Consider the following 115,343-nt stretch of genomic DNA (forward strand, 5'->3'; position numbering starts at 1 on the left):
ACGAGGTCGGCGGCTGCAAGCCCCTCTTGCGAAATCAAGACTCGCGGCCCCAGGCTAAACATGTTGGCCATGCGATCCGGTTCCGTGCGCACGAGCCCGGTGATCCGAAACGCGGCCTTGCCGATCTTGATCCTATCCCCAATCCTCAGGCCAAGACGAATCAGCAGGGCCTCCTGCACCACGGCCCCCAAGCACGGGTTCCAGCAGTCTGAAACGGTGGGGTGGAGGAGGTCCTGGAGCGGGAGCCCCGGTTCGATGCGTAGGGCACCATACAGGGGATAGCGCAATTCGATGGCTTTCAGCTCGACCAACTGCGTCGCCTCCGTGGGCCCCGTGCCCTCCATCCGCGCTGCCATCGCCACCACTTCACTCACTCGTGTCGCCACCACGCCCCTGGCGGCCAGTTCCTCCAGCACCTCCATTCCCTTCGGGCCGATCGGCCTCGTGAGACGGACTTCCAAGTCCCCGCCCAGCAATCCGCGCGATTCCTTGAGAACGGCCTGCTCGACATTCACCGAAAACAGCGACACCCCCACTACCGCACCGACGCCCAGGGCTATGCAGGCCAGAAAATAGAGGAAGTGCCGCCAGGATGAGCGGAGCTCACGCCAAGCCATGCTGACCCAGAAGGGCATCATGACCCGAATTCGGACTCCCTGTGAGGGTGGGCGGTCAGTTGGTCGGACTCGATCCGGCCGTCTCGAAGCGTAATGACCCGTTCCATGGATGCCGCGACATCGTGGTCATGGGTGACCAGCACCAAGGTGGTCCCTGCGTCACGATGGAGTGCCATAATCAGATCCAGCACCTGTCGTCCGGTGGCGGAATCCAGATTTCCCGTCGGTTCATCGGCCAAGAGAATCGGCGGGCGACAGGCGAACGCCCGGGCCACCGCCACACGCTGCTGCTCCCCCCCCGAAAGCTGGACGGGGTAATGCGACAGACGATGGCCTAGCCCGACGGCTTGCAACAACTCTCCGGCCCGTTGGTGCGCATGGGGCTGCCCTGCCAATTCAAGCGGCACAGCCACGTTTTCCAGCGCCGTCAAGGTCGGGATGAGATGAAACGACTGAAAGATGTACCCCACATTGGCCAAGCGCAGCCGCGCCGTCGCCTGCTCGCCGAGGGCGGTGACCTCGATACCATTCAGCCAAATACTGCCCGAGGACGGTCGATCCAGCCCTGCGATGAGCCCCAAGAGGGTTGATTTTCCGCTACCCGACGGCCCGATGATGGCCACCGTTTGTTTGGCCGGAATGGCCAAAGAAATATCATCCAAAATCCTGACGATGTGGCCGCCGGCGCTAAGTTGCATGGTGAGATGTTGAATGGTGATCATGACGATGCGGATGGGATCGAGCCCCTTCGATCGATGTTTCGTATTATACTGTACGCACGATGACTTCGTCGGTGGTTCTGCGGCTGCTCAAGCAATGGGGACTCGGCATGGTTGGGGCGATGGCCCTGATCGGAACGGCTGCGTGCGATCAAGGCGCGCCGCCGGCACCGGTACACTCATCTTCAGAGCCGGTTCCGTCCGCCCACCCCGCCTCTGCAGATCCACGCCCGCGCATCGTCGCGTTCGGCGACAGCCTGACGGCCGGGCTGGGAGTCCCTCCGGAACAGACCTACCCCTCACAGCTGCAAAGGGAGCTGGATTCGAGAGGGTACGGCTATGAGGTACTGAACGCCGGGGTCAGCGGCGAGACTTCCGCGGGAGGCCTGCGCCGAGTCGGATGGGTCCTCGCAGGTAAACCGGCGTTGGTCATCCTGGAGCTAGGCGGGAATGATGGGCTCCGTGGCTTGAGCCTCCGGGAAACGCGCACACACTTGAATGAGATCATTCGCAAATTCAAGGACGCGAAGGTCCCGGTGCTGCTGGCCGGCATGAAACTCCCCCCCAATTACGGCGAGGACTATACATCGCACTTCGAACGGATGTACCAAGAACTGGCCTTAGCCCATGGCATTCCGTTCATTCCGTTTTTTCTTGAGGGTGTGGGGGGGGTGAAAGATCTCAATCAGGCCGATGGCATTCACCCCACGGGGAAGGGCTACCGCATCATCGCCGGCAATGTGCTCAAGAGCCTGCTCCCCATCCTTGAGATCTTGCAGGGAGAGTCACTGGGGCACAATAAGAAGGCGTGAGACACCACTCCCACTCACAGGTGAGCCGTGACCCCTCACGCCAGAAATCCTTGATGGAGTACCGTGATCAGCTCTTTTTGAAGAAGGTGTCGTAGACACCGAACGCCAGGATCAGAGCGATCAAGACGTAATAGAGAGCCGTGATGCCGCTGTAGTCGGGCGGTCCTTCGCCGACGTTGGCAAATGCGGTGGCTGCGTGAAAGGCGCCAAGCCCACCCAGAACCCCTGCCATCGACTTCTTCATGATTTCCCCCCTTGTAGTCAAGGAATCGCAAAAGAGGCCGTATTGTACTGAAGGACCGGCGGAAGGCGCAAGGGGGTTTCTGCATCCGGAGAGGATGAATCGGCTCAGGCCTTGCCGAGGGACTTGAGCAGAGCGGCGACATCGCGGCAGGTGTCGGCGACGCCCTCCAATCGTCGGCTCTTTTGCGCCAAGATCCCCGCGATTTCCTTGACTTCCCCGTCGAATGCCTCGATCCGCTTTGAAAGCTCATCCGACTTACCGACCGCCGCACGATACAACCCCACCTCACGCTGCAGGTCACGAGAGATCATCTGTAACGATTTTGCTTCTTGCACCGAAGCCTCAAGGTCCTGCGTCAGACGACCGACCAATGTCTCGCGATTGCGAAGCTCTGCGTCCAGTCCCACGCGAGCCCCCTCGCTCTGCTTTCGTCGCTCGTCCAAATCCCGAATCGCCTGGATCCAAGCAGACACCGCACCCGACTCCATAGCCGGCTGAGTGGGCAACGGACGCCCATGCTCCAAAGCCTCCACCGCTCGCTGCATCCAGTCCGTAAACTGAGTGACTTCGCTCAACTTCACATCCACTACCGGATGACCGGCTGCCGCAGGCTCCGGGTCGGACCGAGGCGGTACAGGCCGACCCTTTGGCGCATTTTGGGCCTTGAACCAGCGTTGATATTCCAACAACGCCGCCACGCCATGCCGACAAATCGGTTGTTCCGACAGGGTGCAGGAACACTTGGCTTCCAGATGGCCCTGGTGCAACCGGATGGTTTGCTCATAGAGGCCGGAGTTTCCCATCACCGCCGAGGTCAATTCCGTGTCGGAGGCATCGACCATCTGTACGCGCCGTTCAGCGTGATACTGCTTTCCGCGTTGAAAAGCCGTGGGTTCGACTACCGAGTTGATCATGGATGGTTCCAGCAAACTGAGACGATCGGCCGAGCAGGCGATTCTTCCCTTCATCGTGCCACCTATAGAAAAAATAGGATTCGAAGACCCGATCAACATCGGCGGGACATCCGCCACCATTTCGAACTCTCACTCGTTCATCGGCATCGTCGAGGAGGTCCTTGAGCGCCCTGGGCGGTCAGCCAGACATAATCGGCAATGCCCTCCTCCATCATCTGCGACAACTCCGCCACCCGTTCAGGTTCATAGGTGGCCAGATACACCGTCACCTGCTTGTAGCCCTCACCACGGCGTCGTAGCACACGATTGGGTACCGGAAGCCCATACTGCACGTGTCCCCCTCCCGTGTAACTGACGACCGGCCCCTCCCCCCCGGGGCCGTCCTGACTGATACGGAGAAGCGCCGCCGCAACCGTTTTTGCCATTCCCTCATCCCTCACCATGGAGGCCTCGTACATGGTTTGATAGTCCTCGGGAGCGCCGCCGCCATGGCAGGCCTGAATTTGGGAAAGAACTCTAGCTCGATAATTGGGGTCATCGAGAATCGCCTCTCCCTCCATCCCCCACTGACGCCATTCCGCCCCTTGCTTGGCCTGGGGCAACCCCTGTTTCACCACCTGCCGAATCAAGGCTTTGGGGGGATTCATGGCGGCAACGGAAAGTCGGTGCTCCCGTGCAAACTGCACCAACAGTTCATAGTCCTCAAACGCCCCACCCCAATTTTGTTTCCAGAAGACGCGCTCAAGGAACTCTGACCGGGAACTGCAGGGCTTGGCGAGATACTCTTCCAAGGCCGGCTGCCCATCCCAGGCAAACATCTCCATAGCCAAGATCGGTCGCCGCCCCTGGTCTACCAGCGATCGCAGCACCATTAATGCGGCCGCGACATGGAACTGGTTGTGATGTTCCTCCCCCAGATAAATCACGTCGTAGGTGCTGAGCCGACCCAACCAATTCTTCAATGAAACCGGCTGTCCCGTCCTCGCATCGAGTACCTGTCCTATCGTCCACCCGACCGACACCTTATCAGGCAGAGCGGCCGTCCGGTCCGTGGCCTGACACCCTGATATCACGAGACACAACCAGATCAGGCCGACATAGCTTCGAGCCATGCAACTGCTCCCGTTAAAATGACCCCATCAACCGAGCATTTATGCTTCGATTCCTAACACAGGGATCCTGTGGTCGCAAGGCGGACCTCATTGACTCCACGCCCCGCCGCCCGGTACTCTCCTTCGCATTTCAATCCCTTCACGCCCCTCTCGTATACCGGTACTCGTGAACATCAACGACCCCATACAGCTGGACGCCGAACGACTCGCGGCCTTCCGAAAAGAGGTCACATCCCACCGGGCCGTCGACAGCCATGCCTGGGAAGCCTCCAGTCGTTTGGTCAAACCTGAAGAGTGGCCAAAGACACGAGAGAGCCTTTGTGAAGCCATCGAGCGTTCCACCCTCTCCCCAGACTTCAAACACCATCTCCTTGCGGCCCTGCCGGAGCCCGACTTCACGAGCCATCGGTCCGGGCAAGCGGAGACACTCAAGGAATTGACCGGACTCCCTCGGACCAAGGGCCTTCGCGCCCTGTGCCTTTTCTTTGGGCTCCGATCGCAGCAGCCTCTGAAATGGCCGGTTCCGTTGGTCACGGCAGCTGCAGTCGAAACATTCTTACGAACACAATCCAATCCCTACGACATTTTGACAGAGCAGGTTCCGGCCTCAGTCTTGGATCTGGGAGCAGGAGATCTCTCCTTCGCCGAGGAGCTGGCCACACTGTACGGTCCGCAACTTTCCACAGCGGGTCGACCGCTGATCCTGCATTGCGTCGACCGACTGGACCCCGCCTCGCAACTCGGCGGCCCGCTGCACGCTCCCCCCCTTCGGCTCAGCCGCCTCCGCAGCGCGCCGCACCTCCAATTTCGTTTTTACGGAAACCAGGACATGTGCGCCCTATCAGCGTTGGAGGAAGATGGACGCCTCGCGCAACGCTACCTCATCGTATCTTGTTGGGCGCCCGCGACGCCGACCTTCGCCTACGAACCCACGCGCCTGGCTCCCGCCGTGATCGCAGAAGAATTGCGGCGCACCAAGGGCGAGGCCCGCCTGGTGCGGCATGGGAAGGAGTCGGCGCTTGAGGTATTACACGCCGGCCGCAATCTTCTGTTTCCTCCGTGGAAGTTCGACATCCGTGGACCGTTGGTACTCCTCCAGATCATGGCCATGCACGGAGCCCTCTGCGTTCTGGGGTCGGTCGACTCGCAAGTCTTCTGGGAACTCCTCGCTCAGCTGATCGACGACCCTCGTGTGAGGCCCGCCGATGTAGTCTTCTCGGATCACAATCTTCCCAAGATCTTCGGAGACACCTATACACGACTGTCGACGCTTCCTCTCGGCGCCTCCTGCGACCTCTCGGAAATCACCCCCCTGCGTCCGGTGATTCCCTCCGTGCTCCCGACAGCGACCGGCTCCGCACGACCGTATCGATTCCGACAGGTGTCGATCCGCCGAGGTGCGCTCTGGAGCGGAATGCCTGCGAGCAGCACGGCCCGACAATTTCAATCCATGACGGAGGAAACGCCGCCCTGGTTCCTCACGCTTGTCCCGGAAACCCTCGCTGCAGGAATTTGAGCCCGAGTCATTACAGGGATCCCGCCCGAACTGCCCGATAAATTGACGGTCTTCGGACCCTTTGTTAGACTTCCGACAGACACACCCACGGTTCGATGCCGATCCGCGCTGCAGTCACCGAACGTGAATTCGACACAATCGATCAAAGCCCTACAGGACAATGTTGCACGAGTCATCAAGGGCAAGGCCCAGGTGATCGAACGGGCGGTCGTGTGCCTGTTGGCGCGCGGCCATCTCTTGATCGAAGACGTCCCCGGAGTGGGGAAAACGACCCTCGCCCATAGCCTTGCCCGTTCGCTCGACTGTTCCTTCAAACGCATTCAATTCACCAGCGACTTACTGCCCTCCGATATCGTCGGCATTTCGGTCTTCAACCGTCAGAAGCAGGCCTTCGAATTCATCCCCGGCCCGCTGTTTGCCAACATCGTCCTGGCCGATGAGATCAATCGCACGACACCCAAGACGCAGAGCAGTCTCCTGGAGGCCATGAGCGAGGCCCAGATCTCGGTGGACAACCAAACCTATCCGCTTCGGCAACCGTTCATGGTCATCGCGACGCAGAACCCCGCCGAGTATCACGGGACCTATCCGCTCCCCGAATCCCAACTCGATCGATTCCTCATGCGTCTTCGCATCGGCTATCCCACCCCCGACGAGGAAAAGAAGGTCTTGGATCGTCCGCAAGCCTTGCATCCCGCCGATGAAATCGAGCCCGTCCTCACAGCCCAACACATCCTGGATCTACAAGCCCAAACCGAGAAGGTTGCGATGGAAGAAAGCTTGATGGACTACTTGCTCGCCATCGTCCTGGCCACTCGTCAACACAACCTGTTGTCACTCGGGGTCAGCACGAGAGGTACGCTCGCCTTGTCCAAAGCCGCGAAGGCCCTTGCCCTCGTTCGTGACCGGACCTATTGCCTTCCCGAGGACATTAAGGAATTGGCTCCGGCGGTCCTGGCTCATCGTGTCATGCCGAACCGATCCCCTGGCATGCGCACGACCGGCTTCGAGCATACGGAGCGGATCATCCAAGACATTCTCGATAGCGTTCCTGTCCCCCTATAGAGACCTGACCACGGCTACGTCGCGCCACCCTGAATTCGTCGCGCGCTCCTCTCACCTGTCATGTTGCACCGGAACCCTACATCCACTCACCGACGTGTTCGATTGACCACTGAGGGCGCCAGATTCCTGCTCTTTACGCTGGCAGTCGGCACCGCGGCAGTGAATACAGGCAATAACCTCTTCTATCTCCTCCTAGCCATGATGCTCAGCCTGATCGTCGTATCCGGCCTCATCTCCGAATTGTGTGTGCGACGATTGGCGTTCAAGCGGCAGGCCCCGGAGTATTTCTTTGCCAACGAGCCAGGCACTGTGACACTACGCGTCACGAACCACAAAATGCGCATCCCAAGCTTCTCCTTGCACCTCCTGGAGGCCAGCGATCGCGAGCCGTACGATCATCGCCTGCGGATCCCCACCCTTGCCCCTCAGGCATCCGTCTCCATTTCATATCCGTGGCGCATCGGTCGGCGCGGCCAGTATCACCTCCGGGGGATTCAAGTCAGCACCTCCTTCCCTTTCAACCTGTTTGTGAAGCAGGCCTGGTACCCTTGCGACACCTCCATCCTGGTATGCCCACAACCCCTTCCTCTGCCTCCGATGCGTCTGGGCGCCTTGAGCAACTTGGGACACCACCATGTCGCGGCGCGGCGCGGGCAAGGCACGTCGCTCTATAACCTGCGGGAATTCCGCCCTGGTGACGATGCGCGCGCGATTCACTGGATGACCACAGCCAAAACATCGAAGCTGATGCTCAGAGAAACCGAATCGGAAGATCACCGTCAGGTCATTGTGGCCGTTTCGACCGTTGCGCCCGATGATGCCGACCCGGCGTTCGAACGCGCCCTGTCCATCGCCGCCTCACTCGTCTCCTTATTCCTCAGGGAGGGATACGAGGTCCACCTGCTGTTGGGTAACCAGCCGATTCATACCGCCGCAGGTCCTGACCAAAGTCTGTCTCTGTTCCATGCCTTGGCCCTCTGCGAACGGCAACGCCCAGCCATGTGCGAGGTGATCTATCAGGCCATGGCCCACGCACTGGCCGCTTCAATGGAGGGAGTGACGATTGGGCTGACACCGTGGACGGATCCCGATGGGGCAGCAACACCCTTTTACAATCTCGATCACATGATTTCTCCGGAGAGCGACGAGGATCTGTTCAATGGCGCTGGATCAGGCATTCCGGCTTAGCTCAATCCTGCTGGCCGCCACCAGCTGTACGAACCTGGCCTTGGCGATTACCCTCCCGCCATGGCTGCTGGTCCTCGCCGGTCTGGCCTTTGCCGGCGCGCTCCTCCGACTTCATCCGAGAACCCATTCCGCCCGGCTATTATCTGCCTTGCGGTTTTCCGCACTCACGTGGAACTTCTTCCTGTTGTCGGCCTTTGCCGGATTCTGGATAGACCTGCTCCTCATTTCACGGGACGTGTTGGCCGCCGGCATCCATTTCCTCCTGTTGCTGCTCGTGAACAAATTGTCCAATCTCGACCATCGGCGGGACTTTCTTCATCTCTATGCCATCAGTCTCATCGCCCTCCTGGCATCGGCGGCCCTCACGACACAGATCTGGCATGCTCCGCTCTTTCTGGCCTATCTGATGGCCGGAGTCTGGTCACTTTTGCTCTACCACCTGACGAAGGAACAGGAGGAGTGGACCGGTAACCCACCTGGGCACACTGACTCCGCACACTTACCGCCTCCTCCGACTTCCTGCTCACGCCGATTCTTTTGGACAGCGAACGCGGTTGCCGGCCTAACGCTTCTTCTCACCCTATTATTTTTCTTTTCGATTCCCCGGCTCGGAGTCGGCCTGTTTCAGAACGACCACGAGGCGAGCCTGCGCACGACGGGTTTCTCCGATCAGGTCGATCTTGGCGTCATCGGTCCCGTCAAGCTGGATTCCAGTATCGTGATGCGAGTGGAATTACCGGACCGGACCGGCGAGGACGTGGTGCAGGCGCCGCTGTACCTCCGTGGAGTGGCTTACGATCAGTACAACGGCAAATCGTGGAGCAACACCCTCCCTCACCTCCGTCCGCTCACCGAAATCCCGCAAGGCGTATTCAGCGTTCGCTTACCCGGCACCAAGCTGCCCGCGCCGACGGGCCGCTTGAGACAAGACATCCTGCTCGAACCGCTTGACACCGCAGTCCTCTTCGGCGCTCCGTTCATAGTATCGGTCAAGGGGAACTTTCTCTCGGTGCAAGCGGATCTCATGGGATCCGTACAACTGCCGTTCCCCACGCACAGCCGCCTCCACTATACGGTCTATTCGGCGCCCACCACCCTAATGGCGGCGGAGCAATCCCCCTCCGCCTTCGTGTACCCCGAATTCGTGCTGCGACATTATCTCCAGCTCCCGTCCATCAGTCCCAGCATTCACGAACTGGCCCGACGCATTACGCAGTCGTCCCCAAACATCGCGCAATCCATTCAGCGCATCCGAACACATCTCACGACCGGCTATCGCTACAGTCTGAACGTTCCCTCTCTACAATCCGACCATCCGCTCGAGGATTTTCTGTTCGCACGCAAAACGGGCTACTGCGAGCACTATGCAACCGCGATGGTCATTATGTTGCGCTCGGCAGGAATTCCTGCGAGGCTGGTGACCGGTTTTTTGGCCACAGAATGGAATGCCTTCGGCAGCTACTACACCGTTCGTCAGCGCGATGCGCACGCGTGGGTGGAGGTGTACTTCCCCCGTTCAGGCTGGATCACGATGGACCCCACGCCACCTGCTCCCGTACCGGACGAACGAGCCTGGTGGGAAACCGCAGGCAGTGTGGTGGATTCAGCTCGGTTGAAGTGGGACCGCCTATTTGTCCATTACAGCGCCTACGATCAGCGCGCGGTGATCCAAGGCATTCGGGACGGTGGGGAGGCCATGCGGACCCGACTGTCGACGTCCGTCGCCGGCCTGCTGTCGACAGGGGTCACCGCGTTCACCGAATCACTCAAGGCGTTCGCCCGCGACCGCGTGGCGGAAACGGTCGTCGCGCTTCTCATCGTCCTCGTGGGCTTGACCTTCACATTGAAGTGGTGGATCAACCGAATGCCCGGAACGATCGGGAAACAAGATCCGCACTCCAGCCATCAACGCCAGGCCATCATCCTCTATACGAACATGGTCGATTGTTGTGCCCACCACGGCATCATGAGACAGGCCAGTACCACCCCCGGAGAGTTCCTTCGTCAAATTCAAGCGCAATGGGCCGAAGCCTGGCCTTCCGCTGATGCCCTCACGCAGATCTACACACGCGCCAGGTTTGGCCGTGCCCCCTTGACTCAAGACGACCTCTCAACCGCCCGCCGCTTGTTGCATACTCTACAAGCACAGCGGCACCCAGCCGCCCATGCAGCCTCAGACAGCCACCGTCGCTAACCGGCGCGCCCCTTCGTTGCCGAGAGAACAATCACGGAGGATCGGAGAAGCCTTGTGCCCGCAGGATCATCAGCCTCAATTCATCGACACCATCGTACGTCAAACGACGGATCGCGCCACCCGCCGTTGCTCAGGTGCCCAGGCGAGGCTCTTCACGGCAAGCACCGGACATGGCGAGCGACGCAACACCGCTTCCGCGACACTGCCCCTCATGACATGCGAGATTCCACGCCGCCCGTGCGTCCCCATAATAATGAGGTCGCTTCCCAACGTGCGGGCATACTCCAGGATAGAATCGGACGGGATGCCACCGCGAATCGCAGTTCGAACAGAGACACCGGTCGACCGGATTGCGTCTACATATGGCATAAATTGCAGGTCGATGCGCCCGTCGAGTCGTCCCCGTGCTTCCGGTCGCACCGTTCCATCGTCTTCAAAGATCTGAGGCTCCAAGATATGCAACAGGGTCAAGGATGCGCCGAGGTCCATGGCCAGTTGGATTGCGCACTCAAGCGCATCTATTGAGCAATCCGAAAAATCGATCGGAACGACGATCTGCCGGAATGTAGTCGGAGCATCCGTCTGGCGCGCCTCGAGCGCGTTCGGAGCCCTGATCGCCAGCACGGGACAGGGAGCCATGGTGATGACCCCTTCCGCGGTGCTTCCCAACAGAATGTGGTCAAGCCCAGTCCTTCCATGAGTACCCATCACGATTACATCCGCGCAATTTTTCTCAGCGGCCTCACAAATCTGTATGCTCGGAATGCCGACTCGCTGATGAGCAGTCACGGAAACCGTCGGCGACGTGAGGCGTCGAACGGCCTCGGCCAAATGTTCGTCCGTTTCCTCATGAGCCTCAACCGCGACATAGACCCCTGGATAAAGTTCCAGGACATGAACGACATCGATTGTAGCTCCATAGACCTTGCTGAGGAAGGTCAGCGGCTTTTCTGCATGATGGGCGCAGGGCGAAAAGTCGGTAGCAAACAAGATCCGTGAGATCCACGCACCGCCTGGTCCGCCTAGGAACTTGCTCCCTTGGCCTTGGCTCATGTCGGCCTCATTCGCATTCCTGCGGCAACTAGGGATGGCTCCCTGCATGTCCCGGCTCGTTCCATGGAACATGAGACCCGCCGAGAATGCAAATACCGATCCGATGGATCGTCCCCAGAACGAAGGTCGGATGACCGCACAATTCCACATTGCGAAGCGCAGTCTCACTCGCCTCCGACCGCACGCTGAGCGATCCGCATGGTTTTGAACGGATCGCGGCGTGCGTAATTGCTCGCAGAGGCTGCGTGGAAGCGGACCGATCGTCGTCACTCTGTCCGATACCGACACAGCCCTACTGATCGCATTGGTCCAGCTCGCTTCGCGATAAGCCGGGTCCCCCCCTACGGTCTGACGAACACGCGGCCCCCGGGAACTCGGCGGCGCCTGTCGAAGCGACAAGTCCGTGCGAGAACGCACATCCTCGCTCTCTCGTGGGAGTTAGGACATTATGAGTAGCAACGTACCGCGAGGTCGATCTAGAGGTCGACCTTCTAGACAGAACAGATCGTCTATCTCTCCCAAACCTCCAACTTGCATTTCCCCCGTCTCTCAGGTCTAAAGCCAGCTCCAAACTTGACACTGGGGCAAATCCTGGCTTTGAGAACCAAGCTGTGTCCGTCCAGCCCTCAACAAGCAGCACCTTCGCCAATCTACCAATCTGGTCGGCAACATTGGGCTTGGCAGTCTACGGATCGAGCCAAAGAGATTCTCAGGCAGGTCCAGGGATACTTCCTCTCACGGGAAATTCTCTTCACTTTCAGACCGCTACACCACAAGCGAGTTGCCTCGCACCGCTTCGAGTTTCAAGGGAGCGTCTCGCAATACTGCTCCAACTGAAGTGAAAAGACCAGAAACTCGTCTCCGCCCTGGCGACGGTACTCTTCTTTCGACACACCTTCGCGGCGCTCTCTTCTGAATTGTTCACAAGCGCGCCGCTCTGCCCGTTTAATTGACGGCTGCAGCTGAGCCTGCGCTTCAAGAGAACGGGCGGCCATACTTTCCTGCATTCGCTTCAAGGCGCGAAAGTGGTCGTACAGTTTTAGTTCATCCACTTCGACACGTGTCGATTCGCCCTCAGTCGAGTGAGCCACAGCCGGTAACATCAAGAGTATGCATAATCCCAGGATCATCATGACGAGCCCTTGTTAGATGAGTCGTATCCCCCGCTGAGCCGGAATCGTCTCGATCAAGGTGAAATTCGTTCGAACAGAGGCAATAGCCTCCCCACGTTGTTCAATCGCGCTTTCAGCAATCGGCCCCAGCCAGTTATCAGCTCGTTCCAGGTAAGACACTCGATAGGGATCAATGCCCATGATACGACAACACGTTGCATCGACTGCAGCAGGATTTCGTCCCATCACGAGAACGGCAGCCTTCTTTGGATCCCCTGTGATGGGCCCATCCCCTTCCATTCCCACGATGCCATCGACAATGGCAAACTGCGGCTTCAACGTCGCATTGATATCCAAAATCGAGTTCTCTATCCCGGCATGATGCAACACATTCTTGGGCCACCCGTAGTAGATGCCAGGCATCACACCAAAGAGATTCTTCATCGCTAGCGTAGCACCAGCCCAATGGTGTGTTTTCATCTTGGCGACGGAGACAATCCAATCCACTTCTTGGAAAAGAGATGGAAAGGTCAACGCCCGCAGTGAAGATTGGCGACCGGCATTCGGCAACTCATAGCCCGTGATGTAATTCAAGTCGTGAAACGCAATACGATCTTCCGTGAGCACATCTGCCAATCCGGACTCTTCATAGACCGCCAACGTGTCGCGTCGATGGCCAGGGCCTTCGGCCACCATTACCGTGGTCGCGCCCAGCCGCAGAAAAGCCTCGATAGCTCCACGCAACACCAGAGGATGCGTATTGATGTGGGGAGCTGTTGAGGCGGTTTCGACAAGGTTTGGCTTCAGGAGAATGCGCTTCCCTCTCAACTCATCCGCAGTAACACCCAACTCTCGAATACCTCTCGTAATGACCTCGGCGATATCCAGCTGGTAATGCGCGGCTCTGGCCACAAACACGTGCGCTCGTTGCGGCAAGCGGAAATATCGTCTGGGGACGATGAGCGAACCAGCTCCCAACACCAGGCCAACTCCAGCCGCCATGAGGATATCACGACGTGTGAGCCCCCACTCTGATCTCGCTTTTGCATCTTTCGACACGAAATCCCTCAGTGTGTCTAGACCGGCGGTATAGAATCCGAATATGCCAACAGGGGGTGACGTACCGTTGACTCTCCGGCTAAGGCGCCCAAGAAAAGAAGGCACAACGCCGACGTTTCGTATTCCCCATAGCGTGGCTGCCTCGCCAGGCAGAGATCAACCAGAGCGATGCCGTTCGACGGGTACTGCGCCCAAGCTGCAAGGCCGAGCAAGGCCCATCCCAGTGATATGGGTGTGCGCAATCGAGCCACTTCGCCCTGAAGATACTCGAGGCTCCGTGACACAACCGCCTGCTCCACTTGGCCCGCCAAGCTGGCCAAAGCAGATCCTGTACCCTCTGCATTCGGATGGAGTTCCTTGCCAAATATGAGCGTATTCCCCGAGTTCCATCCCCCATGAGGCAACTGACGGTCAATCAGCATTCGAACAGCCTCCTTTGCGCGCTCGTGCTGGGCATAGCCTGTCGCCCGCAGTGCCATCACGCCCATCGCAGTAGGCTCAACCCATGAATGTGTCTCCTCGATCCATGGCCATCCCTTCAGGGACGTATCATGCGCCCACGGGGCATCAGGCTTCGGAGAGAAGTGGTTACCAGTGGTGCCCAAGAGGAATTGGACGGCGCGACCTTGAGCGATTTCACTTGATGGAGAATTCTGCCAGGCAAGAATAGCAAGGGGGGTTGGCCAGTATGAGGCCGGATGCCGCCGACTCACCCAGACACGTCCGTCGGCGCCCTGCTCCAGTTTCAGACGCGCACGACCATGCTCGAGTGATTCATGGGGCTCCCCGGAGGCAGCCAGGGACAATATCGCCAGCGCCGTGGCGTCAACTCGAAACACTCCGTTGGGCCGATCCGCCAGTCCGCCATCCAACAGAGTCCGTTTTGAAAGAACCTCTCGAAGTAGGCGCTTCACCGCAACCCCCAACCACAGCACTTGCTGGGCTAATGCCCAGCAAGTGCGGGGAACAAGACCCTGACCATTCTGATGACGGCAGGACCAATGGTCACCACAAACATGCTCGGGAAGATGAAGAAAATCAGAGGCAACAAAAGCTTCACGGGCAATTTAGCCGCTAATTCCTCCGCCTTGAGCCTGCGCGTCGCCCTCATGGAGTCCGCGTGAACCCGAAGCGCTTGGCCGATGCTTGTCCCGAAGCGGTCTGTCTGCACAAGGAGCGCTACAAGATTTTTTACTTCTTCAAGATCGGTACGGTAAGCAAGATTTCTGAGTGCCTCCTGTCGTTGCACACCAGTCCTCAACTCCAAGGCCAGCACATTCAGCTCCTCGCCCAAGACCGGATGCGTTTGCTTGACGTCTTCTCCGACGCGGGCAATCGCTTGATCCAACCCCAATCCCGCCTCCACGCATACCACCATCAAGTCTAACGCGTCAGGAATCGCCCGTAGCAATGCGTCCTGCCGATGAGCAATGGCCTGGGAGAGCCATATCGATGGAGCATAATAGGCACAGGTTGCAGCAAGCAGATAGAAAATAATCAAGTTAGTGGCCGTCGGGAATCCAAGCGCCTTGGCAGGAATCATCGCAACCATCGCCACCGCGAGCACAGCTAACAGCAACTTCGTACCCATGTAGAAGACCGGCGCTTTCGCTCCCCGATACCCGGCGGTTATCACACGACGCCTCATAGCCCGCATGTCATCCACGCTGGACGGCTGATTAAACTTCGCGAACCATTCCAGCAACGCACGCACATGAGCGTGAACCTGCTCGGCAAATCCACCCGACACCCCACCGTCTGCCTCAACCGTCGTGTGCCCTTCCACTCGACGCCGCCAGGTCTGCAGCATCTCACGCGAATTGAGATACAGAAATAACGCCGCACCAGCCAACAGAATCACCAGGAAGGTAGACAATGCCGCGAATACAGGCAATTCCATGGGTTGCTCCTCAGACCTTGATCACCACCATCCGTTTCATCACAACCGCCCCTAGTACCATCATGATGCTGCCGGCCGTCGTAAGGGTTTGCCCCATAGGGTCTGAGAACAAGAGCCCCACATAGTCTGGGTTCAGTTTGTACAACAACAGACCGATCACAATCGGAAGCCCCAGAAGAATCATGGCAGAGAACCGCCCCTCAGCAGACAACGCTCGAACCTTTAGTTGAAGTTCAAACCGTTTCCGTATCAACCCGGCCAGAGAGTCGATAATTTCAGCCAAGTTGCCACCGGTTTCCCGCTGCACCATAACCGAAGTGACAAAAAACCGCACATCGACGCTGTCAATCCGCTCGGTCATATTGGAAAGGGCTTGCGGAAGTGCCACCCCCATCGACACTTCACTGAACACATGCCGAAACTCTCGGCCAATAGGATCGGCCGCTTCATCCCCGACGATTTTCAATCCCACAGAAAACGCATGCCCTGCTCGTAAGGCACGTGAAACCAATTCGAGCGCCTCCGGAAGCTGACGCTCGATCTCTGCCATCCTACGATTCTTCAACCAATAGAGATATGCCGCAGGACTCGAACCCAGTATGACCGCGCATAAAACAGCCGCCATGTTTGTCTGGTTTGTGATCAGCGCCAGCAACATCCCTCCAATGGCAAGAAGAGGAGAAGCCAGCACAAAGACTCCCAGCGGAAGTCGACAGTCCGCCCGCCGATGAAGCACCCGCAACGGCTGCAACTGCTTGGCTTTCAGAAGCAAGTCGTTCAACCATGGAATATTGCTAAGAGACTCTTTTCGAACGATTTCGAATTGTTTCATTTCAACCGGCGCTGTCCAGGCTTGAAGCCGTTCGACTGCGCGATCACTGCCGCGAGGCATGAGGATCCGGTATGCCGAGTTACAGGCGAACATCAACAGCAGAATCGTCCCCAAAATTCCGAGGGCAATGAGTGCGTTCAGCATTCGTACACCTTTGATGGGTCAAAGAGGTCAGGCGACAACGCCACACCTTTGGCGGCTAACCGCTCGGCAAACTTGGGGCGCACACCAGTCGCCTTGAATCGACCTTTTACTTTGTGATTCCCATCCACACCAGTCTGCTGAAAGACAAAGATCTCCTGAAGGGTAATCAGGTCGCCCTCCATACCCACAACTTCCTGCAAACTGATCAATTTTCTCGTGCCGTCGGACAACCGAGCGATTTGGATGATGACATCCAGCGCGGATGAGACGTAATGCCGCATCGCCTTCGTTCCGAGGTTGAGCCCGGCCATGGACACGAGAGTCTCGATCCTCGTTAACGCGTCGCGGGCCGAATTCGCATGCACCGTCGTGAGGGATCCATCGTGCCCGGTGTTCATCGCTTGAAGCATGTCCAAGCTCTCCGCACCACGCACCTCACCCAAGATAATACGATCGGGACGCATTCGGAGGGCATTCTTGACGAGCTCACGCTGCGCAATTTCCCCTTTGCCCTCAATATTGGCCGGACGTGTTTCTAAGCGCACCACATGATCCTGGCGCAATTGCAACTCGGCGGCATCTTCGATCGTGACGATCCGCTCGTCATTAGGGATGAAGCCAGACAACACATTCAGTAAGGTTGTCTTCCCAGACCCCGTTCCACCCGATATCAGAATATTCAATCTGGCCTGCACAATGGCCTTCATGAGTTCTCCGATCTCCGGCGTCAGCGATCGCTTTTCAACCAGGTGATACAGCTGGAGCGGATCTTTGCTGAACTTTCTAATCGAAAGAGAGGGCCCGTCGATGGCCAGGGGTGGGATGATTGCATTGACGCGTGACCCATCAGCGAGTCTGGCATCTACCATCGGTACCGACTCGTCGATGCGACGTCCGACGCGCGAGACAATTTTCTCGATGATCTTTTTAAGATGCGCATCATCTTTAAACTGGATCGGCGTCAACTCCAATCGACCGAGTCGTTCGACGAACACCTGTTTGTGTCCATTGACCAGAATATCGTTGACGGTATGATCCGCCAACAACGGTTCCAGGGGCCCCAGCCCGAGCACCTCGTGAAGGATATCCTGCGTGACCTGGGCCCGCTCCCGCTGATTGAGAGGCACCGACTCTTGCTGCAAAAGCTGCTCGATGAGCTTGGTCAGCTGCTCCACGACGGCCGCGTGCGACATCGCGCTGATAGCGTTCAAATCCAACATCTCAATGACGCGCTGATGAAGACGATCCTTCAACTCATGATGTTGAAACCCGGCTTCCGCACTGTTCATGGATTTCATCGTCAACATAATGTATGGCGCCTTCCTTCGAATTCGTTGAGAGCACTATTCTGCCTGCTATCAGACAGCGGATGGTTTGCGCCCAGGTTCCAAGCCCAAGGTCGAGAAACAACGGCCTAAGAATGAGGGCTTCTTCTCTGCCCCATTTCGAGGATCAGGCCGTCCGGCGTGCGAGGTGTCACCGATGAGAGACTCACTCCCTCGCAAATACCACTGACCTATGGACGACCGCGATGCCATAATGCTCAGAGGCTTGCCATGGTTGATTGCTTCGCTGGCTGTCCCATAATCATTCGGGATCAATCCAGCTATTGACATCCCCAAAAGGTCTTCGGTCTCACCCAAGAACTCCTTCTGGTCACTGACATAACGATTAACTACCACCCCCATCTTTCCCGGTGGGTAGCTCGCTGTGCGCAACACTTCTAGCAGCCGCTTGGTTCGGCGAATGGCGGGCAATGACAGTGTGGTCACGACGATGATCTGATCCGAACAATCCAATGCCTCCTTGACCGCCGGATCTAGCACATGTCCGCAATCGACGAGCACATGTCGATGCATGGCACGCAAGATACCGATCACCCGCATCGTGCTGCCAGGCATATGCAGCATTTCCTCAAAGCCTTCATAGCCCGAGGGGAGTAGCTGGAGACCGGACCCATGCGAGACCAACGTACTCTTGACGATTGTCTCATCCAACCTGGAAATATCTTTTGAGAGATGTTTCAGCCCTTGCGTCGTGCGCAAATCCAAAAACATACCGAGATCTCCCCCGAGCAGATCGAGATCCATCAACGCGACAGGCTCCTGTTGGTTCATCTGCTGCACCGACATTGCCAGGTTTGTGGCCACAGTGCTCGTACCTACGCCCCCTCTCGCACCGATCACCGCGACCACCCTTCCGGACTGCCGATGCACATCGGACACTCGACAGGCGAAGCGCTCCTCAAAGCGTGTCAGTGCCGATTCAACCTCTTGGCGAGTCAAAGGCTGTGGCAAGAATTCCTTCACCCCAACCCGGAAGGCCTCCAAAAGAACTTGTGGATCGGTCCGCGAGGCCGTTAGAAACACTTCAAGATTCGGCGATACGTTCAACAATTCACGAATATGGGCGAATGTCTGTTGCGGGCGGAGTTCGTCCAATTCAAGCAGCAGCATGTCGGCAGCACCTGTGCACTGCCCCTTCGACACCAGGTAGTCGCGACGACGCGAGACAATCTCTTCAAACGTTTGCCGCGACGCGGCAGTTCGACAGTCGATCGACACTGCAATCAGTCGAGCCATACGAGATCTGCTCCTCTTTGAATACGCAACCTATTCAACCAGACCAGGTAACGTGGTGAAGACCCCGAACGACGGACCTCCCCCCACTCCCCCCCCCTGGAAGAGGGGACACGAGACATTCCCAGTAATCAGATGATTCGGCGGCCCCTGCACATTCGTGATGCGAATATTGGCATACCCGACGATCGGAATCGCGCCGCTCGGGCTACAGTCACCCCCTTGATACACCGGCACCAAGGCGTCCCAATAACCTGTTCCGGCACTCCGAAGAATGAATAGGTTAGTGAGTGCATTCCACGTTGGGTTACTCAATGTTCCGTTCGTAAATTCTATGTGTGTCACGCCTGCCGTCGTGGGCGGCACCTGGTAACTTCCATCGATCATGCCATTGATGATAGTTCTCATCGCCATGTCATTGGAGGGAGTTTGCAGAAATGTCGTAAACCCGGCGCACGACTGTGGTGTGCCATTGCTGGGATACAATTGAATACTGTCCCCACAACCGAACTGGCTGAAGAACAACTCGGAAATAGCCACCGGCAGATCCAACGCACCCAACGGGGTGGAGCCGATGGCCGCTAACTCTGCCGTTGCGGCTGCACTCACATTCACACTCGACATACCGACGACGTTGGCCAGGAACGTGCTGATCGGACCATTCGCGCTGCCGTCTCGGTGCGTGACGACTCTGACAGATCGAGGTTGGTTGGCCGTCGGCGTAAAAGTCCGCGTCGCGGAATTCCATAGCCCGATCTGCACGTCGGCCGCGTTCACAGATACACTGACCGCCGCCGCCTGATTCAACGCACTCGTCGCCTGAGCCGCAGCCACAATGGCAGCCTGATCTCCTCCCGTCAGCGTATAGTTCGCCATTTGATCGGGCGTCATTCCTTCATAGGCGATGCCCAACGCCCTGGCACCAGCCAATGCAGCAGCGTCTGCGGCATTTTGAAGCTCGTTTCGGGCCACGAGTGCATGACCAATATCGATAGCGGCAGCTCCCATCGCCAGCAACACTGTGAGCGTAACCGCTACCATGACTGCCGCCGCTCCACGCGAATTCTTGAGCGGCGCCATGATCTGGTTTGCGTACAGGCTGAGCATGGAGACATTCCTTTGTTGATGCAGTGTCTTATTCATGACGCATGGTCGTTGCCATCGTGATCGGCAAGGGGCTTGGCAAACCCAATAGGGTGGGGATATAGGGGATCAACCAGGAATAGTTATAGGTTGCCGTGACCGTCAACGTCGCAGGGTTCGCGCCACCGGCCCCTGACACAGTAATGGTGACATCTGCCACGTTAATCCCTGTCCCGGCCAGGTAATTTGTCGTGATCGTCGTGATATCGCCTGATGTCGGCTTGGGAGAAACCTGCACGATCCCCGCGCGTGCCCCCTCCCGGCTAGCGTTGGTCACGACCTCACGTCCATACATGATCATGCCGAATTCGATAATGCTGAAGAGGATTGTCAGGAGCACTGGCAGTAGGAGGGCAAATTCCGCTGCCACTACGCCACGCTCATCCAGCTTTTGCATGAAATCCATCCTCATCGTGGGCTACTTGGTTTGCACCCCGCTTGCCACGGCCGACCGAGTGAACTCCGCATCCGGCTTCTCAAAATTCTTCCGATACGCTTCCATCGCCGTGGCGCTCACCTTTCCATCCTGGCCCTCGACCGGATCGAGTTGCTCGCCGGCAGCGGGGTTCAAAACTTGCTGCGCTCGCATGTTTTGATAGGCCACACCCCAATTCGGACTGATCGTCGTGGGAGCGCAAGCTCCGACCGATACACCAACCACCATCCCCACCACCGTTCTGGTCATCATGTTCATTGAGATCTCCTTCCTCCAATCCATGTCATGCACGACTGAATTATGGGACGATGTGTCCGAATTGTCCCTCCATGGCAGCCGCCCGTCCCACGCGGTTAGAAAGCATTTCAGCGGCCGGCGATCGCTGCCCAGCCTTGCCACCAAATCCGCCCTTTTCAGAAAACCCCAACAGGTAGAACTCAAAGTCGTTTGGCTCCACATAGTAATCGGTCGGCAGCGTCTGTGCCGTCAGATCCAATGGTTTCACGAGGTGCGGGGTTACAATGATCACGAGTTCTGTTTCATTTTTCTGAAACGAACTGCTGCGGAACAATGCACCCAGAATAGGAATTTCACCCAGGAAGGGAACCTTCTTCACCGACTCACGAACATTGTCTCGCATCAGCCCACCGATGGCGAAACTTTGTCCGTCCGCCAGTTCAATGGTGGTTGCGGCCCGTCTCGTCGTAATAGCCGGCACAAGAAATCCTTGCAGGCGTAACGCATTCTGGAAGTCCAGCTCCGAAACCTCTGGCGCCACATTCAAACTGATATGCTTGCTATTCATGATGTTGGGGGTAAACACCAAGCCCACCCCGAATTTCTTGAATTGAACCGTCACCAATCCAAAGGCCTGAGGAACAGGAATGGGAAACTCGCCGCCGGCTAGAAAAGCCGCCTCCTGCCCATTCAAGGCGACGAGAGTGGGCTTCGCCAATACCTTGATGAGGTTTTCTTCCTTGAGTGCATCAACCAGCCCAGTCCATGAAATGCTGCCCGTATCGAACCCAAATACTCCTTGGATCGCCGAGGTCACCGCAGTGGTGACGGTAGCCGCGCCACCTCCTACGCCGGGATTTGTGAAGTTTGTCAGAGTCGTTAATCCGCCAAGGACCGAGACGCCGAACTCGTTCGGACCGATAGCACTGAAATTGACTCCCAGCCGCTTGATCAACTCTCGATTCATTTCAGCCACACGGACTTCAAGCATGACCTGTTGCACGCCACCGACCTGCAATGCATTTACGACCTTTTTAGGGGCATACGCTTCCGCGATACTCATGGCCCTACCCAGGTTATTGGCATTCGAGGCCGTGCCGGAGAGGGTAATGTGATCGTGGCTAGAGGTGACCAGAATGCCCTTTTCTTCCGGCAACGCTTGGTGAAGGTTTTCCTTCAAGCGGGTCAAATCTGGACCAATGACCACGTCATAGACACCCATCATCTTGTCGTTCTCGTTCCAAAGCGTCAGGTTTGTCACCCCTGTTGCCTTGCCCGTCACATAGATCTGAGTCGGAGACAATACCACGGTGTCCGCTACCTCCGGGTTCGCCAGGGAGGCCCGCTTGATTGCCGTAGGCAAGTCCAGTACCTTGGACTTGCCTAACGTCAACTCCAATTTATGAATCTCGCGCTGGTCCATCGAACCGCCCACTGGAGTGGCCACCACAGGTTCCTCAGCATATGTTGTCGGCGCCCCACACATCCCCAACAGCAATCCCACAGCTATGACCGTGCCACGTTGTATCATTGAGATGGTCCTCCAGAATCGTTTCCACACTCAGTGCTCACTGCATTGATCACCTTCAGAACTTAACCGCATTCACGGCCGTCCCTTTAATCACTTCCACGGTAACCGTCTGCACGTCCGGTGCAGGGTTGCCGATGGGCTCTGGATATACCTTCAGAAAGTTGAGGACACGCTTTGGAGCGTACGCTTCGGCCACAGCCAATACTTGACTAAGTCGTGCTTCACTCGATACCGTGCCGGAAATCGCGACGTGGTCATGTGTTCCCTTCAGTCGAAGGTTAGTCTCATCAGGCAACAGCTCTCCGAGCTGTTGCGTCAATCGGGCCAGATCGATTCCGACGTCCAAGTCGAACACCGCGAGCACCTGGTCGTCCTTGCCCCACAACGTCAGATTGGTAGTGCCATACCCTTTACCAGTGACATAGATCTGCTTCGGACTAAGGACGATGGCATCGGCAATTTGAGGATCGGCCAAGGAAGCGCGCTTGATCGCCACAGGCATATCCACCACCGTCGATTTCCCAACAACCAGCGCCACTTGCTGTGTATCCGGAACCTTCGCCGATTGATATATGCCTTCTGTCGCTGCTATGGCCACCTCCCCTGCCACCACAAGCCCGCCGATGACCAGCATCCTTACGAACCGAATGGCACCCGCATTATGCGAATTCGTCATCTTCATCACCGTGCCTCCATAAATCCTAAAACTTGAGTTCCTTTCGGACATCTCCCTTAATGACTTCTATTCGAATACTCCCATCGTCTTCGACTTTCGGTTTGGCGGACTGTTTCGGACGGAAGGAACTTAAGAGGGTCCCGACATTGGCGCCCTTCGTCAGTACATGCTCTTTGTTAAGCGGATTCCTCAGAGCCAGCCGTAGCCGTCCCTGGGTCGAAGCAAGCGCCAACTTTTCAGCTTCTTCCACATCAACTTCGACCGTAATGACCTGCACCTGCTTGGGCTCTTCGTCCTTGCCCTTTCGCTCCATCTGCGTTCCCGCGGCCAGCACCTTCACATTCTCCAAAATCATCTTTGAAATTGAATTCGCCTGCTTCCCACCGGGCGGCTCAATGGTCACCATGACATCGACATGATCACCCGGCTTGATGAACCCGGCCACCCCGATAACATCATCAACCTTCACCGACATCGCCCGCTTGTGAGGATCAGTGACTGCCGCCACCCCTCCGCTCGTTGTGCCAATCGGCGCGAGTTTTGACTCCAGAACCAACTCGTTTCGTTTAAGGTCCACCAAAAGGACGCGATCCCTAATGACCTCTGCACTCGTAAAGTGTCCTTCCGGTACCGCGCCCGGTACAAATTCCATCAACTGCGTCATTTCTGGCGTCAGCTTGGTGCCCCACGACAAATCTGCATTGGCGACCAGCACGTGAACATTTGTGGTTATCGGAAGAGGCGCGGCCATTAAGCGGTTTTTTTCGTTCTGCAACCAGGTAAACACCAAGCCGCTGGTGATTAATCCAAGCACCATCGCCATACCAAAAAATACCAAGGGCCGATACCGCTTCATCGTGCTCTCTCCTCTTCAAGCCGTAACATCTACGCCCATTCTTGCCTGGACACCCACACGCAACCCTGCATGCTTGAGTCTAGCCAAATTCTCGGATAGGCCTACCCACCAAAAGGGCGAAACCCTAGGTGAAAAAGTAGGGTGCCGCCAGCAATCGCCAGCCCATACCGCAGGCGGAAGGGAAGCATGAGATCCAATGTCCACGCCTTGCCTCCGACCGAGACGGCTCCCTGCATGGCAGAAACAAGTTTTCGGCTCGCACCGACAACTCCCCACTGGTAGTACATGGCTCCCAAGGCATAAACGCCGCCAACCATTAGGGCCAGGACTCCGGAAACGACAGCACCGTACGGGCCGATAAAGGCGCCGACGGCAGCCATCAGCTTCACATCACCCGCCCCGATGCTTCCGGATACATACAAGACCATGAAGAGAGCCCAACCTGCCCCAAGTCCTGTCAGGCTGAACATTAGCCCTTGTCCCCCACTAAACCAGGTATGCACGATCAGCGCGAATACCATCGCGGGGAAAGTCAAGGAATTCGGGATCCGAGAAGAGCGCAGGTCGGTCCACATGGCCGTGACCAGGACTCCTGTAAGTGCTGCGGCTACGATTTCCGCCATCATAGGATTCGCCCTTCCTGTACCATCTGATTCATTAAGGAGAAGGGTGCCTTGGCCCGACATTCACCCCAAATCCTGTGCATCGCCCTTCAGCATCGGCCTCACATTGGTGTCCTTTTCCGAGATGGAGCACCAACACGGTTGGCCCGGCCATCGCCGGGCCAACCCTAGACTCTCCCAATTAGCTAATAGCAGCAGTCGCGTTGTTCAGTGCGGTAATAATGGCGCCGCCAAGACCCGTCACCGCCGCGGCCATCAATACCGTAATCAATCCAACTAAGAGCGCATATTCCGCAGCCGACGCACCCTCTTCTTCCATCACAAACCGACGAATCGCATTCATCATGGCTGTTTTTCCTTTCCTACGTGTTCCATGAATAGAAATGGTTCTATGGTCTTCTGTTCGTTCTGCGGCTCCGACTCTTCCGGCACGACCCATCGAACCAATCGGGAATTCCTCACCTCCTTCACCCGGGTGGTCGCCGCCAAATCTCGTCACCGCATGGACACAGGACATTGCAATCAATCCGCCAACCACACAGTCGCTCACAACTGCTTGTGATTCCGAACCATTCGTGGGCAATGCCTCTCAGTCTGCGGCATACAGGCCTCAGGCAACTGGTCGCATTCCTCCCTTCCCCTGCGGCTCACTGACCGCATGTCAGGGTGTAACGGCCACACTGCCCATCTTCCGGAAGCAGAAATACTGATTTGTTTGACCATCCCGCACGCTTCACGTAATGCTGATCTAGTCTTGTTTCGTACATAGCCCGGCAGAAAGGGATCCGCATGTTTACTTCAAAGCTAGGCAAGCTTCTGATCATTGTTGGGTTACTCGCACAAGCTTGTGTTGTGACGAGCTGCGCGGGCACAAAGGAACCACCAACTGGGCTCATTGACATGACGGAGTATCGGAAGGTGGTCGACCAGCAGAAGAGCGAACAGGCTATGACGGCAGGGCAAGACTCATCAGGCCAAGAAATGACACCTGAAGAACACGAGCACGCAGGTGACATGGATATGCAACACCGCAATTATCCTCTGGCCGGCCTTCACTACGACAAGGCACTACGGGGAGACCCGACACGAAACGGCGTACGCCTTAAACTTGGACACCTTTATTTGCAGCAAGGCATGTTTGAAGCCGCGCTGGCACAGTTCCAGAATTTACGGGCTCAAGATCCCAATTCGGCCGTAGCTCATCGAGGTATTGGATATGCCTTCCTCATGCAACACAAATGGCGGGATGCCGAGGAAGCCCTCACCAAGGCCATTATCCTGGCCCCCTCCGACTGGCTCTCACAGAACCTACTCGGTCTTACGTATGACCAAGAGCAACGGTACAGCGAAGCCATTACCGCCTATAAAGCCGCATTGGCTTTAAACCCACGCGAACCAGGAGTGCTCAACAACCTCGGACTCGCCTATGCCTTGAATGGCGATCATGATGCCGCGATCCATGCCTACGAGCAGGCAGTGGCAACCGGCGCTGCATCGCCCAAACTGCACAATAATCTGGGCATTGCCTATGCCCATCGCGGGCGGTACGCCGAAGCGCTGAGCGCTTTCAAAAAGGCAACCGATGAGCCTCACGCCTATAACAATCTCGGAGTTGTGCTCTTAAACATGGGGAACACAAGGCAAGCGGAATCCTGCTTCCAAAAGGCGATCGAACTGAACCCTCAGTTCTACGAAAAGGCCAGCGAAAACCTGCGCCGAGCACGGCAAATGCTCACGAATGCGGGCGAACAGCCGTCTGCGCCCAATATCCTAGCCCCCACATCATGCCCATAAACATCAGTGCGTAGACGACTGACCTTGGAGCAACCGCCGGAGAAGAGATAGACACGCCTTGTTCAATCCATAGACAGTAACGGTCGAAGGGCTGGTCATAGACGTCAGCCATCCCCATTCCACCAAACCATCCAGTGTGCTCTGAACCTGTCTTGTACTGACCTCTACCCCTTCAGGTTGGAGCCACCATTTCTCTACCCCCACGACTGTATCCTTCGCATCCGGATGAGAGCAGAGGTATCCCAGGATAAGCCACGCCACAACATTGTTCTGCTCAGGTTGACCCAACATGTTCACCCCTGACGTGTATAGGAGCAATATGAGTACCTGATACGTCTTCACCTTAAGTACACGCCGGTACGCCGATCTCAGTATCGGCGGACGCGAAGCGCGGCACTTCCCCCTCAGGGGGACCAACCCTACGCGGCAGAAAACTCGCGCCGATCCAACCCATGCTTATGCAAGAGACGCTGAAAGGCTCGACGCTCTTTCTTGGCAACTCGAGCAGCCTGTGAAACGTTCCCATGATGTACCGACAGCAGCTCACACAGATACGTCCGCTCGAATTCTTCGATCACTTTCATTTTCATCTTCTGAAAGCCGGACTCCTCAAAAACCTTTTCTCGTGCTAACAAGATCATGGTCGGCCCCGCAGCCTCAGGTTGTCCGCCATCGGGCAAATCAAAGTCATGGGCCTGAAGTACATCCCCCGCGGCTATAACTACGGCACGTTGAACTACACCTTCCAACTCCCTCACATTTCCCGGCCAAGAGTATCCAAGCAGTGTTGCTTTGGCTGAAGCTCCCAATTCGAGATGTCCCCTACCGAATTCTTTCGCGTGAATCCTTAAAAAATGCGTTGCCAGTAGGAGAATGTCCTCTTTCCGGTCGCGCAAAGAAGGCACTTGTACTGCGAGCACATTCAGTCGGTGGAATAAGTCTTCTCTAAAGTGACGCTGTTCAACCAAGTGACGTAAATTCGTATTGCTGGCCGCTACGATTTTCACGTCCACCCGCTGAGTCCTGGTCGAGCCCACTGGCCGAAATTCTTGATCTTGCAACACCCTCAGAAGCTTGCTCTGGACCGTCAGGTTGAGAGAGTTGATTTCATCGAGAAACAACGTCCCGCCGTTGGCCGCTTGGAATAATCCGGCCTTCTCACTCGATGCACCGGTGAAGGCACCTTTGCTATGACCGAACAGCTCGCTTTCGATCAGATGATCCGGAAGAGCGGCACAATTGACGGGAACGAACGGATTCCCTCGTCGTTCACTCGTATAGTGGATGGCTCGTGCAAAGAGTTCTTTCCCTGTTCCCGTCTCTCCCGTTATCAACACTGTTGATTTGGCTACGCTCAGCATCGGGATCATGCCAGTTGCTTGCAGAAAACACTTGCTTGTTCCGATTAATGTTTTTTCCCAGCTGTGCATACCATGTCCTCCCGAGGTTTCTACAACATCTCCGAGGTCGTGACGACTGTCCGGGCTGGTATAGGGCTCCTGCTCCACCTTCACAAGGCCAGTGCACGGCAGGATAGGGTGCTGCCTCCACAATAGCTATCCGTCACTCGTAGGGATCTGGTCCGTCTGTTCGGGGGGATTGCAGCAATGCGCCTGACGACAGGACAATCCCTCACTTCGAACACACTCGCGCGGGGCTGGTCTGAGAGACTAGACGCCAGAAGGAGTCCTAATGAGAGGGTATGAACGCACTACGATAGTTCTCTCTAGGTCGATGCTATGGCGAACGCTTGCCGTGGTAGGGCTCGCCACAACATGCTTCATTCTGATGCTCCCTGTAGCCATATCACCAGCGAGAGTGAGTGACGTGTCTGACTCGCCTATAGTCGCGACAGTTGGAAATCACTCGATTACACTGGTCGAAGCTGAACGGCAAGTGGCACTCGCACTTTACCAGCTTGATCAGCAACGCACACAACTCCTCCTGTTTGCGGTGCAACAACTCATTGATTCAGAACTGTTGCAGGTTGAAGCAGCGCGGACGGGAAAATCCATAGAACAACTGTTAGGTATTCCACGTAGCTCCATCGATGCGGGTCATTTCTCTCCTGCACCCACTCAAGCCCACGCATTCGACAATGCAAACGCGCTATCACAGCGACGGCAAGCCTTGCTGGCATCACTACGACGACAAACTTCGGTCCACCTGAGCCTTCCACGAATCACCGAGCCGGTGTTAGCTGTCTCTACCGATGATGATCCCTCGGTGGGCCCGGCGAGCGCACCGGTGACAATTGTTGAGTTTTCTGACTTTCAATGTCCGTTCTGCAAACAAAGTGCACAGGTAGTGAAGCAACTCCTCCGCACGTATGGACAAAGAGTCCGGTTCGTGTATCGAGATTACCCGGCACCAAATCATAGGCATGCGAAGCATGCTGCCGAGGCAGCTCAATGCGCAGCTGCCCAGGGAAAGTTCTGGGCCTACCATGACCTCCTCTTTGAATACCAAAAACCTGGCGCAGGATGGGACTTCTACGGGCTCGCTCAGGAGGCTTCGCTCGATGTAGATGTCTTTTCTCGTTGCCTAGACACCCATCAATACGCATCTGAAGTGGAGAGTGACTTTCGAGACGCTCTGAATCTGGGCGTCATGAACACGCCCACATTCTTTGTCAACGGGCGTCCTCTTATCGGAGCACGATCATTTAACGAATTCCAGACGCTGATCGACCAAGCTCTTGCGGAACCTCACTGACATCTCCCCGAAAACAACGGACAACGAGAGTAGAATGCCGGCTGGAGCGGGCCTCGCCAAAAGAAGTGAATCGATGAAGCGGTCAAAATTCACCGAAGAGCAGATTGTCTATCCCCTTTGCCAGGCCGAATCCGGCCCCCGTCATCAACCTCTGTCGGCAGCTCGAAAAGGAGAACCGTTAGCCGAAACGGCTCGTGGCAGACCTCTTGACTGACAACCACCTGTTGCGGGAGTAGTCCGAAAAAGGTGCCTCCCTTAGGCCATGCCTGTTGTGATTCGCCCACTGGGCCGTCGTTCCTCAAATGCCACGCCGCTGCAAGGCCTATTGCCGCATCAGCCGCTCGATTCGATGGAGGCCGCAGGATTCACCCTCGGCCAGCAGGTCGTGCCACACATCTCGCGCCGTAGGTCCGGTCACTCTGCAGGAAACTCGTCCGGATCTTGGCGCCCAACACCTCGTCTTGAGACGCACGCTGGCTGCGTGGCCGCGTCAGCCACGCATAGAACCCACCCCGCGAGAAACCGAGCGCCTCGGATTACCACGCCGTCGGCCAGTTCCCTCGGTGCTTCACGATGAAACCGCACGTCACAGCGACGCCTTCGCGAAGTAGGCCGCGGTGGGCTCAACTGATGACGACAACACCCTGTGGCCTACGATGGATGCAAAGGGAGATTTGTATGGGGCATATGGGGCGTCCGGGGTTATCTGCGGCTCAGAAAGCGGAGCTATGGCAACGATGGAAACAGGGGCAACCGTTGAGCAACATCGGCCGTGCGCTCGGCAAGCACGCGGGATCAATTCATGGCGTGGTGTATCGACTGGAGGATTCGCACCGGCTGCCCGCCGACAATCACGCTGATCACTGACGCTGGCGGAGCGAGAAGAGATTTCTCGGGGCATGGCGAAGCAACTCTTCATTCGTCAGATCGCCGCCCCGCTCGGTCGTGCGCCGTCGGCGGTCATTCGGGAAATCACCTGCCAGGGTGGGCGCTGCGCGTATCGCGCCGCCGCAGCCGACGCGCGGGCCTGGGAGCGTGCGCGGCGTCCCGAACCCTGTCGGCTCGCGACAGTCTCCCGCACTCCAACGACTCGTCGCCAGTAAACTGCGTGCGATTGGTCGCCTGAACAAATTGCAGGGTGGCTCAAACGGGAATTTCCCGATCAGGACACGATGCGTGGTGTCTCACGAACCGACCTAGCGCAGCCTGTTCATTCAGGCCCGCGACGTGCTCAAGAAAGAATTGCTGAGACAGCTCCGATCTCGGCGGCGCATGCGGCGGGCACTCCACGCGAGCACGGAAGGCCAGCCACAGGGGCAGATTATCGACGGGATCTCGATCCGAGATCGTCCTGCGGGCATCGACGACCGGACGATCTCCGGTCATTGGGGATTTGCTGGCTGGCTCACAGAATTCACACATCGCCACGTTGGTAGAGCAGCAGTCGCGCTTCACCATGCTGGTCAAGGTACCGGAGAAAGAAACGACGAGTGTGGTGGCGGCGCTGAGCCGGCACGTAGGCACCCGGCCTGCAGCCTTGCGTCGATCCTTGACCTGGGATCGCGGCATGGAATTGGCGCGGCATAAACAATTCATTCTCGCGACCAAAGTACAGGTCTATTTCTGTGACCTCTAATGTCCCTGGCAGCGTGGCACAAACGAAAATACGAACCGCTTGCTGCATCAGTACTTCTCGAAAGGCACGGACCCGTCGCAGCACTCCCAGGCAGACTTGAACAGAATCGCGTTATGATTGAATCAACGCCGCGGAAGACGTTGGAGTTTCAGACGCCAGCAGCTATACTCGCAGCAAGTGTTGCGCTCACTGGTTGAACCCACCGCGGCTTTTTTTAGAATGTCCCGCTCGGCCTTGAGCTTGGTCCCCTCGGGTCAGAGGCGTTTGATCCCCACTTGATCCGGTTTTCATCTGTCCCTGACCGGGAAAGGCCTGCTGCGAATCGGCAGCATGCTCCTGGACCCATCGGCGTAACATGGTGCCTGCACACCCAAATCCCGCGCGGCTTGTGCCGCCGTCACGCCTCGTTCTCGAACCAGTTTCACCGCCTCCAGCTTAAACTCTCGCGCGAACTTGCGTCGCTCCATGGCGCACCTTCGATTTCATTGATACACCTAAGGAACGTCTGATTAATTCGCGTTTCCACGAAGCAATCTGTTTCTCGGTGGATCAAGACGGGCCATCAGCTGGGAACCCGCTGGTCCGAGAGCGCCTTTCTCGGATTCCTCCGCCGTCAGGCGGCCCGCGCCCCGTTCGCACCCCCGTCCGCTAGGCTGCCGCCAGCAAGTGCCGGCGTGCTACATACAGATTCGCCAAGCCGCAACTGATAGACAACCAGTGCGCATTCTTCGCGAGCCCCCGGTACCGCACTTTGGCCCACCCGAAGATCCGCTTGATCACCAAGAACACATGCTCGACTTTGGCACGAACCTTCGACTTCGTCCGATTGCGGGCCCGCTCCGTCTCGCTCAAGGGCCGATGGCGATGGGCTTTCGTCTGGACGAAGCTCTTGGCATGGGGAGCATGGTGCTGAATCATGTCGCGTTGCCCGCTATAGGCGGCATCGCCCCATACTCGTGTCTCCTGTCCATGCAGCAACTCCGGCAACACCTGGCTGTCATGGACATTCGCCGCCGTGGCCGCCACTGAGTGAACCAGCTTCGTCCGGCTGTCCACTCCAATATGCGCCTTCATGCCGAAATACCACTGGTTCCCCTTCTTGGTCTGATGCATCTCCGGATCTCGCTCTTTCTGGCGATTCTTCGTCGAACTGGGCGCATTGATGATCGTGGCATCCACGATCGTGCCCCGGCTGACCTTCAGCCCGTGGGCAGCCAGATACGCGCCGATCCGCGCAAAGAGCTGTGCGCCCAAGTGGTGGGCTTCCAGCAGATGCCGAAACTTACAGATGGTGGTTTCATCCGGTACGGGCTCGCGGCCCAGATCAATCCCCACGAACTGCCGCATGGCGTGTGAGTCGTACAGCGCTTCCTCCACCGCCGGGTCCGACAGGTTAAACCACTGTTGCAGACAATGGAGGCGCAACATGCGTTCGACACCCACGGGCGGACGCCCTGGGCCCTCGGCCTTGGGGTAGACCGGCTCGATCGCCGCTACCAATTCCGCCCATGGAACAACCTGGTTCATCTCGTTGAGAAACTGCTCCCGGCGGGTGGGCTTGCGATACTGTTCAAACGAGACTTCGGCAAACGTCTGTTGCTGCATGGGGCACGCCTCCAGTTCAGTGCTGCGCTACCCTTAGCACATCATGCAAAGAGAATAAATCAGACCTTCCCTAACGCAGTGCCTTTGAAACCGGCAGCAGGCCACTGGATTCGTTGTTCATTGTATTCGCGCCGCCACACTTCAATCACGAGCTGGGCTTCCTGCAGAATCACAGTAACCAATGTTCGTCGAGACATTCATCACGAAACTTGCCGTTGAAGCTCTCGATAAAGGCGTTCGGCACCGGCTTCCCAGGCTGAATGAACTGCAGATGTACACCGTGCTGCGCCCCCCCCTGTAGGGCCCCCATGAACGAGCAGTGCGGCCAAGCCGCGTTCCGTTGTCTCATCCAGTACAATGCTCCTTTACATAATCTCTATGTACCCTCCACAGTCGTTGGCTTAGACACCATGCTCCCATTGGAACAAATGGAGCAATACTTCTTTGGATCATTCTTATCCTCAGAGTTGTAGAGCGCATCAAGCGTTCGCACCACTGCGAGCGACGAAATTATGTGCAACTCGAAGCCGCATTGGCCCAGATAATATGCCAGGGGGCGATGATAGTTACCCGCGGCTTCAAACCTAATGAGGACCGGCGTCTCCAACGCGTATAGCCGGTCTCGGGAAGTCTCATGATCCGGCTGGCAGTTCATGATCCGCCATCGCTGCCGGCGTCCGGTCGGTGGCTCCGACAACACTCCGTGAACTAATTTCGCCCGCATCAAGCGCCATTAAGCTACAATTCTGCGTGGTTGCGGAACTCGCGATCATAGGATGCCCTCACTCCTAGAGTGAGTTCTACCGTTGCGGGGGGCTCACAACATGACTACACCTAGATTTCCTTTTGTTCTCTCCACCACCGCCACATCACATAGACCGGCGGAAGGACAAACAGCGTAAGCAACATGGCGGAAAAGACTCCACCGACTTGAGGCGCTGCAATGCGTTTCATGACATCGGCGCCGGTTCCAGTCGCCCACATCACCGGGATCAACCCAATCACATCCACCAGGCCAATCATCATCATGGGTCGAATCCGCTCCACCGCGCCGAATTGAACCGTTTCGATCACATCCTGGAGGGACGTCAGGCCACCGGCCGCTTTGCGTCGCGCGCAGGCCTCATCCAGATAGGCCAACATGACGGCGCTGGTCTCTGCCGCCGTGCCCACAACGGTGATGAGTCCCACCCATACCGCAATGCTCATGTTGTAGCCGAGGATCGACAGATACCAGACCGCGCCCACGAGGGAGAGGGGGACCCCCACCATGACCATGCAGGTTTGTGCGACCGACCGGAAGGCGAAATAGAAGGTGACGAAAATGAAGATGAGCGTCAGCGGGACGACTAGCGTCAGCCGTTCTTTCACCCGTTCCATGAATTCGTATTGGCCGGACCACACAATCGTATAACCAGCCGGCAACACCACCTTTTCGGCCACAACCCTTTTGAGATCTTCCACATAGCCGCCGACATCCCGCCCCGCCATGTCGAGAAAGACATACCCCGCAAGCAAGCCATTTTCGTCCCGAATCATAGGGGGACCATGGACAAATCGAAGCGTCGCAAGCTGTGCGAGCGGCACTTGCGCACCGGTCGGCGTATCAACGAACACGCGCTTCAGCTTTTCAGGATCATCCCGCAACTCACGGAGATAGCGGATGCTGATCGGATAGCGTTCCCGGCCTTCTATGGTTGTGGCAATATTTTCACCTCCGATGGCGATCTCGATGATTTTTCCAACATCCATCAGTCTGAGCCCGTAGCGCGCGACCTGCTCACGGTTGATATTGAAATCGAGAAAGTAGCCACCGGACACACGCTCCGCATACACACTCCTGGTCCCAGGGACATCCTTGAGAACCATCTCCAGATGCTCGCCGATCTGTTCGACCTGCTTCAGATCGGGGCCAAAGACCTTGATCCCCACCGGCGTCCGAATCCCAGTCGTCAGCATATCGATCCGCGCCTTAATCGGCATCGTCCACGCGTTCGTCACACCAGGAATCTGAAGCGCGCGGTCCATCTCATCCACGAGTCCCTCATAGCTCAACCCTGGTCGCCACTGATCCTTCGATTTGAGCGCAACCACCACTTCCATCATGCTGAAGGGTGCGGAGTCGGTGGAGGTTTCAGCGCGTCCAGCCTTACCAAAGACCTGCTCCACCTCTGGAAAGGATCGCAACTTTTGATCCATGATCTGAAGCAGACGGCTGGCCTCCGTCACCGACAAGCCCGGCAACGTCGTCGGCATATAGAGAATGGTCCCTTCATATAAGGGAGGCATAAACTCGGAACCCATCTGCTGGTAGATCGGCACGGTGCTGGCCATCAACATGATGGCACCCATCACAACCGCTTTCCGATAATGCAGGGCCATGCGCAATAGAGGCGCATAGAAGCGTTGGAGTGAGCGGGTGACAGGATGCTTCAGTTCCGGAAAGATCTTGCCTCGAATGAAGGTTGGTAAACAGGCCGGGACCAACGTGATGGCCAGCACGGCACACATCACAATAGCCAGGTTGTTGGTCCAAGCCAGCGGCTTGAACATGCGACCTTCTTGCGCTTCGAGCGCAAAGACCGGGATGAAGGAAATCGCAATGACGAGCACAGAGGCAAAAATGGGCGGCCCGACTTCTTTGGCGGAATCGATTAGGATTTGGAGCCTGTCGCCGATCTTCCCATCCCGTTCCCATTCCTCAAGGCGCTTGTGAGCGTTGTCCACCATCACGATCGCGGCATCGACCATATCGCCGATCGCCACAATGATGCCGCCCAAGGACATGATGTTCATGCCGATGTTCATCAGGTAGATGGGAATGAACGAGATCAGGATGGCGAGCGGAAGCGTCAGGATCGGGACAATCGCCGAACGGACATGGAGTAAGAACGCCAGGATCAGCACGCCGGTAACGATGAGCTCTTCCGCCAAACTCTCGCTCGCGGTAGCGATCGACTCCCGAATGAGATCGCTCCGGTCGTAGGTGCTGATCACTTTCACGCCTTGTGGCAAGGAGGGTTCTAGCTCTTTGAGCTTAGCCTTGACTCGTTCAATCACGGCCAACGCATTCTCGCCGAACCGCATGACGACGATGCCGCCCGCGACCTCGCCTTGACCGTTGAGCTCTGCCAGTCCTCGCCGCATGTCGGGCCCGAGCCGGACCGTCGCAACGTCGCGCAAGAGGATTGGTGTGCCATTTTCGTTGACTGCCACGGCGATCTTCTCAATGTCCTCGACGTTCTTGATATAGCCGCGTCCACGAACCACATATTCGATTCCGGAAAATTCGACGACACGGCCACCCACGTCGTTATTGCTTTGGCGAATCGTTTCCACAATGGCAGGAAGCGACAGTCGATAGGCCGAGACCTTGGTGGGATCCAGATTGACCTGGTACTGCCGGACAAACCCGCCAATACTGGCCACCTCGGCCACCCCTTCCACAGCTCGGAGCCAGTACTGCAAATACCAATCCTGGAAACTGCGGAGAGCAGCGAGATCATGCTGGCCGGACTCATCGACCAGCGCGTACTGAAAGATCCAGCCGACCCCCGTGGCGTCGGGCCCCAACTGGGGCATCACGCCTTCCGGCATGCGTCCGGACAGTTGATTCAATCGCTCCAAGATACGGGAGCGCGCCCAATAAGTGTCGGTCCCGTCTTTGAACAGGATATAGACATAGGAGTAGCCGAAATCCGAGAACCCACGGACGACGGTGACGTTGGGTGCGGACAAGAGTGCCGTGACGATCGGATAGGTGATTTGATCCTCGACCAGATCAGGGGACCGTCCCGGCCATGTGGTGTATACAATCACCTGTGTGTCGGAAATATCAGGTAGGGCATCGATGGGTGTCTGCCGCATCGCCCAGAGGCCGACCGCCGAGCACGACACGACCAGTAAAAACACAATGAAGCGGTTTCTCGCACTAAATGCGATGACCTGTTCAACCATTGGATGCTCAATCCTTCATTTTCATACCCGGCATGCCACCCATGCCTTCGACCACTGACTTAAGCCGGCTTTCGCTGTCGATCAGGAAGTTGGCCGAGGTGACGATGTGCTCCCCCTCTTTGAGCCCATCCAACACCTCAGACCAGTCCCCAGTCTTCACGCCGGTCTTGATGAGGCGCGGTTCAAGCCGGCCTTCACCGAGATGGAGAAACACGATCTGCTTCTCTCCTGATTCGATGATGGCTGCTTGTGGAATCGCGAGACGCATGCCTAGTTCCACCCCAAGCTCCACGTTCGCATACATGTCCGGCTTGAGCTTTTCCTCACGGTTGTCGAGCTCAAAGCGAACTTTGGCCGTGCGAGTTTTAGGATCAAGTGTGGGATAGATGAATGAGACCTGTCCGCTCAGGACGGTCCCTGGATCGTAGGAGAGCGTCACGGCGGCCTGTTGCCCGACCTTCACGAAGGACAGCTCGTACTCGTAGATGTCTGCCAGGATCCATAGGTGCGAGAGATCCGCAATGGTATAGAGTTCTTCGCCTGGATCCACATGGGCACCGGCCAACGCGTCTTTTCTGATGACCGTCCCGGTGATGGGAGAATGGATCGGGAGCGCTTTCATGACTGTGCCGGTACGTTCAAGCTCTCGAAGGTGGTCCTCCGTGATATCCCACAATTGGAATCGTCGCTTGGTGGCCTCAAGCAAATCCCGAGACCCGCGCGCAACTTCGGGAAACTCGCTGCCCCCTAATTGTTTCTGCCCTTGCAACGCGAGGAGGTATTCTTCTTGACTCGCGACCAAGTCGGGGCTGTAGATCGTAAACAGCTGTTGCCCTCGCTTCACATGATCGCCGAGCGCGCTCACAAAGAGGTCTTCGATCCAGCCGTGAAACTTGATCGTGACTGTCGCCAGCTTCCGTTCGTCGACTGCGACCCGCCCGACGGTTCGAATCAGTTTCTCCAGCGGCCGTCGGGTCACTGGTTGGTACTTCACGCCGATCATCTGTAGACGCTCAACCGGGACCGTGACGATGCCCGGCACCTCAGAGGTGAGCACCGCAGGTTCAGGTCTGGAATTCGGCTCTGGCTCCTCAGTCGTTGGCCTGGACTGGGATACCATCCCCGGCATATCCGTCATTGCGTCGTGTTTCGAATCCACGGGTGGGAACAATGCCGGACGCCACCACAGCGATGCGAGTCCCGCCATCACGAGGGCGAGCAGCACACCTGATCCAATAAGGCTGCGGCGAGTCATGATCCCGGCTTCCGCTTCAATAGCCCACCACTCAACGGTCCGCCGGTCACGGCTTCAAGTCGTGCGAGCGCTTTCTCATGGTTCACCATTTCACCATGCAGTTCGAGTTGGCTGTCCTGTAGGGTCAACAGACTATTGAGCAGCGTCAAAAAATCCACCTTTCCCACCCCATAGCCGGCTTGGGCAGCCTGAAGCGCCAAGGTCGCTTGCGGAATAATCGCGTCGCGCAAAATAGTGATCAGGCGCTCAGCCCGCTGCGCTTGCACAAACCCATCCTTGACCTGAAACAACAGGTCTTGACGGGTCGCCGCGAACTCCTCACGCGCGCCTTCGAGCCCGGCCATCGCCTCACGCACCCCTTGTTTCTGCTTGGTCTCATAGAATAGCGGGATCTTGATCCCTACCATGACCTGATACCCGTTCTCGTTGATCCGGTCGTTCCGAAGCCCCAAGGCCGTGATATCGAAATCCGGGTAATACTGCCGCTTGGCGAGCGAGACTGATCGCTCGGAGCGATCGATGCCCTTGGCCGTCGCGAGGAGCGCGGGCGAGAAGGCGGCGGCGCGCTCACTGAGTTCCTGCAAGGGAATGGTCAGAATCGTGGTGTGGATTTCGTCTGGTGTTCCCAGGGGGCCAGCGGGCGGACGATTGACAAGACGGTTAATCGCGGCGTGGAGGCTTTCTTTTTGTTGATCTAACACTGCCAGCCGATCCAAGACTCGTGAAATCTCGAGTTGGGCTCTGAAGACATCCTGCTGGGCGGCTTGTCCTACGCTGTACCGCGCTTTGGCGGTTTTCTCGAACTGCAGCAGCAGCGCTTTGTTTCGTTCGACAATCTCGATGCTTTTATGCACGAAATGCAGGTTGAAGTACCCCTCCTTCAAGGTTGCAATGAGTCTCAGCCGAGTGGCATTGAATTCCTGTTCGACCCGTTCAGCCTCCCGTTGAGCAACCTCACCTTTAAGACTCAGCTTACCGGGGAAGGGAATCTCCTGCCCGAATCCATACATGGCGCCTTGGAGCGGATCGGTCATCGGCATGCGTTGATACCCGAACTGGAGTCTCGGGTCGGGAAGCGTCTGGACTTGCGGCACCACAGCCTTGGCTGCTTCCCAACGTTGACGGGCTGCTTTGATTTCTGGATTGACGCCTTCGAGTTCTTCAATGAGGCTCGCAAGGTTGATGCGACGCTCAGCCTCTGAGCTTTGGACAGTGCTGTTGTGCGCAACGCTTTCAAGGTCTTCCCCACGAACAGACCAGGGTGAGAGCATTACGATGAAAAAGAGCACAAGCGGAACAGACGAGACTGAATTTCTGGCAATTGATGGTGTCACGGCAACACCTCCACAGCACGTGAAAGATTAGAGAGAGAATCGCCCGCTCAGCCGAGCGGCGACCGGAAGCACTGGAGGTGTAGAATCAGATTCGGAGGACCGGGGAAGACTCTATGGAGAGAGGCACAATGGAGCAGACATTGCTCCAAGAGAACCGCGGTGGGGTGGAGAACACCGGGAGTACGTTATCAGGACTAGACGAGATCGCGGCATGAGCAACATCCATGACGATAGTGCTTTGCCTCAGCTGGCGTTCGGGAGACGAGGTGAGTGATGCCGGACACATGACTGTCCCATCCATGGAGCAAGCCATGTGCTCTTCTACCATTGTTATGGCTTCTTCTGCCCTCGACAGATCCGGCAAGGTACACATCGATCCAATCACCTGGCAGAAGGTGAAGAGGAGCAGCAGCGCAACATATTTCGTATCCACTCGTCGGATCATGCGAGCGACGAATCTCCTGAGGATCTGCTCAAATGCGAGCATAGTTTCCAACAATCACAACAGGTCGTCAAGTCTGCCCAACTTCGTGTAAAGAAAAAGCATGGGTAGTGCCAAAAAAACTCCTATCGACACATCGTCTTACCTACAAATTGTTTCAGTAAGTTATGCGGCTATCCCCGCAGAGTTCAGTGCCTCCCTCATGCTCCCGTTGAGGCATTTCGGGGCAGCACAACATTTACTGTCTGCAGCTAATCGCGCCACACCTCTGCCGCTTCTCACTAAGGAATTAGGATACCTACTCCTAATTCCTCATCACCAAGGGGGTGGAACGATACCCGTCTTCCCCTGAACTGAACCCCGCTGGTTGAGACCTGCCCGCACACGCCTCTGAATGTCTGGATGAACTCATTCCCTCACCAGCCGGAGGGACGCGCAGCTGCAGTCATATAGAGGATGGTCCCACGCCCTGCGCATATGAAGGAGCCTGCTCCCCATGACAGCTCCCTAGTCACTTCCCCCAATCCGATCAGTCGATCTGCACTCTCCGCAGCCGCAGGCTGTTCATGACGACGCTGACGGAGCTGAACGCCATGGCCGCGCTCGCCAGCACAGGACTCAACATCAGACCGATGAACGGATACAACGCACCGGCCGCGACAGGAATGCCGACCACGTTATAAATAAACGCCCAGAACAGATTCTGCTTCATCACCAGCATCGTCTTCCTGGCGAGTCTGATCGCCGTGGCGACGCCCCGCAGGTCGCCTCGCATCAGCGTGACATCACTCGCCTCGATGGCGATGTCCGTCCCGGTCCCGATGGCCATTCCCACGTCGGCCTGTGCCAGAGCCGGCGCGTCGTTGATACCGTCTCCGATCATCGCAACGACCTGACCCGCCTCGCGCAGACGCCGGACCTCCGCCACCTTGCCCTCCGGCAACACTCCGGCCACGACTCGATCCACGCCGACTTCCTTAGCCACCGCCTGCGCGGTGCGCTCGTGATCGCCGCTCAGCATGACAACCGTCAACCCCATTTGTTTGAGCTGTCGGATGGCTTCGCGTGATGTCTCCTTCACTGGATCAGCCACCGCGATGAGCCCAGCCGGCTGGCCGTTGATGGCCACATACACCGGCGTCTTCCCTACTCTGGCCCACTGCTCCGTCTGCACGAGGAATACCTCCGACGGCACCGCATACTCCGCCATCAGGCCTTCATTCCCGACAAGGATCGCCGTGCCCTCCACCACACCCGCAGCCCCTCGCCCCGCAAAGGACTGGAAGGATTCAACCTCCGCCAACGGAAGCATCTGCTCTCCGGCCGCACGCACAATCGCCTCCGCCACCGGATGTTCCGACGAGGCCTCCAGCGAGGCCACGAGGCGGAGGAATTCACGATCGGACCACTTGCTGCCGCTTGCCCTGATGACATCGGTGACGGCCGGTTTGCCCTCCGTGATGGTGCCGGTCTTGTCGAGCACGACCGTGGTAATTCCACCGGCCCGCTGCAGCGCTTCTCCACCTTTGATCAGAATGCCCTGTTCCGCCCCCCTCCCGGTCGCCACCATCATCGCCGTCGGGACCGCAAGTCCCATCGCGCAAGGGCAGGCAATGATCAGCACTGCGATGGCTGCAGCAAAGGCTTGCACCGCAAACGCCTGATCCACCGCGACATACCAGACCACGAACGTCGTGACCGCCAGTGACATCACGATCGGCACAAAGACGGCACTGACTTGGTCGGCCAGTTTTTGAATCGGAGCCCGTGCCCCCTGTGCGTCCTGCATCAGCTTGACGATATGGGCCAGCACACTGTCCGCACCCACCGTGGTCGCCTGATAGCGGAACGCGCCGGACTTGTTGATCGTGCCGCCGATGACCCGATCTCCCGCCTGCTTCGCGACCGGCATCGCTTCGCCGGTCAACATGGATTCATCGACGCTGCTTGTGCCGGACAACACATCGCCATCCACTGCGATGCGCTCGCCTGGTCGCACCACGACGACGTCTCCGCTCTTCACTGCTTCGACTGGCAGATCGATCTCGACTGCCTCCCGCACCACGCGGGCCGTCTTGGGTTGCAGCGCCATCAAACGTCGCAGCGCAACCGAGGTCTGCCGCTTGGCACGGGCCTCCAGCGTATGACCCGTCAGGATCAAGGCAATGATCATCACCACAGCCTCGTAATAGACATCCGGCCGGACTCCGTGGTTCAGGAAGAAGTCCGGAACGACGGTGGCCAGAGCCGAATAGAAAAAAGCGGCGCCGGTTCCCACCGCAATCAGGGTATTCATGTCGGCTGCGCGGTGCCGGAGCGCGGACCAGGCTCGCACATAAAAATGCCGCCCGGTCGACCCCATCACTACCATCGTCAGTGCCATCAGAACGTAGGACCAAACGGCTGGAGGCGCGAACGATAATGAGGATGCCGCCTGCATCATCAAAGTCATGAAGAACCCCGTAGCATGGCTATCCGCCTCACTCGCCACCATCAGCGGCATGGATAGCGCCATCGCCAACAGGCCGGCGGCCCCGCTCCACAGGGCCTGACGCCGCACCGCAAGGTATTCCTCTTCCTGTGCCCGATCCTGTGCTGCCTGTTCATCGAACGAGGTTTGGCTCTGGGTCGCAGGCTTCGCCTCATACCCCGTCCGGTTGATCGCCTCGACCAGCGATGCCTCCGAGGTGACGGCGGAGTCATAGGTGATGACGGCCTGCTTCAACATGAGATGGACGGACGCATCGACGACCCCGGGTTCCGCTTGCACCACCCGCTGGACGCGACTCTGGCAAGCGGCGCAGGTCATGCCCTGAACTGGAATCGTCACCTTCCGGAGCTGCGGAGGCTCGGGCGCCTCCGCACCCACAGATAGCTCCCCCTTCCCTTCCAACAATACAACCTTCTTCATGTCGCCCTCCCGGCCGGCTGGGCCTCATATCCCACGTCGTTTACCGCCCGGGCGATGTCCGCCGGCGTGATCTCTTCCTGGTCGTAAACAACAACGGCTTCGCCGACCTTGACAGTCTTGACCTGCACGCCATCAAGTTGGGTCAACACCTTCGTGACCTGCCCGACACAGTGCCCGCAGCTCATTCCGTCAATTTTCAGGATCAAATCTTTCATGGTGCGCCTCCTGGGTTGAGTGAACGGTTCGATGAACCCCATGTCCAATCAAGCCGCTCCGTCACCTCTAAGGACGGAGATGGAGGCAACGCATTACAGTGAGAAATTTATGAGGCAGGAATAAAAGGTTCAGCCAATTCGCAGGAGCAACGGTAGGCCCAAACAAGAGTACGACGATGGCTTCGTCTAAATTGTTCTGGGAGCAGGCCATCTACGCTCTCCGCCGAGGGGAAGCAGGCAATTCCTTGATGATATCTCGCGCCAATTAGGCGTCGGCGAGGCCATCTTCTCTAGTGACAAGAAGTACGCGCATCTCGCCGCGAAAGGATTCGACCGACTTCGTTCCCCACCCAGGGCTCGCGTGCAAATTACCCCCCTCGAACTCGGAAGGTAAAGATTGCTTCCCGCGTCGTAGCGCCTCATGCGCTCTCTTATTCGTGCTTGTAGCACATCCTGCCACTTTGAAACCGAAACCCATTCGAAGAGAAGATGACACCACCCCCGATAAAAGTTGAGTTACTACCGTATGAACCTACTTGGGCCGCATTGGCCGAGGAAGAAGTAAAGGCGACCAAGGCTGCCCTCGACTCAATGCTGTTAGTGGTTCATCACATTAGCTCGACAGCAATTCCTGGCATAACCACTGACCCGCATGCGTTGCCCCACAGCGCGAAGGAACTCAACTCAGAGGAGGTTCCCGGTAGAGCCCACCCACCACATTCGCGCATCACAAGACGACCGGGAAGCGGCTGGACTGGAGGTTTCGCTCACGGATTTCGACGAGGACACTCGGCGCCTTGGCCTCTACGTCAAGAGGTCGGACTGTTCTTCGCCCCGGCCGACGATGCATTGCGGTTCACTTCATGACTCGGGCGCTTCACGGCTGAGGAACAATGCTACGAGAGCCGCTTCCTCTATATAAGCGGAGCGGGCCAACGTGGTGAATCAGTAATGCGGCAATGGAAGGAACCTGCTTGACAGCAGAACGGCTTGGCAGCATCTCCCTCGCTGGCTCTCATTCGAGAGCTATTGAGTTCGAGAAAGAGAATGGCAACGACAAATCTGATGCGCTTGTTGCCGTCGATAAAGGGGTGGTTCCAAAGAATCAAGAAAAGCACTTCCATGGGCAGCACGTAAGAGAGATCGTCTGTCGCTCTCCGCGGCGATCAGACTCGACGGAATAGCGGGCATGACAGGAGAATGGCTTTGCGGAGAGGGGGGCATGACTAGGCAGAGTCAGCCCGGGAGGCGTTCCTCAGACGGTTGAGGCAAGGAATCGTAATGAACCGGTTGGATTGCAGGATGAGCCGCCGTTTCTGCAGATCTGCCAGTACACGGCTTACCGTTTCCCTCCTGAGTCCGGCCATGTCAGCGATGATTGTGGGGGAAAGCTTCACCGGTAACCTCACCTCCTCTTCATCCAACAATGTCAGTTGTCGCACTAGGTCAAGGAGGAGGTGGATGACCCGACTGGACGCATCCTGCACCGCCCGAAGTCCAACCCTCTCTTGGAGAGTGCCGACCTGGGAACCAATTTGCCGAAACAAGGCGGTCAGGGATCGAGGGTTCGACTGGACCTGAGCGAGTAAGTCCTCCGGTCTAACAAAGACAACGGTTGTTTCCATGAGGGCCCGCCCTGAGCTTGAATAGCTACCCTCCCCCTGCAACCAATCAGCCAACCCAAGGAAATCCCCAACCCCGCAGCATTGGAGTGCCACCTCGTCTCCGACCTCAGTAAGTCGCGATACCATGGTTAAACCGCGGCACACTATGGGTAAGGAGGCGCGTGGCTCGCCATGCAACATGACATAATGCCCGGCCCGATACGATTTAATCTCAACGCGTAGCGAGGTGGCAGCGAGAGGCGGCAACACACACTGCTGCTGCTTCGAGCACCCTGAACACAGTTCCTCAAATCGTGGAGCCGCGAGATGATGTCGGCGCCGCGACCGTGGAGGGTTGACGTTGTTTTTCATGAACAATAGTACTCGGCCGGTTGCGACTCACAATTCAGATCTTAGCGATTGCGATGGAACCGTAGGCGCATTAAGATCGACACCTTCGACCTCCTCGACCGCAGACGGGAACTGCAGTAGCCCAACCAAAAACCACCTCTATCCCGTTGTGCGGAGGCCAGTTGCCAAATCGGAGGCCCCCCCCAATTCAAATCGCTCGTTTCACGAAATGGGTGTCTTTTGTCGCTCATTGTCCTACAGAGTGGACAGCCGCTGTGCTTCTCTTGTGGTCATCGGTCCATGCCAGGCTGGACATCCTTTACTCGGATCATGCCCCTAATGTTTTTCTATCATACCAACTGGTCTTGAAGAAAAAGCGTGATGCAGATCACAAACAAAAATTTCTCCGTCGAATACGATGCTGCGCTTGCATTTGCGGGGTTTCCACGAGGGATAGACCCGTGGCTCGACCTTTCCACCTTCCATTCATCGTGAACTTGCTTATCGGCAAGTTGACCAGCCGTCTCACGCTACAACTTGAATTCTGGGTGCTGGTAACCGCCTTCCCGTCATTGCTCCTGGGGGGATGGTTATTCACAAGTGTGTATCGAGAACTCGTCGTGACCCGACAGCTCAGCGCCGAGACGGTGGCCCGGCAGACATTGGATGCTGCCGAGCGTCTCGTCTTCGAACGTCACGGAGATACACAAGTCTTTTCCGGCCTTCCCGTGGTCCGAGGTCTCGACCGGATCCAACTCGCCGACGTTGCGGACTACCTCGTCACCACCTACGCACCATACTATCGGCTGGCGCTTGTCCTTGATCGGGAAGGTCAGGTCTTGGCTGTCAATCGGGTGGATGCGGCCGGGGGCCCCATCCCGACGGCACAACTGCTTGGGCGATCGGTCGCGGGGGAGCCCTGGTTCAAGCGAGCTCTGAGCACGACTGAATCGGTAGTGATTGAAGATTTTCACCCTGACTCGATGAGTGAGGCGATCTATCAGGACTCTCGCCCGGTCATGAGCTTCTCTGCGCCGATCAGAAACCACGCAGGTCTTGTGATAGGGGTCTGGTCCACGCGACTGTCCCTCGACTCTCTTGAGGAGATGCTGGCAAAGGTCGCCAGCATCTCCTCGCCGGCATCCCTTTACGCGCTGAGATTGCTGACACCTCACCAAGACTGGCCTCTCATTCAGGTGGGACCCTGGCCGCGGCCTGAGGATCCACGTCGGAGCAGCTTGCACCAGGGGGCGATATTTCCCTTGCTCGCTGTTGCCGATTCCACCGGATTTTCGCGTTGGCCGGGGCTGCATTGGCGACTTGAAGTCTATGAACCACCGGACGCCCTGGGCTGGCCAAAAATCCTCACCTGGCTTTCAGTCTGGCTCGGAGTGATGGTGCTTGGGGGAATGATCGGTTTGGGATGGATCGTCCACCACCGGCTGATAAGGCCTATTCTAACCCTGACGGAGTTGGCTAGGGACCGGGCTCGCCTGGCCAGGACGGTCCCGATTGAGCGCATGGTTGTGTCGACTCCGTTGGCCACGTCCAAAGCGGCGTTCAGCCTTCGCACACGTCCCGATGAACTGGGAACACTGATGCGCACGCTCGGGGCGATGGCGCAGGAGGGCGAGGAGCAAGTGGCCCGGCTTACTTCGCTGAATGCGATTGCGCAGAGCTTTCAGCGCGAGATGGTCTCGCTGCCAGCGCTACTCGCACGAACCGTCAATACAGCTCGCGATCTCACTGGCGCCCGTTATGCGGCCTTGGGCGTATTCGATGAAACCGGAGAACGCCTCACCCAGTTCATCACGGCCGGAATGGACGAGGCCACCCGAACGACGATTGGAACGCTTCCAATCGGCCGGGGCCTCCTCGGACATCTCGCGAAGGAAGATGGGATTCTTCGTCTGAGCGACCTCACCCAGCATCCGACATTCAGTGGGTTTCCTCCCCACCATCCGCCGATGTCATCGTTCATGGGCGTGCCGATCCAGGCACATGGCAAACTCTACGGTCGACTCTATCTGACGAACAAAGAAGGACCGGCGCAGGTGGCTACTGACTTTACCGAAATAGACGAACAGGTCATCGTTGCACTGGCATACCAAGCCGGGACCGCGATCGAGAATGCCAGTCTATTCCATCAAACCAAGACAGCCGAAACGCGGTATCGTGCCATCCTGGATTCCGTCGAGGAGGGGATCTACGGCATTGCCCTCTCAGGACACTGCCTGTTTATCAACAGAGCTGGGGCTGTACGACTGGGCTATGGGCCGGATGACTTGGTGGGCCGGTCGTTGCATTCGCTCATTCATCATACACAGGCTGATGGCCTGCCCTGCCATGAAAGTGCGTGCCCTCTTCATGCCGTGCTCCGCACGGCAACGCCCGCCCGGTTAGAAAACGAGGTTCTCTGGTGCCGGAACAGGACCTCCCTTCCGGCCATTTGTGTCTCCACGCCGCTATATGATGCGACAAGAACGGTCATCGGAGCCGTTGTCAGTTTCACGGATGTGACGGAACGCCGACACCTGGAGGAACAACTCCGACAAACACAGAAAATGGAAGCGATCGGGAAACTTGCCGGAGGGATTGCCCACGATTTTAACAATCTCCTTACCGCCATTTTGGGATACAGCAACCTCCTGTTGGAGAGAGTCGCTCCAGCCCAACAGTCAGAGGTGATCGAGATCAAAAAGGCGGGCGAGCGGGCGGCCTCGTTGACCCAGCAACTCCTCGCCTTCAGCCGCAAACAAGTGCTCGCGCCCTGCGTACTTGACCTAAATACAGTGGTGACGGGGATGGAGCGCCTGTTGCGCCGCCTCATTGGAGAACACATTGACCTGCTCACGATCTCCGCTGTCTCGCTGGGGCGGGTCAAGGTGGATCAGGGCCAAATCGAACAGGTGATCCTGAATCTGGCGTTGAACGCACGGGATGCTATGCCTCACGGTGGACGGCTCACCATTGAGACAGCCAATATCGAACTGGATGAACAGAATTGCCGGACACATCTGGACGTCAACCCCGGGAGGTTTGTCATGCTGGCTGTCGGCGATAACGGCCACGGCATGGACGCAGGAACGCTCTCGCGGTGTCTGGAGCCGTTTTTTACCACTAAACCGCTAGGCACGGGCACGGGATTGGGCCTTTCGACCGTATACGGTATCACCAAGCAAAGCGGTGGCGCCATCGAGATATGCAGCGAACCAGGTTGCGGTACGACGGTGAAAGTCTACCTGCCATCAATCGAGGAGGATCTGCCTCCCCTCGCGCAGGCCGCCAGAAATACCCTGCCCCGGCGCTGCACGGAGACGATTTTGTTGGTGGAAGACGATGAGACCGTGCGGTTCTTCGCGCAGACGGTCCTTACTCGAGCGGGGTATGCCGTCCTGGAGGCCTCAAGTGGAGAGATGGCGATAGGCATGAATACCCGACATGAAGGGACGATCCATCTCTTGTTGACCGATGTCATGATCCCCGGCATGAATGGCCACGTATTAGCGAGGCGTCTGATGTCAGAACGACCGGGTCTGAAGGTGTTGTACCTGTCGGGGTACGCTGAAGATGCCGTTGTGCACCACGGAGTTTTGGACTCTCGCACGCCATTTCTCCACAAACCCTTTACCGCTGACCGTTTGGCTGAGAAAGTCGGTGAGGTGCTGGATGCGTAACTAGGTCGTCTAGCGATTGGGGCGACTCAGTCGTCCACGAAAATGCAAGACAGGATCGCGCCACGATGCCGCAAGAAAGGAATTGACCCATGTCAGATCCCTCACGAGTGATGCCGGACGATTCAGGCGAGGGTCTGCGTATTTTGATCGCAGATGACGACGTAACCTTTCGCGAAACCGCAGCGGTTTTCCTCCGTCGCGCCGGATATCTGTGCACATGGGCCGGTGATGCGGAGGAAGCCGCAACGGCCTTAGCGGCCTACCCCTATGAGTTGCTCATCACGGATATCAATATGCCGGGCAATGAGAATTTGGAGTTATTGCATCGGCTCCACCGAGGGCAGACCACCGTGCCCGTGATCCTTGTCACGGGATATCCTACGGTCCCCACTGCCGTGGAGGCTCTGCGCCTGTCGGTGGTCGACTATTTTATTAAGCCACTCGACTTTCCTAGCGTACTTTTGAGGATCAGGCACGCCATCGAAAAAGGGCGCCTTTTGCGCTGTCTGCAGCAGTCTCGCCGGGAGGCGAGTGCCTGGATTGGCACCATGGAGCGTGTTGAACAGGGGCTTCTCGCCTCTGGACCAATCGGTTCCGCGGAGCAGCAGGCATGGTCAATCGATCGGTGCCTAGGCCAGATGGCGACACAGCTGCTTCAGCTGATGATGAGTTTCAAGGCTGCCGCGAATCTTGCGAACAAGCGTCAAGCTGGGCAGGCCATCGATCTGTGCGCGGCACTGCAGTGCCCACGCCTGACACAGTACGAAGAGGCCGTGAAGGCCACGGTCGACGTGCTGGAACGCACCAAATACGCCTTTAAGTCGAAGGACCTCGGCCTGGTCAGAAAACAATTGGAAACTCTGCTGAGTGCCAATCGTAGCGGCCCCTCAAGTTCCTCGTAATATCGTCCGAAAAAGATCCTGACAAAAGAGCCGAACGTGATACGGCAGGTCGGCTCGCCTTAGCGGACACGGTTCAGCCTTGTAAGTTGAAGGCGCAATCGGAAACTCCCCCCTTCTCGCGGGAGCAACCGGTCGCGCCTTTTGTATTTTTTGCGATGACGGCCCTGCTCGCTCCTCAACGGGGGCGGTGGAGCTTCCGGCGTACTGACGTCCATCATTTTATGTCTCAACCGTTTCAGCATCAACAGTACCGTCGGCTGTCGTTCTTAATCCTGGGGATGGTTGCCGTTGCGTTGGCGGTCGGGCTGGTGCTCTTTCAGCATCTCAAGCAGCAGTTGATCACCGACTCTGGGAAGCGGCTGGCCCTGGCAGCCATCGACCTTGCAGAGAGGCTCGATCGGGTTCTCTTTGAGCGATATGCCGATATTCGGCTCATGGCTGATGCGGCGGTGTTCCAGGGAGATAACAGGGCCGCCATGGACAGTTATCTGCGTAAGATCCAGCAAGCGTATGCCATTTATGAGTGGATCGGGGTGACCGATGCAACAGGCCGGATCATCGCGAGCACGGAGGCAGCCAGCCTAGGCAAGAATCTCGACGCTGAGCCTTGGGGCCCCGCGACTCAGATTGAGCGGGGCATCATTCTGGGAGATGTGCAGCGTTCGTCCGAGACGGGGAACAGGCTGGTCATCGGGTTCACTGCTCCGATCATAGAGGCTGATGGAAAATTCCGGGGGACCATCACGACCCGCGTGGCCCTCCAAGCATTAGAAGACATCATGGCGCCAACCTTGGTGGCGCTGCAGTTGCAGCAAGGTACATCGGCCAGGATCGAATACCAGCTTGTGAGTCGCGAAGGTGACCTCATCGCCGATTCGCTCCTACGGGAGGAACAGCAGGCCAACCTGATTGCCGCCGGGGTCCTGTCCGCGCAGCTTGCCGGAACGAGGCCGTCCGGCTATGTCGAGGAGGAACACCGGCGCCGTCACGTACCGGTGGTCACGGGCTTTGCCCGTACGAGAGGCCATGAAGACTTTCCTGGTTTCCAATGGAGCCTCTTTGTCCGGATGGACCGTGACGATATCCTGGCCTCTCTGTCGGCGGTCGTGCGGCCCCTTGGTTTCGCCGGAGCGGGCCTTCTCATTCCATCACTGGGAGTGCTCTTCTGGACGATTGGACGGATACGGATGGAGGGGGTCCGGGCACAAGGGGAGTATGCGCGAGCGACGACAGCTGAGGCGAACCTGCAGGAACGGACCCATGCGTTCGAATCCTTGCTGGAGACCGCGCGGCAGCTTTCGGCAGAACACAACCCAAGCCGCATTCTTCAACAGGTGTGCGATACCGCACGTCGCTTGACTGGCGCCTCCTATGCTGCCATCGCGGTGTTTGATGAACGGGGGCAGGGGCTTTCCCGCTTCATCACCGCTGGAATGAGTCGGTCCGAATGTGACGCCATCGGCGTCCAGCCGACGGGACGTGGCCTCCTCGGGCATCTGGATGGAAAAACGGCTGCCTTTCGACTCAGTGACCTGACCCAACATCCCGCCTTCACTGGGTTCCCAGCGCATCATCCGCGCATGCGCTCCTTGCTTGGTATCGCGATCCGTGTGGGTGATGAGGTCTTTGGACGCCTCTATGTGACTGATAAAACCGCTCCACCATGCTCCACATTACCTGGGAAAGGGAGGGAGGCAGCTGTGGAGTTTACCGAACTGGATGAGGCGATAGTCACCGCCCTGGCAGCTCATGCCGCTGTTGCCGTTGAACAGACCAGACTCCTGGAGCAGGGGCAAGAAAGTACTCGCCTCAAATCCGAATTTCTCGCAACCATGAGCCATGAGATCCGTACCCCGATGAACGGGGTGATCGGAATGACGGATCTGCTCATGGAGACTCAGTTAACAGATGAGCAGCGCGAATATGCGGACACGATCCGCAAATCAGGGGAGCACCTGTTAGCAATCGTCAATGATATTCTCGATTTTTCAAAAATTGAAGCTGGGAAGCTTATCCTGGAACGTGTGGACTTTAGCCTTCGCAGTCTAGTCCAGGACGTGATGGCCGTATTCAGCAGCCACGCGAGCGGCAAGGGGCTGGCGCTCAGGTCCGCGATCCACCCCGACGTTCCAGATTCGTTGCAGGGCGATCCCGTCCGTTTGCGACAGATTCTCGCCAACTTGGTCAGCAACGCCATCAAGTTCACCGAACAGGGCGAAATCGTGATAGCCGTAGAAATGACTGATCGGGCGAGCGGCGAGAGCGGTCCGCTTGAATCACCCTGCGAGAGTGGAGATGAAGACAACTCTGCCCGGAAGTCGACACCCATCGGATCCCCCGAGGAAGTCGTCTTGCGGTTGTCCGTACGGGATACAGGGATCGGTCTCGAGCCGGAGACCTGCGCCCGCCTATTTCAGCCCTTCGTCCAAGCGGATGGTTCTACTACGAGAAAATATGGGGGGACGGGACTGGGGCTCGCGATCTGCAGACAACTGGTTCAACTGATGGCAGGGCACATCGGCGTTCAGAGTCGTCCTGGGCAAGGTAGCACATTTTGGTTTATCGTACGGCTTGCCAGGAGGCCCTCAGAGACCCTGCCACGAGCCACTCGCGAGGCACCACTCCACGGTGCCCCTGTCCAAGTCGTCGCCCCCGACACCATCACTCGAAATAGCCCTGAGCGTCACCTGTGCGACGAGGAAATGGTCGCGCCTGGCACCGAGACCGTTCCCCAAGCTCTTGACCTCCTGCGTGGCGCGGCTCGACTGGGTAAGCCGTTCAGGCTGGCCCTCCTCGGTATGCAGATGGTGGCCATGAGCGGCATGGAACTAGCCCCTCTCATTCGGGCGGACGCAGCCCTGCGCTGCACCCGACTCATCTTGCTGATGCCGACGGGGCAGCACGGTGAGGCCAAGCCTGTGGTTGGAAAAGATTTGGCGGCCACCCTTCCCCAACCTGTGCACCCACCTGATTCATATGACTGTCTGTTGTTGGTGATGGGCCATGAAGTGTCCGCGGTTCCTGAAACAGGAACCACGAAGGGTGATACCCAAATGGAGGCATGTGCGACCAATGAGAAACAGTGCGTCGCGAACAGCGTGACGCCCGTACCAAATGTCAGTCGCCATGTCCTAGGCGGACAAACGGTACCCTCTCGTCCCCGTGTGCTCGTCGCCGCCGACGACTTGCTCACCCAGACCGCTACAGTCCACATGCTGAGAAAACTTGGGTGCGAGGCCGATGGGACCGTCAGCGGCAACGAAGTCATGCTGACGCCCACACGAACGGCTTACGACCTCATATTCGTAGATAGCCGTCTGCTGGAATCTGGCGGATGTGACCCCACGTACATACTCGGTCAAGGTCAGCAGGCAGAGTATCCCACAGAAGGGAACATGGTGAATCCTGACGGGCGGCCGAAGCACCCCGCATCAGCGCAACATTCGGAGGGCCGCGTGCCCATTGTCGCTCTTGTGCCCAGTACGATGAACAAAATGCACGGCCACGGGGTCACCTGTGGCGTGGATGATTCCATTAGCAAACCTGTTCGTACCGAGGCCTTGTCCGAGGTTCTGGATCGATGGATTCCAGATCGGCACCGTGCGGCGCCTCCTCCTGTGCTTTCCACTACAGATCCGCAATGGGATCGGCGGGAGTTGAAGGACAATTGGGAACGCCTCCAGTTTTGATCCGGTCCTTCAATACATGCGAGGCCGACTCACGACATATGAGACGAATACCGGAATATGGTTACCTTGGATCTCGCGCAGGCACTGCCTGCAAGGCCCGTCTGCGGACGAGATACCGTTGGTCATGTTGTCGTGATCGCATCCTTCACGGGCGCGACCCAGAGACGCGATCATGCGACAGCGCCGCGCTCGTGCGTGACTACTGTGGCACTGTGTTGCGGAGCTCGGCTAGGGCGGTTCGCCAGCAGGCCTTAACATGGGAGTGGTGTAAGTGGGTGGGAATACAATCGTCATGCGGTGGCGGCAATGGGTTACTGCAGTGGCCTGTGAATGGGGTTATGCAAGGATGAGATGTTGTGGTGGATGGGCGAATGTTGGCCGACTGCTACAAGCGAAGGAGGCTGCCGCTCGTCATTCTGTCGATAGGGAGACGATTGATGTGTCGTCGGTACGCATGGCTCGTAAGGCGGAAGAAGAGCTCACCGCCGCGCTCGCAGGACTTCGTGCGATCAACGAGGAACTCGCGACCTTGGCAAGCGTGCATCGATTCCTCGCCATCACAGCAGCCACAGGTGCGAAAGAAGTGGGTGCATCGGCGCATCCCTTTATCGGTGTGGCACAACGGGCACGGATCTTAGCTGCACGGATTGATCGTGCCAGGGAAGGCATCACGGTAGTTCTTCCTCCAGGCCACGGATTCCAGGCAGGATTGCCGGCCCCTTTGGCGGCTGCAAAGAATAAATACCCTCGGCAAGATCGATAAGCATGATTCGCGTAGACGATAGATTTGACGAAGGTGCGGCGCTATGACCGACGTGTGGATGACTGCGAGTCTGGCGCTGTTGGCAGGCGCATGTATCGGCGGGGCAGTGTGGTGCATCATGGTGCGACGGATGGAGGACTTGCGCGCGCGTTTGGAGGCTCAGACCCTCCGCATGCAGGCCCACACAAAAGGGTGGGAACAATTCACAGATAAGGCCGTGCCGCTCTTTCCGGTTTTGACACGGCAACTTGAATCCGTTATTGCGGACACCGAATGCGCTGCGATGAATCTTGGTGAACGGTTTCGGATGATCGCCCCAAAAGCCACCGCTTTGACCAGCGTGTCCACTCGGCGCGGTTCTAGCCATCCCAACGGATGCGGGCCGTCTGTGCAAACGATACTCGACGGGATGGATGGCATGCTGACTCGAATCGTACAGGACTTCAGGACCTTAGCCGACATGTCTCCCCGAGCAGTTGCAGCGATCAGCGATGTGGAACGTTCAACCAGATCCGTGACCGCCATGTTGAGCGACATCGAAGGCATGGCTGACCAATCGGCGCTACTAGCGGTCAATGCCTCCATCGAGGCGGCACATGCCGGCGAGCATGGTCGTGGATTTGCCATTGTGGCGGATGAAGTGGGGAAACTGGCCAAGCGGTCGGCAGAGGTGTCGATGTCCATCAGGAAACTGGTGACGGCAATCCAGATGGGCATGCAGCATGCTCACATGGCCATCGGTGAAATTGCGACTTTCTCCGCTTCGCATGCCACTACCACACATGCCATCCAGACCGAAGTCCACGACTTAGCGGCGACCTTATGTCGATCCAATGCTGACTTGGACCGAGATGTCCAATCAGCCATGTCACTGGTCAAGGGGCTCATGGCTGACATTTCTCAAATTGTGGTGTCACTTCAATTTCAAGACATCGCACGCCAAAAACTGGAACATGTCATCGATCCCTTGGTGCGCTTGGAACGCGCATTGTTGTTGGCAAGAGCCGATGCGACATGTAGTGGCAGCGACGTGTGTGAGGCGCTACCAAGCCTGTCGGAACTGCAAGCGACCTACACGATGGCCAGCGAACGAATGGTCACTACCGCGATGGAAAAAGGGGGAGGTCCTCAGGTCTTCACTACCTCCGCGTCGCAGGCGGAGTCGGATGACACGGTGACACTGTTTTGATCAAGTTGGATGGACCTGAATCTGTTTCAGGGAGTACGCCGATTGCCCCCCCCTGCCGCTGTCCCTTGTTGCCGGGATGTACCGGATGGTGTCCGTCAATGAAGGCGAGTATTGGGTGGTGAGTGATTGCGTGAAGTAAGGGACCTTGCCTCCGGGCCAACGGACTGTTTTCCATGCAAGTTCCCTTTACGATCGACCATGTAAGGTGGAGGAGAGTCAACCCTCCGCTGTCCCCTGTCGGCGGAGAGTATTCAGCTACGCTCCATGACTCTGCAGTGGCCTGAACAGAATGGCAAGGTGGAACGTAGTCATTGCAGGTGAAGAAGAATTGCGGAATCGCTCGACTGGTCGACGGCTTCATGTCAGTAGCTTCGACTCTGTGCGTCTCGGAGTATGACTCTAAATCACAACTACTTCACCCTGGCTCTGCAGGGTGTGGGTAACTAACGGTGTCTTTTATCGCCGAACCTGTCATCACTATCTAAGCCGAGCAAGTACCAGGGGGGCCGCTAGCCATGATCTCTCAGAATTACAAGAACTACGAGTAGCCAATTCAAGGGAAGACTCCCACGGGAAACCTTATCAGCACTGCCAGGTCTGTCCCGAACGGAACGCGCTGTCATTCTTTCTCGTTATCATGCCCCCCACGCTTCAGCATACTCGCCTTGTTGTGTGTCGCCTGCATCCTCCTCTTAGCTGGGTATCTGGCAGGTGTATCGTACCCCGACCTCATGCCGCGAACCTTCTCCCTGCAAACAACTCCCCTCGACCCTTCACACCAACAGCCTGGTGTTACCATCAACCTCCCAGCGGTCGTTGCACCGGTGGATGACGGCCAACGGTACTATTATGTACAAGTGAATCTTGCTGTGGAGCTCGATCGTTCAGGAACCGCCGGCTTGATCCAGGCCCGCCACGAGGTGATCGACCGGAAGATTATGGAGGTGCTCCATACCTATTCCGTCAAGGAACTCCGTTCGGCCGGACTGCGGTCGACCTTGCGCACTGACATTCGACGCGTTATTAACCAATTGCTTCCGCAAGGTCATATTCGTAACGTCTACATCACGAATTGGTTGATGACACCGGTTGGACCCTAAGCCACTTTCCCAGGAGGATCTGTAAGGGCTTGTTAAGCACTCGCTCGGAGAGCATGCGAAGATCTGGCTTCTTTAGTCCGGCCGCAGCAAAGATGTCCACGATTTCGTTGGGCACTACCGCCGTTAAGCCGACTAGGCAATGGTATGTTCGAGTTCCGCATTGGTGGTGCGTTTTCTCGGCGTGTTCTTCGCCAGCATCGAACCCGCGGCCTGGAAGCATTCGACATCATCCGAATTCGGAAGGTCCCTCCTGCTGCACAGATAACGCACCGGCGTGCCAACGATCCGTCAGGGCATTGGGCAGACGTGCCGTACTGTCTTGCCGTCCCCTTGTGCAACAGGCAAGATTAAAAGTTGCTCCTGCGACTTGCCAGTCATTCAGACCAACCAGTCAACCTCGTGAAAACGGCCTCCACAAATGTCATACTTCTTCAGCAGCACCACGACTGCCTCGGCCTGGGTCAATTGCCGCCTGCCCCCCTCTCCCGCTGCTTTCAGTATAGATTGCGAGGGTCTGCTTGAGTTCGTCATCGAGTGCCTCCCCGTAAGCTGAGACACTCACTAATGAGAACTTTCTGGCAGTGACGTTGGCCCCGTTTCGAGACAACATTTAACCAGAGCAGACGACGTCTTCGACGATCGGTTGCCCCTGACGTTGTGCGACGAACTCGTTCGGGGTCAGGTGCCCAAGCGAGCTGTGAGGCCGGCGCTGATTGTAGTCCACGCGCCACGCTTCGATGATGGCTTGCGCTTCGACGAGCGAGGCAAACTGGTGCATGTTCAAACATTCGTCCCGCAGGCGCCCGTTAAACGATTCGATGAAGGCATGTTCCATCGGTTTTCCTGGTCGAATGAAGTCGAGTTGGACGCCCCGCCGATAGGCCCAATCCTCGAGCACTCGGGATTGGAATTCGGTGCCACGATCCACCGTGATCGAGCGGGGCACCGCTGGTGTGTCCAGCACACGATCGAGCACCTGACCAACCGTCTCTCCCGTCATCCGAAACCCTGCCTCTAGTAGGCGACTGTGCCGATTCATCCACGACCGTCAAGATTCGAAACGGTCGCCCGTCTGTCAGATCGTGAATACGCAGCGCAGCGCCGACTGATCCCTTGCGCGGCTGTGTCGATACCAGGAGGCTCGCCCAAACTGCCCCAACCGACAGGCCCGCGCACAACTCACCGAGAACGTATCTTGAAACCTGTGGGCCAATTCTCGGCGGCGAGCGAGCCTCAGACTTTTTTTCGGAGGGCCTCCGAGAGCATGTGCTTGTCGAGGGAGCGATCGGCCACCAGCCGTTTGAGCCGGGCGCTCTCCTCTTCCATTTGACTTGCCGTCGCTTTCGGGAGAGACGTCAAATCGGTGTTGACCACCTGTCGATTTCTGACCGCCGCTGTCCTCAGCGTGGCAGAAGACGAACTCGTCAACCTCAAATTCATGATTGGTCCTACGGTCTAGAGCTGGACTGCGGAAAAGTATCATCCGCAGCATCAATCCAATTGCGACTAATTAAAAAAGAAGAGCGCAGAAGTGGTGCCGTTAGGCGGGAAGACTGTCTATAACACTGTCTATAAACGAAGAAGAGAGGATCTGATGAAACGTAAGTGGAGGAAAAATTGGAGCGGGAAACGGGATTTGAACCCGCGACCCTCGCCTTGGCAAGGCTTCTCTAGCTGTTAGGACAGAAAGAGACGGAGTGTGCCGGAGTATTGCAAAGGGCGTGCATCACAAGCGTTTCGGCACTTTTTGGTGTGATGTAATGGTATTAAAGCAATTTGGTAATCGTGACTAAAACCGTGGCAGAACCGTGACCGCAACCGGGACCAATTCAGGACATTTTAGCTGTTATGAGAAGCGGTGAACGCACTCTGATAGGGCATCTCATGTACCCCTTAGTCTACGCCTACGGCTACCCTATGGAGAACGCCCCAATATGTGCTATTTCTGCCAACAGTGGCAGACTGTCAAAAGAAGGAGTCTCTAGAATGTCCGTGCCTAGTAAAATTCGGGGCGCTGTCTGTGGGAAATGTGGGTCAGAGGACGATGCGATTCAGCCCCTCTTCGACTTGGACATGGCATCCTCTCTCATACCGATGCGCTACGGCTCGCTCAAGACCTATCTATCTAAGCACAAGGAACAATATCCTCCACGCTACATGTTGACTTACGGGCATAGACGGATACGCATGTTGACCGCTACTGAGGTGAAAGCAATACGGACATCCGTGCTTCGAGGGCCGGGGCGATTTTTATGACGACCAATCGCTGGAACACCAGCAGGGGGAGTAGCTTGTCATCCTAAGTGTCTGGTCTCTCCTCCGGATTATCACATTCAAACTTACTTTTAAGAAACCGTAACACCTCTAACTGGACTTTTCGCGGAGCTCTTCTAATCTTTTCCAGAAGATTTAGAACGAGTTCATCGGGTGGCTTCTCTAAATTAGACCGCCCCTCATTGCATGTGGAACATAACACCCGAAGATTTTCGTCCTGGTCAGTACCGCCTTCTTTCTTGGGGATTATGTGATCTATTTGTAGCCTGACTCTACGGCTTGACCCATAGGGGTCTACCTCGCCGCCACCAGCACCACAGACTTGGCATGTATAGCCGTTCCGTGACAGGATCCTTGCTCGTTTTTTTTGATCAATTCCCGTGGCGATAACAGGCATAGGGTGAGGATCTTCTAAGAGATATTGGCCGGGCTTTAAATAGTCCCGGTCTCTATGGGTCAATATCTTATAACCTTCTTTTCCTCGTAGCTCTCTTATACGACGCTGATATGTGAGAATCATCGCGACATCTCTTAACTCTGCGGTGTCTATTATTCTTCCTTGATTCGCAAGGAAATATTCCCGTAGCCGTTTAAGGCCTGCTTCTTTATTTTTCTTCGATTCGGTCACTTCTTCTGAAGGCTCCTCCTTAATGCCTCCGCTACTGCCCTAGCAAGCATGGGAGGAACGGCATTTCCGATTTGGCGGGCCACCTCTATCTTTGAGCCTAAAAAGATGAAACTATCGGGGAAGGTTTGGAGTCGAGCTGCCTCTCGATGAGTGATTGGCCGGTGCGCCTCAGGGTGTAAATATCGGCCCTTTTCTGGTTTAAAAAATTCCGTCCTTATAGTTAACGCTGTTTTGTCCCACTCCAGTCTCCCAAACACATCGGTACTTCCCGTCCGCTTTCTTATCCAGCAGTTAGGGGCAAGGTCTGGGCGCTTCCTTACCAAGTCAAAACGATTACCTCCTGGAGGAACACACTTATATCGTAGGACGGATTTCTGTGTCGGATTACGCCCTATATGCCAATTTTGACCTGTTGGTTGTAGAGGAAGATCGCCGATAGCGTCTCTCACCGTTACCTTCTTGCCGGACGGTTGCGGAAGCTCAGGTTCGTGAAAGCCTCGCCGAATTCCAATAACAAAGGCACGCCGTCTAGCCTGCGGAACGTAAAAATCCGCGGCATTAAGGACTCCTTCGGTAACAATAAATCCTAGCTTCTCAAAAGCTCGTTTGATTTTTGGATATTGAACTGAGCGCAGTATTTCCGGAACATTCTCCATAACAAACGCGATTGGTTTCACTTCACGGGTTATTCTTAAATAGTGCCGCCACAATTCATTCATTTGCGCGTGGGCCTCGCGAGGTGACATTAGCCCAAGGGGTGAGAAACCCTGGCAGGGAGGACCACCAATAACTATGTCTGCGTTTACGGGAACATTGTTCAGTTTCTCAATTGGGCCTTGGTATACATCATGTCCAAAATTGAGATTGTAAGTCGCAGCGGCAGCGGCTTCTAACTCAACTCCGTAGACGGAGCGGAACCCTGCCTGCCGAAAACCCTCAGCCAGGCCACCAGCCCCTGAAAACAAATCAATAAAGGTATATTCCTTCAATGCCGTCCCGCCGCATTACCGCTATAACGATTGCAAATCGACTGCATTGGACAAACGCCGCACTTTGGTTCCCTTATTGTGCAAACTGTTCTACCAAGATCGAGGAGCGCCCAATTAAACTCTTTTGGCTTTCGTTTCGATACGAGTCGATCAACTGCGATCCACATTTCTTTATCTGTGTGTGGGCGCGATTTCTTACTTTTTATACCGAAAGCTCTAGATAAAACACGGCCTATATTTGGGTCGAACAACCCATATGACTTGTTAAATGCAAACACCAGGATGGCCCGTGCGGTGTAAGGCCCTATTCCAGGCAACTCGAGTAACTTCTTCTCGTCGCAAGGGACTAACCGATCATGGTCTTCGACAAGAGCTTTCAAGGCCTGCCTTAGCTGTTTGTATCTACCAGCTCGACCGAGTGGAGCCAAAATTTCTTGCAGATCTATGTCATTAGCGGAGAAGGCCCGTTCCAACGTTGGAAACCGCTCGAGAAAAGCTAAATAAACAGGGACAGTCTGTGCGGCCCCAGTTCTCTGGAGCATGAATTCAGCCAAGAGCACCTTGTAAGGATCGGACGAAGTCCTCCAAGGATAGCTTTGCCGATTTTTGCGATACCAGCGAAGGAGCGTCGTTGAAATTGCGATCTTATTTCTTCCTATCTACCTAACAATATAGCTCGAACAGGTAGGCACTATGGTTCGCCTGTGATATGGCTGGCTTTATTGGGCCTGCCAAGGAAAGGGAGTAATATCAGGATAGTCTTCGACATAGGTCTTCAATTCATCTTTATCGAGACCATACCACTCATCATAGGGATATCGCCGGTAGAACTCACTCAATCGTTCGCGAAAATGCTCGTCTGCAATGCTATTCAGTCGGCCTTTTCTTAGGGAGAGGAGCGAGTTCAGATCGGCTCTGGGAACTCTTAGTGTTATCATAAAATCCACGCCCATCTTTTCGGCAAATCCTACCTTTACGTCGGGCGGGAGATAAAACCACTTTAGATTTATTCGAGCATGTTGGGTGATTATGTTTTTCCAGCTCTTAGCTGTTTTCGTCTCTTTGGCTTTTCCTTCCACCTGCCGAAACTCACGTATTTCGCACAGAGTTACATCTCTTCCATTTGTCACATCGCAATCTTGACTAGCGACAATAGCTGCCACCGGGCGGACGCCAACCAAGGCCGTAACAGGTTCCCCGGACTTTGAGATATCGGACCACGACATTTCTACAGGCTCATCTTCTTTAACGACTAAAACCCGGGACAAGGACAAATCAATACGCGGAAGCCCGATGAAAATATCACCTTGCCGGATGGGATCCGATAGGGTTGGATACTCATAAATCATCCGTGTGCCCAATCGATCCCGCGACGTCCATCTGCTTCCGCCATTTTTCGTCGCTCTTCCTCGGCCTCAAAAAGGATGTTAAGTGCAATTCGCCGAGCTTCAGACAGCGTTATGGACCTATATCGCTGTCTGAAACTAAAGTGTGCCGCTGAGGTTCGATAACGCATATCAGAAGAGGTAAAGCCAACCCCAGTCGTGCTGGTACTGACCATGAGAGCCATTGCTACTGCGACGCCGAATGCATCGCGCACTATTTCGAAACCGGCTTTCGGCCGATAAAAGTCCGCTGGCGCCGGTTCAAAACTTTCAACCGCTATATGTGCTGTGGAAGTGTTATTCACCGGAAAACTGCCTATGAAGATCACCTTCTATCAACGTGAAAAACCATTTGTCTGCAAGATCGTGCGCTGCATCAAGCCAACCCATAAAGTCTTCGGAAAGCTTGGGTACATCATTGCCATTGGAGATAACGATTGTCTCCCAGATTAATGACGGGCGCCCATTCCTTTCGCCGGTTCCGAACCTTAGCTTTATTCTTCCTTTGGGTCGTTCCACGCCATATGAAACTTGCCATTTGAATGAAGCAGGCTTGTCCTGTACTCGGGCTTCCTTGAATAAGGCGCTAGGTAACTCTAGCCTCGTCTTCATCTTCTCTTTCATGAAATGGAAAATATTCTCCTTCGGATGGTTAAACTCAACTGCGTCTATGTACCAGAGCGCCAGTGATTTCGGCTTCAGCGAGGTAGGGGATGGGTATGACTCGACGAAATTTGCTATGGCCTTTTCACATCGCGACCGAAACTCCGGCCAGTGATACTTCTCGGTTTCATTCACGCTCAGCAGACCAGGCCCCAACTGTACGAGTGGCCATTCTCCAGCCTCGGTGCGAAAACGATGCTGAGGCAAATTCTTCACCATCTCGTCCGGAATCGTAGAAGAAGGGAGAGGTTCGTGCACTGTGTAATCCTTCATAACACGCTCAAAAAACCTGCCCAGCAATATTCTATAGTTTGGATCCACAGGCGATGACTTATTTTCCTCTGCTGCCTCCCACTTAAACTCTAATATTGCCTCTACAAGCGGTTTGTTTTTTAGACTTTGGGGCTGCATTGCTTCTCCTAGATAATGCAGTTTCGCAGTTTAACCAGCTCGCTAATCAAAAGCCAGTAGCCACCAGCAGCCGAAAGGTGCAATGCAAGAACCATTGTCAATAAAACAACGCCATCGAAACGATATGCAGGCTTCGTACCATCTCCGTAGCAGAGTCAGCCGAGCCCCTTCAGTCTGGCCATAATTGGACCGTGTTTGACCATCTTTCTCGCTTGCAATAGCCTGTCACCACCCTATTACCTTCGCTGATTCTGAAAAAGGCGAAAAATCTACCGGTCATTCTAAAATAGCCATTTCTGGAAAATTCTTCGTGTGCGTATCTAAATGCCAAGCGGGAGGGGCTTTTTCCTCTGCCGGGGGGGCCTTCGAGTGGCAATACGACACGACGCTTGCGTCGTGCCTTAATTAACATGAAAAAAATGCCTGGCCCCCGGCTGAGCAATAGCCCAACCGGGAGGGGTTTCAGTAAGCCAGGGGATGATACGCTTTGCGCCCTTTCACAAAGCGTCCATGGCGCTGTTCATTCCGCGCACCATGAAGCCGACAGACTCCCACGGGGCTAGTAACCACTAGCACCTAAACAACAACCCTCACATCTACCTGGACCATAACCAGCACCACCCAGGCATCCAGGAAGCCTCAGTGTAGAAGTAGCGTTTAGAGATCGGCTTGTCATTTTCCACCTGCTTGGACAGCGGCCAACTCGTCAACGACACTGTACTGTTGTTCCTTGGTTCGGAGAGTCTGGCGGGCGGTTTTAGTTACAATCCGTACCCTGCCTCTAAAAACTTTGTTCCTGAATATCCTTGTGCTCATGCGATCACCCCTGGTTGGCCGTTTCCCAGCCGCCAGTACCCACGCAAGCCAAAACTTATGCGAAGGTGACCACTTGCCTTTGAGGGGCACTGTGCAGGTCATAAAGAGCTGGGTTCCCATCCAGTCTCCAGGCGTTATGATCTTAAACCACAGAAACGACCTCTCTCCGCCTCCAAACATATGCTTCTTGTCACCTTTCAAGAAAACAAGGTCATAATCTCCCTCTGGGACACGGGCAGGGATATCGGAGTTTAGGGGAAACTCGATATCTCCATCTGCATTATTAACGGGCATGGCGTTCCTCATTTATTACCGCTGGCCGAAAGCCTCGCTCAATAATTCGTCTCACGGCTGACTCCGGAATGCGAACAGCCCGCAGGGATGGCCGCACCGTTTCCACGCGCCGATTTAGGATCATGCGCCGAATGGTGGCAGGCTTGAGGCCAAGCCGGGCCGCTGCTTCGCCTACTGTTAATAGTCTTTCGTCTAGTACCATGGCTCTCCTTCGCTCCGGGTGATTGACAATCGTCTCTCTGTTGCTTCATCATATATCTGTGACTTTACTTCTTCAAGTATCGCAACCGGTTGTTGCGTGAAATCTTGAATCGAGACCAGGTAATGCAACCAAACCCCGACGAACCAATGCCGTGCGACGAAGAGCGCTCGCTCGCCAGGGTAGGCTTGTATCGGCACACCAGAACAGGGGGCCAACAAATAGACTATGCGGCTCTCCTAGGATGGTTTGTGAAGTTCTCAAGTACTGATCTCGCCGCAATTACCCCCGCTGAGCTGTTACTTTTTCGTGAAGAATTCAGCGCTCTTCAGAGGAAGGCGCTCAAAGACATCATGGGAACATATGTCGTTGAAATTGAGGAATCCGAAGCCAAGAGCTTTCATGCTGCTAAGAAATCCATCGCTCGCTACCTAGGTGAATTAACGCAGACAGGAATAGTTACCTTAGGCCCTTTCCATTTGACTGTTGGAATCCAGCTACCGAGATTCTTCAAGGATCCTGACCCGAACCCACCGTTCGCTATCGCGACGGGGGAACATGTGGGACCAGGCAACGGCCAGGGAGTGATTTACCTCTTTGCCAAAGCAGTGCGATGCGCAGGAGATCGTTTGAGATGTTGCGAACGCTGTTCCGCTCTCTTCGTGCAGGCGAGACGAAAGCAGCGTTATTGCTCTCGCGACTGCCAACAGGTCGCATCCATGCGCAACCTACGAGCGCGTCCGAAAACTAAACCTCACAAACCGCGATCAAGGAGGGCTAACGATGGCTCGAAAAAACGGGCAGGATAGAGGCATCACCCAACGCAAGGGGCGGGAAGGCTGGTGGGTACGGCTATATATTGAAGGACGGGAACGCTGGTTCCGTTGTGATACCAAAACCCAGGCGAGAGCCCTTTACGGGAGATTGAAAGCTGAGCAACGAGAGGGAAAGTATTTCGAAAAGGCCAAGGCCGTTCCATTTCGAGAAATCGCTGAGGAGTATCTACAAATCACTGATTCGCGCCGTCGCAGAAAAGGTGATGACAGGGCGCGTATGAATCGCTGGCTTGTGGCGTTTGGTGAGCAGGACGCGGCCACAATCACTGCTCGCCAAATTGAGAAACTTTTAGCGGATCTTCAAACCGAGGGAAAGGAACCTGCGACCCTCATTCGACACCTTACCGTTCTCAAAGCTGCTTTCAATCGCGCCAAGCGGCTGGGCCTCTTGCGAGAAAATCCTGCTGCTTTCGTGAAAACGGCCAAACCTAATAATGTTCTCGTTCGGTATCTCACGCCCGCTCAGGAATCGGCATTGCTCGAACGGTTGCCCGCCCAATACCGTCCCATCGTCATTACCGCGATGCATACCGGCTTAAGGCAAGGTGAATTGCTTAGGTTGTCATGGGCTGACGTGGATTGGAATATAGGGGTGGTCACGATCCATGAAACCAAGGCCGGGGAACGGCGACGTGTGCCTATGAACTCGACAGTTGTGGGACTTCTGACTGATCTGAGGCGAGAATCAACCAGTTCACAGCTTGACCCAATCTTTCCCCATGACGGACGTTATCTCCGTCGTGCCTTTGTTAAGGCCGTAAAGAGCTCTGGACTGACTCCATTTCGCTTTCATGACCTCAGGCATACCTTTGCCTCACGCCTAGCTATGCAAGGCGTGAATGACCGAACGCTCATGGCTCTGGGTGGGTGGAAGTCCCCGGCGATGCTGACTCGTTACGCGCACCTTTCCCCCGCCCACCTGTGGCAGGCAGTCGAAGGCCTTACGAAAGTTGGAACCGTGACCAAAACCGTGACCAAAGGAGAATTGGTGGAAAAGGGTATGTATAAGTAGTTGAAGTTTTGGAGCGGGAAACGGGATTTGAACCCGCGACCCTCGCCTTGGCAAGGCGATGCTCTACCACTGAGCTATTCCCGCTTGCTCCGAAAATGAAGAAGCGGGATTGTACCGAGCAGGGCATGGACTGTCAAGCGGCTCGGAGCTGAGTAGGACGTCCACTGCATCGAGGCCATGCGACAGATACAGAACCGCTCATCGTACCGCGTAGGCCAAACAGCGCTCCCGCTGCGCCGTTTTGAGAAGCAACAGACTCAGCCTTTCGACTCAGGCCATCCTGCGACTTCTGTCCACTTGACGGGCTATAGGGGCTTGAGTAGAGTGAATTCCCATGTCGGCTTCACTTCCATCATCCCGTAGCGAGGTAGCCCCAGCGTGACCTCTCGCCCGCAGCAGTCCATCCCGTTTGCGGCACAGGCAATCCCCTTCGACGAGTATCTGGCGACAGGCAAGATCCCAGACGGCCTCATCACCAGCGAGTATGTCGGCGAACAGTTTGTGGAACGACTGGTTCACTACGTCCTCAGTGTTCCCGCCGGCAGCTATACCATGGCGCAACTCAGCCGCCTCCTTGAACAGTTGGACCCGCGCACCCAAGTATTTTTCTTCAAGCGTCTGAAGGAAAACAGCCCCGACAGCCTCAAGGATTTCGCCCCACTCTATTATGGTTTCATGAACGAATTTCATTCCCTCCTGTTTACGTAGATCGCCGTTCGACAAAAAAATACCTTGTCGCACCTTCAATCTAGGGTATAATCGCGAGAACTTATTTCACGGACCGAAGGAGATTTATGAATCCCACGTTACAACGCGCCGTCACAAGTTTTTATAACCTGGTGTACGAGGCCCAGACCTTCGCAACCACCATGGCCCGAATCGATACCGCTGAACAGGAACACTACGCCGGCCGAATCGAGGGCCTGAATTGGGTGCTGGATCGCTGCCAAGAGCTCGAAGACATGGATGCGAACATTACGCCCACCACGTTGCAGCGCGTGCTGACGGAAGTGAAATCGGACTTGGACCATGAGCTCTCCGTGCAACGTCGTGAAAAGGGGCGCCGCGCGGACGGACGCGAGGAAGCGCTGACGTTCGTGGCAGATTACCTGTCGAGCTTGATCACGGCTACCGAGATCGAATCCGCCAAGACCTCCGTTTGACCGCCTATCGATCGTTCTTAGGCTTTTCCTCCGTCATGGCCTCCTCCGAGGGCGACTATGGCCCGTGAATGGATCGTCTTCGCCATCTGCCTCGGGCTAGGAGGCCACATTGCCCTTGCGGTTGTGCTGCATGCCCCGGACCTCTGGCCTTGGAGCAAGGCCTGGCTGTACGGACTTCTCTCCGGCTTGGCCCTTTATGTTGTAGTCCAACTCCTGCGCTCGGTTTGGTGGCTACGTCGAGGCAAGAACAGCGACGATCCCTGACCACATTGCACAGGACGGTCCTCGATCGGTAGAATACGCACCATGCAACGTCCCCCGCATAGCCCCGTCCCCCCTGGATGGCCGCCCCGCGCTGGCCGCCCGCGCCCTCACGGCTCGCCTCCGCCGGAAAGGCAAGGGGATCAGTATGAATCCTTCAATGCTTCGCTGCTCTATTGCAACCAATGCCGCCAGGCAACACCGACTCGTCAACGATTGCTCCTCGTCCTCCCGAGCGGGAATCTTTACGAGTACCTCTGTGCCCGATGCGGAACCGCCACCGGCTCCAAGACCGAACGACCCCCCGCAGAGGGCGGACTCGTTATTCCCTGACAACGTGGTGGCGGGTGACCGGTTACGGCAGGATCGCGGGAAGACGGCAGAACGTCTAAGCGACTTGGTCGAGGGGGATTCCCTCATCAATTAACATGACGGGGATGTCTTCGCGGATCGGGTACAAGATCTTATTGTCAGACCGTACAAGGCCGCCGTCGAGTTTCTCCGTAACCGGTTTCTGCACCTTATTCTTCAGGGCCCCACGCGCGATAGCGGCATTTAATTTTTCCACCAGCCGATCATCGGCGAGCGTGACGGCTTGCTTGGTTTCCGGACAACACAGAATGGCGAGGAGTTCCTTGTCGATACTCACGTCGTTCCCACCTCATTGATGATCCCCGCGCACATGCGTACCACAACTGACGCACGGGTTGTTGACGGAAAGATAGTCCAACTGATCGGAGAGATCAAGCAGATACCACATCTCCCGGTTTCTCTGGTATCGTAGCTCTTCGTATTGAACCTCCGACGACCGATCGAGGAGACTTCCATGGCACTCTCCCACCGGCTTGGGCGCATCTTTCTCACGGGCCTTCTCGTGCTCCTCCCGGCTTGGACGACATTTCTAATCCTCGTCACCATGTTCGATGCACTGGACTCATTTCTACTGACCCTCGTCGGGGGCGGGATGGAACCCTACGCTCCGGGCCTGGGACTCCTCATCCTGATCGCCATGGTGCTGATAGCCGGGGCGGTTGCCACCCACGTGTTGGGGCAACAGCTGGTCCAGTGGACGGAACGGACCCTTGAACGCATCCCCTTGATCAGGAGCATCTATCTGACCTTGAAGAGCATGACGGACCTGTTGAACTATCGCGCACGCTTCGGACGCAGCACGGTCGTGGCCTTTCCTTTCCCGCGTGATGGCCTCTGGGCATTGGGATTCGTGATGGGGTCTCCGCCGCCGGCCTTGCAAGTCGCCCCCATGGCTGAACTGGTCATGGTGTTTGTTCCGACCGCCATCCATCCGTTTACCGGGTATCTGGCGATGATTCCGAAAACACAGCTGCAACCGCTCAATCTCCTCCCGGAGGAAGCCTTGAAATTAGAGTTCTCCGCGGGACTCTATCGCCCCCTACCAGGCTGGCTCACCACACCTACCAGGGAACCCACATGAGCCCGGCAGATCGGTTCCATGTCCGTCCCGCAACGGTCCAGGACCTTGAGGTTTTGACGGACTTCAGCGCCGCCATGGCGCTAGAAACCGAACAACGCACCTTAGATCGCGCACGACTCCGCCTGGGCACCCAGGCGGTGTTCGACCAACCGGCGCGCGGACAGTATTACGTCGCCGACTTGCGCCATGGACCTCAGGACGATACAGTGACGATAGGCCAGTTGCTCATCACATACGAGTGGAGCGATTGGCGCAACGCGCAGTTCTGGTGGATTCAAAGCGTGTACGTCCACCCAGCCTGGCGCAACCAGGGGGTGTATCGGCAGATGCATACCACCGTGCTGGCCCTCGCCCATTCGCATCCGGACGTGTGCGGCGTCCGTCTCTACGTAGAGCGCCGCAACAGCATCGCCAAGCAGGTCTATACCAGAGTCGGTCTTTCCACATCGTGTTACGATATCTATGAGGTTGATTTCGTCCTCCCGTCCCATTCTCTTGATTGAGAGCCTAGCCAATGGCGCCGTTCGACGTCGATGAACCAAGGAGCCTTGCCCATGAAATATGCCACAGTACTCCTCGCTCTGTTGATACTCACGTTGAATGCCTGCGCATTCAGTCGCGGCACACTCGGCGATGAGTTGAAGACCGAGACGATCAACTCCATCAAGAAGGGCGTGACGACCCGGGCCGAGGTCCTGGCAAAATTGGGGGCCCCGGACCGCATCGTGCAGCTGAACGGACGTGATCTCTTTCAGTACTATCGCTATGACGCGAAAGTCGGCAGTTTACTGTTGATCATCTTGAATTTCTCGCGCGTCACCATCAAGAGCGATGACCTCTTCGTCCTCGTCGACCGAGATGGCGTGGTCGAGGAGGTGATCGCCTCGAAACGAACTGAAGGCCTTGAGTTCCGATTCTGGCCGTTCGGGGATTAAGACCATGCCGATCCGAGGATGGCGAGGAGCCCTCTTGTGGTCGCTCGTGGGCACCATGGTGCTGACGGGTTGCAATGTCGCTAGCCTAACCATCAATACGCCCCTGACGGTGGACCATGTGGCCTTTATTACGGAAGGCCGCACGACGCTGACCGACGTCGTCGAACGATTAGGGGCGCCGGACAGCATGGCCGATTCGGAGACCGGAACCATCGTCACCTACCGGTTTCTCAACGCCAAATACTCGCGAGTCAACTTTGGCTGGTTGCTGAAACCCTTCTCCCCCGTCGATCCCGACCTGGTTTTCTCGCGTTCAGGTCTCGGAACAGATGCCTATGAGCTGATCTGCAACGAGAACTGGGTCGTCATTCACCAGGCCTTCGTCCGTCAGCCGCCTGCGCAACGGCTCTTCACCCCCTACCCTTTCTGACCTGCGCGCAACGCGAGACGACAACTGAATTGCCGCCCGCAGACCATCCCGATATAATGCGCGCCATGGGTGCAGCCTCTTCCGACCACCATTCCGTCGTTACCTCCTCTTCCTACATTCCAGCTGATCACGACATCGAATTTCTGCAACGTGACGAGTTGCGCGCCGTACGACTCGGCTTGGAGCTGCTCAAGCCGGAGTTGATCCAAACCGAGCAGGGCATCCGCTCCACGATCGTCGTCTTTGGGAGTGCGCGACTCCAGGAGCCTGCTCACGCGCGCCGAGCGCTGGAAGCCGCGCAGGCCGAGCTCCAAGAAACCCCGGACGATGTCCAGCGCCAACGCCAAGTCGCGGTCGCGGAACGTCGCGTCGCCTTGTCGCCATTTTACGACATCGCCCGGGAGTTCGGACGGCTCGTGTCAGCCACCTGCCAGATCGACGGGCAATGCGATTATGTCGTCGTCACCGGGGGAGGACCAGGCATCATGGAGGCGGCCAACCGTGGAGCCGCCGACGCCTGCGCAAAGTCCATGGGGTTAAACATCACGCTCCCCCATGAACAACGACCGAATGCCTACATCACTCCGGAACTCTGTTTTCAGTTCCGGTATTTTGCCCTGCGCAAGATGCATTTTCTCCTGCGCGCCCGCGCGCTGGTCGTCTTTCCCGGAGGCTTCGGCACCCTCGACGAACTCTTCGAAACCCTCACCCTGCTTCAAACGGGCAAGGTGCGCAACGTCACCATCGTTCTCATCGGCCGGGCCTTCTGGGAACGCCTGATCAACTGGTCCTTGCTGGTAGAAGAGGGCCTGATCGGTGCGGATGACCTCGGCCTCTTTCATTTTGCGGAAACGGCACAACAGGCTTGGGACCTCATCAGCCGCCACCATGGCGGGCCGGGAGGCCGATGAACCTATCCTTTCACGGCGCCGTCCGGTCCGTCACCGGCAGTCGTCATCTGCTGGAAATGCCCGGTCATCGTGTCTTGCTGGACTGCGGCCTCTTCCAAGGCCATCGACAGGAGGCGGATCGACAAAACCGATTTCTCGGCTTCGATCCCCGCTCGATCAACGCCGTGCTGCTGTCCCATGCCCACATCGACCATTCAGGCGCCCTCCCCGTGCTCGCCAAACACCAATTCCGCGGCCATGTGCATGTGACCCGGGCAACGGCTGACTTGGCCGCGGTGATGCTGGAAGATTCCGCGCGACTCCAAGAGAACGATTGCGCCTATCTCAACAAGAAGGAGAAGCGACGCGGGGCCGGCTGTCTCGAGCCCTTTTACGATTCACGCGATGCGCGTGCCATCGTCCGCCGGTTCGTCGGCGCCCGCTATGATGACACCATCAAGGTCGCGCCACGCGTGACCGCATCGTTTCACGACGCCGGACACATCTTGGGCTCGGCCGCCATTCGCGTGAAGTACTCCGCGCGCGGCAATACCACCACCGTGCTGTTTTCCGGCGATCTCGGTCGAGCCCGGATGCCCATTCTGCGCGACCCGGCCCCACCGCCGAGCTGCGATGTCCTCATCCTCGAGTCGACCTACGGAGACCGCCTGCATGAGGCAGCCGGAGAAGCCTTGACCAAACGGGCACAAGAACTGGTCACTCACGCCAAAGTTCACAACGGCAAGATCATCGTGCCGGCCTTCGCGCTCGGGCGCACGCAAGATCTGATCATGCGGATCAAACGGCTGGTCGCGGAAGGACGCATCGACCCGCTGCCGATCTTTATCGACTCGCCGCTCGCCTCGAAGGTGACGGAAGTGTTCCGCAAGCACCCGGAATGTTACGACGAAGAAACCTATCGCACCTTTACCTCGGAAGGAGACCCCTTTGCGGCCCGGTATATCCGATATGTGTCTTCCGTGGAGGAGAGCAAACGCTTGAACAGCCTGAAGGGGCCCTGTGTCATCATCGCCTCGTCAGGTATGTGCGAAGGCGGCCGCGTGGTGCACCATTTGAAGCATGCGATCCAAGATGAGGCCAATGTCATCGCCATTGTCGGATTCCAAGCCGAGCATACGCTCGGTCGCCGGCTAGTCGAAGGCTGGGACGTCGTGCCGATTTACGGCATCCCGACTCCGCGCCGCGCGCAGGTCGTGGTCTTCAACGGGCTTTCGGCCCATGCGGATCGGAACGACCTGCTGGCCTACGTACGGGCCATCTCGCCGGCTCCGCAGCAGGTCTTCGTGGTCCACGGAGAGGAAAAGCAAGCCCTCTCCCTGGGCGCAGCCATTCAAGCCGAACACCCGACCATGTCGGTGGTGGTGCCGACGAAAGGGACGACGTACGACATCTGAAACCGAAGGTGCCTCTGATGAATCGCCCTCGAACTACGACACGGCTCTTCGCGTCCTGCTTGATGACCGTCCTCCTGTCGTCGGCTCCCTCATGGGGGTTCGAGCCCGGTCGCACTCAAGACATCGAACACACCCGCATGCGGGCGCGGGACCTCGGCCTGTTCCTCGGTTTCCTGCAGACGGGCCCGCTCAATGCCATCACCGATGTGCCCGGCGTGAAGGTCGGACAGGTGACCCTCTCACGAGGCGACGGGCCGCTGCAGCCTGGACAGGGTCCGGTACGAACGGGGGTGACCGTCATCATCCCCCGCGACGACGTATGGCATCAAAAAGTCCCGGCCGGAACCTTCGTCCTGAACGGCACCGGCGAAATGACCGGCCTGGCGTGGCTAGCGGAATCCGGCTTTCTCGAATACCCCGTTGCGCTGACCAATACCCTCAATGTGCCGCGTGTCGCCAACGGGGTGATCAGCTGGATGCTTCGCCGTTACCCCGGCATCGGTATCACCGATGATACCCTCACCCCGGTGGTGGCGGAATGTGACGATGGCCGACTGAACGACATCCAGGGCCGTCATGTGACCGAAGAGGACGTGATGCAGGCCTTGGATCAGGCCTCGTCGGGGCCGGTGGCGGAAGGCAGCGTGGGCGCCGGAACTGGGATGATGTCGTACGGGTTCAAGGGCGGGATCGGTACCGCATCCCGACGCCTGTCCGACGCCGACGGCGGATTTACGGTCGGCGTCCTCGTCAATGCGAACCATGGCCGACGGCCGGAGTTGATGATGGCAGGCGTGCCGGTCGGCCGTCTGTATGATCCAGCGCAGGCGCAGTCCGGGCAGGTGCCGACGAAGAACCCAAGCGCGCCGCGAGCGGAACGCGAGGGCCATCCCGGCAACGCCGAAGGCTCCATCATCATCGTCGTGGCCACGGATGCGCCGCTGGACAGTCGACAGCTCACTCGCTTGGCCAAACGCGCAGCCCTCGGGTTGGCCAGGACCGGCTCGACCGCAAGACACGGAAGCGGCGACTTCATGCTGGCCTTTTCGACCGGCAACGTGATTCCTCATTATCCGACAGTTCCCATCTTCTCGATGGCCCATTTGGCCGATACACACCTAAACCCCTTGCTCACCGCCACGGTGGAGGCTACTGAAGAAGCTGTGCTCAATGCCCTCACTGCCGCAACGACGGTCGTCGGCCGAGACGGGTTTCGTGCCGAGGCTATCTCTCTGTCTCGCCTGCGCGGGCTGCTGTCGACGAACCCGACTCTGCGACCGTGACGCCGTCCAGCAACCGGCCCGGGCCTGTCGGCACCTTGCTTTTGCAGGTCGCCGCGGCTATTCTCCTGAGGTCTTGGCACAGAGGAGGGCTATGGCTGATTATCACATCGGAGGCAGTCTAGCGCTCCTCACGGCACTCGATAAGACCAACAAGTTTGCGGATTTTTTGAAGACGCGCATGACCGGGGCGCTCGAAACGCAGGATCCGACCGAACTCCATTATTTGCTCGCGCAACTCGACGACTATCACTCATACATATGGCGCTATTACAAGAAACTGGCGTCGGATCGTCCGCAGCGATGACGCCGGACCTCCGACCGAGGGCAGCCCCCCTCACCGCACCACGCTTTATGACGTTCGGCTCGTGATTAGCACACCTCCATCGACATTGCGGTTCGCCGCAGCCCTGACGCGCCGGCAGGACGCCCAGGCGGCAGCCGATGAGTTAATCCATCAGATCCGCGAGCAGTTAGGGGCCGCGCCTGTCGACGTCGCCTGCCTGTTCGTCTCGGCCCATCATACCCCCCACGCGGAGTTTCTCTCGCAAGCGGTTCGCCGAGCCTTGGATCCGATGGCCTACGTGGGCTGTACGGGCGAAGGTATCATCGCGACCGGGTGCGAGATCGAGACAGGACCGGCCGCCACCCTGTGGGCCGCTCATCTGCCCGGCGCAACCGTATCTCCGTTGCGGTTATCCTTTTCGAATGTCCACGACCAGTTCTCGCTACAGGAGTGGCCGGACCTGGAGGTGACCGGGAGCGCAAGACCCGTCCTCCTCCTGTTTGCCGACCCCTTCTCCACCCCCATGCAAGATGTCTTGAGCCTCATCGAAGAACGATATCCGTACGCCATGGCCCTAGGAGGGTTGGCGGGAGGAGGACAGGACGTCGGAGAAAACCGTCTCTTTCTGGATGACGCGGTACATGCCGATGGGCTGGTCGGCCTGGCCCTGACTGGTCACCTCACCGTCCACAGCGTCATCTCTCAAGGCTGCCGACCGATCGGCGAACGCTTTATCGTGACCAAGTCGGAACATAACGTCATTTACGAACTCGGCAGTCGCTCGGCCCTGGACTGTCTCCAAACAGTGTTTGCCGAGCTGAATTCCACGGAACAGGCCTTGGCGCAGCGGGCGCTCCACATCGGCATCGCGATGGACGAGCAGCGAGCCCGGTTCACACGCGGGGATTTTCTCATCCGCAACCTGGTCGGAGCCGACCAGCAGACCGGAGCCATCGTCATCGGCGACGTCGTCCAGGAGGGGCAAACGATTCAATTTCAGGTTCGTGACGCGGAGTCGGCCGACGAAGACCTGCGAGCCTTGCTTGCCTCACAAGTCAGCGCGGAGGCGAGGAAACCGCTCGGAGCCCTCCTCTTCAGCTGTTGCGGGCGCGGGAAGGGTCTGTTCGGGACTCCCCATCACGATGCGTCCGTGCTGCAGGAGCAGCTGGGAACCATCCCTGTCGCCGGGTTTTTTGCCCAAGGCGAGGTGGGACCCGTCGGTCCGAGGAACTTCCTCCACGGCTATACAGCGAGCATTGCGATCTTTCTCGAACCGGATCGATAAGGTTAGGAGTTGCTCATGAACATTCATACCTGGATTACAGCCGGTTGTATGGCTCTGATCCTTTTGGCCAGCATAGGGAGACCGACCATGGCGCAGCAAAACAGCACACCCCCTCCCCAAGAAGTGACCACCGAATCAGGCTTGAAATATGTCGATCTCGTAGTCGGAACAGGCCGTGAAGCGACAACGGGCAACCTGGCGACCGTCCATTACACCGGCTGGCTGACGAACGGCACCAAGTTCGACAGTTCGGTAGATCGGCGCGATCCCTTCTCCTTCCCCATCGGCGCAGGGAGGGTCATCCGCGGTTGGGACGAAGGAGTGGTCGGCATGAAGGTGGGCGGCAAACGAAAACTGACTATTCCGCCGCAGCTCGGCTACGGCTCCCGCGGAGCGGGTGGGGTCATTCCACCCAACGCCACACTGGTATTTGATGTCGAACTCCTGGAGGTGCGATGAGCCTCACGCGCGCGCACCAAGCCCACGTCCTCCTGTTTACACTCAGCGAACCACCATGCGCCAGACGCCGCTAATCGAAGCCCATCGCAACGCCGGAGCGAAGTTGGTCGACTTTGCCGGGTGGGAAATGCCCATCCAATATTCCGGTGTCGTAGACGAGTACCACACCGTCCGCCGTCAGGCCGGCCTGTTCGATGTGAGCCACATGGGACGCATCACCGTGACCGGCCCGGGATCCCTCGCCTTCCTCCAGTATGTGACGACCAACGACGTCTCGACCCTGTCCGTACGGCAGTCGCAGTATTCCATGGTCTGCTCCAAGGAAGGCGGCATCAAGGATGACATTTTCATCTACCACGTAGCGCCCTACGAGTTTTTGATCTGCGTGAACGCGTCGAATCGTGAAAAGATCCTGGCGTGGCTGCACACACAAGCGGCCAAGGCTCAAGGCTGTACCGTAGTAGACCAGTCCGCCACCATGGCACAAATTGCCATTCAAGGGCCGGCCTCGCGCGAGGTGCTGGCGGCAGCCGGCATCGTGGACCTAGCCACATTGAAAGTCCGTCACTGCCTGCAGACCACCCTCCGTGAGCAATCAGTCCTGGTCACGAGGACGGGGTACACCGGCGAATTGGGGTACGAACTGTATCTTCCCGCGGAGGGGGCCGCAGACACCTGGCAACACCTGCTTGCCGTGGGTCAGCCCTTCGGATTGAAGCCGGCCGGCTTAGGCGCTCGGGATTTGTTACGTCTCGAAATGGCCTACTTGCTCTATGGCAACGACATGGATGAACAGACCACACCCCTTGAAGCAGGTGCAGGCTGGGTTGTGAAATTTGAGAAAGGTGAATTCATCGGCCGGACAACCCTGTTGGCGCAACAGGCCACGGGTCCGGCGAAACGACTGATTGCCTTCGAACTCGTTGAAAAGGCCGTGCCTCGCCACGGGTTTCAGATCCTCCATCCCGAGGCACCGCACGCGCCGGTCGGCCTGGTGACGAGCGGGAACCTCTCTCCGCTTCTGCAGAAAGGTATCGGCTTGGGATATGTTCCGCCCACCCTTGCCACCCCCGGTAGCGCGCTCCGGATCGAGATCCGCGGCAGATCCTGCCCAGCAGTCGTCGTCACACCTCCCTTCTACAAGAAAAAGGTCGGCACATCATGACGAGGGTCAAACCGGTCTATCAAGGGAAGGTCGTAACGCTGAACGTCGACACGGTCTGCCTTCCGAATGGGCACACCATCGACTTGGAGGTCATCCGCCATCCAGGAGCGGCCGCCGTCGTTCCATTGAAAGAGGACGGGACGGTCATCCTCATTCGGCAATTTCGCCATGCCGCAGATGGTTTTATCTACGAAATTCCTGCAGGCAAGCTGCACCCTCAAGAAGATCCCTTGGATTGCGCGGCCCGCGAGCTTGAGGAAGAAATCGGCTACAAGGCCGGACAGTTCGCACTCCTCTCCAGCATCTTCACCGCCCCTGGGTTCGCAGACGAAGTCATCCACGTGTACCTGGCGACCGACCTCACACGAGGCACACAGAACTTGGATCAGGATGAAGTGCTGGAAGTCGTGGAGATGCCGTTACGGGAAGCGATACACAAAATTCAAGACGGCACGATCCGGGATGCCAAGACGATTGTCGGGTTACAGGCGGTCTTCATTCGGCAGGAAGGGAATCGATAGAGGACCCGCGAGGCCTCCCGCTCCAAAGAGGGGAGACCTCCCAAGCCAGCTAGCCTCGCCGAAAATCGCCCAGGCTCAGTGTCCGCCCTTCTTCTCTTCCTTCTTCTTGTCGTCGCCGAAGACGGTCTGGGACAGGTGGCCACCCTTCTTCTCTTCCTTCTTCTTGTCGTCGCCGAAGACGGTCTGAGAGAAGTGTCCGCCCTTCTTCTCCTCTTTCTTCTTGTCATCACCGGCGAAAGAGGGAGCGCTGAACGCGACCAACATTGCTGCCGCCATCACCGTCAACATGATCTTCTTCATACTGACTTACCTCCTGTTATGTTGAGTTTGAGACTGCCACCTACCGACGGCCGAGAGCAAAGCAAGGTCTTTGCCGGAGACGCTGCTCGATCTAATTCGTTGTTTTTCAAAAATTTCGAATACTCACCGCCCTTGCGAGCACGGCGATGGGCGCCGTCGGCTGTGGCAGAATAGCCAAGCCAAGACTAAACCGCCTCAACAATCAGTCCTGCCATGCCGAGAGCACACCGTCCTCTTCCCGACTATCTGGCACCGAATCTGGGCATCCTCTTTGTTGGGATTAATCCGGGGCTCCGATCCGCGGCCCTCGGCCACCACTATGCCGGACATTCGAATCGGTTCTGGAAACTCCTAAGCGAAGCCCGGTTGGTTCCCTTCCCGCTAGGGTACGAAGACGATCGGCGGCTGCCGCAGTGGGGAATCGGCCTCACCAACCTGACCACTCGATCCACAGCAGAAGCCAAGGAGTTGACCGAGCATGACTATGCGCGCGGCCGTCGAACGTTGTTACGAAATGTGAGCCGTTATCGCTCCAAGGCGGTGGTCCTCCTCGGTATGGGGCTCTATGCCGTACTATTCCCGAACGAACCAGCGGCCATCGGCCGCAAACCGGGTTTGCAGCCGAGCAAACTCTGTGGATCCGATGTGATCCTCCTGCCCAATCCGAGCGGACGGAATGCCGCCTATCCCTACCGAGCCATGCTGGAGGGCTTTCTGATGCTGAGTCACTACTTGCCCAAGCCTGACAGGGCTCCAGGTGAGGAGAGTTGAGTTTGCGAGGCAAGAGACCGAGAGATGAGGATAGAATTTTTCCTGCAGGCTGAGATAGAGTCGAGAGTCTCACTTCTGAGTAGGTTCTAACCTGGACAGCCGATGAAGTTTGCCGTCGCCACCGCCTTAGCCGTATCTCTTCCGCTCGCCTCGACCGTCATTGCCGGCACTGCGGTCCACCAACTCGTCACCAACGCGATGCAGGAATGCGCCCTTGGCCGACAAAGCCAGGATCGCGCGTCCAGGATCGACCATTTCTTGCGCGGGCAAGCCTATGGGGAGCAGGCGGTGGAAGCCAATGAAACTTCTGCACAAGCCCATTTCGCGCTGTTCTGTAATCTCGGCGAGCAAATGCGCATCGACGGGGAGCAGAGCATCGGCTCGGTTTTTGGATTCCGACGGATGATGAAAGAATTGAATCGGACGCTGGAACTAGCACCGGACCATCTCGACGCCCTGTCAGCCAAAGGCACGTTTCTCATTCGCCTCCCGTCGCTACTGGGGGGCGACAAAGAAAAGGGAGAACAGATTCTTCGTCACGTCATCGACCGTGAGCCAGCCGCCGTCAACGCCAGACTCAGCTTAGCCAAGAGTTATTGTGCCGGCGGCCGCCACGAGGAGGCCATCACCATCGCCACCAAGGCGCTCGAACTCGCCCAAGGCCTACAGCGGGCGGATTTCATTCCCGAGGCTCGACAGGTCCTAACACACCTGTTAGCCCAGGCTCCGAAGAGCCGCTAGCTGCTGCCGACTCACCGCGCCGGACACCGCCTCGTTCCCGACCCACGCAAACCTTCGATGGCGCTCCTCAACGGCATAGCCTCCTGTGCTCCTTGAACCGTCGAAGCCAGTGCGCCGGCCGCAGCGGCCACCTCAAGCCCAACCTCGATCGGCAGGTCTTGCGCGAGGGCACAGGCCAAGGCGCCGTTGAAGGCGTCACCGGCACCGGTCGTGTCAACCGCCTCCACGAGGAAGGCGGGGACCGCACTCACCCCGTGATCAGTGCCCACAAGGGCGCCCTCGGCACCACAGGTCACGACAACAGTCCGCACGCCTCGGTCGACCAGCCAACGGGCAGCCTGGGCAGGATCGGACAATCCCGTAAGAATGCGGGCCTCGGTTTCGTTCGGCGTCAGAATATCCACCAGCTGCAGGAGTTCGGTCGAGAGCGGTACGGCCGGCGCTGGATTGAGGATCGTAGTCAGCCCCTGCCGCTTTGCGCAGAGCAGCGTCTCCTGTACGGTCTCCAGGGGGATTTCCAATTGGACCAGCAACACCAGCGCTCCTGCCATCACCCCTGACTGCCGACGCACGTCGTCAGGGGTGAGGGCACCGTTGCTTCCCGGAACCACCACGATTTGGTTGCGACCTGCCCGATCAACCAACACCACCGCCAATCCGGTCGGGGCATGCCGATCCCGCAGGAGGGTCTGTCGAGAGAAACCCTCCGCAATCAGATGTTCCTCAAGGAGAGCGCCATGGGCGTCGTCCCCGAGCTTACTGAGAAAGACCACCTCTGCGCCGGCGCGCTTCGCCGCAACAGCCTGGTTGGCGCCCTTCCCGCCGAATGATCGGGCGAAATGATGGCCGGGAACGGTTTCTCCCGGGCCGGGAAGGCGGTCGACTGTAACGACCAGATCGATGTTGCTGGAACCGACGACTACGACCATGGACAGAGCCTGGCCCGGAGCAGATCCAATGAGCGTTCCACATCGACACCCACGGCGACCTGCATATTCGGCATGACTTTTTGTTCCGCCTTGCGGCTACGCCGGTCCGCCACGGTCATCCCCCGCGCCACGATGCCCCTCGTCTCGACCGAAACATGGAGGGGCTCGAGCTTCAACAGGCTCGCATCGACCGCCGCCAGCACCGCCAGTGGATCATGAAAGTGAAACAGACCATGGCCTTCTACCTGTTCGGCAAAATCGAACGCACATCCGGTCACATCCGTCACCAATCGACTGAACGGATCGCGCGATGCAGTGACCCACGTCGCCAGCACATCCCTTGTGACCGAGAGGCGGGTCGTGACGTCCAAAGGAACCAGCGTGATGGGCAAGGACGCCTGGAAGACGCGGGCTGCAGCATGGGGATCGGCGTAGATATTAAATTCGGCAACCGGCGACACGTTCCCCGGAACACCGATCGCCCCTCCCATCACGATCACCGATTGAAATCTCTGGACCAGGAGCGGATTCACCTTCAACGCCACCGCGAGGTTGGTCAACGGACCGATAGTGATCAGCGTCAGCCCTTGCGGATACCGTCGCACACACTCGTTCCAAACCTCATGTGCTGTCGGCAACAGCGCCGGCAACCGAGCAGGAGGGTAGAGGGGCGTTCCCTGCGCGGTCAGGAGGCGATCCAGTTCACCTAATCCATCGCTGCCATGCACGTGGTCGGCCGTGACGAGGTCCTCCTCAAGCGGTCTGGCCGCCCCTTGCCCGACCGACAGACCCCGCAGCGTCGACCGCAATCCTAGCAAGCGGAACAGATTCTTGGTGGCTTGCCCCACCGGAACATTGCCGCAGACGGTGGTCAGGCCCACGACCTCCAGCTCCGGAGAGGCCAACGCCAGGAGAATGGCCAACGCATCGTCGGCACCGGGGTCGGTATCGATGATGACTCTGGTGGGAACGCATCGCGGCATGATTCGTTGGGCGTCAGGGGCTATGGCGTCACGGTGAGGTCTTGGGCGCAGCGAAATCCGGTCCCATGGTTGCGCATGGTCGGGCGTGATCCATCACGGACCGCGCCGCGTAGAAACGCCTGGTGGTTCAACCAAGATCCGCCACGCAGGACTTTGTATTCGCCGGAAGCCGGTCCCGGCGGATTCCGTTCTGGCGCGACGGCATAGTAGGCTGGGTCATACCAGTCAGCGACCCATTCCCAGACATTGCCCGCCAGGTGTACCAGTCCTTCGGGAGTAGCCCCCAGAGGCAGGGCCTGCTCGGGCAACGTGGCTAGACCATGCGCTTCTTCCTGATTCAGCAAGGCAGCCCCCTCCTCGGCCCACCAGGCCTTCGCCGCCTCGACCGTTAGAAGGTCTTGATTAGCCCAGTATGAGGCCCCATTGGCCCGCGTACGATCCCACAGATCAGACCAGGGGAACCTGCGTCCATGTGTACCACGAGCCGCCCGCTCCCATTCGGCTTCTCGCGGCAACCGTTTCCCATCCCAGCGGCAAAAGGCCTCGGCATCATGCCAATCGACATTGACCACGGGATGGTCAAGTCGAGAGGCATCGATCTCATAACCATCCCACAGATTGTAGGAGGGGTCGCAGCAATGCTCAGGCGTACGATGACCGGTCGCCTGAAGAAAGGCCCGGTACCGTCGATTCGTCACCTCCTGCCGATCGAGCCGAAACCCATCGAGGTACAGCACGCGTTGCGGTTCTTCATCCGGATCCCCGTCGCCCGGCAAACTCCCTCGCAGGAATGTTCCGGCCATGATTGTGACCATGTCGCCCTCAGCCTCCACCGACCGGCTCGGCGCGCTGCTTGCCTGGTTCGGATTCTGAGTTCCAAACCGGGTGGAGGCCGCAAGCCGCTCCAAGGTCGCGTCATAATCGGACGCTTCGTCGGCAGGCCCCATCAGGAAATAGAGAACGCAGGCCTGCTCCGGCCCAAAGACCGCAAGGGCCCGTCCTACCAGCTCCTCACTTTGAAAGGACCGCCCCATCGTGTGGGCTGTTTCCACCTCCGTCCCCGATGGCACAAAGGACAATCCGTGCAGCAACGACAGGGGTTGACTCAATTGCTCCCGAATACTGTCGCGCGTCGCATCTACCATGGGGAACACCATACCCAGAGCCTTTCCCGGCTCTGAATAGACAAAGGGCATGGGCGAATCTTCCGACCGATTGCTCTTCCAGCCATTTGGCACGACAAACGACCAGTCGGTGTCGGAAATGCGGAGTCTCGTTCCGGCTTGATAGGTGATACCGGGCTGGGCTTCCTGGAATGCCTCCTCGGAACCAGGGAACGCCCTCGCGCCCGAGGCAAATCCCAACAGGAGCAGCAGACAGCACAGAGCCGCCGCTGAGACTACGGAGAAAGACGGCGGGCAACCGGCGATATCCCGATCGAGGACATCCCCACGCAGCCGCGCATCAGGAAGCCGCGTCCATCGGAGGGCAGGTACAAAAGAGGTGGCGGTCCCCATAGGCTTCATCGATACGACCGACGCTCGGCCAGAATTTGTTGTCTCGAACCCAGGGCGCGGGAAATGCCGCCTGCTCTCGCGAGTAGGCCCTGGTCCAATCGGAGACGATCACCGCCGAGGCCGTGTGTGGCGCGCTCTTCAAGAGATTGCCGGCGCGAGGTTGCCGACCGTCCACGATATCCTGGATCTCGGCGCGTATTGCGATCAACGCCTCACACAACCGATCCAACTCCCCCTTGGTTTCACTCTCCGTCGGTTCGATCATCAGGGTCCCGGGCACGGGAAACGACACCGTCGGGGCATGAAATCCATAATCCATCAATCGCTTGGCCACGTCCATCGCCTCGACGCCGCTGCGATCCTTCAGGGGCCGGAGATCCAGAATGAATTCATGGGCCACGAAGCCACGCGCGCCCGTGTATAAGACCGGATAATGTTTTTCCAGCCGTTTGGCCATGTAGTTGGCGTTCAGGATGGCCACCTGCGTCGCTTTGGTCAACCCTTCTCGCCCCATCAACGCGATGTAGACCCATGAGATCGTCACGATGCTGGGGCTCCCATAGGGCGCGGCGGACACCGGACCGATGGACTGGGTTCCGCCCACTTGCACGACCGGATGGCCGGGAAGAAACGGCACCAGGTGGCGAGCCACCCCGATCGGTCCCATGCCCGGTCCGCCGCCACCATGCGGAATGCAGAACGTCTTATGCAAGTTCAGGTGGCACACGTCGGCTCCCAGATCAGCCGGCCGACAGAGACCGACTTGGGCGTTGAGGTTTGCCCCGTCCATGTACACCTGCCCGCCGTGCGTGTGGACGATCTGGCACATGCGACGGACGCCCTCCTCGAACACCCCGTGCGTCGAGGGATAGGTAATCATCATGGCAGCCAAGCGGTCACGATGGTGCGCAGCCTTCGCCTCAAGATCGGCGACATCGACATTGCCGCGTGCGTCACAGGCCACCGGGACGACAGTCATCCCGCACATCGAGGCGCTGGCGGGATTGGTCCCATGGGCCGACACAGGGATCAGGCACACATCGCGCTGTGTCTCGCCCCGATGCCAGTGGTAGGCGCGAATCACCATGAGTCCGGCATACTCTCCTTGTGATCCCGCGTTGGGCTGTAAGGACAGGGCGGCGAATCCGGTGATCTCCGCCAGCCACGACTCCAGTTGCTCAAACATCGCCTGATACCCTTGCGCCTGTTCGACAGGTACGAAGGGATGGAGGCGACCGAACTCCGGCCAGGTCACCGGCAACATCTCCGCCGTGGCATTGAGTTTCATGGTGCAAGATCCTAGGGGGATCATCGAATGGACCAACGAGAGGTCGCGTGCCTGAAGCCGGTGGATGTACCGCAACATCTCATGCTCCGAATGGTAGCGATGGAACACCGGATGCGTGAGATACGGGCTGGTGCGTGCCAGGGACGCCGGATACCGCACGTCGACGGACTGGACGAGGGTCTGCAGGTCTTCCGCCGGAATGCGGTGGCCGACGAACAGCGCGAGCAGCTGCTGAACCTCATCCAACGTGCTGCACTCGTCCAGCGAGAGTCCCAAACTGTAATCGTCATACCGCCGCAGGTTGATCCGGTGCTGGCGCGCACGATTCCAAATAGTCTCCGCCTGTACCCGCGACAACGGCACCCGCAGGGTGTCGAAGACCGACTCCAATCCCACTTCACACCCATGGCGACGGAGGCCTTCCGCCAACACCATCGTCAAGCCATGGATGCGTTCCGCAATCCGCCGCAATCCGTCCGGGCCGTGATAGACGGCATACATGCCCGCCATCACCGCGAGCAATACCTGCGCCGTACAAATATTACTCGTGGCCTTTTCCCGCCGGATATGTTGTTCTCTCGTCTGGAGCGCGAGGCGATAGGCGACCCGACCAGTGGCATCCTTGGACACCCCCACGATCCGTCCCGGCATCTGCCGTCGGAATTCCTCTTTCGTGGCGAGAAAGGCGGCGTGAGGCCCTCCGTAACCCATCGGAACCCCGAATCGTTGACTGGATCCGATCGCCACATCGGCGCCGAACTCGCCCGGCGGTCGCAACAGCGTCAGGGCCATGAGATCCGTCGCCACCACCACAAAGGCGCCACCCGCATGAGCCTGCGTCACGACATCGCCGTAGTCCCCCACATACCCATCCGTCGTGGGATATTGCAGCAAGGCGCCGAAAAACTCGCCCTGGGAGAAATCCACCGCCTTCACCGCCCCGACTTGGAGCGTGATCCCCAGCGGCTCCGCTCGCGTGTGGACGACCGCGATCGTTTGCGGATGACAATGCTCCGAGATAAAGAATTTCGTGCGTTCCCGTCCGGCAGCGCGTGAGAGGGCCGCGCACATCGTCATGGCTTCCGCCGCCGCGGTAGCCTCGTCCAACAGCGACGCATTGGCCAGCGGCAAGCCCGTGAGGTCGGCCACCATCGTCTGGAAATTGACCAACGCCTCGAGCCGCCCCTGCGCGATTTCCGCCTGGTAGGGCGTGTATTGGGTATACCAGCCGGGATTCTCCAGGATGTTGCGCTGGATCACCGGCGGAGTGACGCAGTCGTAATAGCCCATGCCGATGAGCGTCCGCCACACCTGATTTTGGACGGCCATGCTACGCAGTTCTTCCAGCACCGCCTGTTCGCCTCGCGGGGCCGGCATATTCATCGCGTTCTGCAGGCGAATCTCGCCGGGGACCGTCGCGTCCACGAGCGCCTCCAGCGACGGGAGGCCGAGTGCGGCCAGCATCTCCTGAATTTCCGGTTCAGTCGGCCCGATATGGCGGGGCACAAACGTGTCGCTCGACTCGAAGAATTTGGGCTGTGGCATGGGAGTGAAATCCTGCTAAAAGTTGGCGTATGCGCTTCTAGAAGCGGCGAAGGCTACCCTATCATGCAGACCAGACTTTTCCAAGCGCCCGGAGTCAATCCCTTCGCCTTGTAATCCGGAGATCCGTACGGTATTAGTGAGCGGGGCAGGCCCCGGCGCGCTATCCTTTGCCCCCGGACGATCGAGAGGCATCAGCACGGATGATCACGCATGACATCTTGGTCGTGGGGGCGGGATTGGCGGGTATGCGTGCGGCCATCGCCGTTCCACCTGAGTTGGACGTCGCCCTCCTCTCCAAAGTCCACCCCGTTCGCAGCCACTCCGTTGCCGCCCAAGGCGGCATCAACGCCGCCATCGGTGCAGAAGACTCTTGGGAGGCCCATGCCTACGATACGACCAAGGGAGGCCTGTACCTCGGTGATCAGGATGCCATCGAAGCCATGTGCCGGGAGGCACCGCAGGACATTCTAGAACTGGAGCGCATGGGGGTGATCTTCAGCCGCACCTCGGAAGGGCGCATTGCCCAGCGTCCGTTCGGAGGCGCCGGCTACCCGCGCACCTGTTACGCGGCCGATCGTACGGGACACGCGCTCCTGCATGCGATGTACGAGCAACTGCTCAAGCGTCGTTGCCGCGTTTACGAGGAATGGTACGTCACGGCGCTGCTGGTCGAGGACGGTCGCTGTTGTGGTGTCGTCGCCTGGGACATGGTGCGAGGCGGGCTCCAACCGCTGCGCGCCAAAGCCGTCATCTTAGCCACGGGAGGTAGCGGCAGGGTGTTTTCCACCAGTACCAATGCCGTAATCAACACCGGCGACGGCATGGCCCTCGCCTATCGCGCCGGCGTCCCGTTGGAAGACATGGAATTCGTGCAGTTCCACCCGACCACCCTCAAGGACACGGGCATTTTGATCACCGAAGGCGCCCGGGGCGAGGGCGGCTATCTCCTAAACACGCTCGGCGAACGGTTCATGAAGCGCTATGCCCCGGAGCAGATGGAACTGGCGACCCGCTCGACGGTTTCACTGGCGATCGGGCAGGAAATCCAGGAGGGACGAGGCGTGGAAGGGTGCGTCCTCTTGGACTTGCGACACCTGGGCCGCGGCCGCATTCTCGAGCGGCTGCCCCAAATTCGAGAGTTGTCGCTGGAGTTTGCCGGGCTCGACCCGATCGAAACCCCCATTCCCATCCGTCCAGGAGCCCACTATCAAATGGGTGGCGTGAAGGCCAATGCCTGGGGAGAAACCGACCTCCCAGGTCTCTTCGCCGCCGGAGAATGCGCCTGTGTCAGCGTTCACGGGGCCAATCGCCTCGGGGGCAACTCTCTGCTTGAAACCATCGTCTTTGGGCGGCGGGCTGGTACGAGGGCTGCGGAGTTCGTGCGGGATCGAGACCTGCCTCCGGTTCCGCCCGCTGCCTTGGAAGGCGAGGAGCAACGCATCCACAGCCTCATGGCCAACCCGGGGCCGGAACGGGCTTGGCAGATACGGGACGAGTTGGGCAAAACGATGAGCCTGAATCTCGGCATTTTTCGCACCCAACGGTCCATGCAGGAAGCCCTGTCGACCATACACACCCTCAAGGTCCGCGCTCGGACGGTACGGCTGCAGGACAAGGGACGAATGTTCAACACAGACCTCCTTCAGGCGCTGGAACTCCAATGCCTCTTGGAGATCGCGGAAACGATCGTCGTCAGCGCCCTGGGACGTGAAGAAAGCCGTGGCGCCCACTACCGCGCCGACTTCCCGGCACGAAACGATGCCTCCTGGCTGCGCCACACGCTGAGCCATTGCCGGCCCGAGGGCCCCGTCTTGACCTATGCCCCCGTGACCATTACCCGGTTCCCTCCCGGCTGACGCTAGACCGCCCAGACCGAGGGACGCTCGACCGCCCGGCCTTCTCCACCTCGGTCCCCATGCCCCCATGAGTTGCACTCCTTCTCTTTTGCGCTATTCTTTGCAATAGATCACCAATCGATCCCACTGACGGGACACACCGACTGGCGCCGGGGCGAAGGGTCTTCAGGTACCATGACAACCGTTCTCCCAGGCACGGAGGCTCCCGCCCAGCCGAGCACGGCTCCTCACGAGTCGCCCTGTTTCCCCATCTGCCCCCTCTGTCAGGCTGTTCACGCTGACAACCCAGCCGGAGAAAGTCCGTTGCAACAGTTTCCCTGTCTGTCCTGCGGAAGTAATCTGATCGTCCTCGACTCCGGCAGTGTCCCGGAGGAAGACAGGACGGCAGCCGAAGCGTCGTTCACTCCGCCCGAAGTTGTGGATCTCTCACGCCGACTGACAGGCCTGGCGATCGCAGTCCTGACGTGCCTGCTGAACTATGCACTCCTCACGGGCATGGGGTCGTGGCTCTTCACCCAAATTACGGCAACCCACGACCCCTACGATGTCGACGGGTTGTTGTTGTCCCCCTTGATCCTCACATACGACGGTTGGACCCCGCTCCACCTGGCGGCGGCGCGCGGGGACCTGGCCACGACCCTCGCGCTGATCACAGAGGGAGAGCCGATCGATCGGCGAAATGGCAAGGGGAGGACGGCCCTGTACGAAGCGGCGAAACGAGGACACCACCAGGTCGTGGCAGCCCTGCTGCAACAGGGAGCCGATCCCAACAGCCGTTCGAAACAGGGATTTAGCCCCCTGTTCGCGGCCGCAGAACGCGGGCATGCGGAGACCATCACCCTGCTGCTCGTGCATGGCGCCGACCTCCATGCTCGTTCCGCCTCGGGTGATTCGGCTCTGCACCGCGCCGTTCGGCAGGGCCATCCGGCCGCCGCCCGCGCACTCTTGGAACGAGGCATTGCAGTGAACGACAAGAGCCACGGGCAGACCCCGCTCGAAATCGCCCTTCAAGGCCAAAACGATGAAGTGATCGCGGTAGTGCGCACCTACGGCGGGAAGGAATTCTCCCAAGCGAAAGCGCAGCGGGAACGGGGCGTAGCCTTGCAAAAGTCGGGACAGCTCGACCGAGCGCTGATGGCCTATGCGGACGCCCTCAATCTCGATCCTGACTTTTCCGAGGCCTACTACAGTCGCGGCACCGCCTTGATGGAGAAACGCGCGCCGGATGAAGCCCTCATCGCCTTCCAGGCAGCCATACGCCTGGACCCGAACCTGTTCGAAGCCTACCGTGCCTCGTCACAGGTGTATCAACAGCGCCAGCAGTGGGACCATGCGCTTCGACTGTGGGATCGCTTCATCGCGCGGGAACCCAAACATGGCCGCGCCCGGCTCGAACGGGCGATCGTCAAGCGAACCAAGGGCGATGCCAAGGGGTTTATGGCCGACCTCCAACAGGCCTGCGCCTTGGGGCATCGTCCGGCCTGCTGACCATGACCACGCTCCCCAGTCCCACGGACACCTCCCACCTCGACCTCAAGATTGAGTGCCACCACTGCGGTCGGCGCTATCGCGTACGGCATCCTCAACAGTTGACCCACGGAGCCCGTAGCACCTGTCCCGCATGCCAGACTCCCTTCGCCGTCATCGTCCGCCCCGTCATGAAGACGACGGACGCTCCCGCCCGGCAAAGCCGCAGCGGCGAAACGGCGGCTCTGTTTCAGGGGTCCTTCCATGGAAGGGGCAACACCCTCCTCGGCATGCAGATCGTCACGTTCTGTCTCACGCTGCTGACAATGGGCCTCTACCATTTTTGGGGCAAGGCCAGGATCCGCCGCTACCTCTTCAGCCAGACGGCCTTTGGTGGTGATCGTTTCGCCTACCACGGGACCGGCAGAGAACTCTGCCTCGGATTTCTGACCGCATGCCTGATCTTCGGCCTGCCCTATGGGCTGTTGGTAGCAGTGCAGTCCTTCCTGGACCTAGTGGTCTGGGTAGAGATCCTCCTTCAGGGGTTGGCTGGGCTGATGTTATTCACCTATGTGCCGACGGCGGTGGTGAATGCCAGACGATATCGATGCAACCGTACCTCCTGGAGAGGCATCCGTTTTTCCTTCCGTGGCCGCACGTGGGACTTCATGAAACTCTATGGCACCGGCTGGTGTCTCACACTGCTTACGTTGGGGACCTACTATCCCTATTTCCAGACCGAACGCCAGGCCTTCCTCTCTTCCAACACGACATTCGGCAATCGCCGCTTCGGATTTGGAGGACACGGGTCCGGCCTGATAGGACCTTTTGCCCTCGCGCTCGTCACTACCTATCTGTTGTTCGCCCTCTGCGGCCTCGCGTTGCTGCTCGACATTCGCAACGCCGCCTTAGCCCTGCTCCTGATTCCCCTGATCGTTGTTCCGCTCTGGATTCGATTTCTGGCGAAGCAGTACCAATACTTCTGGAACCACACCACATTCGGCCAAGCTCGTTTTTCATCGAGTATCACCTGGCAGGGTCTCGTAATGCTGTACTTCGGCAACCTCGCCCTCTTGATCGTCACCCTCGGAGTGGCGTGGCCTTGGACGACGGTCCGAAGCGCTAGGTTCCACGCTGCATCGTTGTCGCTTCATGGGCCTGTTGCTCTGGAACAGGTGCTCCAGCCGGACAAGACGACGGCGCCGACAGGAGAAGGGCTCGCCAACTTCCTGGAGAACGGCTTCGAACTGAGTTAGCACCCATGACCATGAGTTGGAGCGCTTACTACCTTGACGGCCGCACGGCCACGCGCCACGCTGTTACGGTGCATCCCACCCCTTCGGCGCTGCACCTTCTCTTCGCTGACGGCAAAACCGCTGAGTGGCCCTACCAGCTGATTCGTCAAACACAGGGGGTCTATTGCGGAGAACCACTCCGCTTGGAGTTCGGCGAGGATCCCGCTGAAGCGCTCATATTCGACGAGCCGGCCCCGCTCCTCCACCTGAACAGGCTGGCCCCCGCTTTGACCACCCATCTCCATCATCCCGCACACCGCAAGGCCTGCATGGGTTGGACCATAGCCGCAGCGTTCGGCCTCCTTGTTGCCGTAGTCGGACTGTATCGATGGGGCATCCCCGGCCTGGCCGCTGCAGCCACACCCTTCGTGCCGGTCTCCTGGGAAGAGCGGATCGGCCGGGAAGCCGCAACGCACCTCGCCCCTCCGGCGCTGCAATGCCGCGATCCTCATCGCCTCCGACACCTCGATTCCATCGTGCAACAACTGACCGCGTCACAGCCGCCGTCTCCCTACCGCATCCACCTCGTCATCGTCGACAGTCCCCTGGTGAACGCACTTGCGGCCCCGGGCGGCCACATCCTGCTGTTTCGCGGACTCCTCGAACGAACCGAGAGCCCTGAGCAATTGGCCGCTGTCCTCGCCCACGAACTCCAGCACATCTACCAACGACATACGACCAGGGCGATCCTGGAACAGGCGGCCATGGGCCTCCTCCTGAGTGCGCTGATCGGCAACCTGTCCTCAGGGCTGGGCGTAGGCATGGAAGGCGCCCACACGTTGGCCGCGTTACACTACAGCCGAGTTCATGAAGCCGAAGCAGACCGAAACGGCTTCCGCCTTTTGGAGGCTGCGCATCTCGATCCGGCTGCCATGATCGCGTTGTATCGCACCCTGCAACAGGACGAGGCACAGCGCGACGACGACATTGCATTTCTCTCCTCCCATCCGGATATGAGCCGGCGTGTTGCGGCACTGACCGCATTGGCAGCACCACCACAGATGCCTGTCACCCGTCTGCTTCCCGGCGCGGACTGGCACGACATTCGAACGCTCTGCCGCCTCCACTCCGCGGATCCTTCCACAGCCGAAGGCCTGCAGGGCCCCTGACTCGCCGTAACCCGCTCACAGCTGCAGTCCACCTCTGCTATAATCCACCAATTCGCAGGCAGAGACGATGCGTATTCTGGTCATTGAAGACGAAACCAAAGTCGGCTCCTTCATCAAACGGGCCCTCGAAGAAGAAAGTTACGCCGTCGACCTCTGTGAGGATGGTGCCCAGGGTCTCGATATGGCCCTCATCGGCAGCTACGACCTCATCATGATCGACCTCATGATACCCAGCCTGCCGGGGCTGGAGGTGCTGACCAGGCTCCGGCGGGCCAAGATTCAGACCCCCGTCCTGATCCTCACGGCGCAATCCAAAGTGGATCAGCGGGTAAAAGGGCTTGATGCGGGGGCGGACGACTACCTGACCAAGCCCTTCGCTATCGATGAATTGCTGGCGCGAGTCCGGGCGCTCTTGCGGCGCGGACCGGCGGAATCGCCTGGCGTTCTGCAAGTCGATGATCTGGTGCTCAATCCGGCCACTCGTGAAGTGACCCGCGGGGGGCAACGGATCGACCTCACCGTGAAGGAATACGCCTTGCTGGAGTACTTCATGCGGCACGCCGGCCGAGTCCTGACGCGGCCCATGATTTCCGACCATGTGTGGAATCAGGATTTCGATACGTTCACCAACGTGATCGACGTGTACGTGAATTACCTGCGCAATAAGATCGATCGGGGACGATCCAAAAAGTTGATCCATACGATTCGGGGGAGTGGGTACATGCTCAAGGTTGACTGATGCCGCTTCGAGTCCGTCTCACACTGTGGTACGGGACCGCCTTGGCCCTCATCCTGCTGACCTTCTCTGTGGTACTGTACACGATCACGGCCCGCAGCCTTCGCGATCAAGTCGACGAATCTCTGGAGGAAACCGCCGCCGTCGCCGTTCAATCGTTGGAGAAACGAGGGTTTCTTCCACTGATCGACGAAGACCAACTCCTCAGCCAATTCCCCGAGCTGACGCGCATCGATAAGTTTTTTCAGATTTTCAGCCCCTCCGGCACCATCACGATCCGCTCGCCCAACATTCGGCAACACGATGTGCCCCTGAGCCGGCATGCGCTCGAACTTGCGTTTACCGGGAACACGATTTTTGAATCGGCGCGCTACCCCAATGAACCGCCGCTCCGGCTGGTGTCCGTCCCGATCATTTACCGAGGCTCCCTGCTGTACATCGTGCAGGTCGGGACGACCCTGGAAGGGGTCGAAGAAACCCTCCGCCGCTTCCTGTTGGTACTGCTGATCATGGCGCCCATCGCACTCGTCGTATCGCTGGCCGGCGGATGGTTCTTGGCCGGGCGGGCGCTGCGCCCCGTCGATTCCATCACGCTGGCCGCGCAACGTATCGCCGCGGGAGACCTGACGCAGCGACTCACGACGCCCCGTTCCTCCGACGAGATCGGACGCCTCACTGATACCTTCAACGACATGATCGCGCGGCTGGAAATGTCCTTCGCCCAAATCCGCCAATTCAGCAGCGATGCTTCACACGAGCTGCGCACCCCTCTCACGGTCATGAAAGGGGAAAGCGAGTTGGTGCTGCGGCGCCCTCGCCCGGTGGAGGACTACATCGCTGTCTTGGAAAGCAACCTCGAGGAAATCGACCGGATGTCGCGCATTGTCGACGAACTGCTCTTCCTGTCGCGGGCCGACATGGGCCAGATCAAGACGGAGTGCGAGCCGGTGAAACTGGAGGCGCTGGTGGAGGACATTCAACGCCAGGCCTGCCTCTTGGGGCAAGAGCGTGGCGTCGAGGTCGTAACGGGAACCATCCAGCCGGCTACAGTGCAGGGGGATGAACTCCGGCTGCGTGAGCTGATCCTGAACATCGTCGACAACGCGGTGAAATATTCCCACTTTCAGGGAAAAGTGGAAATCGATCTTCGCGTCGACGGCCGAACTGCCCGCCTCGCCGTGCGCGATCACGGCATCGGCATTCCCCCGGACGCGCACAAACAGATTTTCGACCGCTTCTTCCGGACGGACGATGCCCGCGCCCATACCAAGAAAGGCACAGGCCTGGGGCTCTCGATCTGTGCCTGGATCGTCGAGGCCCACCACGGGCGGATCGAGGTGCAAAGCGAACCGGGCAAGGGCTCAACGTTCACCATCGTATTGCCCCTGGCGGCCCCGCAGCTTAACGCCTTCTAATCCCTCATTAATAGACTTCTCATCCCCGGTTGTTACCTTCCGAATGACTGTCACAGGCGGAGTCCTCTCTGCCTACAACCACCCAGTCTTCAAGGAGGAGCGATCGATGAAACGACCCATGCAATCCCCCGGCATGATCGCCGGCATCGCAGTTCTGGGCGCTGCCCTGATCGGGAGTTATATGACGATCACGAATTCCCACGCCTCGAATACGGCGTCGCCGGCTGAACAGCCGGCCACCGTGACAAGCAGCCTTCCAGCCGCAGGATTCACCGACGTGGCCAAGGCTGTGACACCGGCGGTCGTCAACATTACCACCAGTGGATCCGACATGGTCTCCGACACCCGGGGGTCACGCGACCGCAGGGAGGAATTTTTCGGCTCCCCGTTCGGTCCCTTCGGCCCTCGGCGCTTCGGCCCACCCATGGAACCTCGCGAGCGACGAGGTGGAGGACAAGGGTCGGGGGTGATCGTCAGCACCGACGGGTATGTCTTGACCAACAACCATGTCATCGCCGACGCCAAGATCGTGACCGTGACCTTGCCGGACAAACGGGAGTTCAAGGGCCGGATCGTCGGCACCGACCCCAAGACCGACATCGCCGTGGTCAAGATCGACGGTGATCGACTCCCCACCATCCCTTGGGGCGACTCCAGCCGCCTGCAGGTCGGGGAATATGTGCTGGCCATCGGGAATCCCTTCGGGCTCAGCTCCACGGTCACTTTGGGCATCGTGAGCGCCCTGGGGCGTGGACACATGGGCATCACCCAGTATGAAGATTTCATTCAGACCGATGCCGCGATCAATCCCGGCAACAGCGGCGGCGCACTCGTGAACACAAAGGGAGAATTGATCGGCATCAACACGGCCATCTTCTCCCAGACCGGCGGCTATCAGGGTGTGGGCTTTGCCGTCCCGACCGGCATGAGCAAACCCATCTACGAGAGCCTGGTGAAGACCGGCAAGGTCGTGCGCGGCTACTTGGGTATCGGCATTCAGGACCTGAATCAGAACCTGGCCAAGTCCTTCAACCTGAAGGGCAGCAATGGCGCCATCGTGACCGATGTGAAGGAGGACGGGCCGGCGGAGAAAGCCGGACTCAAGCAAGGCGACGTCATCATCTCCTATGAGGGCGCTACGATCGATGACGCCGTGACCCTGCAACGGCTCGTGACGCGGAGCACGGTCGGCAGTCAAGCCACGGTGAAGGTCGTTCGCGACGGACAGGAGAAAGACCTGCGCATCACCATCGGCGAACTGCCTGAAAATCCGCAAATCGCCAAAGTGGACAGCAGCTCGACCGAACAACCCCTCGCCGGTCTCGCCGTGCAGGAACTCGACCGCGAGACGGCTCAGGAATTGGGCATCAAGGGGAAACTGCAGGGAGTCCTAGTGACCGACGTCGAGCCGGACAGTGAGGCGGAGCGGGCCGGGCTGATGCCCGGTGATGTGATCCGCGAGATCAACCGGAAGCCGGTCACGTCCCTGAAGGACTACGAACGGGCGGCCTCGGACTTGAAGAAGGGGCAAAACGTGCTGGTCTTGATCAATCGGCGAGGCGCTTCGCTCTACTTGAGCGCCAAGATATAACCCTGGCGTGGGTGGGCTGCTGGCGTAGCAGTTACCGGTAGCCTGCCCCAACCTTTTTGGGCATCAGCAACGGTTGCGCGGCCGGGACCTCGGCGGTCTTCGGGCCGACTGGCCGCGCAATCAAATCGTATCCCGCCACATCCGTTACCGTAACGGAGAGAAAGTCTCCCGGTTTCGCGGCAGCACACTCACAAAATACAACCCCATCAATCTCCGGCGCCAACCCCTCGTGCCTCGCTTCGAGCAACCGGTCGGCGTCTTGAGACGGTCCGTCGACCAGCACCTCGATGGTGCGACCCAAATAGTCACGGTTCTTCGCTGCCGCGATGGAATCCTGCACAGCCAGTAATTCATTCCGGCGCTCTTCCATCACCGCCCGTTCGACCTTGCGATCCAGCTCGATGGCGGGAGTTCCTTCCTCATCCGAATAGAGAAACACCGCCACGCGGTCGAACTCCATGTCCACGAGGAACTGCCGAAGGTCTTCGAAGGCCTTGTCGGTCTCGCCGGGAAACCCCACGATGAAGGCGGTTCGAAAGAACACGCCGGGAATCTTGCGGCGGATGCGTTCGACCAGTGTGGTGAGATGGGCCCTGCCGCCCAACCGATGCATGCGTTTCAACATCGCATCGTTGATGTGTTGCAGCGGCATATCGACATACTTGGTGATGCGCGGGTCACCGGCATACAGGTCCAGCAATTCATCGGTGACCTGTTGCGGATAGAGGTAGAACGGCCTGATCCAGCGCACGCCGTCGACGGCCGCCAAGGCTCTCAAGAGGGCTGTCAGCCCCTGGCGTAATCCCAAATCCACCCCATAGTTGATCGTATCCTGAGAGATAAGATTGATCTCTTGCACCCCCTCCTGCACCAACCTTCTCGCTTCGGCCACGACGGAGTCGATCGGCCGGCTGCGCTGTTTCCCTCGCATCAGCGGAATGGCGCAGAAGGAACAATTCCGATTACAGCCCTCGGCGATCTTTAGGTAGGCGCTGTGGTTTGCCCCGAGCCGGATGCGTGGAGTCTGGGCGTCGTAGAGAGAGGGTGGCTCCCCCATCCACACACGGCGGCGGCGTGCCTTCGGGGCCATGAGCGTCCGGCAGATGTCGGCAATACGGCCGAACTCACCTGTTCCGACCACACCGTCCAGTTCCGGCAGTTCCTTCAGCAACTCGCCCTGATACCGCTGCGCCAGACAGCCGGCTGCGATCAACACCCGACAAGAGCCTGATTTCTTGAGGCGGCCGTGCTCGATGATGCTGTTGATCGATTCCTGCTTGGCTTCCTCGATGAAGCCGCAGGTATTGATGATCACCACTTCGGCCGCGCGCGCGTCCCCCGTGAGCTGGAAGCCCTCGGCCACCAACGTGCCCAACATGACCTCTGAATCGACCTGGTTCTTGGAACAGCCCAGGTTCACGAAGCCGAGCGTCGTCTTCTTCGAATTCGCGCGGGATGGATGGATGAGGGATGAAGCCATGACGCTGCAGTCTACGAGACGCTGGAAAATCCTGTCAAACGCCGTCTCTTGCTATTCCACTCGACGCTATCCTAGATTGAGGCATGATTCGCACGTTCCAGGGCGTCAAACCGACCATCCCGGACTCTTGCTTCATCGAAGAAACAGCCGTCATCATCGGCGATGTCGTCATGGGCGAGGAGTCCAGTGCCTGGTTCCACGCCGTCATCCGCGGCGACGTCCACTACATCCGCATCGGGCATCGCACCAACATCCAAGACCTCTGCATGTTGCACGTGACCCACGACACACACCCCCTCATCATTGGGGATGATGTGACCGTCGGGCACAACGTGGTCCTGCACGGTTGCACGGTTCGTGATCGCGTGTTGATCGGCATGGGATCGATCATCATGGATGGAGCCGTCATCGGGGAAGACTCGGTGGTCGGCGCCGGCGCGCTGGTCACGGAAGGAACGATCGTGCCTCCCAAGAGTCTCATCCTCGGCTCCCCCGCCAAGGTTAAACGGCCGGTCACCGAGCAGGAATTGGCCTGGATCAGGGAGTCGGCTCAGAATTACATACGTTATTCACGCCAATATCTATCCGGCCCTGACCGGTCTCGCCCAGGATTTTGGGTCTAATCCAGACCGGCTGAGCACTCGCTTAGCCGCGAAGCTTTCCCGCGCGTGCATCCACACCCCCGATCTTCACCAGACAAATGGGATCGCCCACTGTGGGCGATGGAAACGTTCGCTCCTCGATGTGATACCTGATGCCTCGACGGTGGCACCACTCGGCGATCCACACCACCTCTTCCACCGTAGTCGTCACCAAGCCCGGTCGCTTCAACCGCGCGAGACATCGGTTGACCAGTGCCGCAACGATCCGTTGTTGGGCGAGGAACCTGTACCCATTGAAGACCGCAGGGTTGGCATGGCCATAGGAGAGTGCGGACAACTCAGGAAAGCGCTCCGGGTCGTTCAACACACTCACCAGCCACAGATGGTCATACGTGATGCGAACAGTCCCGGCATCCCGATATTCGAATCGGTAGGGCAAGCCGTCACAGGCCCGATTGAGAAGCACGGCTTCAGCCTTCCGTAGGTTGCAGGGAACCACGCGTCGTCCAAGGTCCAGACTTTCCATCGCAATCGGGGGGATTTCTGCCACCCCCGCGCCTACGTAGAGGCTGGTGCCTTCACTCGCTAACCGCGACCGCAGTTCATTTGCCAGCCGAAGGCCCAACCTCAGGCAGACTGCGCGCTTGGCTTTCCAGAACTCATCGCCCCCTTCGTCACAATAGATCGGACCCAATCCCGCATAATCCAGCCTGGCGAACACCTGGCGGACAACCTGCTTCGTCGACGCGCTCACGGTCACGGCCTGAGACTGCATAGGTTCAATCCCCTCTCCACCGGCGGGCCGCTGCCACCACACCCCGCACGACCTGCTCCATAAACTCCACATTCAACGTATCCAACCTGTCGCTCGGCTGATGGTAGTGGGGGTTTCTGAAGTTCGCCGTGTCGGTCAACATCACGGCGGGAAATCCCTGGTCCCACAACGCCGCATGGTCGCTCCGTCTCGTATCGGGCAGGGCTTCACCGTTCCCCGGAACCACCAACGGCACAACCGGCACATAGTCCTTCATGGCCCGTTCCACCTCCAACGTCAAACTCTGGGAGGCATGGTTGCCGACGACGGCCAGAAAATTGCCGACCGTCGGCACCGCCACCGGCACACCGGGAGGGGTCCGTTGCGTTCCCTCTTCCGACCGCGCATATCCGACACATTCCAAGATAATCGCCCCCGCCAGCGTGTTATTGCGGGCTCGCAAGGTCGCCGCATAGGCCGTGCTTCCCAACAACCCCTGCTCCTCATGGGAGAAAGCCACGAACTGGATGGGTCGTTCGGGCGCTACGGTCCGTAGCGCATCGGCAGCCTCCAGGAGCACGGCCAACGCGCTGGCATTGTCATCGGCCCCCGGAGAGCCGGGCACCGTATCGTAATGGGCGCCGATCAGCAAGGGTGGGCGTGCCCCCGACCCAGAGGAGGCGGTCGTGGCGATCACGTTATGTGCGGTTCCCTCGGGCGACGTGAAGGGCTGTTTCGTCACTCGGTAGCCCATCGCCTGAAAATGGGCGACGAGATACTGCCGGACGGCCAAGAGGTGGTTCGGCGCGGTCACGGGATGGCGCTCGCCGACCATAGCCCGCAGATGGGATTGAATCCGCTTGGTCACCGGCTACGCAACAATCTCCGTGCCGATCCCCTTGTGAGTGAAGATCTCCAGCAAGATGGCGTGGGGGACCCGGCCGTCGATGATATGCGCCTTTCCCACCCCGCCGGCGAGGGCATCCAGGCAGGCATGCACTTTCGGGAGCATGCCTTCGCTGATGGTTCCCCGCTTGACCATCCGTTGCACGTCCTTGCGCGAGACGGTGGAGAGGTGTCGGCCGTTCGCATCACGGATTCCCTTCACATCGGTCAGCATGACCAATTTTTCGGCTTTTAGCGCCGCAGCAATCGCGCCGGCCACCAGATCGGCATTGATGTTGTAAGTGTTCCCTTCCCGATCGGTGCCGATGGGCGCGATGATCGGGATGTAGTTGTCTTCCTGAAGTTTCAACAGGAGCGTCGGGTCGATCGACTTCACGTCCCCGACGAACCCGAAATCTGCATCCGACTCGTGAGGATCGATGTCCTTTTCGATGCTTTCGGCCCAAGCCTTGGCGGTTAGGGGCTTCGTCAACATCAACCCTCCGTCCTTGCCGCTCAACCCCACCGCCTGGCCGCCATGCCGATTCAAGAGATCCACGATTTCCATGTTGATGCGCCCGGCCAGCACCATCTCGACGATTTCCATCGTTGCGGCATCGGTCACCCGCACCCCATGACGGAATTTCGCTTCCATCCCCAAACGATCCAACATCTGATCGATTTGGGGGCCGCCGCCGTGCACGATGACCGGATTGAGCCCCACATACTTCAAGAGGACCACGTTTTGCGCGAACCGCTCCTTGAGCGAGGCATTGGTCATCGCATGCCCGCCGTACTTGATCACCACCGTCTTGCCCTTGAAGGTGCGGATGTAGGGCAGGGCTTCGATGAGCACGTCGGCCTTCTTGATGAGTTTATTCATGCGTCGCTCCTGGTTTCGGCAAGCCGTGGCCTATAGGATGTACCGGGTCAAATCTTGATCCTTCACGATATTCTGCAGGCGCTCCCGCACATAGGCCGCGTCGATCATGATGGTTTTGGATTCGAGCTCGGGGCCATCAAACGACACCTGTTCCAGCAACCGCTCCATGATCGTAAACAGGCGCCGAGCCCCGATGTTTTCGGTCCGTTCGTTGACCTGCACCGCCGTCGCGGCAATCTCCGCCAATCCTTCTGGCGTGAACTCTATTTTGATCCCCTCCGTCACCATCAACGCCTCGTACTGCCGGACCAGTGATCCGTGCGGCTCGGTGAGGATCCGCACGAAGTCCTCCGTCGTCAAAGCGGCCAATTCGACTCGGATCGGAAACCGTCCTTGAAGTTCGGGAATGAGATCCGAAGGTTTGGCCACATGAAACGCACCCGCGGCAATGAACAGAATATGGTCCGTCTGAACGGCTCCATGCTTGGTGCTGACGGTGGAGCCTTCCACGATGGGCAGCAAGTCCCGCTGCACTCCCTCACGCGACACGTCAGGTCCCGCCGTGCGTTCCCGGCCGGCAATCTTGTCGATTTCATCCAGAAAGACGATCCCCGTCTGCTCGACTTTCGTGATCGCTTCGCGGACCACCTCGTCCATGTCGATGAGCTTTTGCGCCTCCTCCTGAGTCAGCTGTTTGAGCGCCTCGGGGACCTTCATGGAGCGCTTCTTTTTCTTGCCTTGAAACAGGCCGCCCAACATGTCCCGGAGATTTCCTTCCAGCTCCTCCATGCCGCCCGCGTTCCCCATCATTCCCAGAGGTAGGGAACGTTCCTTGACCTCGACTTCGACGGACCGATGATCCAATTTGCCGTCCCGTAATTGCAGCCGTAACTTCGAACGGGTCGTGTCATACGTATCTGCTCCGCTCGGCTGATCCGGACGTGGCGTGGCATGCTCGAAGCCTGGCCGCCCAGGGGGCGGCGGGAGCAGCACATCCAACAACCGCTCTTCTCCGAGCCGGGAGGCCTTCTCCTGCACCTCATCCAGGTGTTTAGTCTTCACCAGGTTGATCGCCTGTTCGGTGAGGTCACGGATGATCGACTCGACATCCCGCCCCACATACCCGACCTCCGTGAACTTCGACGCCTCGACTTTAATGAACGGCGCATCCGCGAGTTTCGCCAACCGGCGGGCGATTTCCGTCTTCCCCACACCGGTCGGCCCGATCATGATGATATTTTTCGGCATCACCTCATCGCGCAAGTCCGCAGGCAGCTGTTGCCGCCGCCAGCGGTTGCGAAGGGCGATGGCCACCATGCGCTTGGCATCCTGTTGTCCGATCACATACCGATCCAGGGCCTCGACGATCTGCCGGGGCGTCAGGCTGTTCATGTTGAGCGGACGCGATGGGGTGTCGGTCGTCATGCGGGCTGCATCCTACCGTGACAGCGATTCGATCACAATCTGTTGATTGGTATAAATGTCGATCGCACCGGCGATCGTGAGTGCTTCCTGGACGATCTGATCGGCCGGAAGCTCGGAATGTGCGAGGAGCGCGCGCGCCGCGGCCAGCGCATAGGGCCCGCCGGAGCCGATGGCCAGAATCCCATCCTCCGGCTCGACCACGTCACCGGTCCCTGAAATGATAAAGGAGTGGTTCAGATCGGCCACGGCCAACAGCGCTTCCAGCCGCCGCAACATCCGATCAGTCCGCCAATCTTTCGCCAGCTCTACCGCCGCCCTCATCAGGTTCCCGCGGTATTCCGCCAGCTTCCCCTCGAACTTTTCGAACAGCGTGAAGGCGTCGGCGGTCGCACCGGCAAACCCCGCCAACACGGCATCGCCGTGGAGACGCCGCATTTTTTTGGCGTTGTGCTTCATCACCGTCGTACCGACCGTCACTTGCCCGTCACACCCCATCGTCACGCGGTCGCCCCGCCTGACGCACAACACCGTCGTGGATCGAATGGTCATCGCAATCCCTTTCGCCCTGTTGCTTGACCCGTCGCCGAATCTGGGCCCGCCCGCGGGTGGGTGCGATCGTATAACGCCAGCAACTGGTCTGTCGCCAAATGGGTGTAGCGTTGCGTCGTACTCAGCGAGGCATGCCCCAGCATTTCCTGAATCGCTCGCAGATCCGCCCCCTCATCCAGCAGGTGTGTGGCAAACGAGTGTCGCAGCGTGTGCGGGTGGACGGCCCCACCGCTCAACGCTCCGGAATATTTTGCGACCAGACGCGCCACGGTCCGCGCGCTCAACCGCCGGCCGCGGTTGTTTCGAAAAACAGGGACTTCCCCCGCCCTCTCGCCGGCCAATCGAGACCCACCCGTCATCTGATCATGATAGGCGGTGATGGCCTCAAGCGCCAGACTGCTCAGGGGAATGATCCGGTCCTTGCCGCCCTTGCCGCGTACTGTGACGACTCCCTCACTGCGGCTGATATCCTCACAGTTCATGCCGACCAACTCACTGACCCGCGTGCCGGTGGAGTAGAGCGTTTCCAAGATGGCGCGATCCCGCAAGGCCATGCCCCCTTGGCCGACAGGAAACTCCATGAGGGCGGCCGCATCGTCCTTCGTCAGGACGCGAGGAAGATGTTTGGGGAGTTTGGGAGCATGGACCTCGTCCGCGGGGCTGGACGTCAATCGACCGTTCCGTACCAGGTAACGGAAAAAACTACGCAGACAAGCCACTTTTCTCGCAAGGGAAGACTTCTTATCACCGTGACGGTCTCGGTCCGCAAGAAAGGCACGAATGATGGCCGAGTCGACCAATTCTGGAGTCGGAGGAACCGGGGTCAGCGCACCACGCGCAAAAGTCTCAAACTGAGCCAGATCAGAGGTGTAGGCCCGGATGGTTTGGGCCGAACATCCTTGCTGCACGGTCAAGGTGTTCAGGAAATCCCGGATTGCGCGATCCATGCGTCAAAATCCTCAACGGCTCGTTGCTGGATGAGACGCCGCTTCTGATCCTTGTCGCGCGTCTTAGCGGAGAGAGGCGGGAAGAGTCCGAAGTTGGTGTTCATGGGTTGAAAATGCGCCGGATCGCTGTTCATGAGATGGGCGATGAGGCAGCCATGCGCGCTGGTCGGCGGCGGCGCCACCAAGGGTTGTCCGGCCATGAGTCGAGCCGCATTGATTCCGGCAAGCCCTCCCATGGCCGCAGATTCGGTGTAGCCCTCGACTCCGACAAGCTGTCCGGCAAAAAAGAGAGACTCCCGCGACTTGAGTTGTAACGTCCCTCGCAAGAGCTGCGGCGAGTTGATGAAGGTGTTGCGATGAAGGCTGCCGAAACGCAGGAACTCGGCCTGCTCCAAACCCGGAATCATCCGAAAGACACGGCGCTGCTCCGGATAAGTCATTTTGGTCTGAAAACCGACCATGTTATAGCAGGTGCCATGCACGTTCTCGGTACGGAGCTGGACCACGGCATAGGGGCGTCGCCCAGTCTTGGGATCTTCCAAGCCCACGGGCTTCAACGGGCCGAACTGCATGGTCTGCCGACCTCGTTCCGCCATGACTTCGATCGGGATGCAGCTTTCAAAGTAGGGCACCTTCTCAAATTCCTTCGGCTGCACCTTTTCCGCAGCCATCATCGCGTCATACAGAGCATTGTAGGCCGCTTCATCCAACGGGCAATTGAGATAGTCATCCCCGCCCTTGCCGTAGCGGGAGGCTCGGTAGGCGATATTCATATCGATGGAATCGGCATCGATGATGGGTGAAATGGCGTCATAAAAGTACAGATGCCGTGCATTGGTCAGCTCAGCAATAGCCTTCGACAACTGGTCCGACGTGAGAGGACCGGTCGCGATGATACAAGTGGCATCGGATGGAATCGCCGCCACTTCCTCGCGAACGATCCGAATATGAGGATGGTCCTCCAACGCGCGAGTGATGAACCGGGCGAACTCTTCACGATCGACCGCCAAAGCCGAGCCAGCCGGGACACGCGCCGCTTCTGCCGCGCGAATGACGAGGGAGTTCAATCGGCGCATCTCAGCCTTTAAAATCCCGGGAGCATTCAGCGGGTCGGCCGATCCCAAGGAATTCGAGCACACCAATTCGGCCAAGTTCCCGGTCTTGTGGGCCTTGGTCATCTCCTTTGGACGCATTTCGTACAGGGTCACCTTGACCCCGCGAGCGGCGGCTTGCCAGGCCGCTTCCGAACCGGCTAAGCCCCCCCCAATAATCACAATATCGTCGCGCATGAACGGGAAACTCTTGAAATGTGGAAGGAAGCCCATTGTAAGAATCGGCTTTTCAGGATGTCAAGAAACGCGCCGCCTCTTCCAAATCAGACGGGTGTGCAACCGATGGTGCCACTATGAGTTTGTTGCTCCCTTTCGCCGGACCATGCTACACTGCGCCCGCGTGGGCGATTAGCTCAGTGGGAGAGCGCTTCCTTCACACGGAAGAGGCCACAGGTTCGATACCTGTATCGCCCACCATTGTCAGCCTTTCCATCCTGTTCTAGCCTTCCAGCTTCGATGCTCCTTGAAGCCCTCCTCATTACCGGGCCGCGCGACTGGACAGAATGGGGGCCCTGCGCTAGACTTTTTTCACGAGAAATCTGGCGACGCGTCCCCGTTTCCACCCAGCAGAAAGAGAGGTTCGTATGCGCGGGACTTTGGCACTCATCATGTTGGGGCTTATCCTGACGATCGGTTGTTCGACGACCAACCAAGTAGCGCCGCAAGACCAGACCTATACTGCGCCGCTCAGCATTTATAGCGCCATGGACAGTACGTCTCTCGTCTATTCAGACCCGGTTGCGGCTTCGTCTGCCAATGACAACCCCTTCCGATGGGCCGGCTTCGTGCTACACCCAGTCGGACAAGTCATCGACTATACGGTGAACAGACCCCTTTACACCATTGCCCGCCACGCCCCATATCTGTTCGGCTACACCGCTGAAGATTCCATGATCGACTCGCAGCGCCGCTAGGCGCAGCCCTGCGCCGGGCGGATATGAGCCGACCCGGCGCAGCGATCGGACCTTCGTGTTTCCCTTTCTGTTCCTGCCTCTCTCGCAACCCAGCCTCGTTTACGGTATGCTTCCCGGTACTCCTTCAGCCAATTGCGAGTGGGACCATGTCTCCGACCAGACCCTATCGACGCGTGCTTGTGCTCGCACTCTGCGCCCTCTGTAGTCTATGGTGGGCTGGATGTGAAACCCCGCCCCCGCCACGCGTCCCCCTTCCGCCGTCGGAAAGCGACCTTGATCTTAAAGGAACGACAAAACTCTGCGACTCTCGCCAGGACTTCCGCAACACTCATCCCGGGATCGTCTCCCAAAGCCACCTGTGGGGCAGCGGAGAAGAGTTACGAATCCCATCGACACAGAGTCGCTCGAAAGCAGACGAATCCTACTTCTTTGATGAGGATGGAGTCTTGGTGGGTATGCTCTTCGTCTTTCGGTCGGGGCTTGATTTGGAGCCGTACAAGACCCTTCGCTATACCCTGTCCCAACTGAAGCCTAGCTTGGAGTTTTACCTAACCGTCGCGCAATTGGTTGATCGACAGAACATGGAGACGAGTACCCTCTTCGAAACGGGCGACGAAAAGACCACCACCCAGTATCTCATCTTGGGCGAACGTTCAGCCCCGCGTCTGCTTGAAGCCTCTTTCACCATCGATCCTTATGTGAAGTTGTTTTCTCCCTACCGGAAAGAATTCCTTGATCGGCTTCGCCCGACCCCCCAAGAGTCCGGAGGACAGCGCCTCGACACACAAGGCTCCGAAGACAAAGAGCCCTTTTCGTCCCTCCAACAATTTGCGCGGGGCCAGACTGCCCAACTCGCCTATTGCGGCAAAAAAGACCAGGTCATTGCGCTCGACGCCTATCAAAAGGCCAGCATCTCGGGCTTCACCAACAAAGTATGGCAAGCCGAATTGCACCATCGGTTAGGGGTTTCATCGGAAGCGACGGGAAATTTGGAGCAGGCGAAGACCGAGATGCTGGCGTCCCTAGCCAAACGCCCGAATTCCCCGGAAGTGCTCAACAACCTCGGCACTGTCTATGGGAAATTAGGAGACACACGTAGCGCTCTCGCCTCATTCGAGAAAGCCGTGCTGTTGCGCCCGAACTATGCCATTGCCCGTTTCAACCTGGCGGAGGCCATTGGAGACAGCAACCCCAAGCGAGCCATCACGGAATACGAGACCTACCTCGCCTTGGTGGAAGGCCTCCCCGAGGAGACAGACCGAGCCACGCTGGCCCAGAAGCGCGTGAAAGAGCTTAAACACCATTAATTCAGCAGCTTGTGGTTCGGTAGGCAACAAGGCAGTGGAGGAGGCTAGCGGCGGGTCTTTTCTTCTTCTTCCTGACTGGTCTTACACTCAATGCACAATGTCGTTACCGGGCGAGCCTTCAATCGCTTGTAAGGGATCTCGCCGTTGCATCGTTCGCAGATGCCATAGGTCTGGGTCGCGAGTCGACTCAAGGCTTCATCGATCTTCTTAAGCAATTTGCGCTCGCGCTCGCGGATCCGAAAGGAGAAGTGCTGGTCGGCTTCAGCGGAGGCCTGATCGCTGACGTCGGGAAAGATTTCCAGTCCGGTGGGATTCGTGAGTACGACACCGGCTTCCGCGAGAATGGCGGCCCGCTGGCCTTCGAGATCCCGCTGAATGTCTGGGTATTTCACGCCGTTGGCCTTTGTAGGCTTTGGCCGATCGGCGGCGGTTTTCTTTGTCGAAGCCTTCATCTGATATTCGGCCTCAGCAAATACGACTTAGCATCCAGGAAGGTAAAACTATAGCAGTCCGACGCAAAAGGGGTCAATCACCCACGCTACGCGACACTCGAGCGCGAGGAGGGGTCCTCTCGTCACAACTCCCGTCGCCCTTCGATCGATTTCACGAGCGTCACTTCATCCGCATATTCGATATCCATTCCAACCGGGATGCCATACGCGATGCGAGACACCCGCACCTGGTGAGGCTTCAGCAGTCGGGTCAAATAAATCGCCGTGGCCTCCCCCTCGATCGTCGGATTGGTCGCCACGATGACCTCTTCCACGCCGCCCGCCTTGACTCGCTCCAGTAATTCCTCAGCGCGAATATCCGACGGCCCCACGCCGTCCAGCGGCGAAAGAGCGCCCAGCAACACATGATAGAGGCCGCGATATCCACCGGCTCGTTCAATGGCATACAGCGTGCTCGGCTCCTCGACCACCAGAATCTTGCTGCGATCCCGCTTCGGATCCTTACAAAATTCGCACAGTTCTCCCTCGGCGATGTTGCGGCATTGTCGACAGAAAGACAGACCATCTTTCACGGCTTGGATGGCCTCGGCCAGCCGTATGGCCTCCTCACGGTCCGCTTTCAGTACATGAAACGCCAACCGCTGGGCCGTTTTTTGTCCGATCCCAGGCAGACGTACCAACTCGCGCACCAACTTCGCCAGCAATCCCTGTTGATCGACACTCATGACGTGTAATGAATTGCCGCTGCCGTGAGGACGCAGCAGCTCAAAAGAGACCGGGAATTTTCATCCCACCGGTGACGGCCTTCATTTCCTCCGCCATCATCTCGCGGGCTTTCTTCAGCGCATCGTTGCCGGCGGCAACCACCAAGTCCTGCAGCATATCGACATCGCCGGTTTTCACGACCTCAGGGTCGATTTTCACGCTCACGAGATCCATGGCACCGTTGACCGTAACCGTGACGATTCCGCCGCCGGCGGTTCCTGCCACGGTCTTGGCCGCCGCCTGCTCCTGCACCCGCGCCATTTGTTCCTGCATGGCCTGGGCTTGCTTCAAAATATTCGACATATTCCCGAATGGATTCTTCATTCCTGTACCTCCTGCGCCGGAGCGGTGGTCCGAACCTCAGCGAGTTCTCCGCCGAACATCTCCAGCGCTTGTTTGACAAGAGGATGCGCCTTCGCCTGCTGCGTCAAAATCAGGCGTTGCTCCTGTTCCTTCGCCACTCGAATCTGTTTCATCGTCGGTGCAGCCGTCGGATCCTGTTCGGCGATTTCGACAATCCGAAATCGCAAGACGCGTCCGTAGAGCTGCTGCCCCAGCTCTGCAAGCGCGCGCAGGTTATCCTCGTTTTCCAACCTGCCTCTCGCCGACGTGGCCTGTTTAGGGAAGCCGAGCGTGACCAACGGTCCTTCGATCGTCACCACTCGTCCCTGCTCGAGAAACGGAGCGATGTTCGGGTAATTCGTCGTCACCGCCTCCTGAAATTGTTCCCAGTTGACATCCAGCACTGTCGACGAGGCAGTCGGTTCCGATGTCGGCGCAGGCGACGATGGCGAGGCAGGCAGCGACGACGGCGGCACCGAAAGGGCAACAGGGGAGGCTGATGTGCGTCGAGAAGCCGCAGATTCTCGTGGCGCCGGGGACGGCGCTTGGGCCCCATCCTCCACGACTACGGCGGGCGGTGGCCCCTTTTCGAGCGGGCGCGGAGGGGACTGAGCGCGACCTCGCCCCTGAACGGCGGATGGGTCGGGCCGGAGCGCCGCCGCAGAATCCGACGCTACCGCTCCAAGCTCGGCCAGCAACCTGGTGACCCGGACGGCCGCCGTCTCCAATACAAATCTGGGATGGGCACTCGTCCGCAAATTGTCCTCGGCCGCGGTGCAGATCCGGAACAACTCCTGGAGCTGCTCGATGGTGAATCGCGCCGCATCACCGACCAGCCGCACCAGATCCTCTTCGGATGCCTCGATTAACCCACGCAGCTCACCCGGCTCTCGCACCACCGCCGCCACCAGCATATTCCGCACATATTCCACCAGATCGGCACAGTAGGCCCGCACATCGTGCCCTTGATCCAGCAACCCGGCGATGACCCGTAACGCCCTCGGCCCATTTTGCTCGATCACCGCCCCGATCATGGCCCGCACATGCTCCTGAGGGACCATGCCCAACAAGGTTTCCAGATCCTCATGGCGAATCGTCTTGCCCCCAAATGCGATCACCTGATCGAGCAGGCTCAGCGCATCGCGCATACTGCCTTCGCTGGCTCGGGCCAGCGCCATCAGACTGCGGTCCTCAATGGAAAGGCCGTCCTGCTCCGCCACATGACGTAACCGCTCCACAATTTCGGCTTTGGAGATGCGACGGAAATTGTAATGCTGACAGCGCGACAGAATCGTCGCCGGGATTTTGTGTATTTCCGTGGTCGCAAAAATAAACACCACGTGCGCGGGCGGCTCTTCCAACGTTTTCAGCAATGCATTGAAGGCTGAATTGGAGAGCATGTGGACTTCATCGATGATATAAACGCGGTAGTGCCCCCGGAACGGCGAGAATTTGACGTTCTCGCGGATCTCCCGGACATCATCGACACTGGTATTCGAGGCGCCGTCGATCTCGACCACGTCTACGGACGTGCCTTGGGCGATCTCCGTGCAGTTCGGGCAGGTGTTACACGGGCTGCCCGTCGGGCCCTGTTCACAGTTGAGGGCCTTGGCCAAGATCCGGGCGACCGTGGTCTTCCCGACGCCGCGTGTACCGGAAAACAAGAACGCGTGAGCGATGCGTTTGGTCGCAATGGCGTTCATCAACGTCTGGACGACGTGCCGCTGGCCAATCACATCGTCGAAGGTCCCGGGGCGATATTTTCGGGCTGAGACTTGGTAATCCATGCTGCGTCGGTTGTTCGGCGTGATGGGCACTCAGATCGGATTCAGCGCGTCATCGATGAGGTGTCACGGGAGACGTCCCAGAATTAGCGGGGCCAGGTGATCCTGCGGCACACAGAACGGACCGCTTACCGTTGCTTCCTTCCGGACCTGGCGGGGTTCACAGAGTTCTGTTGCACAGGGCCCGGCCCCTATCACCATCGACGGCGGACTCCGCCGCCACATTCTTACGAGACCGGCCGGAGGTCAAACACACTAGTATGGCGGAGAGGGTGGGATTCGAACCCACGGTCCCGTTACCGGGACGCATGCTTTCCAAGCATGTCGATTCGTCCACTCTCGCACCTCTCCGCGATCGGACGACGTTGAGGGACGGCATCTTATCACGCAGGTGTGTGAGCGGCAAGGCAAGCCAGACCCGGCGGACGACGGCCGGGCTTCGGCCATTGACCAGCTTGCCGCGCATTCCTATACTGCCACACTCTTTGGTTGGAGGTTGGTAATGAAGATTCTGGTCGGGATCGGCATCCTGATCCTGCTGTGCCTCGTTGTGATCCTGACCTTGCCCTTCCTGATTGATTTGAGCGCCTACCAGGACCGCTACCGCCCCATGATTGAAGGGGCGCTCAACCGCAAGGTCGAATTGCGGGAAATTCGCCTGACGCTGTGGCCGCGTATCGGCGCCCGGGTTGGCGGATTCGTCGTTCAGGATGATCCGACGTTCCGCACCGGCTCCTTCGCCTCGCTGTCCTCATTGGACGTCGGCGTCAAACTATGGCCCCTCCTGTCAGGCAGGATTGAAGTCGAAGACATTACCCTGCGCGATCCGGTCATTACCGTTGTGAAGAATGCACAGGGGCAACTGAACGTCTCCACCATCGGGGCGCAGACGTCTCCGCCCCCCTCGCCGACGAAGCCGGAGATCGCGCCTCAGCCAGCGGGCAGCCCGCTGCAGGCCTTGGCCCTCTTTGCCGTCGATCGCGTCGCCATCGACGGAGGGAAGGTGACCTATCGCGACGAATCCATCCCCAAGCCGGCTGAGTACAGGATCGAGAACCTGGAACTGTTGCTGACCTCCGTGCATCTTGGTGAGAGCCCGACGATTCGCGTCTCCGCTACGGTGCAACCTTTCCAACGTCCGGCACGACTGAACGGCACCTTCGGACCGCTCACCGAGACCCTCGACATCAAAGCGTTCGCCTTCAATGTGGGATTCGGCAAAGTCGAGTTAAGTCTCAAGGGCCGCGCCCTTGGCGGCACGGTGGACGCCACGGTCACCGCGCTACAGATCGACAGCGCCGATCTGCCCGTCCAACTTCCCCTGGCGAAACCCGTTCAGGTCAAAGACCTTCACGTGACGGTTCACGCCCCCGTTCCGCTGCAGCCGGATGCCCTGCCCCTCCACCAAATCAGTGCGACCGACCTGGGCTTGACCCTGGTCATGGGAGGGTCCGCCATCAGCGTCAAGGGCAATGCAGCCAAGGGTATGGCCGACGTCACGGCCACCTCCGCCGCGATCAATTCATCCGATCTCCCGATCTCCGTCCCCCTCGCCAAGCCGGTCGAGTTGAAGGATGTACACGTGAGCCTACGCGCCAAGTATCCGCCCAAGGAAGGGGCACCGCCGCTGGAGTTAGCGGAGGTTCCCGACCTGGGCATGGTCGTCGCGATGGGCAGCTCCCGCATCGATGTGAAGGGCTCGGTCCTGGGAGGGCTGGCAAAAGTGACGGGCCATTCCAAACTCGTCCACACCGCCGACCTCCCGATCACCCTGCCGCTCAAAAAGCCGGTGGAGATTAAAGATCTGTCGGTCACGCTTGAGATGAAGGGGCAGGAAGCCCGGCTGCACAATCTGTCCCTGCAGATCTTTGGCGGACTCCTTCGAAGCCAGGGAACCCTCGGCCTGGGAACGACCGCCCCTCCATTCAACGGCAAGGCCTCGCTGCAGGGGCTACAACTCGGGCCAGCTCTTCAAGCTGTAGGAACGGATCAGGTATCCATCAGCGGCACGGCCGGCGCGGATCTCACATTGAGCGGGCGAGGGTTTGCCCATGCCGACCTCGTCAGGACCCTGACCGGAAATGGGCATATCCTCGTGAAGGACGGCAAGATTGAAGGCATCAACCTCATGCAAGAAGCGGCAACGCTGCTCAAGGTCGTCGGCGTGTCATTGGACCAGGTCAAGGCGACCGCATTTTCCACCATCGAAAGCGAGTTCGCCGTCAAACAGGGAGTCGTAGCCGTGCAACGCCTGCTCATGGATAGCCATGACTTTCAGGCTACAGGCGGCGGCACCATCGGCCTCGACCAGTCCTTGAACCTGAAACTCAATCTGAACCTGTCGCACGCCTTGAGCCAAAAGATTGCCGGTGGGTCCCCCATTGCCCGGGTGGCTCTGAACAATGGACGCCTTTCCCTACCCTTGCTCATTACAGGCAGCACCCACGCACCGACCTACGGCCTCGACACCAAGATGTTCGCCGGGAAGGTGAAGGAGCAGGTCAAAGAGAAGGTGACGGGGGCCATTGGAGAGTTGCTGAAGGGCTCCGCAAAGCCGGAGGACCTGAAGCAGCAGGGGAAAGACTTGCTCAAAGGGTTACTTGGTCGCTGACAGCAACCGGGGAATATATGCCGCTGGCGAACCTGATCACCCAATATGTCGTGCAGTACGGCTTCCGCATCATTGGAGCGGCGCTGGTCCTGGTGGTCGCGCTGTTTGCGGCCCGGTCCGTCGGACGGTTCAGCGAGCGCTGGTTGAGTCAGCAGGACCTTGAGCCCCCACTTCGCCTGCTGCTGGCTCGCGTCATCAAGGCCTTGGTGGTCATCGTGGGGCTGCTCATCGCCCTGGACCAACTCGGCCTGCAAATTGCGCCCCTCATTGCAGGACTCGGCGTCGCAGGGCTCGGCATTGGCCTCGCCCTGCAAGGGGTGCTGAGCAATGTCGTGGCAGGCCTCTCGATCATCTTCACCAAACCATACCGAGTCGGCGAACATGTCTCCCTTCTCGGTGTCCACGGCGACGTCGCCAAAATCGACCTCTTCACCACAACCCTCTCTCATCCGGACCATTCCCGCATTGTCATCCCCAATCGCAAGGTCGTCGGTGAAATCCTGCACAACTTCGGCACGATCCGGCAACTCGATCTGTCCGTCGGGGTGTCTTATGGTACTGATTTGGACAAGGTGCTGAACCTGCTGAAGGACGTGGTAAGTCGACACCCCCAAGTTTTGCAAGACCCTCCCCCCCCTCATCGGCATCGCGGGGTTTGCCGATTCCTCCATTACCCTCTCCATCAGGCCCTGGGTCCATGTGGCTGCCGCAGGGTCTGCCCATATCGAGCTTAATCGAGCCATCCTCGAACGGTTTCGAGCCGAGGAGGTAGAGATCCCCTTTCCGCAGCAGGAGATCCGCCTGCTCAATCCGTCGTAGGCTCTCACGGCGGCAGACCAATCTCCAGGCCTTCCCCCGCTTGTTGGCCTACTTCTATCGTGCTACCCTAGTCGCCTCTCAGGACTACGCGCGCATACAAGGAGATCGCCGATGAGCAGGCAGAGTGATCTTGAGCGCACTCGACGGGGCACTCACATCGCCGACGACAGTCCCGCCACCCCCGAAGTCGACGCCTCACTTGGCGACGACCACGCAGCCGGGAATAACCTCGCAAAAATTCGCGACATCCTGTTCGGCGCCCAGGTACGAGACCACGAGCGCCGGTTCACAAAGCTCGAAGCGCAGCTGCTGGCCGAAGCGGCGCAGTTGCGCACCGACCTGAAGGATCGGTTCGCATCCTTGGAACAGTACATTCGGAATGAAGTGGAGACCTTGATCGGACGCCTGAGCCGCGAGGAGCAGAGTCGAACGAGTGCGGTCGACCTCCTGGCAGGGGAGTTGCAGCGCCTCGCCGCCACTCTCCAGCAGACCGCCGACCGTCTCCATGCACAGGCCGAGCAGGGAGACCAAACCCTGCGGGACCAACTTGACCGTCGGAGCACCTCGCTTGCCGATGATCTCAGAGAGAAGCATGCGGAGCTGTCGGCTGCCCTCGATGCGGCCGTCCGGCAGCTCTCGACGCAAAAGACGGATCGCGCGGCCCTCGCGGCACTCTTCCAGGAGGTCTCGCAGCGGCTTTCCCATGAGCAGTCTCCCCAGGGTTCATAGGACGCTCTTTCTTCCCACCAGGAGACGGAGTCACGATGGCGGAGTCGTTACCTAACGAGACTGCGCCGACATCAGAGGATGACTACGCCGAACTGCGGCAGCTCCTGCTCGCCCCGGAACGTTCGCGCCTGGCACGGCTGCAGGCACAGGTCGCACACTTCGACCTGACCCCTGCAAACCTGAATCGTGTCCTCCCCGTAGCCATCACCCTCCGCGGCGACAAGGATCTCCGATTGACTCAGGCGCTGACTCCGCACGTCACGGAAGCCTTGAGCACCACGGTCCGTCAGCGCCCCCACATGATCGTCGATGCGATTGCGCCGGTCATGATGCCCGCCATCCGCCAAGCCATCAGCACGACCTTGCGCAGCATGATCCAATCGCTGAACCAGACGATTGAACACAGCCTATCCCTACGCAGCCTGCAATGGAGGCTGGAAGCGTTCAGGACCGGCAAACCCTTCGCCGAGATTGTGCTTCTGCATACGCTTCGCTATCGCGTCGAGCAGGTCTTTCTCATCCATGCGCACACCGGACTCCTCTTGGCCCATGCCGCAGGGGATGCGGTGGTGGTTCAAGATCAGACCCTGGTGTCAGGCATGTTGTCGGCCATTCGAAGTTTTGTACAGGACTCCTTCGGGGCAGCGCCGGACCAGGCCCTGAATACCTTGCATGTCGGGGACCTCACCGTCTGGATAGAGCAGGGTGATGTCGCCATTGTGGCCGCCGTCATTCGGGGGACTCCACCGGAGTCTTTACGCCATCACCTTCAAGACACGCTCGCCCGCATCCAGGCCGAACAGCCTGAGGCGCTGGAGGCATTTTCGGGAGATCGCGCGGCCTTCGCCGGCGTCACCCCGCTGCTGGAGGCATGCCTGCAGAGTCACTTTGAGTCGGGCGGACGAAGCATTTCCCCTATGATGTGGATCCTGCCGGTTGTGCTGCTGTGTGGCGTGGCTTGGTGGGGTGTCACCACCTATCAGGCCCAGCGACAATGGCAGGCTTCCCTGGACCGGCTCAAGGCTGAACCGGGCCTGGTCGTGACCGCGGCCTATCCCGACGGCGGCCGCTACCGTATCGAGGGGCTCCGCGATCCCTTGGCTCGCGACCCGATCCAAGTCCTGCAGGACCAAGGCCTCTCCTCCGACCGCATCAATTTCAAGTGGAGCGCGTACTATGCCCTTGAACCGGCGTTGACCCTCCGTCGGGCGCAACAGATCTTAGCCCTGCCGAATTCCGTGCGGTTGAGCCTGGAGGGCACACGCCTGGCCGCCTCCGGAACCGCGCCACCCGACTGGATTGCGCAGAGCCGCGTCACTGCACGTCTGATCCCCGGCGTCGACGCGTACGACGACAGTCGCCTCGCTCATCAAACCTTGGAAGATTGGGCTCGCCGGCTGTCGACGGAACGGCTCCTCTTTTTGCCCGGCGTATCCTCCCTTTCACCAGACCAAGAGCCGGCCATCCGACGTCTTTCAGAGCAGCTCGACCGCCTGAACGAATTGGCACAGCTAGCCGGTAAGCGCGTCACCGTGGAGATCATCGGACAGACCGATGTCGTCGGTCGCTTGACCAGAAATCGCACACTCAGTGCGCTCCGCGCGCAGACTGTGCTGAAAAGCCTCCGCCCTGAGGCCCTACCCATGATCACCTTCCACGCCACCGGCATCGGTCCGGGTTCGGAATCAGGCCAAGGCACGGCGGCTGAAGCCGAGCCGAATGACCGACGCGTCTCTTTTCATATCACCGTCCATCCGGCCTCCTAGGCAGTCCCGCGCATGATCGAAAAGAAAATCTGCATGTTGGGCGCGTTTGCCGTAGGGAAAACCAGCCTCGTGCGCCGGTTTGTGACGAGCCTCTTTTCGGAGCAGTATCACACGACCATCGGCGTGACGGTCACGAAGAAGACCCTGGCAGTCGATGATGAAACGATGACGTTCGTGTTGTGGGACCTCTATGGAGAGGACGAATTTCAAAAACTCCGGCGGTCCTATCTGCGCGGTTCCGCCGGATACGTGTTGGTGATGGATGGAACCAGGAACACCACCGTGGAGGTCGCGCGACGGCTTCACGACGCCGCCATCGAAACGCTTGGCCCGGTTCCATTCGTCGCGCTCGTCAACAAACAGGATCGGCAGATAGACTGGGAAGTCACGGCAGAGGACCTGACGAACCTCAGCGGTCGCGGGTGGCCCGTGATCACCACCAGCGCCAAGACGGGACAGGGAGTGGAAGAAGCCTTCTCAATGTTGGCGAAAGCCCTGCTTCCCGCACCATCGACTGAGGTTCCGGCGACGGAAGACACCCATGGACCGGCCTGACGCAGCCCCCCAACTCGACGACCTCTTTACCGACCTCGTGCGAGCATTCGAGATCGCCGTGTTCGAACACAGGTCCGGTGCGGACTTTCACCTGCTCGGGCATCCACCGGCTTGGCTGTCCCAACTCTTCCCTACAACCGCACAAGACGGCATCTTGTCTGTCGATGGCCGCGCGCCGGTATTGCAGAATTTCCTCGCCGATGCCGCCCAGGCTTGGCAAGATCCGACGGCTGGCCTGATCCGGTCAGGCTTCTGGGCCGAGGCATCCGAAACAGGCGATTCCTGGCAGGTGGAGGCCATGGCGGTTCGTTGCGCCAATCGCCGCATCCTGCTGCTGCAGCGGTGCGCCGCCACCTACGACCAGCAAG

106 protein-coding genes, 3 tRNA genes and 2 pseudogenes (2 of these 111 only partly in view) are annotated in these 115,343 nt (G+C 58.3%); 50 read left to right on the top strand and 61 right to left on the bottom strand.

The window, feature by feature from the left end; translation table 11 throughout:
- Together HRU82_09510 and HRU82_09515 are read right to left on the bottom strand one after the other, a co-directional pair.
- A protein-coding gene (locus HRU82_09510) for an FtsX-like permease family protein (protein QOJ35172.1) crosses the window boundary here: on the bottom strand, positions 1-638 show its 5' portion. 2,029 nt of this gene lie to the left of the window's left edge; 638 of the gene's 2,667 nt are visible here — the first part of the coding sequence; the start codon lies at positions 636-638; the stop codon falls past the left edge of the window.
- Positions 635-1,339 carry an ABC transporter ATP-binding protein gene (locus HRU82_09515; GenBank protein ID QOJ35173.1) on the bottom strand — a complete coding sequence of 235 codons (705 nt, stop codon included), beginning with the start codon at positions 1,337-1,339 and terminating at the stop codon, positions 635-637. The genes HRU82_09510 and HRU82_09515 overlap by 4 nt, the downstream gene beginning before the upstream one ends.
- Positions 1,340-1,398: 59 nt before the next feature.
- Here HRU82_09515 and HRU82_09520 point away from each other — a divergent pair, with 59 nt between their 5' ends.
- On the top strand, positions 1,399-2,148 hold the full coding sequence (locus tag HRU82_09520) for an arylesterase (GenBank protein QOJ35174.1): 750 nt from the start codon (positions 1,399-1,401) through the stop codon (positions 2,146-2,148).
- A 67-nt stretch (positions 2,149-2,215) separates the two neighbouring features.
- Here HRU82_09520 and HRU82_09525 read toward each other — a convergent pair whose 3' ends face one another.
- From HRU82_09525 to HRU82_09535, 3 genes are all read right to left on the bottom strand, one after another.
- Positions 2,216-2,392 carry a hypothetical protein gene (locus HRU82_09525; GenBank protein QOJ35175.1) on the bottom strand — a complete coding sequence of 59 codons (177 nt, stop codon included), beginning with the start codon at positions 2,390-2,392 and terminating at the stop codon, positions 2,216-2,218.
- Between the two features lie 104 nt (positions 2,393-2,496).
- Positions 2,497-3,360 carry a hypothetical protein gene (locus HRU82_09530; GenBank protein QOJ35176.1) on the bottom strand — a complete coding sequence of 288 codons (864 nt, stop codon included), beginning with the start codon at positions 3,358-3,360 and terminating at the stop codon, positions 2,497-2,499.
- Positions 3,361-3,443: 83 nt separating this feature from the next.
- Positions 3,444-4,418 (bottom strand): ChaN family lipoprotein, encoded by a 975-nt coding sequence (locus HRU82_09535; protein ID QOJ35177.1) that lies wholly within the window; start codon positions 4,416-4,418, stop codon positions 3,444-3,446.
- 166 nt (positions 4,419-4,584) lie between these two features.
- On the opposite strand from HRU82_09535, the gene HRU82_09540 reads away from it, so the two are divergent.
- The 4 genes from HRU82_09540 to HRU82_09555 all read left to right on the top strand — a co-directional run bounded on the left by HRU82_09540 (position 4,585) and on the right by HRU82_09555 (position 10,381).
- Positions 4,585-5,934, top strand: coding sequence for a hypothetical protein (locus tag HRU82_09540; protein ID QOJ35178.1), 1,350 nt, complete (start codon positions 4,585-4,587; stop codon positions 5,932-5,934).
- Between the two features lie 108 nt (positions 5,935-6,042).
- Entirely contained in the window at positions 6,043-6,999 is a 957-nt protein-coding gene (locus HRU82_09545) for a MoxR family ATPase (protein ID QOJ37162.1), read from the top strand.
- A 102-nt stretch (positions 7,000-7,101) separates the two neighbouring features.
- Positions 7,102-8,187 (top strand): DUF58 domain-containing protein, encoded by a 1,086-nt coding sequence (locus HRU82_09550; protein QOJ35179.1) that lies wholly within the window; start codon positions 7,102-7,104, stop codon positions 8,185-8,187.
- Positions 8,159-10,381, top strand: a complete 2,223-nt coding sequence (locus HRU82_09555) for a DUF3488 domain-containing protein (protein ID QOJ35180.1) — start codon at positions 8,159-8,161, stop codon at positions 10,379-10,381. The genes HRU82_09550 and HRU82_09555 overlap by 29 nt, the downstream gene beginning before the upstream one ends.
- Positions 10,382-10,480: 99 nt before the next feature.
- Here the strand turns inward: HRU82_09555 and HRU82_09560 are convergent, their stop codons facing one another.
- The 15 genes from HRU82_09560 to HRU82_09630 form a co-directional block, all read right to left on the bottom strand.
- A complete protein-coding gene (locus tag HRU82_09560; GenBank protein ID QOJ35181.1) occupies positions 10,481-11,434 on the bottom strand; it encodes a universal stress protein in 954 nt (317 codons plus the stop codon).
- Positions 11,435-12,237: 803 nt separating this feature from the next.
- Positions 12,238-12,567 (bottom strand): hypothetical protein, encoded by a 330-nt coding sequence (locus HRU82_09565; protein QOJ35182.1) that lies wholly within the window; start codon positions 12,565-12,567, stop codon positions 12,238-12,240.
- Positions 12,568-12,579: 12 nt separating this feature from the next.
- Entirely contained in the window at positions 12,580-13,548 is a 969-nt protein-coding gene (locus HRU82_09570; protein ID QOJ37163.1) for a DUF362 domain-containing protein, read from the bottom strand.
- 1,000 nt (positions 13,549-14,548) lie between these two features.
- The gene (locus HRU82_09575; GenBank protein QOJ37164.1) at positions 14,549-15,415 is read right to left on the bottom strand and encodes a type II secretion system F family protein; all 867 of its coding nucleotides are present in this window, start codon (positions 15,413-15,415) and stop codon (positions 14,549-14,551) included.
- A 100-nt stretch (positions 15,416-15,515) separates the two neighbouring features.
- Positions 15,516-16,481 carry a type II secretion system F family protein gene (locus tag HRU82_09580; GenBank protein ID QOJ35183.1) on the bottom strand — a complete coding sequence of 322 codons (966 nt, stop codon included), beginning with the start codon at positions 16,479-16,481 and terminating at the stop codon, positions 15,516-15,518.
- Positions 16,475-17,788 carry a CpaF family protein gene (locus tag HRU82_09585; GenBank protein ID QOJ35184.1) on the bottom strand — a complete coding sequence of 438 codons (1,314 nt, stop codon included), beginning with the start codon at positions 17,786-17,788 and terminating at the stop codon, positions 16,475-16,477. The genes HRU82_09580 and HRU82_09585 overlap by 7 nt, the downstream gene beginning before the upstream one ends.
- Positions 17,789-17,839: 51 nt before the next feature.
- Positions 17,840-19,063 carry a P-loop NTPase gene (locus HRU82_09590; GenBank protein QOJ35185.1) on the bottom strand — a complete coding sequence of 408 codons (1,224 nt, stop codon included), beginning with the start codon at positions 19,061-19,063 and terminating at the stop codon, positions 17,840-17,842.
- A 30-nt stretch (positions 19,064-19,093) separates the two neighbouring features.
- Positions 19,094-20,167 (bottom strand): pilus assembly protein, encoded by a 1,074-nt coding sequence (locus HRU82_09595; protein ID QOJ35186.1) that lies wholly within the window; start codon positions 20,165-20,167, stop codon positions 19,094-19,096.
- A 28-nt stretch (positions 20,168-20,195) separates the two neighbouring features.
- A complete protein-coding gene (locus HRU82_09600) occupies positions 20,196-20,600 on the bottom strand; it encodes a pilus assembly protein (protein ID QOJ35187.1) in 405 nt (134 codons plus the stop codon).
- Between the two features lie 21 nt (positions 20,601-20,621).
- The gene (locus HRU82_09605) at positions 20,622-20,891 is read right to left on the bottom strand and encodes a hypothetical protein (GenBank protein QOJ35188.1); all 270 of its coding nucleotides are present in this window, start codon (positions 20,889-20,891) and stop codon (positions 20,622-20,624) included.
- Between the two features lie 46 nt (positions 20,892-20,937).
- On the bottom strand, positions 20,938-22,407 hold the full coding sequence (locus tag HRU82_09610) for a type II and III secretion system protein family protein (GenBank protein ID QOJ35189.1): 1,470 nt from the start codon (positions 22,405-22,407) through the stop codon (positions 20,938-20,940).
- Between the two features lie 55 nt (positions 22,408-22,462).
- On the bottom strand, positions 22,463-23,089 hold the full coding sequence (locus tag HRU82_09615) for a pilus assembly protein N-terminal domain-containing protein (protein QOJ35190.1): 627 nt from the start codon (positions 23,087-23,089) through the stop codon (positions 22,463-22,465).
- A 19-nt stretch (positions 23,090-23,108) separates the two neighbouring features.
- Complete coding sequence (gene cpaB, locus HRU82_09620) at positions 23,109-23,939, bottom strand: Flp pilus assembly protein CpaB (protein QOJ35191.1); 831 nt, start codon at positions 23,937-23,939, stop codon at positions 23,109-23,111.
- A 101-nt stretch (positions 23,940-24,040) separates the two neighbouring features.
- The gene (locus HRU82_09625; GenBank protein QOJ35192.1) at positions 24,041-24,565 is read right to left on the bottom strand and encodes a prepilin peptidase; all 525 of its coding nucleotides are present in this window, start codon (positions 24,563-24,565) and stop codon (positions 24,041-24,043) included.
- Between the two features lie 178 nt (positions 24,566-24,743).
- Positions 24,744-24,908, bottom strand: a complete 165-nt coding sequence (locus HRU82_09630) for a Flp family type IVb pilin (GenBank protein ID QOJ35193.1) — start codon at positions 24,906-24,908, stop codon at positions 24,744-24,746.
- Between the two features lie 443 nt (positions 24,909-25,351).
- Between HRU82_09630 and HRU82_09635 the strand changes: the two genes are divergently transcribed.
- The gene (locus HRU82_09635; protein ID QOJ35194.1) at positions 25,352-26,356 is read left to right on the top strand and encodes a tetratricopeptide repeat protein; all 1,005 of its coding nucleotides are present in this window, start codon (positions 25,352-25,354) and stop codon (positions 26,354-26,356) included.
- 419 nt (positions 26,357-26,775) lie between these two features.
- Here the strand turns inward: HRU82_09635 and HRU82_09640 are convergent, their stop codons facing one another.
- Positions 26,776-27,786 carry a sigma-54-dependent Fis family transcriptional regulator gene (locus tag HRU82_09640; protein QOJ35195.1) on the bottom strand — a complete coding sequence of 337 codons (1,011 nt, stop codon included), beginning with the start codon at positions 27,784-27,786 and terminating at the stop codon, positions 26,776-26,778.
- 466 nt (positions 27,787-28,252) lie between these two features.
- Here HRU82_09640 and HRU82_09645 point away from each other — a divergent pair, with 466 nt between their 5' ends.
- On the top strand, positions 28,253-29,071 hold the full coding sequence (locus HRU82_09645) for a thioredoxin domain-containing protein (protein ID QOJ35196.1): 819 nt from the start codon (positions 28,253-28,255) through the stop codon (positions 29,069-29,071).
- Positions 29,072-29,749: 678 nt separating this feature from the next.
- A pseudogene (locus tag HRU82_09650) lies at positions 29,750-30,904 on the top strand (IS30 family transposase).
- 90 nt (positions 30,905-30,994) lie between these two features.
- Here HRU82_09650 and HRU82_09655 read toward each other — a convergent pair.
- The 9 genes from HRU82_09655 to HRU82_09695 form a co-directional block, all read right to left on the bottom strand.
- Complete coding sequence (locus tag HRU82_09655; protein ID QOJ35197.1) at positions 30,995-31,174, bottom strand: transposase; 180 nt, start codon at positions 31,172-31,174, stop codon at positions 30,995-30,997.
- Positions 31,175-31,355: 181 nt separating this feature from the next.
- Complete coding sequence (locus HRU82_09660) at positions 31,356-32,312, bottom strand: IS5 family transposase (protein ID QOJ35198.1); 957 nt, start codon at positions 32,310-32,312, stop codon at positions 31,356-31,358.
- Positions 32,313-32,481: 169 nt separating this feature from the next.
- Positions 32,482-32,661, bottom strand: coding sequence for a transposase (locus HRU82_09665; protein QOJ35199.1), 180 nt, complete (start codon positions 32,659-32,661; stop codon positions 32,482-32,484).
- Positions 32,662-32,688: 27 nt separating this feature from the next.
- Positions 32,689-32,967 carry a hypothetical protein gene (locus HRU82_09670; GenBank protein QOJ35200.1) on the bottom strand — a complete coding sequence of 93 codons (279 nt, stop codon included), beginning with the start codon at positions 32,965-32,967 and terminating at the stop codon, positions 32,689-32,691.
- A gap of 179 nt (positions 32,968-33,146) precedes the next feature.
- On the bottom strand, positions 33,147-36,269 hold the full coding sequence (locus HRU82_09675) for an efflux RND transporter permease subunit (GenBank protein ID QOJ35201.1): 3,123 nt from the start codon (positions 36,267-36,269) through the stop codon (positions 33,147-33,149).
- 7 nt (positions 36,270-36,276) lie between these two features.
- A complete protein-coding gene (locus HRU82_09680; GenBank protein ID QOJ35202.1) occupies positions 36,277-37,524 on the bottom strand; it encodes an efflux RND transporter periplasmic adaptor subunit in 1,248 nt (415 codons plus the stop codon).
- Positions 37,521-38,795 carry a TolC family protein gene (locus HRU82_09685; GenBank protein ID QOJ37165.1) on the bottom strand — a complete coding sequence of 425 codons (1,275 nt, stop codon included), beginning with the start codon at positions 38,793-38,795 and terminating at the stop codon, positions 37,521-37,523. Before HRU82_09685 ends, HRU82_09680 begins: the two co-directional genes overlap by 4 nt.
- Positions 38,796-39,829: 1,034 nt before the next feature.
- Positions 39,830-42,211 carry a copper-translocating P-type ATPase gene (locus tag HRU82_09690; protein ID QOJ35203.1) on the bottom strand — a complete coding sequence of 794 codons (2,382 nt, stop codon included), beginning with the start codon at positions 42,209-42,211 and terminating at the stop codon, positions 39,830-39,832.
- A complete protein-coding gene (locus tag HRU82_09695; GenBank protein QOJ35204.1) occupies positions 42,208-42,426 on the bottom strand; it encodes a heavy-metal-associated domain-containing protein in 219 nt (72 codons plus the stop codon). Before HRU82_09695 ends, HRU82_09690 begins: the two co-directional genes overlap by 4 nt.
- A 489-nt stretch (positions 42,427-42,915) precedes the next feature.
- Here HRU82_09695 and HRU82_09700 point away from each other — a divergent pair, with 489 nt between their 5' ends.
- Positions 42,916-43,293, top strand: coding sequence for a GrpB family protein (locus HRU82_09700; GenBank protein QOJ35205.1), 378 nt, complete (start codon positions 42,916-42,918; stop codon positions 43,291-43,293).
- A 47-nt stretch (positions 43,294-43,340) separates the two neighbouring features.
- Here HRU82_09700 and HRU82_09705 read toward each other — a convergent pair whose 3' ends face one another.
- Together HRU82_09705 and HRU82_09710 are read right to left on the bottom strand one after the other, a co-directional pair.
- A complete protein-coding gene (locus HRU82_09705) occupies positions 43,341-43,550 on the bottom strand; it encodes a Fic family protein (protein QOJ35206.1) in 210 nt (69 codons plus the stop codon).
- A 102-nt stretch (positions 43,551-43,652) separates the two neighbouring features.
- Positions 43,653-44,300 carry a Crp/Fnr family transcriptional regulator gene (locus HRU82_09710; GenBank protein ID QOJ35207.1) on the bottom strand — a complete coding sequence of 216 codons (648 nt, stop codon included), beginning with the start codon at positions 44,298-44,300 and terminating at the stop codon, positions 43,653-43,655.
- Between the two features lie 542 nt (positions 44,301-44,842).
- On the opposite strand from HRU82_09710, the gene HRU82_09715 reads away from it, so the two are divergent.
- The 6 genes from HRU82_09715 to HRU82_09740 all read left to right on the top strand — a co-directional run bounded on the left by HRU82_09715 (position 44,843) and on the right by HRU82_09740 (position 55,701).
- Complete coding sequence (locus tag HRU82_09715; protein QOJ35208.1) at positions 44,843-48,058, top strand: response regulator; 3,216 nt, start codon at positions 44,843-44,845, stop codon at positions 48,056-48,058.
- Positions 48,059-48,147: 89 nt separating this feature from the next.
- Positions 48,148-48,960, top strand: coding sequence for a response regulator (locus tag HRU82_09720; protein QOJ35209.1), 813 nt, complete (start codon positions 48,148-48,150; stop codon positions 48,958-48,960).
- Between the two features lie 221 nt (positions 48,961-49,181).
- Complete coding sequence (locus HRU82_09725) at positions 49,182-52,649, top strand: GAF domain-containing protein (protein QOJ35210.1); 3,468 nt, start codon at positions 49,182-49,184, stop codon at positions 52,647-52,649.
- Between the two features lie 439 nt (positions 52,650-53,088).
- Complete coding sequence (locus HRU82_09730) at positions 53,089-53,412, top strand: hypothetical protein (GenBank protein ID QOJ35211.1); 324 nt, start codon at positions 53,089-53,091, stop codon at positions 53,410-53,412.
- Between the two features lie 130 nt (positions 53,413-53,542).
- Positions 53,543-54,601, top strand: coding sequence for a hypothetical protein (locus HRU82_09735; GenBank protein QOJ35212.1), 1,059 nt, complete (start codon positions 53,543-53,545; stop codon positions 54,599-54,601).
- A gap of 731 nt (positions 54,602-55,332) precedes the next feature.
- Positions 55,333-55,701 carry a flagellar basal body-associated FliL family protein gene (locus HRU82_09740; GenBank protein QOJ35213.1) on the top strand — a complete coding sequence of 123 codons (369 nt, stop codon included), beginning with the start codon at positions 55,333-55,335 and terminating at the stop codon, positions 55,699-55,701.
- A gap of 378 nt (positions 55,702-56,079) precedes the next feature.
- Here HRU82_09740 and HRU82_09745 read toward each other — a convergent pair whose 3' ends face one another.
- The 9 genes from HRU82_09745 to HRU82_09785 form a co-directional block, all read right to left on the bottom strand.
- The gene (locus tag HRU82_09745) at positions 56,080-56,232 is read right to left on the bottom strand and encodes a hypothetical protein (GenBank protein ID QOJ35214.1); all 153 of its coding nucleotides are present in this window, start codon (positions 56,230-56,232) and stop codon (positions 56,080-56,082) included.
- Positions 56,233-56,311: 79 nt separating this feature from the next.
- Positions 56,312-56,740: a transposase family protein gene (locus HRU82_09750; GenBank protein QOJ35215.1), complete on the bottom strand. Its 429-nt coding sequence runs from the start codon at positions 56,738-56,740 to the stop codon at positions 56,312-56,314.
- A 1,260-nt stretch (positions 56,741-58,000) separates the two neighbouring features.
- Entirely contained in the window at positions 58,001-58,495 is a 495-nt protein-coding gene (locus HRU82_09755; GenBank protein ID QOJ37166.1) for an HNH endonuclease, read from the bottom strand.
- A 104-nt stretch (positions 58,496-58,599) separates the two neighbouring features.
- Positions 58,600-59,592, bottom strand: a complete 993-nt coding sequence (locus tag HRU82_09760) for a DNA cytosine methyltransferase (GenBank protein ID QOJ35216.1) — start codon at positions 59,590-59,592, stop codon at positions 58,600-58,602.
- The gene (locus HRU82_09765) at positions 59,589-60,146 is read right to left on the bottom strand and encodes an A/G-specific adenine glycosylase (protein ID QOJ35217.1); all 558 of its coding nucleotides are present in this window, start codon (positions 60,144-60,146) and stop codon (positions 59,589-59,591) included. The genes HRU82_09760 and HRU82_09765 overlap by 4 nt, the downstream gene beginning before the upstream one ends.
- A gap of 165 nt (positions 60,147-60,311) precedes the next feature.
- Positions 60,312-60,941: a hypothetical protein gene (locus HRU82_09770; GenBank protein ID QOJ35218.1), complete on the bottom strand. Its 630-nt coding sequence runs from the start codon at positions 60,939-60,941 to the stop codon at positions 60,312-60,314.
- 333 nt (positions 60,942-61,274) lie between these two features.
- Positions 61,275-62,051 (bottom strand): TIGR04255 family protein, encoded by a 777-nt coding sequence (locus tag HRU82_09775; protein QOJ35219.1) that lies wholly within the window; start codon positions 62,049-62,051, stop codon positions 61,275-61,277.
- A 672-nt stretch (positions 62,052-62,723) separates the two neighbouring features.
- A complete protein-coding gene (locus HRU82_09780) occupies positions 62,724-63,161 on the bottom strand; it encodes a hypothetical protein (protein QOJ35220.1) in 438 nt (145 codons plus the stop codon).
- Complete coding sequence (locus tag HRU82_09785) at positions 63,151-63,363, bottom strand: helix-turn-helix domain-containing protein (protein ID QOJ35221.1); 213 nt, start codon at positions 63,361-63,363, stop codon at positions 63,151-63,153. The genes HRU82_09780 and HRU82_09785 overlap by 11 nt, the downstream gene beginning before the upstream one ends.
- Positions 63,364-64,143: 780 nt before the next feature.
- Between HRU82_09785 and HRU82_09790 the strand changes: the two genes are divergently transcribed.
- Positions 64,144-65,208 (top strand): site-specific integrase, encoded by a 1,065-nt coding sequence (locus HRU82_09790; protein ID QOJ35222.1) that lies wholly within the window; start codon positions 64,144-64,146, stop codon positions 65,206-65,208.
- A 9-nt stretch (positions 65,209-65,217) separates the two neighbouring features.
- On the opposite strand, the gene HRU82_09795 is transcribed toward HRU82_09790, so the two are convergent.
- Positions 65,218-65,292, bottom strand: a tRNA-Gly gene (locus HRU82_09795).
- A gap of 294 nt (positions 65,293-65,586) precedes the next feature.
- Between HRU82_09795 and HRU82_09800 the strand changes: the two genes are divergently transcribed.
- The 3 genes from HRU82_09800 to HRU82_09810 all read left to right on the top strand — a co-directional run bounded on the left by HRU82_09800 (position 65,587) and on the right by HRU82_09810 (position 66,635).
- On the top strand, positions 65,587-65,916 hold the full coding sequence (locus HRU82_09800; protein QOJ35223.1) for a hypothetical protein: 330 nt from the start codon (positions 65,587-65,589) through the stop codon (positions 65,914-65,916).
- Between the two features lie 86 nt (positions 65,917-66,002).
- Positions 66,003-66,371: a hypothetical protein gene (locus HRU82_09805; protein ID QOJ35224.1), complete on the top strand. Its 369-nt coding sequence runs from the start codon at positions 66,003-66,005 to the stop codon at positions 66,369-66,371.
- 57 nt (positions 66,372-66,428) lie between these two features.
- Positions 66,429-66,635, top strand: a complete 207-nt coding sequence (locus tag HRU82_09810) for a hypothetical protein (protein QOJ35225.1) — start codon at positions 66,429-66,431, stop codon at positions 66,633-66,635.
- Between the two features lie 385 nt (positions 66,636-67,020).
- On the opposite strand, the gene HRU82_09815 is transcribed toward HRU82_09810, so the two are convergent.
- Positions 67,021-67,281 (bottom strand): hypothetical protein, encoded by a 261-nt coding sequence (locus HRU82_09815; protein QOJ35226.1) that lies wholly within the window; start codon positions 67,279-67,281, stop codon positions 67,021-67,023.
- A 177-nt stretch (positions 67,282-67,458) separates the two neighbouring features.
- Here HRU82_09815 and HRU82_09820 point away from each other — a divergent pair, with 177 nt between their 5' ends.
- The 12 genes from HRU82_09820 (at position 67,459) to HRU82_09875 (ending at position 76,751) form a co-directional block, all read left to right on the top strand.
- A complete protein-coding gene (locus HRU82_09820) occupies positions 67,459-68,085 on the top strand; it encodes a DUF502 domain-containing protein (GenBank protein QOJ35227.1) in 627 nt (208 codons plus the stop codon).
- Positions 68,082-68,588: a GNAT family N-acetyltransferase gene (locus tag HRU82_09825; GenBank protein ID QOJ35228.1), complete on the top strand. Its 507-nt coding sequence runs from the start codon at positions 68,082-68,084 to the stop codon at positions 68,586-68,588. The genes HRU82_09820 and HRU82_09825 overlap by 4 nt, the downstream gene beginning before the upstream one ends.
- A gap of 51 nt (positions 68,589-68,639) precedes the next feature.
- Positions 68,640-69,020 carry a hypothetical protein gene (locus HRU82_09830; GenBank protein ID QOJ35229.1) on the top strand — a complete coding sequence of 127 codons (381 nt, stop codon included), beginning with the start codon at positions 68,640-68,642 and terminating at the stop codon, positions 69,018-69,020.
- Between the two features lie 4 nt (positions 69,021-69,024).
- Positions 69,025-69,450 (top strand): hypothetical protein, encoded by a 426-nt coding sequence (locus HRU82_09835; protein ID QOJ35230.1) that lies wholly within the window; start codon positions 69,025-69,027, stop codon positions 69,448-69,450.
- Positions 69,451-69,506: 56 nt separating this feature from the next.
- Positions 69,507-70,361, top strand: coding sequence for a TIGR00730 family Rossman fold protein (locus tag HRU82_09840; GenBank protein ID QOJ35231.1), 855 nt, complete (start codon positions 69,507-69,509; stop codon positions 70,359-70,361).
- The gene (locus tag HRU82_09845; protein ID QOJ35232.1) at positions 70,358-71,755 is read left to right on the top strand and encodes an MBL fold metallo-hydrolase; all 1,398 of its coding nucleotides are present in this window, start codon (positions 70,358-70,360) and stop codon (positions 71,753-71,755) included. The genes HRU82_09840 and HRU82_09845 overlap by 4 nt, the downstream gene beginning before the upstream one ends.
- A gap of 137 nt (positions 71,756-71,892) precedes the next feature.
- Complete coding sequence (locus HRU82_09850) at positions 71,893-73,038, top strand: P1 family peptidase (protein ID QOJ37167.1); 1,146 nt, start codon at positions 71,893-71,895, stop codon at positions 73,036-73,038.
- A 91-nt stretch (positions 73,039-73,129) separates the two neighbouring features.
- Positions 73,130-73,342, top strand: coding sequence for a hypothetical protein (locus HRU82_09855; protein ID QOJ35233.1), 213 nt, complete (start codon positions 73,130-73,132; stop codon positions 73,340-73,342).
- Between the two features lie 61 nt (positions 73,343-73,403).
- Positions 73,404-74,606, top strand: coding sequence for an FIST C-terminal domain-containing protein (locus tag HRU82_09860; protein QOJ35234.1), 1,203 nt, complete (start codon positions 73,404-73,406; stop codon positions 74,604-74,606).
- 87 nt (positions 74,607-74,693) lie between these two features.
- A complete protein-coding gene (locus HRU82_09865) occupies positions 74,694-75,065 on the top strand; it encodes an FKBP-type peptidyl-prolyl cis-trans isomerase (GenBank protein QOJ35235.1) in 372 nt (123 codons plus the stop codon).
- A gap of 55 nt (positions 75,066-75,120) precedes the next feature.
- The gene (gcvT, locus tag HRU82_09870) at positions 75,121-76,230 is read left to right on the top strand and encodes a glycine cleavage system aminomethyltransferase GcvT (protein QOJ35236.1); all 1,110 of its coding nucleotides are present in this window, start codon (positions 75,121-75,123) and stop codon (positions 76,228-76,230) included.
- Complete coding sequence (locus tag HRU82_09875; protein ID QOJ35237.1) at positions 76,227-76,751, top strand: NUDIX hydrolase; 525 nt, start codon at positions 76,227-76,229, stop codon at positions 76,749-76,751. The genes gcvT and HRU82_09875 overlap by 4 nt, the downstream gene beginning before the upstream one ends.
- A gap of 75 nt (positions 76,752-76,826) precedes the next feature.
- On the opposite strand, the gene HRU82_09880 is transcribed toward HRU82_09875, so the two are convergent.
- Positions 76,827-77,051, bottom strand: coding sequence for a hypothetical protein (locus HRU82_09880; protein QOJ35238.1), 225 nt, complete (start codon positions 77,049-77,051; stop codon positions 76,827-76,829).
- Positions 77,052-77,264: 213 nt separating this feature from the next.
- Here HRU82_09880 and HRU82_09885 point away from each other — a divergent pair, with 213 nt between their 5' ends.
- Together HRU82_09885 and HRU82_09890 are read left to right on the top strand one after the other, a co-directional pair.
- Positions 77,265-77,822: a mismatch-specific DNA-glycosylase gene (locus HRU82_09885; GenBank protein ID QOJ35239.1), complete on the top strand. Its 558-nt coding sequence runs from the start codon at positions 77,265-77,267 to the stop codon at positions 77,820-77,822.
- 102 nt (positions 77,823-77,924) lie between these two features.
- Positions 77,925-78,563: a hypothetical protein gene (locus HRU82_09890; protein ID QOJ35240.1), complete on the top strand. Its 639-nt coding sequence runs from the start codon at positions 77,925-77,927 to the stop codon at positions 78,561-78,563.
- Between the two features lie 11 nt (positions 78,564-78,574).
- Here HRU82_09890 and rbsK read toward each other — a convergent pair whose 3' ends face one another.
- The 4 genes from rbsK to gcvP are packed head-to-tail and all read right to left on the bottom strand — an operon-like array spanning position 78,575 to position 84,825.
- Positions 78,575-79,492, bottom strand: coding sequence for a ribokinase (rbsK, locus tag HRU82_09895; protein QOJ35241.1), 918 nt, complete (start codon positions 79,490-79,492; stop codon positions 78,575-78,577).
- Positions 79,483-80,475: a nucleoside hydrolase gene (locus tag HRU82_09900; GenBank protein ID QOJ35242.1), complete on the bottom strand. Its 993-nt coding sequence runs from the start codon at positions 80,473-80,475 to the stop codon at positions 79,483-79,485. The genes rbsK and HRU82_09900 overlap by 10 nt, the downstream gene beginning before the upstream one ends.
- 20 nt (positions 80,476-80,495) lie before the next feature.
- Positions 80,496-81,992, bottom strand: coding sequence for an SUMF1/EgtB/PvdO family nonheme iron enzyme (locus tag HRU82_09905; GenBank protein ID QOJ35243.1), 1,497 nt, complete (start codon positions 81,990-81,992; stop codon positions 80,496-80,498).
- Positions 81,940-84,825 (bottom strand): aminomethyl-transferring glycine dehydrogenase, encoded by a 2,886-nt coding sequence (gcvP, locus tag HRU82_09910; GenBank protein ID QOJ35244.1) that lies wholly within the window; start codon positions 84,823-84,825, stop codon positions 81,940-81,942. Before gcvP ends, HRU82_09905 begins: the two co-directional genes overlap by 53 nt.
- Positions 84,826-85,025: 200 nt before the next feature.
- On the opposite strand from gcvP, the gene HRU82_09915 reads away from it, so the two are divergent.
- The 7 genes from HRU82_09915 to HRU82_09945 all read left to right on the top strand — a co-directional run bounded on the left by HRU82_09915 (position 85,026) and on the right by HRU82_09945 (position 94,294).
- The gene (locus HRU82_09915) at positions 85,026-86,681 is read left to right on the top strand and encodes an FAD-binding protein (protein QOJ35245.1); all 1,656 of its coding nucleotides are present in this window, start codon (positions 85,026-85,028) and stop codon (positions 86,679-86,681) included.
- Between the two features lie 174 nt (positions 86,682-86,855).
- Positions 86,856-88,169 (top strand): ankyrin repeat domain-containing protein, encoded by a 1,314-nt coding sequence (locus HRU82_09920; GenBank protein QOJ35246.1) that lies wholly within the window; start codon positions 86,856-86,858, stop codon positions 88,167-88,169.
- 2 nt (positions 88,170-88,171) lie between these two features.
- The gene (locus tag HRU82_09925; GenBank protein QOJ35247.1) at positions 88,172-89,404 is read left to right on the top strand and encodes a DUF898 family protein; all 1,233 of its coding nucleotides are present in this window, start codon (positions 88,172-88,174) and stop codon (positions 89,402-89,404) included.
- A 5-nt stretch (positions 89,405-89,409) separates the two neighbouring features.
- A complete protein-coding gene (locus HRU82_09930; GenBank protein ID QOJ35248.1) occupies positions 89,410-90,552 on the top strand; it encodes a M48 family metallopeptidase in 1,143 nt (380 codons plus the stop codon).
- Positions 90,553-90,619: 67 nt separating this feature from the next.
- Entirely contained in the window at positions 90,620-91,291 is a 672-nt protein-coding gene (locus HRU82_09935; protein ID QOJ35249.1) for a response regulator transcription factor, read from the top strand.
- Positions 91,291-92,703 carry a HAMP domain-containing protein gene (locus tag HRU82_09940; protein QOJ35250.1) on the top strand — a complete coding sequence of 471 codons (1,413 nt, stop codon included), beginning with the start codon at positions 91,291-91,293 and terminating at the stop codon, positions 92,701-92,703. Before HRU82_09935 ends, HRU82_09940 begins: the two co-directional genes overlap by 1 nt.
- Positions 92,704-92,809: 106 nt before the next feature.
- Positions 92,810-94,294 carry a DegQ family serine endoprotease gene (locus HRU82_09945; protein ID QOJ35251.1) on the top strand — a complete coding sequence of 495 codons (1,485 nt, stop codon included), beginning with the start codon at positions 92,810-92,812 and terminating at the stop codon, positions 94,292-94,294.
- A gap of 31 nt (positions 94,295-94,325) precedes the next feature.
- Here HRU82_09945 and rimO read toward each other — a convergent pair whose 3' ends face one another.
- The gene (gene rimO / locus HRU82_09950; protein QOJ35252.1) at positions 94,326-95,774 is read right to left on the bottom strand and encodes a 30S ribosomal protein S12 methylthiotransferase RimO; all 1,449 of its coding nucleotides are present in this window, start codon (positions 95,772-95,774) and stop codon (positions 94,326-94,328) included.
- Positions 95,775-95,857: 83 nt separating this feature from the next.
- Here rimO and HRU82_09955 point away from each other — a divergent pair, with 83 nt between their 5' ends.
- Complete coding sequence (locus HRU82_09955) at positions 95,858-96,397, top strand: gamma carbonic anhydrase family protein (GenBank protein QOJ35253.1); 540 nt, start codon at positions 95,858-95,860, stop codon at positions 96,395-96,397.
- 22 nt (positions 96,398-96,419) lie between these two features.
- Here the strand turns inward: HRU82_09955 and HRU82_09960 are convergent, their stop codons facing one another.
- Genes HRU82_09960 through trmFO form a run of 7 tightly spaced genes read right to left on the bottom strand, consistent with a single transcriptional unit; the run spans position 96,420 to position 103,108 of the window.
- Positions 96,420-97,151, bottom strand: a complete 732-nt coding sequence (locus HRU82_09960) for a hypothetical protein (GenBank protein ID QOJ35254.1) — start codon at positions 97,149-97,151, stop codon at positions 96,420-96,422.
- Between the two features lie 4 nt (positions 97,152-97,155).
- Positions 97,156-97,965 (bottom strand): M20/M25/M40 family metallo-hydrolase, encoded by an 810-nt coding sequence (locus tag HRU82_09965; protein QOJ35255.1) that lies wholly within the window; start codon positions 97,963-97,965, stop codon positions 97,156-97,158.
- A 36-nt stretch (positions 97,966-98,001) separates the two neighbouring features.
- On the bottom strand, positions 98,002-98,898 hold the full coding sequence (gene argB / locus HRU82_09970) for an acetylglutamate kinase (GenBank protein ID QOJ35256.1): 897 nt from the start codon (positions 98,896-98,898) through the stop codon (positions 98,002-98,004).
- 30 nt (positions 98,899-98,928) lie between these two features.
- Positions 98,929-100,290: an ATP-dependent protease ATPase subunit HslU gene (hslU, locus tag HRU82_09975; protein QOJ37168.1), complete on the bottom strand. Its 1,362-nt coding sequence runs from the start codon at positions 100,288-100,290 to the stop codon at positions 98,929-98,931.
- Positions 100,291-100,335: 45 nt separating this feature from the next.
- Positions 100,336-100,872: an ATP-dependent protease subunit HslV gene (gene hslV, locus HRU82_09980; GenBank protein ID QOJ35257.1), complete on the bottom strand. Its 537-nt coding sequence runs from the start codon at positions 100,870-100,872 to the stop codon at positions 100,336-100,338.
- Positions 100,869-101,819, bottom strand: a complete 951-nt coding sequence (locus HRU82_09985; GenBank protein QOJ35258.1) for a tyrosine recombinase XerC — start codon at positions 101,817-101,819, stop codon at positions 100,869-100,871. Before HRU82_09985 ends, hslV begins: the two co-directional genes overlap by 4 nt.
- Entirely contained in the window at positions 101,792-103,108 is a 1,317-nt protein-coding gene (gene trmFO, locus HRU82_09990) for a methylenetetrahydrofolate--tRNA-(uracil(54)-C(5))-methyltransferase (FADH(2)-oxidizing) TrmFO (protein ID QOJ35259.1), read from the bottom strand. Before trmFO ends, HRU82_09985 begins: the two co-directional genes overlap by 28 nt.
- A 165-nt stretch (positions 103,109-103,273) precedes the next feature.
- Between trmFO and HRU82_09995 the strand changes: the two genes are divergently transcribed.
- The 3 genes from HRU82_09995 (at position 103,274) to HRU82_10005 (ending at position 105,152) form a co-directional block, all read left to right on the top strand.
- A tRNA-Val gene (locus tag HRU82_09995) sits at positions 103,274-103,348 on the top strand.
- Positions 103,349-103,515: 167 nt separating this feature from the next.
- Complete coding sequence (locus HRU82_10000; GenBank protein ID QOJ35260.1) at positions 103,516-103,845, top strand: hypothetical protein; 330 nt, start codon at positions 103,516-103,518, stop codon at positions 103,843-103,845.
- Between the two features lie 449 nt (positions 103,846-104,294).
- Positions 104,295-105,152 carry a tetratricopeptide repeat protein gene (locus tag HRU82_10005; GenBank protein QOJ35261.1) on the top strand — a complete coding sequence of 286 codons (858 nt, stop codon included), beginning with the start codon at positions 104,295-104,297 and terminating at the stop codon, positions 105,150-105,152.
- A 44-nt stretch (positions 105,153-105,196) separates the two neighbouring features.
- Here HRU82_10005 and HRU82_10010 read toward each other — a convergent pair whose 3' ends face one another.
- The 5 genes from HRU82_10010 to HRU82_10030 form a co-directional block, all read right to left on the bottom strand.
- On the bottom strand, positions 105,197-105,604 hold the full coding sequence (locus tag HRU82_10010; GenBank protein ID QOJ35262.1) for a TraR/DksA C4-type zinc finger protein: 408 nt from the start codon (positions 105,602-105,604) through the stop codon (positions 105,197-105,199).
- 122 nt (positions 105,605-105,726) lie between these two features.
- On the bottom strand, positions 105,727-106,329 hold the full coding sequence (recR, locus tag HRU82_10015; GenBank protein ID QOJ35263.1) for a recombination protein RecR: 603 nt from the start codon (positions 106,327-106,329) through the stop codon (positions 105,727-105,729).
- A gap of 40 nt (positions 106,330-106,369) precedes the next feature.
- Positions 106,370-106,693: a YbaB/EbfC family nucleoid-associated protein gene (locus tag HRU82_10020; GenBank protein QOJ35264.1), complete on the bottom strand. Its 324-nt coding sequence runs from the start codon at positions 106,691-106,693 to the stop codon at positions 106,370-106,372.
- Positions 106,690-108,498 carry a DNA polymerase III subunit gamma/tau gene (dnaX, locus tag HRU82_10025; protein ID QOJ35265.1) on the bottom strand — a complete coding sequence of 603 codons (1,809 nt, stop codon included), beginning with the start codon at positions 108,496-108,498 and terminating at the stop codon, positions 106,690-106,692. The genes HRU82_10020 and dnaX overlap by 4 nt, the downstream gene beginning before the upstream one ends.
- A 258-nt stretch (positions 108,499-108,756) precedes the next feature.
- Positions 108,757-108,846, bottom strand: a tRNA-Ser gene (locus tag HRU82_10030).
- A gap of 151 nt (positions 108,847-108,997) precedes the next feature.
- On the opposite strand from HRU82_10030, the gene HRU82_10035 reads away from it, so the two are divergent.
- From HRU82_10035 to HRU82_10060, 6 genes and pseudogenes are all read left to right on the top strand, one after another.
- Positions 108,998-111,106 carry an AsmA family protein gene (locus tag HRU82_10035; GenBank protein ID QOJ35266.1) on the top strand — a complete coding sequence of 703 codons (2,109 nt, stop codon included), beginning with the start codon at positions 108,998-109,000 and terminating at the stop codon, positions 111,104-111,106.
- A gap of 17 nt (positions 111,107-111,123) precedes the next feature.
- Positions 111,124-111,925 (top strand): annotated as a pseudogene (locus HRU82_10040) (mechanosensitive ion channel).
- Positions 111,926-112,036: 111 nt separating this feature from the next.
- A complete protein-coding gene (locus tag HRU82_10045) occupies positions 112,037-112,654 on the top strand; it encodes a hypothetical protein (protein ID QOJ35267.1) in 618 nt (205 codons plus the stop codon).
- Positions 112,655-112,689: 35 nt separating this feature from the next.
- A complete protein-coding gene (locus HRU82_10050) occupies positions 112,690-114,420 on the top strand; it encodes an OmpA family protein (protein QOJ35268.1) in 1,731 nt (576 codons plus the stop codon).
- Between the two features lie 12 nt (positions 114,421-114,432).
- Complete coding sequence (locus HRU82_10055) at positions 114,433-114,975, top strand: GTP-binding protein (protein ID QOJ35269.1); 543 nt, start codon at positions 114,433-114,435, stop codon at positions 114,973-114,975.
- Positions 114,962-115,343: the beginning of a sigma 54-interacting transcriptional regulator gene (locus tag HRU82_10060; GenBank protein ID QOJ35270.1), read on the top strand. 1,427 nt of this gene lie beyond the right edge of the window; the window shows 382 of its 1,809 coding nt (coding positions 1-382); it begins with the start codon at positions 114,962-114,964; the stop codon falls past the right edge of the window. Before HRU82_10055 ends, HRU82_10060 begins: the two co-directional genes overlap by 14 nt.

The organism is Nitrospira sp. (assembly GCA_015709715.1).
GTDB lineage: Bacteria > Nitrospirota > Nitrospiria > Nitrospirales > Nitrospiraceae > Nitrospira_A.

Coding starts and splice junctions, on each gene's coding strand:
- HRU82_09515 (QOJ35173.1), bottom strand. CDS start 1,339: ATGATCACCATTCAACATCTCACCATGCAACTTAGCGCCGGCGGCCAC.
- HRU82_09520 (QOJ35174.1), top strand. CDS start 1,399: ATGACTTCGTCGGTGGTTCTGCGGCTGCTCAAGCAATGGGGACTCGGC.
- HRU82_09525 (QOJ35175.1), bottom strand. CDS start 2,392: ATGAAGAAGTCGATGGCAGGGGTTCTGGGTGGGCTTGGCGCCTTTCAC.
- HRU82_09530 (QOJ35176.1), bottom strand. CDS start 3,360: ATGAAGGGAAGAATCGCCTGCTCGGCCGATCGTCTCAGTTTGCTGGAA.
- HRU82_09535 (QOJ35177.1), bottom strand. CDS start 4,418: ATGGCTCGAAGCTATGTCGGCCTGATCTGGTTGTGTCTCGTGATATCA.
- HRU82_09555 (QOJ35180.1), top strand. CDS start 8,159: ATGGCGCTGGATCAGGCATTCCGGCTTAGCTCAATCCTGCTGGCCGCC.
- HRU82_09560 (QOJ35181.1), bottom strand. CDS start 11,434: ATGAGCCAAGGCCAAGGGAGCAAGTTCCTAGGCGGACCAGGCGGTGCG.
- HRU82_09565 (QOJ35182.1), bottom strand. CDS start 12,567: ATGATGATCCTGGGATTATGCATACTCTTGATGTTACCGGCTGTGGCT.
- HRU82_09570 (QOJ37163.1), bottom strand. CDS start 13,548: ATGGCGGCTGGAGTTGGCCTGGTGTTGGGAGCTGGTTCGCTCATCGTC.
- HRU82_09575 (QOJ37164.1), bottom strand. CDS start 15,415: ATGCTGCAGACCTGGCGGCGTCGAGTGGAAGGGCACACGACGGTTGAG.
- HRU82_09580 (QOJ35183.1), bottom strand. CDS start 16,481: ATGCTGAACGCACTCATTGCCCTCGGAATTTTGGGGACGATTCTGCTG.
- HRU82_09585 (QOJ35184.1), bottom strand. CDS start 17,788: ATGTTGACGATGAAATCCATGAACAGTGCGGAAGCCGGGTTTCAACAT.
- HRU82_09590 (QOJ35185.1), bottom strand. CDS start 19,063: ATGGCTCGACTGATTGCAGTGTCGATCGACTGTCGAACTGCCGCGTCG.
- HRU82_09595 (QOJ35186.1), bottom strand. CDS start 20,167: ATGCTCAGCCTGTACGCAAACCAGATCATGGCGCCGCTCAAGAATTCG.
- HRU82_09600 (QOJ35187.1), bottom strand. CDS start 20,600: ATGCAAAAGCTGGATGAGCGTGGCGTAGTGGCAGCGGAATTTGCCCTC.
- HRU82_09605 (QOJ35188.1), bottom strand. CDS start 20,891: ATGATGACCAGAACGGTGGTGGGGATGGTGGTTGGTGTATCGGTCGGA.
- HRU82_09610 (QOJ35189.1), bottom strand. CDS start 22,407: ATGATACAACGTGGCACGGTCATAGCTGTGGGATTGCTGTTGGGGATG.
- HRU82_09615 (QOJ35190.1), bottom strand. CDS start 23,089: ATGAAGATGACGAATTCGCATAATGCGGGTGCCATTCGGTTCGTAAGG.
- cpaB (QOJ35191.1), bottom strand. CDS start 23,939: ATGAAGCGGTATCGGCCCTTGGTATTTTTTGGTATGGCGATGGTGCTT.
- HRU82_09625 (QOJ35192.1), bottom strand. CDS start 24,565: ATGATGGCGGAAATCGTAGCCGCAGCACTTACAGGAGTCCTGGTCACG.
- HRU82_09630 (QOJ35193.1), bottom strand. CDS start 24,908: ATGATGAATGCGATTCGTCGGTTTGTGATGGAAGAAGAGGGTGCGTCG.
- HRU82_09635 (QOJ35194.1), top strand. CDS start 25,352: ATGTTTACTTCAAAGCTAGGCAAGCTTCTGATCATTGTTGGGTTACTC.
- HRU82_09640 (QOJ35195.1), bottom strand. CDS start 27,786: ATGCACAGCTGGGAAAAAACATTAATCGGAACAAGCAAGTGTTTTCTG.
- HRU82_09655 (QOJ35197.1), bottom strand. CDS start 31,174: ATGGAGCGACGCAAGTTCGCGCGAGAGTTTAAGCTGGAGGCGGTGAAA.
- HRU82_09660 (QOJ35198.1), bottom strand. CDS start 32,312: ATGCAGCAACAGACGTTTGCCGAAGTCTCGTTTGAACAGTATCGCAAG.
- HRU82_09665 (QOJ35199.1), bottom strand. CDS start 32,661: ATGAGACAACGGAACGCGGCTTGGCCGCACTGCTCGTTCATGGGGGCC.
- HRU82_09670 (QOJ35200.1), bottom strand. CDS start 32,967: ATGAACTGCCAGCCGGATCATGAGACTTCCCGAGACCGGCTATACGCG.
- HRU82_09675 (QOJ35201.1), bottom strand. CDS start 36,269: ATGGTTGAACAGGTCATCGCATTTAGTGCGAGAAACCGCTTCATTGTG.
- HRU82_09680 (QOJ35202.1), bottom strand. CDS start 37,524: ATGACTCGCCGCAGCCTTATTGGATCAGGTGTGCTGCTCGCCCTCGTG.
- HRU82_09685 (QOJ37165.1), bottom strand. CDS start 38,795: ATGCTCTCACCCTGGTCTGTTCGTGGGGAAGACCTTGAAAGCGTTGCG.
- HRU82_09690 (QOJ35203.1), bottom strand. CDS start 42,211: ATGAAGAAGGTTGTATTGTTGGAAGGGAAGGGGGAGCTATCTGTGGGT.
- HRU82_09695 (QOJ35204.1), bottom strand. CDS start 42,426: ATGAAAGATTTGATCCTGAAAATTGACGGAATGAGCTGCGGGCACTGT.
- HRU82_09700 (QOJ35205.1), top strand. CDS start 42,916: ATGACACCACCCCCGATAAAAGTTGAGTTACTACCGTATGAACCTACT.
- HRU82_09705 (QOJ35206.1), bottom strand. CDS start 43,550: ATGGAAGTGCTTTTCTTGATTCTTTGGAACCACCCCTTTATCGACGGC.
- HRU82_09720 (QOJ35209.1), top strand. CDS start 48,148: ATGTCAGATCCCTCACGAGTGATGCCGGACGATTCAGGCGAGGGTCTG.
- HRU82_09725 (QOJ35210.1), top strand. CDS start 49,182: ATGTCTCAACCGTTTCAGCATCAACAGTACCGTCGGCTGTCGTTCTTA.
- HRU82_09735 (QOJ35212.1), top strand. CDS start 53,543: ATGGAGGACTTGCGCGCGCGTTTGGAGGCTCAGACCCTCCGCATGCAG.
- HRU82_09740 (QOJ35213.1), top strand. CDS start 55,333: ATGCCGCGAACCTTCTCCCTGCAAACAACTCCCCTCGACCCTTCACAC.
- HRU82_09745 (QOJ35214.1), bottom strand. CDS start 56,232: ATGACGAACTCAAGCAGACCCTCGCAATCTATACTGAAAGCAGCGGGA.
- HRU82_09750 (QOJ35215.1), bottom strand. CDS start 56,740: ATGAATCGGCACAGTCGCCTACTAGAGGCAGGGTTTCGGATGACGGGA.
- HRU82_09755 (QOJ37166.1), bottom strand. CDS start 58,495: ATGATTCTCACATATCAGCGTCGTATAAGAGAGCTACGAGGAAAAGAA.
- HRU82_09770 (QOJ35218.1), bottom strand. CDS start 60,941: ATGATTTATGAGTATCCAACCCTATCGGATCCCATCCGGCAAGGTGAT.
- HRU82_09775 (QOJ35219.1), bottom strand. CDS start 62,051: ATGCAGCCCCAAAGTCTAAAAAACAAACCGCTTGTAGAGGCAATATTA.
- HRU82_09780 (QOJ35220.1), bottom strand. CDS start 63,161: ATGCCCGTTAATAATGCAGATGGAGATATCGAGTTTCCCCTAAACTCC.
- HRU82_09785 (QOJ35221.1), bottom strand. CDS start 63,363: ATGGTACTAGACGAAAGACTATTAACAGTAGGCGAAGCAGCGGCCCGG.
- HRU82_09790 (QOJ35222.1), top strand. CDS start 64,144: ATGGCTCGAAAAAACGGGCAGGATAGAGGCATCACCCAACGCAAGGGG.
- HRU82_09805 (QOJ35224.1), top strand. CDS start 66,003: ATGAATCCCACGTTACAACGCGCCGTCACAAGTTTTTATAACCTGGTG.
- HRU82_09810 (QOJ35225.1), top strand. CDS start 66,429: ATGGCCCGTGAATGGATCGTCTTCGCCATCTGCCTCGGGCTAGGAGGC.
- HRU82_09820 (QOJ35227.1), top strand. CDS start 67,459: ATGGCACTCTCCCACCGGCTTGGGCGCATCTTTCTCACGGGCCTTCTC.
- HRU82_09825 (QOJ35228.1), top strand. CDS start 68,082: ATGAGCCCGGCAGATCGGTTCCATGTCCGTCCCGCAACGGTCCAGGAC.
- HRU82_09830 (QOJ35229.1), top strand. CDS start 68,640: ATGAAATATGCCACAGTACTCCTCGCTCTGTTGATACTCACGTTGAAT.
- HRU82_09835 (QOJ35230.1), top strand. CDS start 69,025: ATGCCGATCCGAGGATGGCGAGGAGCCCTCTTGTGGTCGCTCGTGGGC.
- HRU82_09840 (QOJ35231.1), top strand. CDS start 69,507: ATGCGCGCCATGGGTGCAGCCTCTTCCGACCACCATTCCGTCGTTACC.
- HRU82_09845 (QOJ35232.1), top strand. CDS start 70,358: ATGAACCTATCCTTTCACGGCGCCGTCCGGTCCGTCACCGGCAGTCGT.
- HRU82_09850 (QOJ37167.1), top strand. CDS start 71,893: ATGCGGGCGCGGGACCTCGGCCTGTTCCTCGGTTTCCTGCAGACGGGC.
- HRU82_09855 (QOJ35233.1), top strand. CDS start 73,130: ATGGCTGATTATCACATCGGAGGCAGTCTAGCGCTCCTCACGGCACTC.
- HRU82_09865 (QOJ35235.1), top strand. CDS start 74,694: ATGGCGCAGCAAAACAGCACACCCCCTCCCCAAGAAGTGACCACCGAA.
- gcvT (QOJ35236.1), top strand. CDS start 75,121: ATGCGCCAGACGCCGCTAATCGAAGCCCATCGCAACGCCGGAGCGAAG.
- HRU82_09875 (QOJ35237.1), top strand. CDS start 76,227: ATGACGAGGGTCAAACCGGTCTATCAAGGGAAGGTCGTAACGCTGAAC.
- HRU82_09880 (QOJ35238.1), bottom strand. CDS start 77,051: ATGAAGAAGATCATGTTGACGGTGATGGCGGCAGCAATGTTGGTCGCG.
- HRU82_09885 (QOJ35239.1), top strand. CDS start 77,265: ATGCCGAGAGCACACCGTCCTCTTCCCGACTATCTGGCACCGAATCTG.
- HRU82_09890 (QOJ35240.1), top strand. CDS start 77,925: ATGAAGTTTGCCGTCGCCACCGCCTTAGCCGTATCTCTTCCGCTCGCC.
- rbsK (QOJ35241.1), bottom strand. CDS start 79,492: ATGGTCGTAGTCGTCGGTTCCAGCAACATCGATCTGGTCGTTACAGTC.
- HRU82_09900 (QOJ35242.1), bottom strand. CDS start 80,475: ATGCCGCGATGCGTTCCCACCAGAGTCATCATCGATACCGACCCCGGT.
- HRU82_09905 (QOJ35243.1), bottom strand. CDS start 81,992: ATGGGGACCGCCACCTCTTTTGTACCTGCCCTCCGATGGACGCGGCTT.
- gcvP (QOJ35244.1), bottom strand. CDS start 84,825: ATGCCACAGCCCAAATTCTTCGAGTCGAGCGACACGTTTGTGCCCCGC.
- HRU82_09915 (QOJ35245.1), top strand. CDS start 85,026: ATGATCACGCATGACATCTTGGTCGTGGGGGCGGGATTGGCGGGTATG.
- HRU82_09920 (QOJ35246.1), top strand. CDS start 86,856: ATGACAACCGTTCTCCCAGGCACGGAGGCTCCCGCCCAGCCGAGCACG.
- HRU82_09925 (QOJ35247.1), top strand. CDS start 88,172: ATGACCACGCTCCCCAGTCCCACGGACACCTCCCACCTCGACCTCAAG.
- HRU82_09930 (QOJ35248.1), top strand. CDS start 89,410: ATGACCATGAGTTGGAGCGCTTACTACCTTGACGGCCGCACGGCCACG.
- HRU82_09935 (QOJ35249.1), top strand. CDS start 90,620: ATGCGTATTCTGGTCATTGAAGACGAAACCAAAGTCGGCTCCTTCATC.
- HRU82_09940 (QOJ35250.1), top strand. CDS start 91,291: ATGCCGCTTCGAGTCCGTCTCACACTGTGGTACGGGACCGCCTTGGCC.
- HRU82_09945 (QOJ35251.1), top strand. CDS start 92,810: ATGAAACGACCCATGCAATCCCCCGGCATGATCGCCGGCATCGCAGTT.
- rimO (QOJ35252.1), bottom strand. CDS start 95,774: ATGGCTTCATCCCTCATCCATCCATCCCGCGCGAATTCGAAGAAGACG.
- HRU82_09955 (QOJ35253.1), top strand. CDS start 95,858: ATGATTCGCACGTTCCAGGGCGTCAAACCGACCATCCCGGACTCTTGC.
- HRU82_09960 (QOJ35254.1), bottom strand. CDS start 97,151: ATGCAGTCTCAGGCCGTGACCGTGAGCGCGTCGACGAAGCAGGTTGTC.
- HRU82_09965 (QOJ35255.1), bottom strand. CDS start 97,965: ATGGTCGGCGAGCGCCATCCCGTGACCGCGCCGAACCACCTCTTGGCC.
- argB (QOJ35256.1), bottom strand. CDS start 98,898: ATGAATAAACTCATCAAGAAGGCCGACGTGCTCATCGAAGCCCTGCCC.
- hslU (QOJ37168.1), bottom strand. CDS start 100,290: ATGAACAGCCTGACGCCCCGGCAGATCGTCGAGGCCCTGGATCGGTAT.
- hslV (QOJ35257.1), bottom strand. CDS start 100,872: ATGACCATTCGATCCACGACGGTGTTGTGCGTCAGGCGGGGCGACCGC.
- HRU82_09985 (QOJ35258.1), bottom strand. CDS start 101,819: ATGGATCGCGCAATCCGGGATTTCCTGAACACCTTGACCGTGCAGCAA.
- trmFO (QOJ35259.1), bottom strand. CDS start 103,108: ATGCGCGACGATATTGTGATTATTGGGGGGGGCTTAGCCGGTTCGGAA.
- HRU82_10000 (QOJ35260.1), top strand. CDS start 103,516: ATGCGCGGGACTTTGGCACTCATCATGTTGGGGCTTATCCTGACGATC.
- HRU82_10010 (QOJ35262.1), bottom strand. CDS start 105,604: ATGAAGGCTTCGACAAAGAAAACCGCCGCCGATCGGCCAAAGCCTACA.
- recR (QOJ35263.1), bottom strand. CDS start 106,329: ATGAGTGTCGATCAACAGGGATTGCTGGCGAAGTTGGTGCGCGAGTTG.
- HRU82_10020 (QOJ35264.1), bottom strand. CDS start 106,693: ATGAAGAATCCATTCGGGAATATGTCGAATATTTTGAAGCAAGCCCAG.
- dnaX (QOJ35265.1), bottom strand. CDS start 108,498: ATGGATTACCAAGTCTCAGCCCGAAAATATCGCCCCGGGACCTTCGAC.
- HRU82_10035 (QOJ35266.1), top strand. CDS start 108,998: ATGAAGATTCTGGTCGGGATCGGCATCCTGATCCTGCTGTGCCTCGTT.
- HRU82_10045 (QOJ35267.1), top strand. CDS start 112,037: ATGAGCAGGCAGAGTGATCTTGAGCGCACTCGACGGGGCACTCACATC.
- HRU82_10050 (QOJ35268.1), top strand. CDS start 112,690: ATGGCGGAGTCGTTACCTAACGAGACTGCGCCGACATCAGAGGATGAC.
- HRU82_10055 (QOJ35269.1), top strand. CDS start 114,433: ATGATCGAAAAGAAAATCTGCATGTTGGGCGCGTTTGCCGTAGGGAAA.